The sequence below is a fragment of the Dietzia sp. KRD202 genome (assembly GCF_017168155.1).
Lineage (GTDB): Bacteria > Actinomycetota > Actinomycetes > Mycobacteriales > Mycobacteriaceae > Dietzia > Dietzia kunjamensis.
Map to the genome: position 1 here is coordinate 59,849 of NZ_JABFAN010000005.1, position 114,517 is coordinate 174,365.

Here is a 114,517-nt window from a genome sequence, read left to right on the forward strand (position 1 = left end):
GGCCCTGAGGGGGCGGGCGCGCCGCGGGCCGTGAGGGTCTCGATGCGTGATGGCCCGCGCCCGGGTCGCGAGCTGTGCCGTGGGCCCTCGACCATCCGCCTCGACCATCCGCGCCTCCACCATCCGCACCGGCTGCGGCGGCCCGTGGGGCGTACGGGGCACCCGGGGTCGAGCGTGGCTCGGCGGGGCCGCCCGGTCGAGCGCCGTGCCGTGGCCGGGTCCGCACAGCTCAGGACTTGTTTCCGCCCCCCGATTTGTGTTCCCCGAAGACCGTCGGCTAATGTTCATTCTCGCAACGCGGTGAGCAACAGCGAGCCGGGGAGCGATGCGGATGTGGCGCAGCTGGTAGCGCATCACCTTGCCAAGGTGAGGGTCGCGGGTTCGAATCCCGTCATCCGCTCGGAGGGATCGAGGAGCCAGGACGTCCTCACCAGGCTCGATACCTTTGCGGTGGAGTGGCCGAGTGGTGAGGCAGCGGCCTGCAAAGCCGTCAACACGGGTTCGATTCCCGTCTCCACCTCCACGTCCGGATACGTCCGGACGGGAAGCCCGCGCGATTAGCTCAGCGGGAGAGCGCTTCCCTGACACGGAAGAGGTCACTGGTTCAATCCCAGTATCGCGCACGACACAACGCCCCGGCTCCGGCCGGGGCGTTCGTCGTTTCGCGGACTGTCGCTCGTTCGGTACCGGAACGCACTCCCGACGTGACTTCGGTCACTGATCATGATGGTATGTCCGCGATGCCCCACCTCCACCATTCGACGACGATCGACCAAGCCGACATCGCGACCATGCGCGGGCGCGTCGTCGACTTCCGGCACACCACCGGTGTCCTCGCTGATCTGCAGCGCACGGGAACCGATGAATTCGAGGTCACGCTCATCCTCGGTGGCGGCGACGACGCGGAGAAACTCGTCATCAGAGGGGCACGGACGGGCGAGAGCCTGCACCTGCACGCCTGAACGGCGCCTTATAGGCTCGTGGGGTGACCGCCCGACTCAGTGACGCCTCGGTGGCCGATATCGACGCCGTCTCGGCCTTGGCGGCCCGGACGTTCCCGCTGGCGTGCCCTCCCGAACTGGGGCCGGTCGCGATCAGGGCCTTCATCGCCGAGCACCTCGGCCCGGAGGCGTTCAGAGCTCACCTCGTCACGCCGGGCCACGAGGTTCTGGTGGCCCGGGGCGACGACGGTGAGATGGTCGGGTACATCCTGCTGATCGCCGGGACCGAGATGGACCCGGGCTGCGCTGGACAGGTGATTCATCGACCCACGACCGGGGTCAGCAAGTTCTATGTGGATCCCGACCACCACGGCGGAGGGATCGCATCGGACATGCTCGACGAGGTGTGCCGACGGTGCAGAGCGGCGGGCAGGCGGAGCATCTGGCTGGCCACCAACGTCGCCAACGCCCGAGCCCGCAGGTTCTACGTCAAGCGTGGTTTCGAACCACGCGGGAACCGGACCTTCGACGTCGGAGGGGTCGCCAACACCGACGTCGTGTACGAACTGGGGCTCTGAGAGGGGCCTGCCGGTCAGCCGCCGACGGTCTCGAACCGGGACAGCGCCAGGAGTCGGGAAGTGGCACGAAGGTACTTCTTGCGGTAGCCGCCGGCGATCATCTCGTCGGTGAAGATCGCGTCCAGTTTGTCGCCGGAGTTGCGCACGGGAATCCCCGCGTCATAGAGCCGGTCGGCGAGGACGACGAGACGAAGGGCGATCGACTGATCCGGCAGCGGCTTGACCCCGCTGAGGCAGACCCGCGTGACGCCGTCGACGAGGCGGTTGTACTTGGACGGGTGAAGGGTCGACAGGTGCTCGCACAGGGCGTCGAAGTCGTCGAGCGTGGCACCCTCCACCGCCTCGGCCTCGGCCTCGAGTCCGGTGTCGTCCATCGGGTCCGGGGCGGGGGGCAGGTTACGGTGCCGGTAGTCCGGGCCGTCGACCCGGATCGACTCGAAGATCCCCGACATCTTGCGAATCTCCCGCATGAAGTCCTTGGCCGCGAACCGTCCCTCCCCCAGCTGCTCCGGCAGCGTGTTGGAGGTGGCCGCGACGCTGACACCGGCGGTGGTGAGCTCCGCGAGCAGGCGGGACACCAGCATGGTGTCGCCCGGATCGTCGAGCTCGAACTCGTCGATGCACAGGACGGAGTGCCCGGAGAGCTCCTCGACGGCCCGGTTGAAGCCGAGAGCACCCACGACGTGGGTCAGCTCGACGAACGTCCCGAACGCCTTGGGCTCGGGGCAATTGTGGTAAATCGACGTCAGCAGGTGGGTCTTGCCCACCCCGAAGCCGCCGTCGAGATAGATACCGGTCCCCTGCACCGCCTTCGGTCGCCGGCCGAACAGCCCCTTCTTGGGAGTGCGACTGGCCACCACGGACTCGGCGAACTCGCGACACGCCTTGACCGCGGCGGCCTGCGAGGGCTCGGCCGGGTCCGGGATGTAGGAGTCGAAACTGACATCGTCGAACATCGACGGGGGAACCATCTGTGCCACGAGCTGATCGGCAGGGACCACCGGGGTGACGTCAACGAGGCGAGAGACCATGGGCAGAGCCTATCGTGGGGACACCCGGCGTCAGAACGGAAGGAGTCCCCGGTGCACATGACACGGCCCACCGTGATCGACGACGACCCCGCCGCACTCGAGGCCTTGTGGGCGGCGCTGGACCCCGAACCGGGTCTGCCCGTGCCGTGCATCCGCGCGGTGATGATCTCCTCCGTCGACGGCACGACCACCGTGGACGGCCGCAGCGGCGGGCTGGGGACCCCGACGGACCGGCTGGTCTACGACGCCATGCGGGCCCGGTCCGACCTGATCCTGGTGGGCTCGGGCACCGTTCTGGCCGAGGGGTACGGCCCCGCCCGGACCGCCGCCGTGTGGGCGGACAGACGACCCGGTCCCCCGCCCGTCGTCCTGGTGTTCACCCGCGCGCTGGGCGACGCGCTCATCGAGCACTGCGCCGGCGCCGGCGACGGACTGCAGGTGGTCGCCTCCCACGGAGTGCCCGGCGACCGACTCGAGGCCGCCCGGAAGCGGGGTGTCACGGTGCACGTGCTCGATCCGGGTCCACTGCGCACCTCCGTCCGTTCCCTCGCCACACACTTCGGGGCCTCCGAGGTGACGTTCGAGGGCGGTCCGCAGCTGCTCGGGACGTTGTTGCGCGAGGGCGCGATCGACGAACTCGTCCTGTCGGTCGCCCCCGAGATCATCGTCAGCGGCGACGACTCGCGACTGGCCGTCGGGACCGACGCCACCCGGGTTCCGCTGCGCGTCGCCGCGGCCTTCACGTGCCCCCGCGGCGGGCTCTACACCCGCTGGGTCGTCACCGGGGCCGACGGGTGAGGAACCGTCGAGCGGGCATACGCGCGGTCGCGCGGCACCGGCACGTACGGGCACTCGGCGTGGGGCTGGCGGCCCTGGCGGTGACGATCGCCGGGTGTGCGCCCCTGCCCGCGACGGGGCCGCGCCTGGCGACCGGCGACGGCCCCGGGGGATCCTCCGGCGGTGGCGAGGCGGCGGAGACCGCCGACCGACCCGACTGGCTCGCGCCGCGCAGCGACCTCACCTGGGTCCCGTGTCCCGACGGCCGGACCGGCGGGATACCGGAGGGCGCCGCCGTGGAGTGTTCCCTCCTCGGGGAGACCCCCGTCCTGCGGCTCACCGCGACGGGGACACCCGACGACGCGGCGCCCCTCGTCGTCGTCGCCGGTCCCGAGACACCGGCCGACACCCTCGCCTCCCGACTCGCCTCGTCCGGCCCCGAACTCATTGACACCCGACCGCTGGTCGTCGTGGACCACCGCGGACGGACCGGCCCGGCCGGTACGTGCCTGACCTTCCCGGCCCGCCGCACCCTCGACGGGCTCGCGGATCGGGGCACCGACCCCGATTCGCCCGCGCTGCGCGGCGACCTCGCCGACACCTCACAGTCCTGCACGGACCAGCTCCAGGGCCGCGAACTGGACTTCGGCTCCGCCGGCGCCGCCGAGGACCTCGAACGTCTACGCCAGCAGTGGGACGTGCCCGGGCTCGCCGTGATGGGGATCGGAACCGGGGCCCGCACCGCCCTCGCCTACGCCGGCGCACACCCGGGTCGCCTCTCCCTGCTCGTGCTCGACTCCCCCGCCCCCGCCGACGGGGACCAGGAGGCCGCGGCCCGCGCCGCCCTCGACGGCTCCGACGCGGCGCTGCGCCTGTGGGCCACCTCGTGTACCCGGACCGAGTGCGGACCCGGCGACGCCGACGAGAAGGTCGAGGCCGTGACCCGCGCGCTCGACCGCGCCCGCGAACCCGGCGTGGCGGTCCCGGCGGCGTTGCTGTCCGACGTGGTCCGGTCGGCGTTGGCGGACCTGTCCGGCGCCTCCGCTGCCGACGCCTCCCCAGGCGACGTCATCCTGGGCGACCTCGCGGCCGCCGCCCCCGAGGACACCCCGGGCAGCGTCCGTGACCGCGCCGCCGAACTGGCCGGGACGTCGCTGCCGTACGTGGCCGGATGCTCCGACCTGTCGCGCCGCGTCCCGGTCAACCGTGTCGAGGAACTGCGGGCCGAATGGGAGCAGACCCCGCCGTTCGGGGAGATCATCGCCGCGCAGCTCTCCGCCTGCTCCACCTGGCCCGTGCCCGGTCGGTCGCCCGTCTCGCTGCCCGGTGACACCCCGGTACTCCTGGTCGGAGGGATCGCCGACCCCCGGGCCGGTGCCGCCGCACTCGAACCCACCGCCGGGGCCCTCAGCGCCGCCGGGGCCACCGACGTGCGGATCGTCACCTGGGGTGCCCCGGGCGCACAGGTGGTCCTGCACTCCGGATGCGCCCGGGGCGCGGTCGTCGATTTCCTCGACGACCCGGATGCCGCTGAGCAGTCCACGGCCTGCCCGTCCTGACCGGCCGGGGTGCCTCACCGGGACGCGGGAGGCCAGGCGGTACCCTGCGAGTCGTGCCGCTGCCCACCCGAAGCACGTCGACCGTGCCCCGCGTCCTCACCCACGTGTTGTGGCCGCTGGCGATCATGACCGTCATCCACCGCGTCCTGATCAAGGCCGTCAACGGATCCATCACGAACGACTTCGGCACCGTCTACGCCGCCACCAGGCGTTTCCTGGCAGGTGAGCCGGTGTACGTCGAGAACCTGCTGACGGTGCAACCGCACTATCTCTACGCCCCCAGCGGGACGTTCGTCCTCGCCCCGTTCGGCCTGATCGACAACTACACGCTGGCGCGCTGGCTGTTCATCGGAATCAACACCGCCGCGATCATCGCGGCGCTGTGGCTGCTCATGCGGCTGTTCGACCTCGACGTCCGCTCGTTCGCCGCCCCCGCCATCCTGCTGGCGGCGTTCTGCACCGAGGCGGTCACCAACACGCTGGTCTTCACCAACGTCAACGGCGTGATCTTCCTGTGCCAGGTGGCGTTCCTCTACCTGCTGCACCGACGGCGCCTCTGGTGGGCCGGCGTGGCCATCGGCCTGTCCCTGGCCGTCAAACCGATGCTCGCTCCGCTGCTCGTGCTGCCTCTCATCCGCAAGCAGTGGCAGCCGTTCGTCACCGCGGCCGCGATCCCCGCCGTCACCATGGCCGCGGGGTGGGCCCTCACCGTCGACGCCCGCAGTTACCTCGACACCACGCTCGCCTACATGGGCGAGGTCCGCGACTACTACAACAGCTCGATCGCCGGGATGGGCCTGTACTACGGCGTACCCGAGCCGGTCATCCTGGTGGCCCGCATCCTGGTCGTGGTGGCCACCCTCGTCGCCGTGTGGCTGCTGATGGACTACCGCCACAACCACGAGGTGCTGTGGTTGGCCACCACCTCCGGGGTCGTGCTCGCCGGTGTGTTCCTGGTCTCCACCCTCGGCCAGATGTACTACTCGATGATGCTCATCCCGATCATGCTGACGGTGGTGCTGGACAAGTCGTTGGTCCGCAACTGGCCGGCGTGGCTCGCCGCGTACGGGTTCTTCACCCTCGACTTCTGGGAGTCGGCGCGCTGGCCCTACTACGGGCGGCTACTCGAGTTCGCGCACCCGACCCTGGGATGGTTGCTGCTGCTGGCCACCGTGCTCGTGGTGCTGCTGTGGCGCCGCAGCGACCCCCGCCGGCACGAGCGGATCGCACCGGCCGCCGCGTCGGCGTAGCCTGCGGGCATGAGCGAGCCCACCGATACCCACGCCCCCCAGCCGGACTTCACGCTGGACGACACCGAGTGGCGTCGTCGACTCAGCCCCGAGGAGTACCAGGTCCTGCGGCAGGCCGGCACCGAACGTCCCTTCACCGGTGAGTACAACGACACCAAGACCGAGGGCGTGTACCGCTGCCGCGGATGCGGCGCCGAACTGTTCCGCAGCGACGCCAAGTTCGAGTCCAACTGCGGGTGGCCCTCGTTCTTCACGCCGCTGGCCGGCGGCGCCGTCATCGAGCGCACGGATTCCTCGCTCGGCATGACGCGCACCGAGGTGATCTGCGCGAACTGCCACGGTCACCTGGGGCACGTGTTCGCCGGGGAGGGCTACGGCACCCCCACCGACCTGCGGTACTGCATCAACTCCCTGAGCATGACGCTGGAGCCGGCCGAGAGCTGAACTCGACCGGCCGCATCCGGCCCACAGAGACGAGAGGGCCGACCGGGACTGCTCCCGGTCGGCCCTCTCTCGCGTCAAGTCGAGCTGTCGGCGCGCGGTGGACCTCAGGGCATCGATGCCGCCAGCTGCCCGGCGGTGACGCGCGGCCCGGTGAAGAACGGGATCTCCTCGCGCACGTGGCGGCGGGCCTCGGTCGCCCGCATCTCGCGCATCAGGTCGACGATCCGGTCGAGCTGCGGGGCCTCGAAGGCGAGGATCCACTCGTAGTCCCCCAGCGTGAAGGACGGCACGGTGTTGGCGCGGACGTCCGGGTACTCGCGGGCGGCGCGGCCGTGTTGGGCGAGGATCTGGCGCCGCTCCTCGTCGGGGAGCAGGTACCACTCGTAGGAGCGCACGAACGGGTACACCGAGACGTACGCCCCCGGCTCCTCCTCGGCGAGGAACGCCGGAATGTGGCTCTTGTTGAACTCCGCGGGGCGGTGCAGCGCTGTGTTGGACCAGTAGGCGGTGCTGGCCCGGCCCAGCAGGGTGGTGCGCCGGAACTCGTTGTAGAACCGCTGTAGGTCCTCGATGTGCTCGGAGTGGGTCCAGATCATGAAGTCGGCCTCGGCGCGCAGGCCCGAGATGTCGTAGAGACCCCGGACCACCACGTCGGTGCCGTCGTAGCGGGCGAGGAACTCCTCCAGGTCCGCGGCGACCGCGTCCCGGTCCTCCCCGAGCTGCCCCGGCGTCACCGTGAAGACGGAGAACATCAGGTAGCGCAGGGTCGAGTTGAGTTTCTTGTAGTCAAGGCGTGCCATGGCTCAATCCTGCCACCCCGAGGCGAGTCGCCGGGCCGCGGCCCGCGCCGAGCCGATACAGGCGGGTACCCCCACGCCCTCGGTCGCGCCACCGACGACCTCCACCCCGGGCAGCCGCTCGGCCAGTTCGGCGCGCACGCCCGAGATCCGCGCGTCGTGTCCGGGACCGATCTCGGCGAGGGCGTCGGACCAGCGGCGCACCCGCGAGTGCAGGACCGTCGGCGCGGAGCCGCACAGTCCCCCCAGCGCGGATTCGGCCATGCGGGTGAGGGTGGCGTCGTCGGCGGCGAGCACCTCGTCGTCGTCGAGCCTCCCGAACGACACCCGGACCAGGTGCCCGGGCCGGGTGTCGAGGTGCGGCCACTTGCGGCTGGTGAAGGTCATCGCCTTGAACGGCACCGGTTCGTCGGTCGCCACCAGGACACCCGAACGCTCCGGGAGGTCCAGGGACCGGTCGACCTCCAACGCGACGACGGCCGAGGACGCCGTCCGGATCCCGGACAGGCCCCGGGTCGCGGCGTCGAGACCCCCGGCACCCTCGAGGAGCGGGGCGGCGTGGGGAACGGGGACGGCGACGACGACGAGGTCCGCCTCCTCGGACCACGACCCGCGGTCGCCGGCGACCGACAACGAGTAGCCCGAACCGTCCCGGTGGAGAGCGGTGCAGGTGGCGTGTGTACGGATCACGGCACCGGAGGCCCGGACGAGGGCGTCCACGAGGAGCCGGTAACCCCCGTCGAGGGTGGCGAACACCGGGCCCGGCACGCGGTGCGCGACGAGCTCCCGCGCGGCGGCCGTGAGGCTGGGAGCGCCGCGGTCCAACGCCTGCGCCAGCCCCGGGATCACCTGTCGCAGCCCGAGCCCGGTACTGGGGGCGGCGTACACGCCCCCGAGCATGGGGTCGACGAGCCGGGCGACGACCGCGTGCCCGAACCGCTCGGAGACCAACGAGCCGAGCGAGACGTCACCGCCCGGCTCCCAGTCCAGCGGCAGGTCGGCCTCGCGCGCGGCCGCGGCGCGCTCCCGCGGGCTCAGCACGTCCGCCAACGCCCCGACGTCGGACGGCAGACCCATCAGCGTGCCGACGGGCATGGGGGCCATCCGACCCCCGGTGAGGATCGCCGGCCCGAGCGGCCCGGGATGACGCAGCGACCCGGTCAGGCCGAGTTCGGCGACGAGGTCGCTCGCCTCGGGGCGGCGGCCGATGAAGGCCTCCGCGCCGAGTTCCATCGGACCGGACGGGAAGTCGACGGTGTGGAGGGCCCCGCCCGGCCGGTCCGAGGCCTCGAGGACCGTGACGTGGGCGTCCGGCAACTCGCGTGAGAGCTGATAGGCGGCCGTCAGCCCGCTGAGCCCGCCGCCCACCACGGCGACGCGAGGGCCCACCGTTACTTCCCGGTCAGCTCGTGGACGAGCTCCACCACGTGGGTCACCGCACCCGGGTCGGTGCTGGGCAGGACACCGTGGCCGAGATTGAACACGTGGCCGCGTGCGCCGAGGTCGCGGGCCCGCCGGCCCTCGTCGAGGATGCGGCGGACCTCGCCGTCCAGCGCCGACCGGTCGGCGAAGAGCATCGCGGGGTCGAGATTGCCCTGCAGGACCTTGCCCGGCACCCGCCCGGCGGCGTCGTCCAGGGGGATGCGCCAGTCCACGCCGACGACCTCCGGGCCGGCCTCGCCCATCGCCCCGAGCAGCTCGCCGGTGCCCACGCCGAAGTGCGTGCGGGGAACCGTCGAGATGATCTCGTCGGCGAAGATGCGGGTCGAGTGTGGGAGCACCAGCGACCGGTAGTCCCGCAGGCTGAGCGCTCCCGCCCACGAATCGAAGAGCTGGACGGCGTCCACTCCGGCATCGATCTGCGCGCGCAGGAACACCGTGGTCAGGTCCGCCAGCTTGGCCATGAGCGCGTTCCACACGTCGGGCCGCGAGTACATCAGTGACTTGGTGTGCTCGTGGTTGCGGCTGGGTCCGCCCTCGATGAGGTAGGACGCCAGGGTGAAGGGGGCCCCGGCGAAGCCGATCAGCGCCACCTGCGGGTCGAGTTCGGCCACGACCAGCCGCACGGCCTCCTCGATCTTCTCGAGGCGGTCCGGGGTGAGCTCGGGCAGCGCGGCGACACCGGCCTCGTTCCGGATCGGCTCCGCCACCACGGGCCCGGTTCCGGGCACGATGTCGATGTCCACCCCGGCCGCGGCCAAAGGGATGACGATGTCGGAGAAGAAGATCGCGGCGTCCACCCCGTGGCGACGGACCGGCTGCAGGGTGATCTCACACGTCATCGCCGGGTCGAAACAGGCCTCCAGCATGGTGGACCCGGCGCGGACCTGCTTGTACTCCGGGAGCGAGCGGCCCGCCTGGCGCATGAACCACACCGGCGTGTGGGCGCCACCGACTCCGGTCACCTCGTCGAGGTACGGGCCGGTCCCGGCGCGGCGGCCGGCGACGGCATCCGTGGCGGGGTCGGCGGGACGGGAGGTCGAGGACGCATCAGAGTTCAACACACCCCCATCGTCCCATGACGCCGCCGCCGCGGCCGGTCAGCCCACCCGGGCGGGCGACGGCGCGCCTCCTCGGGGCACGCCGGGGCGGTCGCTAGCGTGACGACCCGTGAGTACATCGGTCAATGACGGCGAGCCCGAGGTCTTCCGGGAGGCGGTCGAGTCGCTGTCGCGACTCGAGGTCCGCCCCGAGATCTCGGTCGGCCCGATCCGCCCGCCGCAGCGACTGGCGCCCTACAGTCACGCGCTCGGTGTCGAGATCATCCCGCCCTCCGGCGACGACGTCCCGGAATTCTCCGACGGCGACGCCTTCGGCCGTCTCATCCTCCTGCACGACCCCTCCGGGGACGACGCGTGGAACGGCACCCTCCGACTCGTGGCCTACATCCAGGCCGACATGGAGGCCTCGCTGGCAGGTGACCCGCTCCTGCCCCAGGTGGCGTGGAGCTGGCTCACCGAGGCCCTCGGCGATCAGGCCGGGCCGTACACCTCGCTCGGTGGCACCGTGACCAGCACCGCCTCCGTCCGCTACGGCGACATCGCCGGTCCTCCCCAGTCCCACCAGCTCGAGCTGCGCGCGTCCTGGACCGCCCTCGAGCCCGACCTGACCGGCCACGCGTCCGCCTTCTGCACGACGCTCGCCCTGGCCGCCGGCCTCCCCCCCGTCGGCGTGACCTCCCTGCACCGGCGGTCGTGAGCGGGCGCCGCCGCGGCGAGACCCCGCCCGGGGCACAGCCACCCCCGGCCGAGTACGAGTTCGTCGACGCCCTCCCCGCAATCGGGGCGGTCGCCGACGCCCTGCGGTCCTCGCCCGGCCCCGTCGCGGTCGACGTCGAACGCGCCTCGGGGATCCGGTACGCGGACCGGGCCTTCCTCCTGCAGCTCCGCGCCCCGACCGGACCCGCCCTGCTCGTGGACCCGGAGACCCCGGGTCGGACCGTCGGCTCCCTCGCCGACGTCCTGTCGACCCGGCCCCTGCTGCTCCACGCCGCGAGTCAGGACCTCCCGTCGCTGCGTGAGCTGGGGGTCTCGCCGACCTCGCTCGTCGACACCGAACTGGCCGGACGCTTCCTCGGCACCGAGCGGGTCAACCTCGGGGCGATGATCTCCGAGCACATCGGGATCGGCCTGGCCAAGGCGCACTCCGCCGCCGACTGGTCCCGTCGCCCGTTGCCCCCGGCGTGGTTGGACTACGCCGCCTATGACGTGCTGTTCCTCCACGAACTCGCGGACGAGGTCCTCCCGCGGCTCGACGAGCTCGGCCGTCGCGAATGGTTCGAGGCGGAGTGTCGGTACCTGGTGGAGTCCGGCCCGGCACCTGCCGCGCCGGACCCCTGGCGTCGACTGTCCCGCCTGTCGAGCCTGCGCGACGGCCGGCAACTGGCGCGCGCCAGGGAGTTGTGGATGGCCCGCGACCGGGTCGCGGCCGAGCGGGACATCGCCCCCAAGCGGCTCCTCGGTGACGCGGCGATCGTGGAGGCCGCCAGGGTGGGGCCGACGAACAGAACCGCACTGCTGGCGATCGAGGGATTCGACGGACCTCACCGCCGACGGCTCGTCGGGGAATGGCTCGCCGCCCTCGAGTGGGCCGACGGGCTGGGGCGGGCCGACCTGCCCTCCCGGCAGGGGCCGCCCGCCGAGCACCCGCCGCACGCGTCGTGGAAGCGCAACGAGCCCGAGGCCGCGGAGTTGCTCGAGATCGCCCGCGAACGGATCGGCGCACTCGCCGACGACCTGGGTCTGGAGCCCGGGCTCCTGCTCAAACCCTCGACGCTGAGACTGTGGGTGTGGCGCGCGGCCACGACCCGGTCCGGGGACGACGCGGAACTGCTCCACGACGTCCTGCTCACGGAGAGCGCCCGTGCCTGGCAGATCGAACTGGCCACCGACCCCCTGCTCGAGGCGGTGCGGAGCTTCCGCGCGGATTCCTGAGTCCGGGCCACCGGCACCGGCCGGCGCCGCCCCTGTCACGCGTGGGTACGGGCCCGCGTGTGCACGCGTCCGGCGATCCGGCCCGGGTCAGCCCAGTCGGGTCCGGATGCTGTCCGAGATCCCCTCGGGGGTCAGTCCTGCGTCGGCCAGGATCTCCCCCCGGGAGCCGTGGTCGAGGAACTCCTGCGGGATGCCCAGCGCGACTCGATCGACCCGCACCGCGGCGTTGTCCAGGCATGCCGACACCGCCGACCCGACGCCACCGTGCAGACCATTGTCCTCGACCGTGACCACGAGACGGCGTCCACGGGCGGCGTCCAGGATCGACGCGGGAACCGGGTAGACCCATCTGGGGTCCACGACGTCGACCGAGATGCCCTCTGTCCCGAGGGCACGGGCGGCGGCGATGGCGGGCGCGACCATCGACCCCACCGCGACGATGAGGACCTCGGCGTCACCGGATCCGTGCACGCGGTCGACCCCGTCCTCGGACGTGGCGAGGGCGGGCAGAGCATCACCGACCGACCCCTTCGGGAACCGGACGACGGTCGGACCGTCGTCGAAGGCCACCGCCTCGCGCAGTTCCTGCCGGAGGGTGGTCGCGTCCCGGGGAGCGGCCACGCGTACCCCGGGGATGATGCCGGTGAGCGACAGGTCCCACATCCCGTTGTGGCTCGCACCGTCCGGGCCGGTGACGCCGGACCGGTCCAGGACCATGGTGACCGGTTGTCGGAGTAGCGCGACGTCCATGAGCAGCTGGTCGAACGCCCGGTTGAGGAAGGTCGAATAGACCGCGACGACGGGGTGCAGCCCACCGAGCGCGAGCCCTGCCGCCGAGGCCACGGCGTGCTGCTCGGCGATACCCACGTCGTACATCCGTTCCGGGAACCGCTCCCCGAACGCGGCCAGACCGGTCGGCCCGGCCATCGCGGCCGTGATGGCCACGACGTCATCGCGTTCGGCACCGATCGCACACAGTTCCTCGGAGAAGACCGACGTCCAGTCCACGGCGGAGGAGGTCGCCAGCGGCTTTCCGGTCTCGGGATCGATGACCCCGGTGGCGTGCATCTGGTCCGCCTCGTTGTTCTCGGCGTGGACGTAGCCCATCCCCTTACGGGTGACGACGTGGACCACCACCGGGCCGCCGAAATCCTTCGCGAGGCGCAGGGCCGCCTCCGTGGCGGCGAGATTGTGCCCGTCGACCGGCCCCATGTACTTGAGCCCCAGGTCCGCGAACAACTCCTGCGGCGACACGACGTCCTTGACTCCCGTCTTGATGCCGTGGAGCACCGAGTAGACGGCCTTCCCCACGACGTCCTTGCGGCCCGTGAGCGCGTTCTTCGTGCGATCCATCGCCTTCTCGTACGCCGGCTGGAGCCGCAGCGCGCCGAGGCGGTCGGCGAGCCCTCCGATGGTCGGCGAGTACGAGCGGCCGTTGTCGTTGACGACGATGACCATGGGGCGGTCCTTGGCGGCGGCGATGTTGTTGAGGGCCTCCCATGCCATGCCACCGGTCATCGCGCCGTCGCCGATCACGGTGACGACGGTCCGATCGGACTCCCCGCGCAACGAGAACGCCTTGGCCAACCCGTCCGCGTACGACAGGGAGGCCGTGGCGTGCGAGGACTCCACCACGTCGTGCTCGCTCTCCGCGCGACACGGGTAACCGGACAACCCCCCGCGGGTGCGGAGCCCGTCGAACTGATCGCGACGACCGGTGAGGATCTTGTGGACGTAGGACTGGTGTCCGGTGTCGAAGATGACGGGGTCGCGGGGTGAGTCGAAGACACGGTGCAACGCCACGGTCAGTTCGACGACGCCGAGATTCGGGCCGAGGTGCCCGCCCGTCGCGGCGACCTTACGGATGAGGAATTCACGGATCTCCCCGCACAGCGCGGCCAACTCCCCGGGACCGAGCCGCCGCAGATCGGATGGGCCGTCAACCTGTTCGAGCACGCTCATTGCTGTCGACTGCCCCTTCCGTGACCGACACCCTGCTGGGTCGAATGGTCAGTCTACGGGCTGGCGCCGCGCGACCTCGCCCACGGGCGGACGTGTGGGCCCCTACCTGCGGTGCCGGATCAGGAGCGTCCCGGCGAGTCCAGTACGGCGATCCCCTCGACGTGATGGGTGCCCGGGAAGGCCGCCACCCCGTGGAGGTCCGTGAGCGTCCACCCGGCGGCCACGAGGACGCCGATGTCCCGCGCCAGACTCGCCGGATCGCAGCCCACGTGCACGATCCGGGACGCACCTGTCGCCGCGAGCCGCCGCATGACCGGGATCCCCGCTCCGCCGCGCGGGGGATCGAGGATGATGACCTCCGGATCGGGGTGGTCCGCCGGCCGGTCGTCGCGGTCCTCGAGGAACGTCTCGACCCGGGAACGCAGGGTCCTCACTCCCCCGCCGGCGGGGTCCCCGGGCGGGCCGCCGAGGGTGTCCGTGGCCGCGTGCAGCGACGCCGTGGCGGATTCGACGACTGTCACGCGGGCGCCCGGGATCGCGTCCCGAACCCCGGCGGCGAACAGCCCGGCGCCTCCGTAGAGGTCCCAGATCTCGGGGATGTCGGTCAGGTCGGGGGTGCGCGTCACCGTGGTGCGTACCTCGTGGCTGTAGTGGCTCGCGGCGGAGCGGTGCGCCTGCCAGAACGCGTCGGGAGGCAGCCGCCACTCGTGGCCGCCCACCCGTCTCACGACGGTCGGTCCCCCGGCGACGATCTCCCAACCGGCCGCCCGCGAATGACGCGCCCGGGCGCGGGTCGCCGAGGACCGGCGGGATCGGCCGCTCCGGCCCCGCGGCGTGTCACCGACGGCCGGGCGGTGGGCGATGTGCACCATTCCGTCGTCACCGAGCACTCCGAGCACCTCGCGGCCCGGGCCGAGCGTGGTGGCGGAGACCGCATCACGCAGCCGCGGGTCGGGCTGGATGCAGGGCTCGGTCACCAGTTCACGGGAGCGCGCCCTCCGGACCCCCGGCACACCATCGGGGCCGGTGACCCAGCGGGCGACGGTACGCCAGCCGGACGTCGCGGGATCCGCGGCGGGGACCTCGACCGGGACCGCGTCGTCCCGGTATGCGATCCGGCCGATCCGGTACACCTGCTCGGCCAGGATCCTGCCGGCGAAACCGCGGGCGGCATCGGACGCGATGTGGCTCCAGTCGCAACAGCCGGCGCCGGCGGCCGCCGCCGGGCATGTCGGGACCACCCGGTCCGGGGATTCCTCGACCACCGCCTGGACCGTCCCTCGACAGAACGCGCGCCCGGGGTCGTCGTCGATGAGGACGTCGACCAGTTCGCCGGTGATCCCGCCGCGGCAGAACACCACCCGGCCCTCGTGGCGCGCGACGAACTCGCCGCCGTGCGCCGGTCCCTCCATGCGCAGGCGCACCACACGGCCCGTCCAGCCGGTCGCTCGGCCCTGGGTCATCTTTCCTCCGGTCCACGCCAGCGTCCGACGATGGGTTCGTCGCGGGCCTGCTCCGCGCGGCCGTCCGAGGACGACAACTGCCACGGGACGCTGGTCACCATGACACCTCGCTCGTAGAGCAGGCGGGTCTTGAGGCGCAGCGCGCTCTGGTTGTGCAGTATCTGCTCCCACCAGTGGCCCACCACGTACTCGGGGATGTACACGGTCACCACGTCCCGCGGCGCCTGATCGCGAAGGCGCTTCACGTAGTCCACCACGGGACGGTTGATCTCACGGTACGGGGACTCGACCACCTTGAGCGGAACCGAGATGCCGCGTCGATCCCATTCCCTCACGAGGGCACGGGTCTCGGCGGTATCGATGTTCACCGTCAACGCCTCGATCGAGTCCGGGCGTGCCGCCCGCGCGTAGGCCAGGGCCCGCAGGGTGGGCAGGTGCAGTTTGGACACCAAGACCACACAGTGTGTCCGGCTCGGCAGGACGACCTCCCACGAGGAGTCGTCGAGTTCGCGGGCGACCGCGACGTAGTGCCGGTGGATGAGTCGCATGATCCCGAACGCTCCGAGCATCGCCAGGACCGCGATGTAGGCCCCGGAGAGGAACTTGGTCGCCATGACGATCACCAGGACGCCGGCGGTGACGAGGAACCCGACGGCGTTGATCGCCCGGGACCTGTGGATCCGCCGACGCACGGACGGGACCCGCTCGTGGTCCAGGCGCCGGGTCCAGTGTCGGACCATGCCGAGCTGGCCGAGGGTGAAGGCGACGAACACGCCCACGATGTAGAGCTGGATGAGGAGCGACACCTGGGCGTCGAACGCCACGACCAACACGACTGCCGCGATCGCGAGGACGACGATCCCGTTGGAGAACGCCAACCTGTCCCCGCGGGTGGCGAGCTGTCGGGGCAGATACTTGTCGCGAGCGAGGACCGAGGCCAGCACCGGGAACCCGTTGAACGCCGTGTTGGCGGCGAGTGCCAGGATCAGCGCGGTGATGATGATGACGGCGTAGAAGGCGAGCGGCAACCCCTCGAAGACCGGTCGCGCCAACTGGGCGATCATCGTCTTCTGCCGGTACCCCTCCGGAGCGCCGATCAACTGTGCCGCCGGTTGCTCGGCGATCCGGACCCCGAGCCGACCGGCCAGGGCGATGAGCCCCAGGAGGAACGAAACCGCGAGAACCCCGAGGACGGCCAGCGTCACGGCGGCGTTGCGGGCCCGCGGCTTCCGGAAGGCCGGGACACCGTTGTGGATGGCTTCGATACCGGTCAGGGCGGCACATCCGGATGCGAAGGACTTGGCGACGACGAAGGCGAGCGCGAGTCCGGCCAACTCCGCCCCGTCCACGGGCACCATTTCGAATCCCGCGGATTCGGCCCGGAGGTCGCGGCCCAGGATCTCCACCTGGAACAGCCCCCAGACGATGAGTGCGGTCATGGAGGCGAGGAACGCGTAGACGGGCACGGCGAACATCGCGCCGGTCTCACGGAGCCCACGCAGGTTGAGCGCCGCCAGGAGGATGATCGCCAGGACGGCGAACGGAATCTCCCTGGATTGGACGAAGGGGATCGCCGATCCGATGGTCGCGGCGGCGGCCGAAATCGACACGGCCACCGTGAGGACATAGTCGAACAGCAGGGCCGCACCGACCGCCAGGCCCGCACTCGGACCCAGATTGACGGTGGCGACCTCGTAGTCGCCCCCTCCCGACGGGTAGGCGCGGACGTTCTGCCGGTAACAGGCGATGACGACCACCAGGACCGCCGCCACCGCCAGTCCCACCCACGGGGTGAACGTGAGTGCCGAGACCCCGGCGATGGAGAGCACGAGGAAGATCTCCTGCGGGGCGTAGGCCACCGAGGACAGCGCATCGGACGCGAACACCGGCAACGCGATCCGTTTGCGGAGGCTGGTGGCACCGATCGTGTCGCTGCGGGAGGGGCGCCCCACGAGGAGACGCTTGGTTCCCATGGAGACCTTCGAGATCCTGGACACCGACATATCGTAGGGCCCGCGAGCCCCGCCGGGCAGCATCCGTGGGTGTGAGTAGCGTGTCCGTCACTGGCTCACGTGCGTGGGCCGTGAGGAGTGGACTCGTCATGAGGGTCGTCGTCATGGGCTGTGGTCGTGTCGGGGCCGCGCTGTCCGTCGAACTCGACGCAGCCGGCCACCAGGTTGTGGTGATCGACCGCGACTCGGCTGCGTTCGCCAGATTGTCGGCCGAGTTCTCGGGACGCACGGTGACCGGCCAGGGCTTCGACAAGACGGTGCTCACCGAGGCCGGGCTCGAGGGGGCCGACGCATTCGCCGCAGTGTCCTCCGGGGACAACTCGAACATCATCGCCGCGCGCGTGGCCCGGGAGACCTTCGGCGTCGACCGGGTGATTGCGCGCATCTACGACGCGGGACGCGCAGAGGTCTACGAACGACTGGGGATCTCCACCATCGCCACGGTTCCGTGGGCCACCGGTCGTCTGGTCCGTTACATCACCGCCGGGTCGAGTCCCGTCGAGTGGCGGGACCAGACGGACTCCGTGTCCCTCGTCGCCCTCGACGCACCGGCGGCGTGGGTCGGGGTCCCGGTCGACCGGCTCGGGGCCGCGGTCGGAGGACGTGCTGCGGCCGTCACCCGCTTCGGCGAGAGCCGCCTCCCGGACGCTCACACGCTCGTCCAGGCTGACGATGTCCTCCATATCGTCGTGCCCTCGCAGACGGTGTCGGAACTGGACGACCTGGTGCAGGAAGGACCCTCCGATGTCTGAGGATTCCGTCCCCGACTACGCCGACGGGTCGGGATTGCTCGCCGGCGCCCCGGCCAGGACCGTGTACTCCGCGACCATGAGGGTGGTGGTGGCCGGAGCCGGCGTCGTCGGACGGTCGATCGCACGCGAACTCGTGGCCGGCGGCCACCACGTCACGCTGATAGACAAGCGCTCCTCCGTGTTCGCGGCCGACCCTGTCGACGGTGCGGATCAACAGGTCGGCGACGCCTGCGAGCTCAGCGTCCTCGAACGGTTGGACGTGCAGGCGGCGGACGTGGTGGTGGCCGCCACTGGTGATGACAAGGCCAACCTGGTGGTGAGCCTGTTGGCCAAGACCGAATTCGCCGTGTCCCGGGTCGTCGCCCGCGTCAACGATCCCCGCAACGAGTGGCTCTACGACGAGCGCTGGGGCGTCGACGTGGCGGTGTCGACGCCCCGGCTGATCGTCTCGGTCGTCGAGGAGGCGGTCTCCGTCGGCGACGTGGTCCGTCTGATGACCCTGCGCCGTGGAGGCGCGAACCTGGTGAGCGTGACGTTGCCGGACCAGACCCCGCTGGCGGGGCGGTCGGTGTCGCGCGTGCGGTTTCCCCGGGACGCCGCCCTCGTCGCGATCCTGCGCGGCGGGCGGGTGATCGTCCCCGAACCCGACGTTCCGTTCGAGCCCGGCGACGAACTGCTCGTGGTGGCCCCGGAGGAGGTCGAGGCCGGTATCAGTGAGGTCGTGCTGGGCGGGTGACCGTCACGGCGATCTCCCGTCCGTAGTCCCATCCCGGTGCCAGGGGCAGGTCGTCGCCGCTCCAGAAACGGCCGGGGTCGTACCAACTCGCCTCACCCGCGGGCAGGAGTACACCCATCGCCTCCAGGGTGACCCCCACGACCTCCGCGCAGTACGCCGCCTCCATACGCATCGCCGCACCGGCATCGGACCCCGGTCGGTCACTGCGACCCGTGACGCCCGGCCGCTTCCCGCGTGCCGCCCACCGTCCTCGTGCCCACCTCGCGGTGAGACGTCCCGCGGAGGGGAAGGACACCCCGTTCAACCGGGCGATCGACTCCAGTAGCGCGTCCTCGTGTTCCCCACCCACCTCCGGGGAGATCTGGCGGAACCACGCTCGTTGGCCGTACGGTCCGGCCCACTGCCGCACAGCCGACTCGAGGTCATGCAGCTGCACCCCGCGCTGGTGGCGACCCGTCCACACGTCCGGCAGCGCCCGTCCCATCTCGGCGTGCCACAGCAGCGGCGGCATGTCGTCCAGGACCACCGCGACGCCCACGTGGTTGACGGGCGCGTTCGTGAGGGTCTGGATCAACCGGTCCGCCGTGCTCCGGCCACGGAAGAGCCAGAGGTCCCCGGTGCGGGTGCGGTGCGCCGCGGCGGCCAGGGGGACGGTGTCGACGCTCATACCGCGATCCTGCCAGGCCGCCCGTGCGTACCCGCCTAGTCTCGGCCGTATGGCTCCCAGGGGACGACAGTGGCTCAAGGTGATCGGCGCGGCGGGTGCGGCGGGGGTGGCCGCCACGGGGATCCTGGCGGCCCGTTCCGAGCGGCGTCGGCGGTCCTACGAGCCCGATGAGGTGCGGGAGCGGCTGCACGAGCGCTACGCGAGGATCCAGAGTCGGCGGGACGGCGTCGTCGACTAGGGACCGCGCCGGTCGGAGCCCGGGGATGCGAGTCGATATCCTTGGGGAACCATGCCGTCGTCCTCCTCAGCCACCCCCGATCTCCGCCGAGCCCGAAACGAACTCTTCGCCCGTCTCGACGATGTCGGCACCCTCGACGCCCATCGTCTCCGGTCCCGGGTCCAGCGTGCCCGGGTGGACCAACTGGATGACCTCGGACGGAGGATCGACGAGGCGGCCGAGCGCGTGCGGCGCCGATCAGAGTCGATCCCCACCCCCCGCTACCCGGAACAGCTCCCGGTCAGCGCACGCAAGGACGAGATCGCCGAGGCGATCCGGGACAACCAGGTGGTGGTGATCGCCGGCGAGACGGGGTCGGGCAAGACCACCCAGATCCCCAAGATCTGCCTGGAACTCGGGCGCGGGGTCAAGGGCATGATCGGCCACACCCAGCCGAGGAGGTTGGCCGCCCGCTCCGTCGCCGAGCGGATCGCGGACGAGCTCGGGGTGGAGATCGGTGGCCCGGTCGGGTCCGCCGTCCGCTTCGACGACCGCACCAGCCCCGAGACAGCGGTCAAGCTCATGACCGACGGTGTGCTGCTCGCCGAGATCCGGCGTGACCGGCTGCTGCGGGCCTACGACACGATCATCATCGACGAGGCCCACGAACGCAGTCTCAACATCGACTTCCTGCTGGGTTATCTCAAGCAGATCCTGCCCCGTCGCCCGGACCTCAAACTCGTCATCACCTCCGCCACGATCGACCCGGACCGTTTCGCCCGTCACTTCGCCGGCGCGGAGGGGCGCCCGGCCCCGGTCATCGAGGTCTCGGGGCGCACTTATCCCGTGGAGGTCCGGTACCGGCCCCTTCAGGTCGTACACGCCGATCGCGTGGTCGACCTGGATCCCCTCGACGCGCTCGCCGACGCCGTTGCGGAGCTCCTACGCGAGGACGATGGTGACGTACTCGTGTTCCTCTCCGGTGAGCGTGAGATCCGCGACGCCGAGGAGGTGCTGCGGGGCCGGAAGTTCCCGGGCACCGAGATCTTCCCGCTGTTCGCCCGCCTCACGGCAGCAGAACAGCAGCGCGCGTTCCGGGCCCATTCCACCCGGCGGGTGGTCCTGTCGACCAATATCGCCGAGACCTCGGTGACCGTGCCCGGCATCCGCTACGTCGTGGACACCGGCCTGGCGAGGATCTCCCGCTACTCCACCCGGACCAAGGTGCAGCGACTACCCATCGAACCGGTGTCCCAGGCCTCCGCCGCGCAGCGCGCGGGACGCTGCGGCCGCGTCGCCGACGGGATATGTATCCGCCTCTACTCCGAGGAGGACTTCGACTCGCGACCGGAGTCCACCGACCCGGAGATCCTGCGCACGAACCTCGCCTCGGTGATCCTGTCGATGGCGGATCTGGACCTGGGCCCCGTCGACGACTTCCCGTTCGTGGAACCCCCGGACCGCAAGGCCGTCCGGGACGGGCTCACCCTGCTCTCCGAACTCGGGGCCGTCAGGGTCGACGACGACGAGCGCCCTCACCTGACCGAGGTGGGCCGTGACATGGCGGCACTCCCCCTCGATCCCCGACTCGCCCGGATGGTGGTCGAGGGCCACCGCAACGGTTCGCTGTCGGACGTGCTGGTGGTGGTCGCCGCACTGACGGTGCAGGACGTCCGCGAGCGTCCCGCGGAGGAGCGGGACAAGGCGGACCTGCTGCACCGCCGCTTCGCGGACAAGACCTCCGACTTCCTCGGATATCTCAATCTGTGGAGGTACATCACCGAGCAGCGCCGTGAGCTGTCCGGCAGCGCCTTCCGAAAGATGTGCAAGGCGGAGTATCTGCACTGGCTACGCATCCGAGAGTGGCAGGACCTCAACTCCCAGCTGCGGAGCATGTGCCGTGAACGAGGGTGGCGTCCCGCGTCCGGACACGCTGCGGAGGACGACCTTCACAAGGCGGTCCTGACCGGTCTGCTCACCAATGTCGGTATGCGAGACGAGGAGACGCGCGAGTTCCGGGGCACCCGGGGCATCCGGTTCCAGGTGTTCCCCGGGTCGGACCTGTCCAGGAAGCCTCCCCGCTGGGTGATGGCATCCGAGCTCGTCGAGACGTCCCGGTTGTGGGCGCGTGATGTCGCCCGGATCGATCCGGGGTGGATCGAACAACTCGGGGGTCACCTCACCCGCACCCAGTACTCCGAACCGCACTGGTCGGACGCCCAGGGTGCGGCGATGGCGTATGAGAAGGTGCTGCTGCTGGGATTGACCGTGGTGGAGGCGCGGCGGATCCTGCTCTCCAGGGTCGACGCCCCGCTCGCCCGCGAGATGCTCGTCCGCCACGGGATCGTGGAAGGACGCCTGGATACCCGGGTCCCGGTCATCCGCGAGAACGCCGAGGCCGTGGAGCAGGCCCGTGAACTGGAGACGCGGAGCCGCCGTCGGGATCTGGTGATCGACGACGAGGCAGTGGTGGCCTTCTATCTCGATCGCCTGCCCGAGGACATCACCTCCGGCCGGCATCTGGAGTCCTGGTGGAAGAAGCGTGGTCATCGCGACCAGGAGGCCCTCCGTCTCACCCCCGAGGACATACGCACCTCCGAGGCGGTGCCCGATGCCGCCGATTTCCCGCCCCTCTGGCGTCAGGGAGAGCGGAGTTTCGAACTGCGGTACGCGTTCGATCCGGGCGTCACCACCGACGGGATCACGGTGCGCATCCCGCTGCCGCAGCTGTCCTCGGTCACCACCGCCGGGTTCGAATGGCTGGTGCCGGGGCTGCGGGAGGAACTCTATACGGAAATGCTCCGCACGCTGCCCAAGTATCTGCGTCGACTGTGTTCTCCGCCCGCCGAGTTCGCGTCGCTGTTGGCGGGAGACGTCTCGCCCCGGTCCGCCCCGTTGTCCGTCGCGCTCGCGCGGGCGCTGTCTGCTCGGATCGGTACCACGGTCGACCCGCGTGACTTCGATCAGAACCAGCTACCGGGCCATCTCCGGATGCGTTTCGAGGTGGTCGACGGGGACGAGGTCGTGGCCTCCGGAACAGATCTCGCGCAGTTGAGGACCCGGTTGGTGGACAGGGTACGGGCGACCCTCAACGCCCGTCTGGTACCCGGCAAGGGGCCCTACCGGGAGTGGACATCCGATACCATCGGCGACCTCCCGCAGTCGGTCACCGGCTCGGTGGACGGGGTCGAGGTGACCGTCTACCCCGCCCTGCGTGTCGGTGGGGACGGAATCCACCTCGTGGCGTGCGCCACGGAGGACGAGCGTCGATCCACTCAGGCGTCGGCGGTGCTCACGCTGGTCTCGGCAGGCCTGGTCTCCGCGGCGTCGATTCTGCGCGGCCGTCCGGTCCAGCAGCGACTCGCGCTCACCCAGTACCCGCACGGCGGGATGGAATCCCTGGTGTCGGATGCCTCGCTCGCCGCGAGTGGGCGGATCATCGCCCGGCGAAAGGGCGCACCGGTTCTCACGGTCGCGGAGTTCCACGAACTCCAGGTCACTGCGCGGGCGGAGGTCCCCGGTGCGGTGGCGTCCGCGATCTCGTCGGCGGTTCCCGCGCTGATGTCCGCCCAGTCCGTGTCGGGCCGTCTGGCGGAGGCGCCGGCAGACGTCGCCGACGAGGTCCGTCCTTCACTGGACTTCCTCGTCGGGCGCGGATTCCTCGCGCGCCATCCCTCGGATGTGCTTCCACATCTGGAGCGACATGTACGGGCAATCGGCCTCCGGTTGGACCTCGCCGAGAAGTCACCCGCCCGGCACGGCGAACTCACGGCGAAGCTGAACCGCTCCGAGTCGATCGTCGAGGAGGCGTGCGCCGCGCTGCGACAGCGGCCGGGTGGCGCACGGGCGTGCCGGGACCTGCGGTGGATGCTCGCCGAGTACCGGGTGGGACTGTTCGCGCAGTCGCTTGGTACCGCCCGGCCGGTATCGGCAGAGCGGATCGACAAGGCGGTGGCGGCTGCGCTCGCCCCGCGGTCGTCCCGATGATGCCGCGTGGTCAGCGGCTCGCGCGGCGCTCCCGGAGGGCGATGATCTCGCGTTCGAAGTCGTCGGCCGAGCTGAACTGCTTGTACACGGACGCGAACCGCAGGTAGGCGACTTCGTCCAGATCCTGCAGAGGGCCCAGGATGGCGAGCCCGATCTCGTGGGCGGGAACCTCGGACGCACCGCCGGATCTCACAGCGTCCTCGACCTGTTGGGCGAGGCGACGCAGAGCGTCCTCGTCAACCGATCGTCCCTGGCACGCGCGGCGGACACCGCGGACGACCTTGTCCCGACTGAACGCCTCGGTCACCCCGTTACGTTTGAGAACCGTCAGCAGAGGCGTCTCCAGCGTCGTGAACCGGTGTCCACACCGGGGGCACTCCCGGCGACGCCGGATCGCCTGACCCTCGTCGACGGATCGTGAGTCGATTACCCGGGAGTCCTCGTGGTGGCATGTCGGGCAGTACATTCCCGTGGGGCCCTTCGTCGACCGGAGTTCACGCGTCCCGGATCGTGCCTGACGAAACGCGGGGGCGGTAGACCACCGCCCACGGTCCATTCTAGGAGGCCCGCTGCCCGGTCACGCGTAGGCGGGTCCACCGAGGAAGGCCACTGCGAGAAGCATGATCACGCCGAATGCGATCCCGCACGCCAGTAGCGCCCAGGCCGGCACGTCGTCGACGACCCCGGTGGACACCGGTGCCTCGACGTGGCACGCCCGCACGCGGTCCGTGGAGACCGGGCGCACGAGCACACGGCGACCCGGGGCGACCGACGTGACGGCGGCCGGACGGGCGGCTATCCGCGGCCGATCGAGATACTCCGCGCGCGAGGACGTGACGGCGGGCCGACTGCCCTCCGGTCGGGCCAGGGTGCGTCGCGGCGCACGGGTGGACCGCACCGACACGTCACCGGGCCGGTCGAGGTGCGCGACCCGTCCACGATGGTCGTCGGGGCAGACCTCGGTCCACCGCGCGGCCGGACGTGTGTGGGACTGAAGCTCGACAACGGTCATGGTGGCTCCCTACTCGATACGGTGTGCGATGGTGCTTCGCACACCTGTATGTGTTCCTCAGTACATCTGTTCGAATCCGAACTCCCCTAGAGTTGTATCACGCGACTCCGACATGGTCACGATTCACAGAGGAATTTCTTCGAACACCTGTGTGGCGCGCCGCAGTCCTTGGCACTAGGGTGTAGACAGATCACAACGTCGAACATCCATTCGCCGAAGGGACCACACGAGATGCCGAAGCCCGATTTCGAGTCGCTGACGGACCGACAGAAGAGCGTTCTGCTCCACATCCACGACACCGTCAAGGAGCGTGGTTATCCGCCGAGCATCCGGGAGATCGGGGACGCGGTCGGCTTGCAGTCCACGTCGTCGGTGGCGCATCAACTCCGCACGCTGGAGAAGAAGGGCTTCCTGACGCGGGATCCGCACAAGCCGCGGGCGGTCGACGTCCACGGTGTCCCGGGGCAGAAGTCACGGGGCCGTCGCTCACCTGCTCCGGAGCCCCAGCGTCCGGGCGGAGCGGTCGAGCCCGTTTACGTCCCCGTGCTCGGCCGGATCGCGGCGGGCGGGCCCATCCTCGCGGAGCAAGCCGTCGAGGAGATCTTCCCCCTGCCGTCGGACCTCGTCGGCTCAGGTGATCTGTTCATGCTCAAGGTCGTGGGCGAGTCGATGATCGACGCCGCCATCTGCGATGGCGACTACGTGGTGGTCAGGCGGCAGAACGTCGCGGACAACGGGGAGATCGTCGCCGCCATGATCGACGGGGAGGCGACGGTCAAGACTTTCCGGAACGACTCGAGCGGAGTCTGGTTGCTGCCCCACAATCCGTCGTTCAGCCCGATTCCGGGCGAGCACGCGACGATCCTGGGCAAGGTCGTGACAGTGTTCCGGAAACTCTGAGTCCCGGTTCGAACGACGCGCCGCCCGTCCCCGCAGGGGTCAGGCGGCGCCGTCATGTGGACCGCGGGCGGCGAACTCGTCCAGTTCGCCGGCCACGGACGCGGGCAGTCGGACCACCAGCCGGGTTCCGTCCTGGGTGTGTTCCTCCTCGACCACCGCGCCCTCGGCGTGGACCCGCGACACCACGTCCCCGCGGGAGTACGGGACGGACAGGGTCACCTCGGTGTCCCCGGAGGCGACGATCTGCGTGATTCGCTCGAGGAGTTCGTCGACACCCTGCCCGGTGACCGCCGAGACGAACACGGCGTCGGGCAGCGCGTGGTGCAACTCGGTGAGGACCACGGGATCCGCGGCGTCGATCTTGTTGATCACCAGGAGTTCCCGAGGCCGCTCCGCGTTCTGCTCCTCGACCACCTCGTTGATCACCTTGCGCACCGCCTCGATCTGGCGGAGCGGGAAGGCATCCGAACCATCCACGACGTGGAGGAGCAACTCGGAGTCGACGACCTCTTCCAGTGTGGACCTGAACGCCTCGACCAACTGGGTCGGCAGGTGTCGGACGAATCCCACGGTGTCCGTGAAGACGACTGCTCTGCCGTCAGGCAACTCGGCCTTGCGCGTGGTCGGGTCGAGTGTGGCGAACAGGGCGTTCTGAACCAGGACGCCGGCTCCGGTGATCCTGTTGAGCAGGCTCGACTTCCCGGCGTTCGTGTATCCGGCGATGGCGATGGATGGCACCGGAGTGGAACGCCGTCGGTGCCGTTTGGTGTCCCGGGCCTGCTTCATACCCTTGATGTCCCGGCGCAGACGGGCCATCCGCTCGCGGATCCGACGCCGATCGGTCTCGATCTTGGTCTCACCCGGGCCACGGAGGCCGACGCCGCCGTTGCTCCCGGCACGACCGCCCGCCTGGCGGGACAGCGACTCGCCCCACCCACGCAGACGGGGGAGCATGTACTCCATCTGGGCGAGGGTCACCTGGGCCTTGCCCTCACGGCTGGTGGCGTGCTGCGCGAAGATGTCGAGGATCAGCGCGGTACGGTCGATGACCTTCACGTTGACCGCCTTCTCCAGCGCGAGCAACTGTCCAGGGGTGAGTTCGCCGTCGCAGATGACGGTGTCCGCGCCGGTCGCGGCGATCACGTCCTTGAGGACGCTGACCTTGCCCGACCCGATGTATGTGGCGGCATCGGGCTTGTCGCGGCGCTGGATGAGCGCATCGCAGACCTCCGATCCCGCGGTCTCGGCGAGCTGGGCGAGCTCGTCCATCGCGGCGTCCGCCTGCGCGGCGGACCCTTCGGTCCAGACACCGACGAGCACGACCCGTTCGAGTCGGAGCTGGCGGTACTCGGCGTCGTTGACGTCCTGGAGTTCGGTGGAGAGCCCCGCCACCCGGCGCATCGAGGATCTCTCCTCGAGCTGGAAATCACCGATGGACGGATCGAGGTCGCGTGTCGGCCGGTCAGCGGCCGTGTGATCAGTAGTCATTCGGGTTCATCTTCTCACACCGGGCCCCCCGGTGTCCCGTGCGAGACGGTGTGCTACCGACCACGGTGGTAATGACCGCGGGCGACGAGTGTGGACGGCCCGGTGAGCGAGGACCCGGCCTCGGTGAGTGAGACCTCCACCTCGCCGCCGGGGACCACCACGACGACGTCGCCCGTCGCCTCCCCCGAGTCTGCCAGCGCGGCGACCGCGGTCGCGACGATTCCGGTTCCGCAGGACATGGTCTCCCCTGATCCCCGCTCGTGGACCCGCATGGAGACCCGACCGTCAACCATCGGGGTGGCGATCTCGACGTTGACGCCGTCGGGGAAGAAGTCCCGGTCATACACCGGGGCCTCCTGCACCGGCAGCCCGGCGAGGCCCGCGGCGTCCAGATCGGGGACCACACAGGCGAGGTGCGGATTGCCCATGTCGACGGCGAGTCCCGCGAAGGTCCGGCCACCGACCTCCGCCGAGGACAGGCCCAGCAGACGCGGCTCCCCCATGTCCACCCGCACCACCGCGTCAACACCCGAGTGTGAGAGGACCTCGGCGGGGCGGGCCCCTGACCGCGTGCCCACCGGGATCGAGCCGGCCTCCGCTCTCCCGGTCGCGACGAGGGCGTGGGCGAAGACCCGGACCCCGTTGCCGCACATCTCCGCGATGGAACCATCGGCGTTGCGGTAGTCCATGAACCAGTCCGCACCGTCCACGCCGGGCGGCAGGGTCGCGAGCACGCCGCGGCCGACGAGGGCTCCGGCGGTCGCGATCCGCAGGACTCCGTCGGCGCCGATTCCGCCACGCCGATCGCACAGTGCTCGTACGAGGTCCACGTCGAGGTCCAGGTCGGCCTGATCGTCCGGGAGGATCACGAAGTCGTTGAGGGTGCCGTGGCCCTTGAGGAAGGCGATACCGTCGGGCTGCGAGGCCTGGCGCGTCGAAGTCATGGCGAAATCGTACTCGCCGGCGGGGACCGTTCCGCACCGTGGAAATGTCGGATGATGCCGGACGGTACGCCCACTAGAGTCGGCCTGGAGAACGGTCCCCTACCTCCAGGAGAGCATCGATGTCCGAACGCATCACTGTCGGCGGAATCCAGGTCGACGAGGTCCTGTACGACTTCGTCAACTCCCAGGCGATCCCGGGCACCGGGGTCGATCCCGACGCGTTCTGGGCGGGCGCCTCCGAGATCTTCACCGAGCTGGCCCCCCGCAATCGCGAACTGCTCGACACCCGCGACCGGTTGCAGTCCCGGATCGACGCCTGGCACCACGAGAACCCGGCGCCGATCGACCCGGGCGCCTACAAGGCGTTCCTGCAGGAGATCGGGTACCTGGTGCCCGAGCCCGAGTCCGTCTCCGTCACGACCGAGAACGTCGACGCGGAGATCGCCACGGTCGCCGGCCCGCAGCTCGTCGTGCCGGTCATGAACGCCCGGTTCGCGATCAACGCGGGTAACGCCCGCTGGGGTTCGCTCTACGATGCCCTCTACGGCACCGACGCGATCCCGGAGTCCGACGGCGCCGAGCAGGGCTCGGGGTACAACAAGGTCCGCGGCGACAAGGTCATCGACTGGGCCCGTGAATTCCTCGACGACGCCGCACCGCTGGCGTCGGGCAGCCACGTGGGATCCACGGCCTACGCCGTGGTCGACGGAGGCCTGCAGGTGACCGTGTCCGACGGGTCGAGCACCCGGTTGGCGGCCCCGGAGAAGTTCGTGGGCTACCTCGGCGAGCCCTCGAGCCCGTCCTCGGTCCTGCTGTGCAACAACGGTCTGCACATCGAGATCCAGATCGACCCGGACTCCCCCATCGGCTCGACCGACGGCGCCGGCGTCAAGGACGTCGTCCTGGAGTCCGCCGTCTCCACCATCATGGATTTCGAGGACTCGGTCGCCGCCGTCGACGCCGAGGACAAGACCCAGGGCTACAGCAACTGGCTGGGGCTCATGAAGGGAGACCTGTCCGAGGAGATCACCAAGGGCGACAAGACCTTCACCCGTGTCCTCAACGACGACCGGGTCTTCACCGCGCCCGACGGTTCGGGTGAGGTCCGTCTCCACGGCCGCTCGATGCTGTTCGTGCGTAACGTCGGCCACCTGATGACCAACCCGGCCGTGCTCGACGCGGACGGCAACGAGATGCCCGAGGGCATCCTCGACGCACTGGTCACCTCGCTCGCCGGCATGCACGGGATCGCCGAGGGCAACGAGCGCCGGAACAGCCGACACGGGTCGATCTACATCGTGAAGCCCAAGCAGCACGGGCCGGAGGAGGTCGCGTTCACCACCGAGCTGTTCGGTCGTGTCGAGAAGCTCCTCGGGCTGTCCGAGAACACCCTCAAGGTGGGCATCATGGACGAGGAGCGTCGCACCTCGGTCAACCTCGCCGCCTGCATCGCCGAGGCCACCGAACGAGTCGTGTTCATCAACACCGGCTTCCTCGACCGGACCGGCGACGAGATCCACACCTCCATGGAGGCCGGGCCGATGATCCGCAAGGGCGAGATGAAGGGCGCCCGGTGGATGAACGCCTACGAGGACTTCAACGTCGACACGGGTCTGGCGTGTGGCCTGCGTGGCCGCGCCCAGATCGGCAAGGGCATGTGGGCCAAGACCGACCTCATGGCCGAGATGCTCGCCGAGAAGATCGGCCAGCCCCGGGCCGGCGCCAACACCGCGTGGGTGCCCTCCCCGACCGGCGCCACGCTGCACGCCACCCACTACCACCGGGTCAACGTCATGACGCGTCAGGAGGAACTCCTCGCCGGGGGTGCCCGCGCGAGTGTCGACGACATCCTCACCGTCCCCCTGGCCCCCTCCACGGACTGGACGGAAGAGGAGAAGAAGGAGGAGGTCGACAACTCCTGCCAGACCATCCTCGGTTACGTCGTGCGGTGGGTCGAGCAGGGAATCGGTGTCTCGAAGGTGCCGGACATCCACGACGTCAACCTCATGGAGGACCGCGCCACCCTGCGGATCTCCTCGCAGATGCTGGCCAACTGGATCCGCCACGACATCATCACCGCCGACGACGTCGAGGATTCGCTGCGCCGGATGGCCGAGATCGTCGACAAGCAGAACGCCGGCGACGACGCCTACCGGAACATGGCACCGGACTTCGAGAAGTCCATCGCCTGGCAGGCGGCCCGGGAACTGATCCTCGAGGGCACCAGGCAGCCGTCGGGTTACACCGAGCCGATCCTGCATCGCCGTCGTCGCGAATTCAAGGCCGCCAACGCGGGCTAGACCGGCGCCGGCCGACCCGCCGACCCGCCGCGGAATCCGCCACCTCCGCCCGACCTCCGATCCCGCGCCAGTGGGGCCGGATCCGGGCGGTGGGTGGCGGATTCGCCGCTGTCACGGCCAGAAGCGTCCGGCTCCGGGCCCGATGGCGTCCGGCCCAGGGTCCCGTGGGCTCCGGCGGGTGGGCACGCTCGAGGGCGGGAGGTCAGGGGACGAGCCCGGCCACGGCCGCACGAAGGATCGCGACGGCGGCGTCGCGGCGATCGCGCGTGAACCTGGCCTCGGGCCCGGATGCCGACACCGCGAAGGCGGCGTCCCCGGTACCCACCGCGATGGCGACGCAGCGGACGCCCTCCTCCTGCTCGGACTCATCGGTGGCGAACCCCGCCTGTCGCACCACCCGCAGCTCCTCGATCAATCTGTCGGGGTCGACGATGGTCGAGTCGGTGAAGCGGCGCATGCCCGCCCTGTCGAGCATGCTGCGGACCTCGTCGTCGTCGTCGCCCGCGACCAGGGCCTTGCCCACCGCCGTGCAGTGCACGTCCACCCGTCGGCCCACCTCGGTGAACATCCGCATCGAGTGTGGGGACGGCACCTGGGCGAGGTAGACGACCCCGTCGCCCTCCCGGACGGCGAGGTTGGCGGTCTCCCCGGTGCCCTCGACCACGGCGGTGAGCACCGGCACGGCCCAGGACGCGGTGGCGCGTCCGGCGACGTCGCCGATCCGCTGGAGACGCGGTCCCAGCAGATAGTCGCGGCCCGCGTCGCGCCGGAGGTGACCGCTCTCCGCGAGCGTGCCGCACAGCCTGTGGACGGTGGCGGCCGCCAGGCCCGTGTCGGAGACCAGGTCCCCGAGGCTCGCCCGGCCCCCGCGGATGCTCAGCGCGTCGAGTAGGTCGAAGGCGCGGTCGACGGACTGGACCCGCGAGCGCCCGGATCCGGGGCTGCTCACCGCCGGCCCTCCCCGAGGATCCCCAGCGCGGTCTCGAGCGGCCGGGGTGCGTCGGCGTCGCGTCCGTGGGTGTCGGTGTCGATCCACCGGATCCGGTGATCCCGGCCGAACCACGACCGCTGGCGACGGACGTAGCGGCGGGTCCCGATCACCGTCCGTTCCTCGGCGCGGGCCGCCCCGGCGTCGTCGATCCGCTGCTGTGCGTCCATCTCGTCGAGCACCTGGGCGTAACCGATCGCGCGTCGTGCGGTGACGCCCCGGAGCAGTCCGACTCCCACGAGCCGGCGGACCTCCGGGACGAGCCCGTCGGCGAACATCGCGGCCGTACGCGTCGTCAGCCTCTCGTCCAATTCGGGCAGACCGCAGCGCAGGCCCAGCATGCGCGTGCCCCAGCGCGGCTCCCCGATCGTCGGTCGGGAGGCGGAGAACGGCTTCCCGGTGAGTTCCACGACCTCCAACGCGCGCACGGTGCGCCTGGGGTCGCTGGGGAGGATGGTCTGCGCGGCCTCGGGGTCCACCTCGGCGAGTTCGGCGTGCAGGGCCTGCACCCCGATCTGTTCGAGGCGACGTTCGTAATGGGCCCGGACCTCCGGGTCCGTGTCCGGTATCGACCACCCGTCCACGAGCGCCTGGATGTACATCATCGACCCCCCGCACAGGATCGGCACGTGGCCGCGATCGCGGATCTCGGAGATCTCACGTTCCGCCTCGGTACGGAAGTCCGCGACACTGGCGGTCTCGGTGACGTCCAGCACGTCGAGCCGGTGGTGCGGGATCCCGCGCCGCTGAGCCGGCGCGAGCTTGGCGGTCCCGATGTCCATCCCGCGGTACTGCTGCATGGCGTCGCAGTTGACGATCTCCCCGCCGAGTCGCTCGGCGAGGCCGAGCGCCAGCTCGGACTTCCCCGTCCCGGTCGGCCCCATCACGGCGACGGGAACACGCCCGGTCATGACGGTGCCCCGGGTTCGCCGGGAGTGGCGGCCGGCGCGTCGACGACCACCGTGGCATTCGCGGCGGCCTCCGGTGGCCACCACGCGCTGTGATACCCCACCCCGAATGGCGCCCAGGACAGGGCCTCGACAGCCGTGCGGTCCGCGACGAGGTCCGCCAGGACGCGCCACGCGGGCCGGCTCCACCAGCCGATCTCGTCGGCCACCGGCTCGCCGGGGTCCGGGAGCTCGCCGGAGCTGCGCAGCCATCGGGTGAGCTCCTCGTCGAGGGCGATACCGCGGGGATCCTCGGGGACGGGAGCTCGCGGAGTGAGGGAGGCGGGGCCGTCGGCGACGACGACGACGAGGTCGTCCGACACCGGCGTGGGGGTGGGCTGCGCTCCCCCGGTCACGCCGATGAACCTCCTCGGGAGGTCGATACCCGCCAGGTCGAGCAGCCACCAGGCGATCAACGCCGGGTCGGGAACAGTCCCGTGCGGCGCCGGCGGGGCACCGGGCGGACCCACGGGCACGTCGACCCCCCACCTGGAGAGCGAGGAGCGCATGTCCCCGAGACCTCTGCCCGCGCGGTCGGTCCCCAGGACGACGACCCGTGCCGCGCCGCGCCCGGCCCGGCGGAGCATCTCGCATATCGCGGCCACCCCGCTCTCGGTCTCGGCGACCGCAGAGCCGGACAGCTCCGGCACGAGGACCGGCGCTCCGGGGACCAGGACGACAGAGGGGCTCACACCCGGAAACCCTACTGACCGCCCCCGACACCGCGGAACGGACCCGTCCGGGGATACCGCGGGGATACGCCGGACACCCGGGCGGAGGTTGGTACACACTAGGAGGATGCCGTCTCCTCGAAACGGGGCGGCGAGGCGATGACCGGTGCGATCCCGGTGATGGTGCCGTGACACGCGGCAGAAGGAAACGAGGACGACATGACCGAGCAGTCACCCACCGCCCAGGGCGGATCGAGTTCGGGCGGAGCGAGTTCGGGCGGAGCGACCCCGATCCCCGGTCCGAGGCCGGGTGCGCCATCCCCCGCCGCGCTGGCACGCAAGGTGGCACCGCGGCCGACCCCCGCGGGCACCCCAGGGTTCACGCGCGCCTCGGACGCGTCGCAGTGGGGTCGCGTCGACGAGTCGGGCGCGGTGTTCGTCCGGACCTCCGACGGTGAGCGTCAGGTCGGGTCGTGGCAGGCCGGTGCTCCCGAGGAGGGCCTCGCGCACTTCGGTCTGCGCTTCGATGACCTCGCCGCCGAGGTCGCTCTGCTCGAGACCCGTCTCGAGTCCCATCCGCAGGACGCCAGGAAGACCCGCGCCTCGGCGGAGACCCTGGCGGAACAGATCCCCACCGCCGCCGCCGTGGGCGATCTCGATACTCTCGCCGCGCGTGTGGCTGCGGTGATCGAGCGTTCCGGCGAGGTCGAGGCCGTGTCGAAGCAGCGCAAGGACGAGCAGCGGGCGGCCGCGATCGCGCGGAAGGAGGCGTTGGCGGACGAGGCCGAGGAGATCGGGGCGTCGTCGACTCAGTGGAAGTCCGCCGGGGACCGTCTGCGCGAGATCCTCGAGGAGTGGAAGACGATCCGGGGTATCGACCGCAAGACGGACGACGCCCTGTGGAAGAGGTTCTCCAAGGCCCGGGAGGCGTTCAACCGTCGCCGGGGCTCGCACTTCGCCGAACTTGACCGCAACCGCGCCTCGGTCAAGAAGGTCAAGGAGGACCTGGTGGAGAGGGCGGAGGCCCTGTCCGGGTCCACCGACTGGAACGACACGGCCACGGCGTTCCGTCGTCTCATGGACGAGTGGAAGGCCGCCGGCCGGGCCCCGCGGGAGGCCGATGAGGCCCTGTGGAAGCGGTTCAAGGCCGCCCAGGACACGTTCTTCGACGCCCGCCATGCCGCCGCTGCGGAACGGGACGCCGAGTTCGAGACCAACGCCCAGGCCAAGGAGGCCCTGCTCTCCGAGTACGAGGGCCGGATCGATCCTACGGCCGACCTGGGTGCCGCCCGGTCCGCTCTTCGGCAGCTGCAGTCGCGGTGGGAGGAGATCGGCAAGGTCCCGCGCGAGCGGATGGGTCAGCTGGAGGGGCGTATCCGGGCCCTGGAGAAGCGTGTCGCCGATGCGGCGGACACGGAATGGCGTCGTACCGACCCGGAGGCCAAGGCCCGCGCCGGCCAGTTCTGGGACCGGGTCCATGACTTCGAGGAGCAGGCCGCGAAGGCGGACGCTGCGGGCAAGAACAAGGACGCCGAGAGCGCACGGGCCCAGGCCGCCCAGTGGAAGGAGTGGGCGGAGGCAGCCGAGAAGGCGGTCGACACCCGCTGACGCGCCCCACCGGCGGACACCCGCCGACGCGCCCCACCTGCGGCCACCCGCCGACGGGCGACGAGAACCCGCAGACGAGAAGAGCCCGGCCCGTCACGACGGGGCCGGGCTCTTCTCGCGCCGGTCATCAGACGGCGCGACGTCCGGGAGGTCGGTTCAGCGCCCGTCTCCGTGACGGGCGTTCTCCTCGAGCGTGATCTGCTCCGGGGTCCGCGCCCACAGCACGCTCGCCAGCGTGATGACCAGAGCGAACACGATGATCTCACTGACGTAGAGGCCGATGCTGGGCCCGCCGAAGTCCTGCACATCAGGGTTGGGGCCGCGACCGGACTGGCGGAGCCAGATCGCCAACACGCCGTAGACGGCGGACACGCACGTCGCGCTCCAGGCGATCCCGGCGGCCCACCACTTCTGGGTCATGATCATCGCTGCCCCGAACGCGATGGTGCCCACGGAGTACAGCAGGACGAACAGATGGGACGGCAGGGTCGTGTACTGCTCACGCGCCACGTCGGTGAAGAACAGGACGTCGAGGCCCCGCACCCCCTCGCTGTGCGGCAGGGCCAGGGCCACGGCCAACAGCACGATAAGGACGGCGGACGCCAGGTAGGCCCGCCCGATCACGAGGGTGCGCCCGAGGACGCGGTCACGGTCCCGCATCTCCGATTCCGCGTTCCGGGTGACTTCCATGATCCCCGCGATCGGATCGGGGCGCTTGTCGGTGCTCACGTGGGGCATCCCTTCTCGGTGGTGACTGGGGCGCTGACGGTGTCGCGCCGGAGCGTGGGAAGCCCGAGCCCGACCCCGATGGGCGGGGTCTCGGGCTTGTGGCCCGCCTCGTGACGATCGCCGGCCCGGGTTGCTCGGTGGCTGAGCACCCCGTCATCGGCGAGCAGGTGGTGCGGGGCCGCGGCGGTGACCCGGGTGGTCACCACATCTCCCGGACGCACCCGGTCGGCGTGGTCGCCGATGGGGGCGAAGTGTACGAGCCGACCGTCGCGGGCCCGGCCCGACATCCGGGCGGTGGCCGCGTCCTTGCGGCCCTCGTCGGCGGTCACGAGGAGCTCGACGACGCGCCCGACCTGCTTCTGGTTCTCCTCGAGCGTGATGCGCTCCTGGAGCTCGATCAGCCGCTCGTAGCGTTCCTGGACCACGGCCTTGGGGATCTGGTCCTCCATGGTGGCCGCGGGGGTCCCCGGGCGGGGCGAGTACTGGAAGGTGAACGCGCTGGAGAACCGCGCCTTCTCGACCACGTCGAGGGTGGCCTGGAAGTCCTCCTCGGTCTCCCCGGGGAACCCGACGATGATGTCGGTGGTGATGGCCGCGTGCGGCATGGCCGCGCGGACGCGCTCGATGATCCCGAGGAAGCGCTCGGACCGGTAGGAGCGTCGCATGGCGCGCAGGACGCGGTCGGACCCGGACTGCAGCGGCATGTGCAGTTGCGGGCAGACGGTGGGTGTGGAGGCCATGGCCTCGATCACGTCGTCGGTGAACTCCGCCGGGTGCGGCGAGGTGAAGCGGATCCGTTCGATCCCCTCGACCCGGCCGGCCGCCCGCAATAGTGAGGCGAAGGCTCCCTTGTCGGAGGGCTCGTCGGGGTCGTGGAAGGACCGCCCGTACGCGTTGACGTTCTGGCCGAGCAGCGTGACCTCGAGTACGCCCTCGTCGGCGAGCGCCTGCACCTCGGCCAGTACCTCGCCGGGCCGACGATCGACCTCCTTGCCGCGCAGGGACGGAACGATGCAGAACGTGCAGGTGTTGTTGCATCCCACGGACACCGAGACCCACCCGGCGTACGAGGACTCGCGGGTGGCGGGCAGGGTCGAGGGGAAGTGCTGCAGGGAGTCGGCGATCTCCACCTCGGCCCGCTCGTTGTGGCGGGAGCGGTCGAGGAGCGTCGGCAGGTGTCCGAGGTTGTGGGTGCCGAACACGACGTCGACCCACGGTGCGCGGGAGACGACGACGTCCTTGTCCTTCTGCGCGAGGCACCCCCCGACGGCGATCTGCAGGCGGGGGTTCGTGTCCTTCCACGGCCGCAGATGACCGAGGGTGCCGTAGAGCCGGTTGTCGGCGTTCTCCCGGACCGCGCAGGTGTTGAACACGACCAGATCGGGAAGGTGACCTCCGGCCGGATCGGCGTCGCCCTCGAAGGGGACGTACCCCGCGGCGTCGAGGACCCCGGACAGACGCTCGGAGTCATGGACGTTCATCTGACATCCGAAGGTGCGAACCTGGTAGGTCCGGCGGGCGTCGCCCTCGGCATGCGCGTCCTGCGCCGCCGCCTGCAGGTCGGTCACGAGAGTATCCACGCAGGCCAGGGTACTCAGGGCGATGCGTGGGCCGCCAATTCGGCGTCCACGACTTTCACCGCCAGCCCCGTCGGATAACCCCGCCGGGCCAGGAACGCGATGAGCCTGCGCCGCTCGCCCTGCACGTCCGGCCCGGAGAATGCGGCGCGCGGCCGGCGATCCAGCCGACCGCGTACCAGTTCGGCGGCCTCCCGGCGATCATCCGACTCGTCGATCTCGCCGACCGCCCGGGCGATGTGCGCCTCGGCCACGCCCTTGTCCCGCAGCTCGCGCTCGAGGGCGCCGCGCGAACGGCCACGGCGTCTCCTGCGGCCACGTACCCACTCCTCGGCGAAGTCGGCATCGTCGACCAGGCCCCACGCCCTGACCCTGCCAAGCGCTTCGTCGACGGCCTCCGCGGCGTACTCCTTGTCGAGCAGCCGCTCGCGCAACTCGTGCTCGCTGCGCGGCCGGTAGCGCAGTAGTCGGAGCGCGGCGTTCGCGGCCTCGTGCGCTTCGGGGGCCAGGGGCGGCAGGTCCGAGGACCCGGAGGGCCTGGCCTCCACTGCGGCGATCGCCGTACGGAGTTCCTCCGCCCCGGGCGCCCCGGCGCCGCGGGGCCCGCGGGTGTCCCTGCCCGACATCAGAACTCGACGGGCACCACGTCGATCGGCGCGTCCTCGTCGGACTCCGCCTCGATCTCGGCGATCTCCGCCCCCGCGCCGATATTGAGCTTGTCGAGGATCTTCCGCTCGATCTCGTCCCGCACCGACGGGTTCTCCTTGAGGTACCGACGGGCGTTCTCCTTGCCCTGGCCCAACTGGTCCGGTCCGTAGGTGAACCAGGACCCCGACTTCTTGATGAAGCCGTTGTCCACGCCCATGTCGATGAGCGAGCCCTCGCGACTGATCCCCTCGCCGTAGAGGATGTCGAACTCCGCGATCTTGAACGGCGGCGCGACCTTGTTCTTGACGACCTTGCACTTGGTGCGGTTACCGACCGCGTCGGCACCGTCCTTGAGCGTCTCGATACGGCGCACGTCCAACCGCACCGACGCGTAGAACTTCAGCGCCTTACCACCGGTGGTGGTCTCCGGCGAGCCGAACATGACGCCGATCTTCTCGCGCAGCTGGTTGATGAAGATGGCGGTGGTGCCGGTGTTGTGCAGCGCGCCCGTCATCTTCCGCAGGGCCTGGCTCATGAGTCGCGCCTGCAGGCCGACGTGGCTGTCGCCCATCTCCCCCTCGATCTCGGCACGCGGCACGAGCGCCGCCACGGAGTCGATGACCAGAATGTCGATCGACCCCGACCGGACGAGCATGTCCGCGATCTCCAGGGCCTGCTCACCCGTGTCCGGCTGGGAGACGATGAGGTTGTCCGTGTCCACGCCGAGCTTGCGGGCGTACTCCGGATCCAGGGCGTGCTCCGCGTCGATGAACGCCGCGATCCCGCCAGCCGCCTGCGCGTTGGCCACGGCGTGCAACGCGACCGTGGTCTTACCCGAGGACTCCGGCCCGTAGATCTCCACGACGCGTCCCCGGGGGAAGCCGCCCACGCCCAGTGCCACGTCGAGGGACAGTGCCCCGGTCGGGATGACCTGGACCGGCGGCCGGTTGTCGTCACCCAACCGCATGACCGAGCCCTTGCCGTAGGCCTTGTCGATCTGCGCGAGGGCCAGTTCCAGCGCCTGTTCGCGATTCTGGGCCACGCCCGTCTTGGTCCCCGACTTCGCGGTGGTCTTGGGTGCCATGGTGCTCTCCGTTCCTGCGCGACCCCCGGCGTCCGGCCGATCGGTCTGGGTGGTGATTCAGTTGCGGACGTTACGGGCCGGGTACGACACGAACGTCTCGCGCGAACCCGGCGACCGCTTTCCTGTGGAGGAAGGGCGCCCTGTGGACGGGGCGAACCGTCATCACGTGGCACCCAGTGTAGGCGAACGGGTGTTCGAGGTCGACCGACACGCCGCGGACGGAGCGCTAGTGCAGCTGTTCGGGTACCTCGAACTCGGCGCACAACGCCAACCACACTCGCTTGACGGGGAGGCCGGCGTCGATCGCCTCGAGGGCGGTCCTCCCGCCACACTCCGCCAGATGGTGCGATCTGGTCAGACTGTCGGCGCGGAGTTCACCGAAGGCCTCCACGGTGCGTGCGCGGAACTCGGTCAGGGTCACGTCTCGCCCTCCCCTACGGACGACGACGGGCCGCCGGCGTGGTCGCCGACGGCCCGTTGCCGCGAGATCACTGCTGTTCGGTCTGCGCCTGCTGCTGCTGCTGCGGCGCCGGCTCGGACTGGCCCTGGCCGAGCTGGCCGGTGGCACCGGTACCGGACCCGAGTTGGCCGCCCTCCGCCATCGACGCGCGGATCTGCTCGAGGCGGCTGTGGCCGGCCATCTGGGTCGAGGCCTGCTCGACCTCGAGCATGCGACCCTGCACCGAGTTCTGTGCGAGTTCGGCCGAGCCCAGGGCGTTGGCGTACCGACGCTCGATCTTGTCGCGGACCTGGTCGAGGTTCGGGGTGTTGCCGCCCGAGGACAGCTCCGACATCGACTGCAGGGAGGCGCTGACCTGCTCCTGCATCTTGGCCTGCTCCAGCTGACTGAGCAGCTTGGTGCGCTCGGCCACGCGCTGCTGGAGGACCATCGCGTTCTGCTCGACGGCCTTCTTGGCCTGGGCGGCGGCCTGGAGCGACTGGTCGTGCAGGCCCTTGAGGTCTTCCACACTCTGCTCGGCCGTGACCAGTTGGGCCGCGAACGCCTCCGCGGCGTTCTCGTATTCGGTGGCCTTGGCCGCGTCACCTTTCTGGCGCGCCTGCTCCGACATCTGCAATGCCTGCCGGGTGGAGCCCTGGAGCTTCTCGATCTCCGCGAGCTGCCGGTTGAGCTTCATCTCCAGCTGGCGCTGGTTGCCGATGACCGCCGCAGCCTGCTGCGAGAGCTGCTGGTGCTGACGCTGCGCGTCAGCGATCGCCTGCTGGATCTGGACCTTGGGGTCGGCCTTCTCGTCGATCTTCGAATCGAACAACGCCATGAGGTAGCGCCATGCCTTGGTAAACGGATTGGCCATCGCTGCGTAGTGTCCTTCTGCCGATTCGGACGACGGGTCTGTTCAACGGTACCGAACAACGCACGGTTGCGACCACCGGGCGTGACGGGCGCGCGGTCAGGCCGCGAGCACCGGCTCGGTGAACGTGCCCGGAGGGGAGACCTCGAGGGCGGCGCGGATGAGGATCTCGCCCAGGGAGACGTCGAGCGCCCCGGAGATGGAGGCCAGCAGTTCGCTGGAGGCCTCCTTGCGGCCGCGCTCGATCTCCGAGAGGTACCCGGGGCTCACACGGGCGGCGTCGGCCACGTCCCGCAGGGTCCGACCGGATTCCCCGCGCAGGCCGCGCAGGACCGTCCCGAGCGTCTCGCGTAGCAGAGGGGCACCGCCGGGCTGGTCCGGTCTGGGCAGGGTGGTCATCTGGATGTTCGGCATCACGGGGTACAACGCATCACATCCCGGATTCGTTCCCGTCGTCGTCGTCACCGTTCCCCTCCCCCGTCGCCGCCGCGATGACCAGCTCCAACGCCGCCGTGCACGCCGCCGTACGGATACGGCTCCGGTCGCCGCTCAACGCCAGCGTCACGGACCAGGGCTCCCTCCCGGGAACCGTCAGGCCGACGTGGACGGTCCCCACCGGCCTGCCCTCCTGGGGCTCGGGCCCCGCCACTCCCGTCAGGCCCACGCCGACATCGGCACCACAGCGCCGCGCAGCCCCGCGCGCGAGTGCGCGGGCGGTCTCCGCGGACACGGCCCCGTGCCGCTCCAGGACCTCGGTCGGCACCCCGGCGAGCTCGTGCTTGAGTTCCGTCGCGTAGACGATCACCCCGCCGCGGAGCACCATGCTGGCCCCCGGCACCTCGGCGACGGTGGCCGCGAGCAGCCCGGCCGTGAGGGACTCGGCCGTGGCCAGGGTCCATCCGCGGTCCCGCAGGGCGGTGACAGCGGCGGCCGCCGGCGGGGACACGGCGACGGAGGGATCCACGGGGGTCAGTCCGCGGTGCGTGCGGCCCGCCGGGCCTTGACCAGGTAGTCGACGCCGGTATACACGGTCAGCACCACGGCCGCACCGACCACGATCCACTCGACCGGCCACACCCAGTGCGGCAGCGGCAGGATGAGCATCCCCATGCCCACCGTCTGTGTGACGGTCTTGAGCTTGCCTCCCCTGCTCGCGGCCACGACATAGTCCACCCCGAACAGGCGCCACAGCGTGATGCCGACCTCGCGGACCAGGATCACCACGGTCACCCACCAGAACAGCTCGTCCACCAGTGAGAGCGAGATCAGCGCGGCGGCGATGAGCGCCTTGTCGGCGATCGGGTCGGCGATCTTGCCGAAGTCGGTGACCAACCCGAGCTTGCGGGCCAGGTGACCGTCGACGTAGTCGGTGAACATCGCCACGGCGAAGACGACGAACGCCCCCACCCGCCACCAGGGATCCTGGGCGTCGGCGACGAAGAACAGGACCACGAAGACGGGGACCAGGAGGATCCTCACCACCGTGAGGACGTTCGCGATGTTGAGGACGGGGACCTCGTCGGTCCGGCGTCCGTTCTCGCGCGTGGAAGCAGTCACCCCCTCACCTTAGCGAGGACGGCGGGAATACCCTTGGTCGCGACGCACCCCCGACCCCGATCCCAGGAGATCCACGATGCCGCTCTTCGCCGTCACCTACCGCTACTCCGACGCCCAGACCGAGGAGCGGGAATCCAACAAGCCCGCCCACCGCGAGTGGCTGTCCGCCCGCGTCGACGACGGGTCCGTCCGGTCCGTGGGACCGTTCGTCGACGGATCCGGGGCGTTGCTGGTGGTGGAGGCCGACGACGACGAGGCCGCACGATCGCTCGTCGACGATGACCCCCACTGCCTGCGCGGAATGGTCTCGGAGATCTCGGTCCGGGAGTGGACGCCGGTTTTCGGCGCCCTCGCCTGACGCATACCCCGCCCGGCCGCTACCCCACCGGGGTCTCGGCCGGGTCGCGGAGCTCGGCCGGCTCGTCGTCCGGGTCCTCCTCCGGCGGGGCCCCGCCCTTGATCATCCAGAGCACCGAGGCGAGTTCCTCGGGCTTGACCAGCACGTCGCGTGCCTTGGACCCCTCGGAGGGTCCGACGATGTCGCGCGACTCCATCAGGTCCATGAGGCGGCCGGCCTTGGCGAAGCCGACCCGGAGCTTGCGCTGCAGCATCGAGGTGGAGCCGAACTGGCTGGACACCACGAGCTCCACGGCGGCGAGCAGGTCGTCGAGGTCGTCGCCGATGTCGGCGTCGATGTCCTTCTTGCCGTCCTCCTTGGCGGCGGTGATGGACTCGTCGTACTCGGGCTCGGCCTGGTTCTTGGCGTAGTCGACGACCTCGTGGATCTCCTCGTCGGTGATGAACGCACCCTGCATACGGATGGGGCGCGAGGCACCCATCGGGATGAAGAGGCCGTCGCCCATACCGATGAGCTTCTCCGCCCCGGCCTGGTCGAGGATGACCCGGGAGTCGGTGAGCGAGGACGTGGCGAACGCCAGGCGGGACGGGACGTTGGTCTTGATGAGGCCGGTGACCACGTCGACGGACGGCCGCTGCGTGGCCAGGACCAGGTGGATGCCGGCCGCGCGGGCCTTCTGGGTGATGCGGACGATCGCGTCCTCGATGTCGCGGGGCGCGGTCATCATGAGGTCGGCCAGCTCGTCGACCACCGCGACGATGTACGGGTAGGGCCGGTAGACGCGCTCGCTGCCGGGCGGCGTCGTGATGGCTCCCGACTTCACGCGCTCGTTGAAGTCGGTGATGTGGCGCACGCGGGTGGACTTCATGTCCTGGTAGCGCTGCTCCATCTCCTCGACGAGCCACGCGAGCGCCGCGGCCGCCTTCTTGGGCTGCGTGATGATCGGCGTGATGAGGTGCGGGATGCCCTCGTACGGCGTGAGCTCCACCATCTTGGGGTCGACGAGGATGAGGCGGACCTCGTCCGGGGTGGCCCGCGTGAGCAGGGACACGAGCATCGAGTTGACGAAGCTCGACTTACCCGAGCCGGTGGAGCCCGCCACCAGGAGGTGCGGCATCTTGGCCAGGTCGGCGGTGACGAAGTCGCCCTCGATGTCCTTGCCCAGTCCGATGAGCATCGGATTGTGCTTGCTGGCGGTCTTGGGGTCGGTCAGCACGTCCGCCAGCCGCACCAGTTCGCGGTCGAGGTTGGGCACCTCGATGCCGACCGCGGACTTGCCGGGGATCGGCGCCAGCAGCCGCACGTTGTCCGTGGCGACCGCGTAGGCGATGTTGCGGTGCAGGGCGGTGATCTTCTCGACCTTCACGCCGGGACCCAGTTCGACCTCGTACCGGGTGACCGTCGGGCCGCGGGTGAAGCCGGTGACGGCCGCGTCGATCTTGAACTGCTCCAGGACGCCCTGGATGGCCTCGATCATCTGGTCGTTGGACTCGCTGCGCGCCTTGGGCGGGTCGCCGGCCGTGAGCAGGCTGACGGGCGGCAGTGCGTAGTCCACGCCGTTCAGCAGCTGGGTCTGGGAGTCGAGCCGCTCCGCGTCGCTCTCGGCGGCGGTGTGGGTGGACGGGACGTTGGTCTGCGGGACCGCGGAGGTGTCCACCGACGGTGTCGAGGCGGCACGTCCGGGCGCGGTGGCCGGCGAGGACGGGGTGGCCGAGGCCGGCGGGCGGGCCGGGGCCTCGTCGACGTCGCCGCCCGCGGGCAGGACCTCGGTCCTGCGGGGGGTGCGCTTCGGGCGTGCCGGGGCCCGGGCCGGTTCCTCCGGGGGGACGTCGGCGACCTCCGGTGCCGCCTCGGGCTCGGCGGATGGCCGCGAGGCGCGGGGCATCTCGACCGTCTCGCCCGCCGTGGGGGTATCGGACCACGCGGCGATCCGGCGGCGGGAGCTGCGCCGCGTCGCGGAGCGCTCGGTCTCGGACGCCCGCGTCGTCTCCGCGATCGGGTACGCAGTGGTCATCTCGTCGTCCCAGTCCTCGTCGGAATCGACGTAGTCGTGGTCGACGATGTCGCCGCTGCCGTCCCAGCCGAAGAACCCACGGACGATGCCGGGGATCTCGCGCGCGGGCCGCCCCACCATCACCAGGATCCCGAACGCGACGAGCAGCACGAGGAGCGGTACCGCGACGAAGACGGACAGGCCGGCCTCGAGCGTTCCACCGACGATCCGGCCGAGCACCCCGGCGCCGGACCGCACCCCGTCGGGATCGGTCGGCGAGCCGGACCCCAGGTGCCACAGTCCGAGCACACCGAGGGCGGCGACGGTCGTCCCGACCAGCCAGCGCGAGTGCACGTCGGGACGGGGTTCGCGGGCCATGACGAGCACGCCCCATCCGCCAAGCAGGAGCGGCAGGAGGGCACCGGGGGTACCGACCACCGTCCGGATCCCGGTGTCGATCCAGTGGCCGATCGGGCCGGCTGCGCCGAACCACACGGCGCCGACGAACACGATCGCCACGCCGATGAGGATCAGGCCGAGACCGTCACGGCGGTGCGGCGGGACCACCTTGTCGTCGTCGTCCCCACCCCCGAGGCCACGGACCCCGTGGCCGACACCCTTCGCCATCGCGGACCACCCTCCGCGCAGCCCACGCCCCACGGCACCGAACGCACCCGAGGTGCGTTCCGGCGCCGGGGCGGCGGTCCGAGGACCGCTGCGGGTCCCCTTCTTGGGGGTCGAGACGACCGCACCGCGACGGGAACCGCCACCCCGCGACGACGACGGGGTGGACTTGGTCGATCGCTGTGCTCCCGAGGTCGAAGCCGGACGTCGGCCGCCGGGGGCACGGGTGGAGCGCGTGCTCGAGCTGGATGCCATGGCCGTCACTCTATCGTCTGGAGCACCACTGGTAACAGCAGCCACACGGGGGTGGGGTGGTTCAGATGCCGCGTGGGACGGCTTCGAGCGCGTCGATCCCCCGCTGGGCACCGGAGATGTCGATCTCGACCTCGTCGCGACCGAACGTCCACAGGAGGAACTCGACGGGATCCGCCGTGATGCTCACCAGCGGGGCGAGGGCCGCACCCGTCGAGACCGAGGCGATCTTGGCTGATCCCACGTGGGCCGGGGTGCGCAGGTCGACGCGGGCACCGACCTTGCGCAGGAAAGTCTTCGCCACGGTCGTGGCGAGGGACCAGACCCGTTCGAGGTCGTCCACCTCGAACTCGCGGGGCGCCCACCCGGGGCGCCCCCTGCGCACGTCCTCGTGGTGGACGAGGTACTCGGCCAGGTTCGCGACCCGGTCCGCGTAGCGCAGCGGTGAGTACCAGGGAGCTCCTCCGGCGATCGTGTCGAGCAGGTCCTCCCACGGGCGTTCGGCCTCCCGCAGGCGCAGGTGCTCCATGCGGTCCGCGAGGGCGGGGACGACGATTCCCGCCGCGGCGTCCGGGCGGTACTCCCGCACGACGAGGTGGGCGGCCAGGTCCCTGGTCGTCCAGCCCTCGCACAGCGTCGGGGCGTCGGGCCCGGTGGCACGCATGCTCTCCACGAGAGCGCTGCGCTCCCGCTGTGCGAGGGTCGGACGGCTGGGACTCACCGGACTCAGCCCTGCGCGACGGCGGAGGTGATGACGGTGGGCACGATCATGGGCTTGCGGCGCCACTTGTCCGACACCCACCGGCCGACCACGCGCCGCACGGCCTGGGCGAGACGGTACGGATCGGTCTCACCCTCGCCGGCCAGGTCCCACAGCGCGTTCTCCACGAGTTCGACGACCGGGTCGAGTGCGCCCGGCTCGTCGGTGAAGCCCTTACCGATGATCTGGGGCTTGCTCACCGGCCGGCCGGTACGCGGGTCCACCACGACGGTCGCGACGATGAAGCCGTCCTCGCCGAGCGCGGTGCGGTCCGCGAGGACCGTGTCGCCGACGTCGCCGGTGGACAGGCCGTCGACGTACAGGTTGCCGACGGGGATCTGACCGACCACGGACGCCTTGCCGTCCACGAGGTCGACCACGACGCCGTTCTGCGCCAGGACGACGTTCTCCTCCGGTACCCCGGTGGCGATCGCCAGCGCCTTGTTGGCGCGCAGGTGCCGCCACTCACCGTGGACCGGCATGGCGTTCTTCGGCCGTACGGCGTTGTAGACGAAGAGCAGCTCGCCCGCGTCCCCGTGGCCGGAGACGTGGATGTTGGCCTCGCGGCTGGTCACCACGTTCACACCCATCTGGGACAGGCTGTTCTGCACGCTGAAGACGGGCTCCTCGTTGCCCGGGACGATCGACGAGGAGAACAGCACGGTGTCGCCCTCGGAGAGGTTGATCTGCCGGTGCTCACGACGCGCCATCCGGGAGAGCCCCGCCATGGACTCACCCTGGGTACCGGTCGTCATGACGACGACCTTCTCCGACGGGAGCTTGGCGGCCGTGTCCATGTCCACGATCACCTTGTTCGGATCGGTGAGCAGGCCCATCTCCAGGGCGATCTCCATGTTCCGGATCATCGACCGACCGGTGAGCGCGACCTTGCGACCGCTCGCGGCGGCGGCCGCGATGACGGACTGGACGCGGTAGACGTTGGACGCGAAGCAGGCCACCACGACGAGCTGACGCGCGTCGGAGATGAGCCGCTGGAGCGCGGGACCGATCTCCGACTCCGAACGACTGACCCCCGGAGTGGTGGCGTTGGTCGAATCCATCAGCAGCAGGTCGATGCCCTCGTCACCGAATCGCCCCATCTTGGGCAGGTCGGTGGGGCGCTTGTCCGTGGGCAGCTGGTCGAGCTTGATGTCACCCGTCATCATCACCGACTGGCCACCGGCGCGGATGACCAGGCCGAGGCACTCGGGGATCGAGTGGTTGACGTCGAAGTAGCGCACCTCGAACTTGCCCAGGGTGCTCACGCTGGACTCGTCGACCTCGCGGAAGACCGGCTTGATGCGATGCTCGCGGCACTTCGCGGCGACCAGTGCGAGCGTGAACCGCGATCCGATGACCGGGATGTCCGGGCGCAGCTTGAGCAGGAACGGGATCGCCCCGATGTGGTCCTCGTGGGCGTGGGTCAGCACGAGCGCCTCGACCTGGTCCAGACGGTCCTCGATGTGGCCGAAGTCCGGGAGGATGAGGTCGACGCCGGGCTCGGTCGAGCTCGGGAAGAGGACGCCGCAGTCGACGATGAGCAGCTTCGAGTCGTACTCGAAGGTCATCATGTTGCGGCCGATCTCCGTGACGCCGCCGAGCGCCACCATGCGCAGCGCACCCTTGCGGGGCTTGGGCGGGCTGGGCAGGCGGACGGTCATGTCGCCGCCCTGCATGGTCTTCACGCCACCGAACTCGGCGGTGGAGGTGTCGCCGCGACCGCGGCCGCGTCCGCTGCGACCACGGCCGCCCTTCTGACCCCCCGAGCCCTGGCCGCCTGAGTTCTGGCCGCCGTTCTGGTCGCCGCCCGACGATCCGCCCTTGGCTCCCGAGGACGAACCCCTGCCCCGGCCACGCGATCCGCCCTTAGGCGAGTCCTTCTGGCCGCTGTCTTTCTGGCCGCTGTCTTTCTGGCCGCCGTCCTTCGGGCCGTCGCCCTGCTGGTTCCTACCCTGCTGGGGCTGGTCCTGCCTACCCTTGGCCCGATCGGAGCGGCCCTGGCCCGCGTCGGCGGCGGGGGCGTCGGCTACCGGGGTGGGCTCGGTGAACTGCACGGCGGCCGTGGCCGCCGGCTCTCCCGAGGGCCGTCCTGCGGCACGTCGGGTGCGGCCGCGTCCGCGGCCGGTGGAGGTACTTTCCGTCATCTGGTGACTCCTGCTCTGTGCAGCAGCGCCGCGAGGGCGTCTCGCTGCTCGTCGGTTGGTGGTAACTGCGGGAGTCGCGGCACACCGGCCGGGACCCCGAGAAGTTCTAGTGCTGCTTTGGACATCGACACACCTCCGAGCGCCCGCTGGGCGTCGAAGAGAGGGAGGAGTCCGAGGTTGATACGTCGTGCCGTCTCGATGTCTCCACTCAGGTACGCACGGCGCAGGTCGACCAGCCGTGATGCGGCCACATGGCCGATCACACTGACGAACCCGGTCGCTCCGACGGCCAGCCACGGGAGGTTGAGTTGGTCGTCCCCCGAGTAGTAGACGAGGTCGCAGTGGGACATGACGGTGACGGCGTCGTGGAAGTCGCCCTTCGCGTCCTTGACCGCCACGATGTTCGGGTGGTCGGACAGACCGATCAGGGTGTCCGCCTGGATGGGGACCACCGATCTCGGCGGGATGTCGTAGAGCATCACGGGCCGGTCGGTCGCGTCGGCGATCGTCCGGAAGTGGACGTCCAGTCCTGCCTGGGTGGGCTTCGAGTAGTACGGCGTCACCACGAGCAGTCCGTGCGCCCCGGAGGCAGCGGCCTGCTTGGCCGCGTGCACCGAGTGCGCGGTGTCGTACGTACCGACACCCGCGACGATCGTCGCCCGGTCCCCCACCTCGGCGAGGACGGTCTCGAGGACCGCGATCTTCTCCGCGTCGGTGGTGGTGGGCGATTCCCCCGTGGTGCCGGAGACGACGAGACCGTCGCACCCCGAGTCCACGAGATGCCGCGCGACACGTGCGACGGCCTTCAGATCGACGTAACCGTCGGACCCGAACGGGGTCACCATCGCCGTGACGACCGTGCCGAACGGCGCGGGGCGCCCTGTATCGGCGGGGGCCCGGCCACGGTCGGTCGGCGCTTGCCGGCCGACAGGGCCCCCGGTGGTCACGTGTGTCATGGTCTCCCAGACTACCCGCAGTACCCGGCAGACCCCGATTCCCACCCTGGGGGCGTCGTCATCCCTCGAGAACGTAGGGGCTGACCGCGATCTCCGAGCCGTCCTCCAGCGTGGCGATCTCGAAGTCCGAGAACACCGCCGGCGCCGCCTCGCGGAGACGACGGAGTACGTCGATCGCCAGGCCCCGGATCTCGGTGTCGGCGTGCTCGGTGGCGCGCATGCCGATGAAGTGGCGCCACGAGCGGTAGTTCCCCGTCACGACGATCCGGGTCTCGGTGGCGTTCGGTAGCACGGAGCGGGCGGCCTGCCGGGCCTGCTTGTGCCGCAGCATGGGGTTGGGCACGTCCGCGAACCTGTCCTCGAGCTTCGCCAGCATCTCCGCGTAGGCGTCACGGGAGGCGTCGGTCGCGCGCCGGAAGATCTCGACGAGCTCGGGATCGTCCGCTATCGCCGGTGGGGGCACCACCTTCGAGTCGTGCTCGGGGACGAAACGCTGGGACAACTGGCTGTAGGAGAAGTGGCGGTGCCGGATCAGTTCGTGGGTGCACGAGCGGGAGATCCCGGTGATGTAGAACGACACACTCGCGTGCTCGAACACCGACAGGTGCCCGACCTCGAGGATGTGCCGCAGATACCCGGCGTTGGTCGCGGTGCGCGGATTCGGTTTCTCCCAGCTCTGATAGCAGGCCCGCCCCGCGAACTCGGCCAGCGCCGATCCGCCTTCGGCGTCCGTCTCCCACTCGACCTCGTCGGGCGGGATGAACTCGGTGTGCGCGACCAGGCGGACCTGCCGCCGGACGAGCTCGGACATCGCTTGACTCCTTCGGTGATGTGCCCGGCGGTTCAGCCGAGCAGATGTGCGGCGACGGTGGCCGCGACCTCGGCGGCGGTGTCGAGATCCTGGCGTCCGGGTTCGCCGGTCAACTGGACTGCGGGGGCGACGGCCTGCAGTCCCCAGCCGGTGGCGATCCGTTCGACCGAGTTGACCGCTCCCGCGGTGTCGTTGTCCCCGTGCACGCACAGGGCGTACGGCCGGCCTGCCACCGCTCCCTCGCAGGTGTAGTAGGTGCGGTCGAAGAAGTGCTTGAGCGCGCCGGACATGTACCCGAAATTGGCCGGGGTGAGCAGGACATAGCCGTCGGCGCGCAGGACGTGGTCGTCGGTGGTGGCCAACGCGGGGACGGACTCGACCGCGATCCCTTCGAGTTCGGGATGGTCGAGACCGGTGACGAGTGCTTCGAGAATGCGGCGCAGGCGTGGTGACGGGGCGTGGTGCACGACCAGTACCGTGCTCATCCCAGACCCTTCCCCGAGGTGAGTTCCGTCTCGCGCAGCCCGATGGCGGCCTTCATGACCTCCCGGGCGCGGACGCGGTCGCCGGCGTGGTCGTAGGCCCGCGCCAGCCGGTAGGTCGTCCGCCAGTCGTCGGGGGCGGCCTGGTACTCGGCGCTGACCCGGTCGAACAGCGCGTCCGCCGCGTCATGCTCGAGTCGGCCGGAGGGGCGTCGCTCCATGTCCGCGAGATCGAGTTCGATCCCCTCCGCCGCGGCGGCGGCCGAGATCCTCTGGAGTTCGAGACCGTTACGGACGATGGCCCAGGTCGCCCAGGCGCCGACGCCGGTGAGCAGGATGATCCCCGCCCCGAGCCCGCGCACGGCCAGATAGTCGGAGGCGCTGACCATCGACCAGCCGAGGTACAGCAGGTACCCGAAGGCCACGACCAGGCCCAGCGCCGTGAGGGCCATGACCAGGGGCTTGACGATGCGCTCCACGGCGGTGGTCCTAGAGGTCCATGAAGGAGTCGAGCCCGACGGTCAGGCCCGGGGCCCCGGCGATCGAGCGGACCCCCAGAAGCACTCCGGGGGCGAACGAGGTGCGGTCCAGCGAGTCGTGCCGGAGGGTGAGGGTCTCCCCCTGCGTCCCGAGCAGCACCTCCTGGTGGGCGACGAGGCCCGACAGTCGCACCGAGTGCACGCGGATCCCGTCGACGTCGGCGCCGCGGGCCCCGTCGAGTTCCGTGGACGTGGCATCGGGCGACGGCCCGAGCCCCGCCTCCCGGCGAGCCGCCGCCATCATGGCGGCGGTGCGGTGGGCCGTCCCCGACGGAGCGTCGGCCTTGTTGGGATGATGCAGCTCGACGATCTCGGCGGACGGGAAATACTTCGCGGCCTGGACCGCGAACCGCATCATCAGGATGGCACCGATGGCGAAATTGGGCGCGACCAGTACACCGGTCCCGGGACTGTCCTCCAGCCACCCCCTGAGGGTGGCGAAACGATCCTCGGTGAACCCGGTGGTGCCGACCACCGCGTGTATGCCGTTGGCCACGCAGTACTCGAGGTTGTCCATCACCACGTCCGGGTGGGTGAAGTCCACCACCACCTCGGCACCGGAGTCGACGAGCGCGTCCAGCGGATCGCCCTGGTCGACCTCCGCGACGAGTTCGAGGTCCTCCGCGTCACGGACGGCCTCACAGATCGCCGTTCCCACCTTGCCGCGTGCGCCGAGCACTCCGACCTTCGTCACCGTCATCGTCTCCTCACGTGGTCCTCGTCGAGCCCATCCAGCCTATCCGCCGACGCGCCCGAGCAGTCCAGCCGCGCCGTCGCCGGGCATCCCGGGGCCGACCGCCGCCAGACACCACGGGGCGGACTCGTCGGTCCAGTAGGCGGCGACCTCGTCGCGGGTGACCCGACGGAGCCTGGCCACCGATTCCTCGACGGGGACCACCGTGTCGCGGTCCAGGAGGTGTCGACCGATCCGCGTCATGCGGGAGAGCGGATCGTCCAACCCGAGCCTGATCGACCCCGTGAGGTGGCCGATCGCCCGACCCACCTCGTCGGCGGCGGGCGGCGCGGCCAGCATCCCGGACACGACCTCGCCCACCTCGTCGCACAGTGCGTCCACCCGGTCGACCGGGGCGCCGGCCACCACCGTGAGCAGACCGGTCGGCCGGAACTGGTCCATGCCCGCATAGACCGTGTACGCCAGACCGAGTTCCTCGCGGATCCGTTGGAACAACCGGGAGCTCAGTCCCCCGCCGAGAACCGCGGTGCCGACCTGCGCCGCGGCCCGGTCCCGGTGATCCCGGGCCGGGGTTCTGCGGGCGAGGGCGATCAACGCCTGTTCGGAGTCGTCGTCCTCACCGGTGAGCACGGATGTCGCCGCCCACCCGGGGGCCCCCGCGCCCGGCCCGGTGTCGCCACCGCCGGTCCCGGCGCCGAGATCGGCGCCGTCCCGCGACGTCCCGTTGCGGGACACCGCCGCCGCCAGTGGCCCGGCGGCGATCCGGCGCACGAGGGCGTCGTGATCGAGACGCCCGGCCGCCGCGACCACGACGTCGCCGGCACCGAGCATGCGTCGGTGGAATGCCCGTAGGGTCTCGGCGTCCAGTGCTTCCACCGACTCCTCGGTCCCGATGATCGGGCGGGCGAGCGGGTCGCTACCGAGGGCCGCGGTGGCGACCAGTTCGCAGGCGAGGTCCTCCGGGTCGTCCGCACGGCCGGCGAGCTCGTCGAGCACGACGTCACGCTCGATCTCGACGTCGGCGGGGTCACAGGACCCGTTGGCGACGACGTCCACCAGGACGTCCACCGCGGTGTCCAGCCCCTCGGCGGGGACGTGGACGTGATAGCAGGTGTGCTCGCGTCCCGTGAAGGCGTTGAGGTCACCACCCAGCAGGTCGATACGCTGGGACAACTCCAGACCGGACGCCGAGCTGGTGCGCTTGAACAGGACGTGCTCCAGGAAGTGCGCGGCGCCGTGTTCCCCGGGGCCCTCGTCCGCGGAACCGGACCCTATCCAGACCCCGACCGCCGCGGTGTGGCACCACGGTAGGTCCTCGGTCACCACACGCACGCCCGGGATCGACCGGTCCACGCGGATCGTCGGGTTCACGGTCCCTCCCTTCTGTCGACGAACGAGGCACGCACCCCGCGCGCGGGGTGCGTGCCTCGTGGGGTGCCGGGCGCCGTGGGGGGGCGGACCGGCGGGGTCTCAGTCGTCGGTGCCGGAGTCCGCGTCGGCTCCGCCGTCCGAGTCGTCACCGACCGGGACGAGACTGATCTTGCCGCGGTTGTCGATGTCGGCGATCTCGACCTGCATCTTGTCGCCGACGTTGACCACGTCCTCGACCTTGCCGACGCGCTTGCCCTGGCCCAGCTTGGAGATGTGGACCAGACCGTCGCGGCCCGGCAGCAGCGAGAGGAAGGCGCCGAACGGGGCGGTCTTCACGACCGTACCGAGGAAGCGCTCCCCGACCTTGGGCAGCTGCGGGTTGGCAATCGCGTTGATCTTGTCGATCGCGGCCTGGGCCGACTCGCCGTCCGTGGCCCCGATGTACACGGTGCCGTCGTCCTCGATCGAGACGGACGCGCCGGTCTCCTCGGTGATCGAGTTGATCATCTTGCCCTTGGGCCCGATGACCTCGCCGATCTTGTCGACCGGGACCTTGATCGCGATGATGCGGGGCGCGAACGGGCTGAGCTCGTCGGGCTCGTCGATCGCCTCGGCCATCACGTCGAGGATGGTGAGCCGGGCCTCGCGGGCCTGGGTCAGCGCGCCGGCCAGCACCTCGGACGGGATGCCGTCGAGCTTGGTGTCGAGCTGCAGCGCGGTGACGAACATGCCCGTGCCGGCGACCTTGAAGTCCATGTCGCCGAAGGCGTCCTCGGCCCCGAGGATGTCGGTCAGCGCGACAAAACGTCGTTCCGACTCACCGGCCTCGTTCGTGATCTCGTCGGAGACCAGGCCCATCGCGATACCCGCGACGGGGGCCTTGAGGGGCACACCGGCGTTGAGCAGCGACAGGGTGGAGGCACAGACGGAGCCCATGGAGGTGGAGCCGTTGGAGCTGAGCGCCTCGGAGACCTGGCGGATCGCGTACGGGAACTCCTCGACGCTCGGCAGGACCGGCATGAGCGCGCGCTCGGCGAGCGCGCCGTGCCCGATCTCGCGACGCTTCGGCGAACCCACGCGGCCGGTCTCACCGGTGGAGTACGGCGGGAAGTTGTAGTGGTGCATGTAGCGCTTGCTGGTCTCGGGTCCGAGCGAGTCGATCTGCTGGGCCATCTTGACCATGTCGAGCGTGGTCACGCCGAGGATCTGGGTCTCACCGCGCTCGAACAGCGCCGAGCCGTGGGCGCGCGGGATGACCTCGACCTCGGCGGACAGCGCACGGATGTCCCGCGTGCCACGGCCGTCGATCCGGAAGTGGTCGGTGAGGATGCGCTGACGCACGACCTTCTTGGTCAGCGACTTGAACGCGGCCCCGACCTGGCCGAGGCGGTCGGAGAACCGCTCGGTGAGCTGCTCGAGGACGGTCGCCTTGAGCTCGTCGGTCGCGACGTCGCGATCCTGCTTGTCGGCGATCTGCATGATCTCGGCGAGCTTGGTCTCGGCGATCTCGGCCACGGAGGCGTAGACGTCATCGGCGTACGGCGGGAACAGCGGGAACTCCCGCGGCGTGCCGGGCGCGGCGTCGGCCAGCGCCTGCTGTGCGGCGCACAGCTCGGCGATGAACGGCTTGGCGGCCTCGAGCCCCAGGGCCACGACGTCCTCGGTGGGGGCCTGCGCGCCCCCGGCGACCTTCTCGATCACGTCGTCGGTGGCCTCGGCCTCGACCATCATGATCGCGACGTCGGCGGTGTCACCGGAGCCGACGACGCGGCCGGCGACGACCATGTCGAAGACGGCGTCCGAGAGCTGCTCGACGGTGGGGAACGCCACCCACTGGCCGGCCGGGTCGGCCGCCGTCGGGATGAGCGCGACCCGCACGCCGCCGACCGGGCCCGAGAACGGCAGGCCGGACAGCTGCGTGGAGGCGGAGGCGGCGTTGATGGCCACCACGTCGTACAGGTCCTTGGGGTCGAGGCTCATGACGGTCACGACGACCTGGACCTCGTTGCGGACCCCGTCCGCGAAGGTGGGGCGGAGCGGCCGGTCGATGAGCCGGCAGGTGAGGATGGCGTCCGTGCTGGGACGTCCCTCGCGGCGGAAGAACGAACCGGGGATCCGTCCCGCGGCGTACATCCGCTCCTCGACGTCCACCGTCAGGGGGAAGAAGTCGAAGTGCTCCTTGGGGTGCTTGCCCGCCGTGGTGGCGGACAGCAGCATGGTGTCGTCGTCGAGGTAGGCGACGACCGCACCGGCGGCCTGCTTGGCCAGCCGGCCGGTCTCGAAGCGGAGCTCGCGGCGACCGAAGTCGCCGTTGTCGATGGTCGCGACGGTCTCGAAGACCCCGTCTTCGACCTCAACGGCCGTGATCTGTGGCATGTGTTTCCTGTCGTGTCGGGTGCATGGGCCGCACGGCGGAGTCGTCCCGCCGGGGCCACCGGGCGTCACGTCAGGGGGTCCCGGTTCGACCTCGGTCTTCGATCGAAGCGGCCGGAACGCGTGCCACGGATGCTGATGCTCCCGGGCGTCGGGTTCCGGCGGCCACTACCGAGGACCGTCAATCGGACCTGTCGACCACCCCGGCACGTGTGCACCGGCTCCACCGAGGCTATCAGGGAAAACCGTCCGGGTCACCGGGCGCGCGCGGGTGACGCCCCCGACACCCGGCGGCCCGGTTCGCGGAAATGCGCCGACCCCGCCCGGATGGACCGGGCGGGGTCTGTGACGCGGTGGTCGTCGTGCGTCAGCGACGCAGGCCGAGACGCTCGATCAGCGAGCGGTAGCGCGCGATGTCGGTCTTGGCGATGTACTTGAGCAGACGACGCCGACGGCCGACCATGAGGAGCAGGCCGCGCCGCGAGTGGTGGTCGTGCTGGTGGGTCTTGAGGTGCTCGGTGAGCTGGGAGATCCGCTTGGTGAGCATGGCGATCTGGGCCTCGGGCGAGCCGGTGTCGGTCTCGTGGAGGCCGTACTCGGCCAGGACGGCCTTCTTGTCTTCGGTGCTCAGCGCCATGGTGACTCCTGGTTGTTCCAGTCCGCGTGAATGTTGGGCCCCGCCGCCGCGGACCACAGGAGGGCCGAAGGGAGACGTTACCAGTCCGCGGACGTGTCGGCCCAATCCGAGGTCACGGCCGGTCGGCGTCCGCCCCGAGCACGGTCCGGGTCGTGGTGACGTCGCGGTCCATGGCCACGAGCAGCTCGTCGACGGAGGCGAACTTCACCATGTCGCGGACGTGGTCGACGAAGTCGACCGCCGCCAGTCGTCCGTACAGGTCGGCCGACTCGTCCAGGACGAACGCCTCGACGCTGCGGGCGGAGTCCCCGAACGTCGGGTTGGTGCCGACGGAGATCGCGGACGGGTAGCGCCGTCCCGGGACGATCGTGCCGTCGACGGGGCCGTCGTCGAGCACGGTGAACCACCCGGCGTACACGCCGTCGACGGGCACGGCGGTGTACTCGGGAAGGTCGAGGTTGGCGGTCGGGTACCCCAGGTCCCGCCCCCCGCGGCCGGCACCGTGGACCACGACGCCCGAGACGCGGTGCGGTCGGCCGAGGACCTCGGCGGCGCCGGCCACGTCGGCCTCGGACAGCAAGCGGCGGATACGGCTGGAGGAGACGGTCTCTCCCCCGGCCTCGAGCAGGTCGACGATCTCGCAGACGATGCCGCGTTCGGCGCACAGCTCGCGCAGGGTCTCCGGGGTACCGGCCGCGCGTCGACCGAACGTGAAGTTCCGCCCCACGGTGACCGCGCGGGCCCGCAGGCCGCGGACGAGGACCCGGTCCACGAACTCGTCGGGCTCCCACGACGCCATCTCGCGGTCGAACGGCAACGCGAACACGGCGTCGATCCCGAACCCGCCCGCGAGCTCGGCACGCCGCTCGAGGGGGGTGAGGACCGACGGGTGGGTCCCCGGCCTGACGACCTCGACGGGGTGGGGGTCGAACGTCACGAGGACGGGACTCGCGCCCAGGTCCCGGCCGTGGCCGACGGCGCGGTCCACCAGGCTCCGATGACCCCGGTGGAGCCCGTCGAACACGCCGAGGGCGACGGAGGTCCCGCCGTCGGGGATCACGATCTCGTCGAACGTCCGCCACAATTGCACGGCGACCACCTTACGCGCGGCGTTCACAGGCCCGCCGGGCGCATGACCACGACCGGAGCGGCACGCCGCCCCGATTCCGACACCAGCGCCGCCACCCGGCCGTCCGGCCCGACGGCGGCGACGACCCCGGCGTCACCGCGGGCCTCGAGCCATCGGCCGTGGCGCAGTCCCTCCGCCTCGTCGGCGTCGATGTCGCGTCGGGGGAACGCGGTCAGCGCGGCGGAGTCGAGGTCCAGTGACAGCGTCGGATCGGTCTCCAGCTGGTCGAGGGTCCGTGCCACGTCGAGACCGAACGGCCCGACGTGGGTGCGGCGCAGCACCGTGAGGTGACCGCCGACCCCGAGGGCGGAGCCGAGGTCCCGGGCGAGGGCGCGGATGTAGGTTCCGGTGGAACAGTCGACGACGACGACGAGGTCGACCACCGCACCGGAGCGGGCCCGCTCGAGCACGTCGAACCGGGAGACGGTGACCCGCCGTGACCGGAGCTCGACCTCCTCCCCCGCCCGCACCCGGTCGTAGGCCCGCCTCCCGTCCACCTTGATCGCGCTCACCGCGGACGGGACCTGGTCGATCTCCCCGGTCAGCGCCGCGACGGCCGCGTCGATCGCCTCGTCGGTCACGGCGGAGGCGTCGGTGGTCGAGGTGGTCTCCCCCTCGGCGTCGTCGGTGGTCGTGGTCTGGCCGAGACGGATGGTGGCCTCGTAGGACTTGGTCTCCAGTGCCAACAGTCCGAGCATCTTGGTGGCGCGTTCGATGCCCACCACGAGCACCCCGGTGGCCATCGGGTCGAGCGTTCCGGCGTGACCGACCTTGCGGGTACCGAAGTAGCGTCGGAGCCGTCCGACGACGTCGTGGCTGCTCATTCCCCCCGGCTTGTCGACGACCACCAGGCCGGGGTCGGGAGCGGGGCGGGAGTCGGGTCTGCGCGGCGTCACGGGCCCACGCTAGCGACCCCGGCGGGTCGCAGCACGATCGCCGAGGCCACGTACCCGTCCCGGACGGCCCAGCGGCCCCGGAACTCGACCAGATCGGGCCCCCCGTCCACGGCATGGCCGTCGACGAGGATCCGCGATCGCAGCGTGCCGGTGACCACCTCGTCGTCGTCGCCGCCGTCCGGGACCAGGGTGATGTGTGCGTCACCGAACCCCAGCCACCGGTGGGTGAGCGGGAACCACGCCTTGTACGTGGCCTCCTTCGCCGTGAACAGCAGCGCATCCCAGGCGACGTCCGCGACCTCGGCGCGTGCCGCACGCACCCACGCCGCCTCCTCGGGCAGGGAGACGGCCTCGAGCACGCCCGCGGCCAGCGGTGCGTGGCGTTCCACGTCCAGCCCGAGCGACCGGACCCGGGCGGTCGGCGCCAACGCGGCGGCCCGCAGCCCCTCCGTGTGCGTCAGCGTGCCCACCAGGCCCGGCGGCCACACCGGCATGCCCCGACCCCCGCGCAGGACGGGGCCGGCGGGGACGCCGAGCCTCGACATGGCCTCCCGGGCACACGCACGCGCGCCCGCGAAGTCGATCCGGCGCCGCTCGACGGCGGCCCCGATCTGCTCGACCTCCACCGGGTACAGCGACGCCAACAGCGCCGCGTCGTCCAGGCCCAGCTCGGCGTCGGTCACCCCCACCACGTCGGGCGGGAACAGGTCGTCGATCACCGCTCGTCCTCCAGATAGGGGCCGGGGTCACCGGGCCGGGCGATCCTCGGCAGGCCACCGTCGCCGCGGACCCACTGGACCTGCGGACCGTCCGGCGCCGGGAGGATCTGACGGGTGAGCGGATCCGGCCGCCCACGCCCGTTCCACTCCCTCGGGTATCCCAGGGAGACCTCCTCGAAGCGCACGCCGTCGTGGACCGTGGTCCGCGGGATGTGCAGGTGACCGTAGACGCACGCGGTGGCGCGGTACCGGCGGTGCCAGTCTGCTGTCTGATCTGTCCCGCACCACAGCGCGAAGTCCGGGTGCCGCAGGACCCGGGTGGGGTCCCGGAGCAGCGGCCAGTGGTTGACGAGCACCGTCGGGTGCGCGGGATCGAGGCGAGCCAGCCGCGTCGTCGTACCCACGAGACGCTCCCGACACCAGGCGACCGCGTCACCGTAGGGGGCGGGGTCGATGAGGAACTCGTCCGAGGCCACGACGCGACGCTCCCGCGCACCGGCCAGGGCGTCCGCCCGCGGCTGCCCCGCTACCCGCGTCCAGCTGTAGTCGTAGAACAGGAACATCGGCACCACCCACGCGGGCCCGCCCGGTCCGGTCCACAGGGGGTAGTCGTCCTCCGGGGTGTCGACCCCGATGGCCCGGCACGCCTCCACCAGCCGGTCGTACTTGGTGGTGGACGTGATCCCCGCGTCGTCGCGGCCGATCCACAACTCGTGGTTGCCGGGCGCCCAGATCACCCGTTCGAAACGCGCCGCCAGTCGCTCGAGCGCGTCCACGACGTGGTCGACCTTCTCGGCGACGTCACCTGCCACGATGAGCCAGTCCCCCGGGTGCGCGGGGTGGATCTCGTCCACGACGTCCGCGTTGCCCCGATGTCCCACGTGCAGGTCGGACACCGCGCGCAGGGTCGGTTGCACGCCCGTCGCCCCGGCGGTCATCCGTCCACCTCCTGCAGGGCCCGTGCGCCCGGCGTCTGCGCTCCCAGCACCATCCACCGGTCGCCGCGCACCCGGGCCACGACGGCGATCAGTCGGAGACCGACGAACACCCCCATCCCGACCCAGATCCCCGGCAGCCCCCACCCGAGGTGGCGGGTGACGAGCAGCACGGGCAGGAAACCCAGAAGCGCCGCGACCACGGTGCTGGTGCGCAGGTACGCCGCGTCACCGGCGCCCAGCAGCACGCCGTCGAGTCCGAACACCACCGCGGCCGGGATCACCACCACCGCCATCCCGATCAGGGCGACGACCAGGCGATCGGCCACCCCGGGATCCCCGGACAGCAGCGATGCCAGGGGTGCTCTGAACACGGCCGTCAGCAGGGCGAGCCCCGCTCCCAGACCCAGTGACCACACCACCACCGCTCGTGACAGCGCCCGGCCGTGGGCGGCGAGTCCGGCCCCGAGCGCGGCGCCGACGAGCGACTGGGCCGCGATCGCGACCGAGTCCAACACGAGCGAGTACAGCGCCCACAATTGCTGTGCGAGGTGGTGCGCCGCGAGCGAGTCGACCCCGGCGGCGGCTGCCGCGGTGGTGGCGACGGCGAAGGTGATCTGGAACGACGCGGTACGGATGATCAGGTCCACGCCCATGCGGAGCTGGCTGACGATCACGGCGCGGCGTGGCCGAAGCGACCCCGGGCGCTCGAGGACGAGCGCGACGAGGAAACCGGCGGCCATGAGCAGTTGGCCCGCGAGGTTCGCCCAGGCACTCCCGACCAACCCCAGCGCCGGGGCCGGCCCCAGACCGGGGACCAACACCACGCACCCGGCGGTCGACACGCCGATGCCCACGCCGACGAGCACGAGCGGGGTGCGCAGGCGCTGGACGCCCCTCATCCACCCGTGGCCGGCTGACGCCACGAGGATGCACGGGATGCCCCACACGGCCACCCCGAGCCATTCGGCCGCGCCGGCGGCCACGTCCGCATCCGCGGCGAGTACCCGGGTGATCGGCCCCCGCAACGCCAGTACGACGGCCACCACCAGCGCGCCGACGGCGACGGCGATCCACGTCGCCTGCACCCCCTCGGCCACGGCGTCGCCGCGGCGGCCCGCCCCGTGCAACCGCGCCGATCGGGCGGTGGTCCCGTAGGACAGGAAGTTCATCTGGGTGCCCAGTACCAGCAGGACGAGGGCTCCCACGCCGAGCGCGGCCAGGTCCTCCGGTCCCTGGCGACCGACGATGATCCCGTCGACCAGGAGATAGACGGGCTCGGCGGACAGCACCGGCAGGACCGGCAGGGCGATCGACCAGAGTCGGCGTCCGATCGCTCCCAGCCCGACGGCCGGATCGGGCCCGGTGTGCGTCACGTCAGCCGAGGAGTTCACGGAGCCTCGTGCTGATGGTCTCCACATCACCGCGCATCGTGCAGCCGGCGGCCGACGGATGACCGCCGCCCCCGAGCGCGGCCGCGATGGCCGAGACGTCCACGACGTCCGCGGCGTCCGCGCCCGGGCCACCGGGTCGCGAGCGGAGGGAGACGGCCCACTCGCCGGGCAGGTACTCCTTCAGCAGCACCGCCACGCGGGCCTCCCGGACGCCGCGGAGGTGCGAGACGAGGGATTCCACGTCGTCCTCGTCCGCTGCCGAGATCACCTCGTGCGGGACGGCCAGCCACACCGATCCGCGCCCGCCCACCGTGTCGACTTCCAGACGCACCGTCCTCAACAGCCCGCCCAGCACCCGCAGCCAGGCGAACGAGTGCGCGTCGAGCAGGGCGTGGGTGAGTTCGGTGGTCTCCGCGCCCGCGGCCAGCAGTCGTCGGGCGGTCTCGTGCGAGTCCGCGCCGCCCCAACGGAAGGATCCGGTGTCGGTGACGAGCCCGGCGTAGAGGCTCGTGGCCGTCACGGCGTCCACGGGGAACCCGCCCGCGTCGAGGACGTCCAGGACGAGCGACGCCGTCGACGCGGCGTCCGGGTCGAGCAGCATGTGGGAACCGAATCCCGGATTGGACCGGTGATGGTCGACGACGAGGACCTCCGATGCCGCGTCGGCGAGCCGGCCCCACCGGCCCACCCGGTCCGGGCTCGCGCAGTCCAACGTCACGACGAGACCCCGATGGGCGGGGACCTGCGCGAGGGGCACCACCCGGTCGGTCCCCGGGATGGCCCCCATCGCCCCCGGGACGATGCCGGGATCGAACGAGTGGTGGACGGTCACGCCCCGCGCACGCAACGCCCGGGCGAGACCGGAGGAGCTACCGAGCGCATCCGCGTCCGGGCGGACGTGGCACAGCACGGTCACCTCGTGGTGACGTGCCAACACGTCCGCCGCGCCGGCGGCGTCCACCGGTTCGGTCACCGATCGTCGTCCTCCGGCCGGTCCGCCTCCTCCGGCTTGCGGTACGGGTCCTCGTCGCCCGCCGGGCGAGCCCCCTCGGCCACCCGCCGGACCTGTTCGTCCTGCGCCCGGGCCTTGGCGAGCAGTTCTTCCATCTGGCGTGCCGCGTCCGGCACGGAGTCCAGCACGAACGTCAACTCCGGGGTGAACTTCACCCCGGTCTGTTTCCCGACCATCGTGCGCAGGCGGCCCCGCGCGGCGGTCAACGCAGCCTCCGCGGCCTCGTGGTCCGGCTCCTCGTCGAGGGTCACGCCACGAACCGTGTAGTACAGCGTCGCCACCCGCAGATCCGCGGTGATCCGCGAATCGGTGATCGTGATGAACTCCAGCCGGGGGTCCTTGATCTCGTGCTCGATGGCCGTCGCGACGATCTCGCCGATCCGCTTTCCGAGCCGTCCCGCGCGTCCCTTACCGGTCATGGGGATCCTCCTTGGCGTGATGCGGTCGCACGGCGACCACGGGTTGACGAGCATGCCGCGGGGGCAGGTCCGTTTCCAACGGATCCCGCCCCCACGACAGTGCCCTGCGACGTCAGTCGCGCGGCTTTTCGACGAGCTCGTAGGTCTCGATGATGTCACCGATCTTGATGTCGGAGTACGTCACCGTCAGACCACACTCGAAGCCCTCGCGGACCTCGGTCGCGTCGTCCTTCTCGCGACGCAGCGAGGAGATGGTCATCTCCTCCGCCACGACCTTGCCGTCCCGGATGAGCCGGGCCTTAGCGTTGCGACGCATGATGCCGTCGAGCACCATGCAACCCGCGATGTTGCCCACCTTGGAGGAGCGGAACATGTTGCGGATCTCCGCCTGGCCGAGCTTCTTCTCCTCGTAGATCGGCTTGAGCATGCCCTTGAGCGCGCTCTCGATCTCGTCGATCGCCTGGTAGATGATCGAGTAGTACCGGATGTCCACGCCCTCGCGGTTGGCCAGCTCGGTGGCCTTGCCCTCCGCCCGGACGTTGAACCCGATGATCACCGCGTCGGACGCGGCCGCCAGGTTGACGTTGGTCTCGGTGACGGCACCGACACCGCGGTCGATGACGCGCAGCTGCACCTCGTCGTCGATCTCGATCCCCAGGAGGGCCTCCTCGAGGGCCTCGACCGTACCGGAGTTGTCGCCCTTGATGATGAGGTTGAGCTGGCTCGTCTCCTTGAGATGCGAATCCAGGTCCTCGAGGCTGATCCGACGACGGCTACGGGCGGCCATCGCGTTGCGCTTGCGCGCGTTACGACGGTCGGCGATCTGCCGTGCGGTCCGATCCTCCTCGACCACCATCAGGGTGTCACCGGCGCCACAGACGCTGGTCAGGCCGATGACCTGGACCGGACGCGACGGGGTCGCCTCGGTGACGTCCTCGCCGTGCTCGTCGACCATGCGCCGGACGCGGCCGTAGGCGTCGCCGGCGACGATCGAGTCGCCGACCCGCAGCGTGCCGCGCTGGATGAGCACCGTGGCGACGGGACCGCGACCGCGGTCCAGGTGCGCCTCGATGGCGACACCCTGCGCGTCCATGTCCGGGTTCGCCCGCAGGTCGAGAGACGCGTCGGCGGTCAGGACGACCGCCTCGAGCAGCGACTCGATGTTGAGACCCTGCTTGGCGGAGATGTCGACGAACATCGTGTCGCCGCCGTACTCCTCCGGCACCAGGCCGTACTCGGTCATCTGGCCGCGGATCTTGTCGGGCTGAGCGCCCTCCTTGTCGATCTTGTTGACCGCGACCACGACCGGCACCTCTGCCGCCTGCGCGTGGTTGATCGCCTCGACCGTCTGCGGCATCACGCCGTCGTCCGCCGCGACCACGATGATCGCGATGTCCGTCGACTTCGCGCCGCGGGCACGCATGGCGGTGAACGCCTCGTGACCCGGCGTATCGATGAAGGTGATCGTGCGATCCACGTCGTCGACCGGCACCGTCACCTGGTAGGCGCCGATGTGCTGGGTGATGCCACCGGCCTCACCCTCGCCGACCTTCGCCGACCGGATGCTGTCGAGCAGTCGGGTCTTGCCGTGGTCGACGTGACCCATGACCGTGACGACCGCGGGACGGATCTCGAGATCGCTCTCGTCACCCTCGTCCTCACCGAAGGAGAGGTCGAACGAATCGAGCAGCTCGCGATCCTCGTCCTCGGGGCTGACGATCTGGACCTTGAAGCCCATCTCCTCACCGAGCAACTGCAGCGTCTCCGGGGTGACCGACTGCGTGGCCGTGACCATCTCACCCAGGTTGAACAGGGCCTGGACCAGCTGCGCGGGGTTGACGTCGATCTTGTCCGCGAAATCGCTCAGCGAAGCACCCTGTGCCAGTCGCAGGACCTGCCCGCGACCGTCGGGAAGCCGGACGCCGCCGACCTCCGGGGCCCGCATCGAGTCGTATTCCTGACGCTTCTGCCGCTTCGACTTGCGACCACGACGCGGGGCGCCACCGGGACGACCGAACGCACCCGCGGCACCACCGCGGCCACGGTTGCCGCCACCGGGACGACCCCGGAAACCGCCGCCACCGGCTGCGGGGGCACCGCCGCCGCCACCGGGACGGAAACCGCCGCCACCCGGACGGCCACCGGGACCACCCGGACGGCCGCGACCCGCGGCGGGACGTGCGACCTGTCCCGGCATCTGACCGGGGCTGGGACGCGCCGGCATGTTGCCGGGGTTGGGACGGGGACCGCCCTGGCCCGGTGCGCCCGACCGCTGCGGGGGACGGGGCCCACCCTGACCGGGTGCGCCCGGACGGGCGCCTCCGGGACGGGGACCACCCTGGCCGGGTGCCGGGCGGGGACCGCCCTGCGGACGCGGCGCGGGCGTGGTGCCGCTGGAGTACGGGTTGTTCCCGACGCGAGGCGCCTTGGGACCGGGCTTCGGCCCCGCCGCGCGCGGCCCGGGAGCCGGACGGGAGGCTGCGGCGGCCGCGCCGGGGGTCGCCCCCGGGGTCGGACGCTGGGAACCGGGCTTGGCGCCCGGAGTCGGACCGGCTTCCGGCTTGGGAGCCGGCGTGGGGGCCGCGGGCTTGGCGCCCGGAGTCGGACCGGCTTCCGGCTTGGGAGCCGCCGAGCGCGGATCCGCGCCCGGACGGGGGCCCGGTGCCGGCTTCGAGGGTGCACCCGGCTTGGGCGCAGCGCCTCCTGCGGATTTAGACGGGGCGGGGGCGGAGTCGCCGCCTGCCGGTGCATGTGCCTCACGCAGGCGCCGGACGACCGGGGCCTCCAACGTCGAGGACGCGGACTTGACGAACTCTCCCTGATCGCGGAGTTTCGTCAGAAGTTCTTTACTGGTGATACCGAACTCTTTTGCCAGCTCGTGTACCCGGGGCTTGCCTGCCACTGCTCTCCTCACTGCGAGGTCTCCACGGCAGGGCTGGCCGCGCGACCTCGGTCTACATTCGATGGACGTTCATCGCTGGAGCTTCACGGTGTGCTCATCGTGTCTGGTCCGTTCCTTCTCTTGTGCTCCCCCTGCCGAACCGAGCGGTCGGCGGGTGATGTCGTGCCCGAGGCGTAGTGCCTCGAGTACCTCCGTGAGCGCGTCCTGGGACACGTTCCCGGCGATCCGCAGGGCCCTGGTGAAGGCCTTGCGGTCGAGCGCTGTCGTGATGCACTGCGGTTCGCGATGCACCCAGGCTCCTCGTCCGACCGCCCGTCGGCGCGGATCGGGCGAGAGAGCGGCCGTCTCCGGATCGTGAACGATCCGGAGGAGTCGGGAATCGGTGTCCCGACCCCGGCAACCGACGCAGGTCCTGACCGGACCCGCGGCCTCGGCGGTACCGAACCGCTGGTCCTTGCGTCCCTGCACCCGGCCACCTCGGTCTCTCGCCGCCCGGCCCGAGTGGACGGGTGGACGTGAAGTCACTGTGACAACTGATCAGTCTACAGACAATGCCGTGTCGACACTAACGGCGCGCCCGACCGCGTGGCGCCGGGCGGCGCAGCGCGTCATTCCGCGTCGCTGTGGATGTCGATCCGCCACTGGGTCAGGCGGTGTGCCAGACGTGCGTTCTGGCCTTCCTTGCCGATCGCCAGGGACAGCTGGTAGTCGGGGACGACGACGCGGGCCGCCCTGGTGGTGGCATCGGCGACGGTGACGGAGATCACCTTCGCCGGGGACAGGGCGTTGCCGACGAACACCGTCGGGTCGTCGTCGTAGTCGACGATGTCGATCTTCTCGTCGTTGAGCTCCGCCATGACCGCGCGCACACGGGCCCCGTTCGGTCCGATGCAGGCGCCCTTCGCGTTGAGTCCCGAGATGGTGGATTCCACCGCGATCTTCGTCCGGTGGCCCGCCTCACGCGCGATCGCCGCGATCCGCACCGAGCCGTCGTCGATCTCCGGGACCTCGAGCGCGAACAGTCCCCGGACCAGGTCCGGGTGGGTGCGGGAGAGCGAGACGGAGGCGCCGTGGGGCCCCTTGTGCACCCCGACGACGTGGCACTTGATGCGCTCCCCGTGCGTGTAGGTCTCACCCGGTACCTGCTCGGCCGGGGCGATGCTCCCCTCGGTGCCCCCGTTCTCGGGTCCGATGTGGACGACCACGATCCCACGGGCGTTGGCGCGGGAGTCGGACTGGATGACCCCACTGACCACCTCGCCCTCGCGCGCGACGAGATCACCGTAGATGCGGTCGGTCTCGGCTTCGCGCAGACGCTGCAGGATGATCTGCCGTGCCGTGGCCGCGGCCACCCGCCCGAAGTCGGAGGGGGTGGCGTCGAACTCCCCGATGCGGTTGCCGTCCTCGTCCACCTCGGCGGCCATGACGGCGACCGTGCCGGCCTTGCGGTCCAGCGCGATCCGGGCCACCCTATGCGAGCCCTCGGTCCGCTTGTAGGCGGTGAGCAGCGCGTTTTCGAGAGTGTGCACGAGGTCGTCCAGCGGGATCTCGCGCTCTCGGGACAGCATGTTCAGCGCTGCCATGTCGATGTTCAACTGTTTTCTCCTTCTCGCACGCCGTGCCCGGGGTTCTCCGGCTCGGACAACAGGTCCAGCTCCTCCTGTGGCGCTGGCCGGAACTCGAGCCGGATCACGGCGCGGGCCACCCGATCCAACGCTACCGAGTCCACTCTGGTCCCCCGGCCCGCCCTGGACACGATGCGGACGGTCCCCGAGTCCTCGTCGAGGTCTCCGACCCGCCCCCGGGTCGGCCCGTCGGCGCCGTCGACGTAGAGCAGGTCGACCTGGCGTCCGCGGGCACGGGCCCAGTGACGGGGGTGCTCCAGCGGCGCGTCGACGCCCCTGCTGGTGACCTCCAGCGTGACCGGCTGGCCCGATCCCCCCCACTGCTCGGCGAGGGGGTCGAGATCGACGGAGAGTTCGGCGAGATCGTCGAGGGAGACGCCGGAGTCCCCGTCCACGACGACCGTCACGTGCCACGTGGACGAACGGGTGTCCTCCCGGAGGTCCTCGAGGTCGAGGCTGCGGTCCGAGACCGCCTTGCGTATATGGGCCCGGTCGGGCTCGGGGACGATCACTGTGCTCCTGGAGTGCGGGCTGGCGGATTCCGTTCCGGGACGCGGACGGGCCGCATCACTGTACCGCCTCGCCGCCCCCTTCTCCGACCCCTGGCAGGATGTCGGAGTGCCCCATTCCGCCCCCGTCGCCCTCTCGCGCCGTCAGTTCGCCGTCGCGGCCGCCGGAGTCGCCGGGCTCGCAGTCGCCGGCGGCTGTGCCCTGCCCACGGTCACCGACCGCCCCGATCCCCTGCTCGGCCTGCTCGAGGCCGCCGAGCGCGACGCACGGGAACTCGCGGCCGCGGACGCCTCCCACGGCGATCGGGTGGGTGCCCTGCGTCGGCTCGCCGACACCCGGAGAGTTCACGCGGAACGGCTCGCCGGACTCGTGGACCGCCCGCAGGACGACGAGCAGCAGCCGACCCCAGTGCCGACACCGGCGCCGGTCTGCCCGCCCGCCGAGGAGGTGCGCTCGCGACTCCGCGCCGACGCGGCCGACGCCGCCGGTGCGGCCGCGGCGACCGAGGGGGCCCGCGCGGAGATCGCCGGCGCGGTCTCGGCGGCGTGCACGGCGGCGGTCGAGGTGGAACTCGCGTGAGCGCTCCGGTCGGATTGGCCGCCGAGGACGCGGCGGTCTACGGGTACGGTCTCGTCCTGTCCCGGGCGGACGGCTCCATCCGAGCCGCGGTCAGGCGTGAGCTCGCTGCTCATCGAGCCCGTCGGGACGCGGCTGAGGTGTTGTGGCCGGCATCGCCCCCCGCGCCGGTCGGATACGTCCCCGATCCGGACGCCCCCGGCGCTCCCGTCCTTCTGGCGATCCGGATCGAATCGGACTGTTGCGAGGCCTGGCGCGTCGAACTCGGCCTCGCCCGGACGCCGGAGACCCGCCGTTTCTGCGTCGACGCCCTCACCGCGGCGGCGGTGCAACTCGCACGCTGGAGAACCCTGGTCCCGGGAGCGCCGTTCGAGGCGCTACCCGGGTTCCCGCCGCCGGCCTGAGGCTCAGGGGCGTCCGGCGCCGATCAACCGGACGATCTCCTCCGCGGCACCGTCCACCGGGACCTGGGTGACCTCGCCGGTGGCGCGCTCGCGCAGCTCGACGGTGCCCTCGGACCAGCCGCGACCCACCACGACCACCCACGGCACACCGATCAGCTCGGCGTCCTTGAACTTCACTCCGGGCGAGGCCTTCCGGTCGTCGAAGAGGACCTCGAGTCGGGCGCGGTCGAACGCCTCCACCAGCGTCGCGGCTCCCGAGATCGCGGCATCGTCCTTGTTGGCGATCACCACGTGGACGTCCGCGGGCGCGGCCTCGGCGGGCCAGACCAGACCCTTGTCGTCGGCGAACTGCTCCGCGAGTACCGCCACGAGACGCGATACCCCGATGCCGTACGACCCCATGGTCACCCTCGCGGGCTTGCCGTTCTCGCCCAGCACGTCGAACCCGAAGGCGTCGGTGTACTTCCGGCCCAGCTGGAAGATGTGGCCGATCTCGATCCCGCGCGCCAGGGTCAGGGTGCCGTGCCCGTCCGGTGCCGGGTCGCCCTCCCTCACCTCGGCGACCTCGATGGTGCCGTCCGGGGTGAAGTCACGGCCGCACACCAGGTCCACCACGTGCTTGCCGGGCTCGTCGGCTCCGGTGATCCACGCCGTGCCGTCGACCACCCGCGGGTCGACCAGGTAGCGGACCTCGTTCTCCTGCAGCGCGCGCGGGCCGATGTACCCCTTGACGAGGAACGGGTTGGCCTTGAAATCGGCCTCGTCGAGGATCTCGACCTCCGCCGGCTCGAGCGCGGCCTCGACCCGCTTCATGTCGACCTCACGGTCACCCGGTAGGCCCACGGCCAGCAACTCCCAGTCCTGACCGGGCCGACGCACCTTGAGCAACACGTTCTTGAGGGTGTCCGCGGCGGTCACCTCCCGGCCCAGGTCGGCGGAGTTCGCCCAGGCGACGAGCGTGTCGATGGTCGGCGCGTCCGGGGTGTCGTGCACGACCGCGCGCGGCGAACCCTCGATCGGGAGAGCGGGGGGTGCGGGGGTGACGACGGCCTCGACATTGGCCGCGTAGCTTCCGTCGGTGGAGCGGACGAACGTGTCCTCGCCCGCCGCGGAGACCGCGAGGAACTCCTCGGAGGCGGAACCACCCATCGCACCGGAGGTGGCGGCACAGATGACGTACTCGATCCCGAGACGGTCGAAGATGCGTCGGTACGCCTCCCGGTGGGCCCGGTAGGAGCGTTCGAGTCCGGCATCGTCGACGTCGAACGAGTACGAGTCCTTCATGACGAACTCGCGACCGCGCAGGATCCCGGCACGGGGTCGCTCCTCGTCGCGGTACTTGGTCTGGATCTGGTACAGCGTGACGGGCAGGTCCTTGTACGAAGAGTACTCGCCCTGCACGGTGAGCGTGAAGAGCTCCTCGTGGGTCGGGCCGAGCATCATGTCGTTGCCCTTGCGGTCCTTCAGCCGGAACAACGCCGGGCCGTACTCGGTCCACCGTCCGGTGGTCTCGTACGGTTCCCGCGGGAGGAGTGCGGGCAGGGTGATCTCCTGCGCGCCGAAGGCGTTCATCTCCTCGCGCACCACCTGCTCGACCCTGCGGAGGGTGCGCAGACCCAGCGGCAGCCAGGAGTACACGCCGGGAGCGACGCGGCGGACGTACCCGGCGCGGACCAGCAGTTTGTGGCTGAGGACCTCGGCATCGGCCGGGTCATCGCGGAGCGTGCGCAGGAAAAGGTGGGACAGACGCGTGATCACGATGCACCAGCCTAGCCGCCCCTGCTCGCGGACCCGCCGCCCGCCGTCGGGGCTGCCGGTGGCCTCGGTACCCTGAGCCGGGTGCGAATCCTCCTGTCCCCTTCCGAGACCAAATCCGTCGGCGGGTCCGGGGAGCCGCTCGACCTGGCCGCGCTCTCGCTCCCCGAGTTCGAAGGAACCCGCCGCGCCGTCGCCGACTCCCTCGTCTCGCTGTGCTCGGGGGAGGCGGCGGCAGCTCGCGACGCGCTCGGGCTGAGTGAGAAGCTCGGCGACGAGGTGACACTGAACGCCGACCTGTGGACCTCCCCCACCGCGTCGGCGCTGAGCCGCTACACCGGCGTCCTCTTCGACGCCCTGGACCCCGCCTCGTTCACCGCGGCCACCCGGTCACGAGCGGAGTCGCGGCTGTGGATCGGCTCGGCCCTGTTCGGCCTGCTCGGTGCTACCGACCCCATTCCGCACTACCGCCTCTCCGCCGGGACGCAGTTGCCCGGACTGGGCACCCTGCGTTCGACCTGGAAGCCGGCCCTCACCGCCGCCACCGCCGGGTGGGGCGACGACCTCGTGGTGGACCTGCGCTCCGGCGGCTACCACCAGCTGGGGCCGGTCCCGGGGGCGATCACCGTCGACGTCGTCACCGACTACCCCGACGGCACGCGCAAGGTGGTCTCGCACTTCTCCAAGCATCACAAGGGTCTCCTCGCCCGTACGCTCGCCACGTCCCGGGCCGAGATGGGTGACGTCGCCTCCCTCCTCCGGGTGGCCCGTCGGGCCGGGCACACCCTCGAGCGCACCTCGGAAACCGTTCTCACCATGGTCACGGAGCCGTGAGTTCGAGTCCCGATCCCGACGCCGACGCCGACGCCGACGCCGACTCCGTCCCCGCCACGCCGCGGGTCCTTCCCTCGCACGGTTCCCGCGCGGCGTGGCGGCTGCAGGAGGAACCTGGGCTCGCCTCGTTGCCCCGTCTGTGCCTGTCGCCGGTCCAGTACTACGAGGCGCACCTCTTCGGATCGCCCTCCGCTTTCCCGCCCGGACATCGGCGCCACGACCAGGGCGTGGCCGCCGACCTCGACCTCCCCGGCGACCTGCGGGACGACATCGAGGCGTGGATCGACGAATGGAAAGAGAACTTCGTCCATCTCGGCGACCGCCCCGTCGACCAACCAGTGTGGCGCGAGGGCTTCGACGAGTTGGCCTGGCTCGACCGCGGCCACGAGCTCGCCGACCGGCTTGAGGTGAGCCTGACCGGAACGGCGGTGTTCTGCACCGCGGAGCGGTATGTCGTGTGTGATCTGGCCGCCGATCAACTGGACTACGTCCACCCCCTGCGAGGCGAGTACGTGCGCACCGAGGGCTGGCGGGCGCCGGGCAACGGACCCGACCCCGACCGCACGCCGACGATCCGGCTCATGCCCGAGTACGGCGTGACGTGGGGGCTGTGGGCGGGACGGCTCCCCTACTACCAGCCTCCCCGCCTCCGGGACGGGTTCATGGACTTCGCCACGCCTCGCAGCCTCGGACTGACCGCTGACCTGGAGAGCCGGATCCTGCGATGGAATGACGACTGGCGGCGCGGATTCGCGGACTACGGGAGCAGCGTCGACGACAGCGGCGTCGCCCTCGGCCTTCTCGGCTACGGCTACGGCGTGCCCGTCTGGACCGACGGCGTCGATCCGGTCGACTGGTACCGCGAGGGACTGGCGATCGCGCGCCGCCTGGCGGAGGAACTCCCCGGCGTGGAAGTCGAGCTGGTGGCGATCCGCAGCGTCTGTTCGGCGCGGCTGGTCATGCAGGACCACACCTCGCACCTACGCGGTCAGGATCCGGCCACCTTCTCGGACGTCTTCCTGACCGGGCGGCGCCGCGTCGGTTCCTGACGGGGCGCGCACCACGCCCGGCGCCGGACCGCGTCAGCGGTGCCGCAGGTCCGTGGACAGCGCCTGCGGTAGGGCTGCCACGTCGCCCACCACGACGATGGCCGGAGGCCTGACCTCGTGGGTCGCCAGGGTCTCGGTGAGGGTGCCGAGGGTGCAGCGATGGGTCGACTGCCCGTCGAGACTGCCGTCGACGATCACCGCGGCCGGGGTGTCCGACGAGCGACCCCCCGCCATGAGCGACTCGGCGATCGCCGGGGAGTTCTTGACCCCCATCAGCACCACCAGCGTCCCGCGCATACGTGCGAGGGCGTCCCAGTCGATGAGGGAGCCAGGGTGTCCGGGCGGGAGGTGCCCGGACACGACCGTCAGTTCGTGCGTCATCCCGCGGTTGGTCACGGGAATTCCCGCGAGGGCCGGGACCGCGAGGGCGCTGGAGACGCCCGGCACGACCGTGCACGGCACTCCCGCCTCCGCGCACGCCTGCGCCTCCTCGTAGCCACGCCCGTAGAGGAACGGGTCCCCGCCCTTGAGGCGTACCACGAACTTGCCGGCGCGTGCCCGGTCCACCAGCACCTCGTTGATCGCGTCCTGCGCCATGGCCCGCCCGTAGGGGATCTTGGCCGCATCGACGATCTCGACGTCCGCCCGCAGCTCGGCCAGTGGGCGCTGGGGGGCGAGACGGTCGGCCACGACCACGTCGGCGCGGGCGAGCAGTCGACGTCCACGCACCGTCATGAGGTCGTCGGCCCCCGGCCCGCCTCCGACCAACGCGACCGTGCCGCGGAGCGCCTCGTCGACCTCGGGTGCCTCCGCCCCCGCGTCGCTGAGGGCCCGCGCGACCACGTCCCGGGCCTCGGCGGTACGCGCGCGGTCGCCGGTGAGAACTGCGACGAGCATCTCGCCCCTGCGGACCACCGCCGGGGTCACCGCGGAACCCGACGTCACGGCGTCAGCCCGGACGCAGAAGGTGCGGTTCTGCTCGGCCTCGGCCGCGACCCGGGCGTTGACCAGAGAGTTCCTCGTCGCGGCGACCACGTACCACGCACCCTCGAGATCGCCTGATTCGTACTCTCGTGGCTCCCACCAGATGCGCCCGGCGTCCACGAGGCCCTGGAGCGTGGGCGTGACGTCGGGGCTCACGAGGTGCACGACCGCACCCGCCTCGAGCAGCACGGGGATGCGTCGTTGCGCCACGGACCCTCCGCCGATCACCACGACACGACGGCCTTCGAGGTCCAGACCGACGGGGTACGGGTTCACAGGCCGGATCATGCTGCTGATCCTATCCGCCCACGGCTCCACCCCAGGCCCCGGCCTGCGGCCCGTGACACGACTCACCCCCCGGCCACCACGTCGGGCGACCGGGGGATGAGGAATGGTGCGTGGGGGCGGATCAGCGCCGTTCCGTCAGGCCTTCTGGTCGAGCTTCAGGGTGCGGGTCGAGCGCTCGAACTGCTCGGTGAACAGGGTCGGCTCCTCGGCCAGGTCCCGGCCGAGCGAGGGGATCATCTCCTCGAGGGCCGGGGTCCAGTCCGCGAACCGGCTCGGGAAGCAGCGCTTGAGCACGTCGACCATGGCGTCCACCGCGGTGGAGGCGCCCGGTGAGGCTCCGAGCAGACCCGCGATGGACCCGTCCGCCGCGTTGACCACGGCGGTGCCGAACTCGAGGGTTCCGCCCCGGCCGCTGGGCTTGATCACCTGGACACGCTGGCCGGCGATGACCTTCTCCCACTCCCCGTCCTGCGCCGAGGGCACGAAGTCGCGCAGTGCGTCGACCCGCGCACCGTGGTTCTTCGCGAGTTCGGTGATGAGGTACTTGACCAGGCTCATCTCGGTGAGGCCGATATTGGCCATGGGCAGCAGGTTCCCGGCCCGGATGCTCGACGGCAGGTCGAGGAAACTGCCCATCTTGAGGAACTTGGGGGTCCACCCGGCGAACGGCCCGAACAGCAGACCCTTCTTGCCGTCGATGACGCGGGTGTCCAGGTGCGGCACCGACATGGGCGGCGCGCCCACGGAGGCCTGGCTGTAGACCTTCGCCTGGTGCTGCTCGATGAGTTCGGGGTTGGTGCAGCGCAGCCACTGGCCGCCCACGGGGAAGCCACCGATGCCCTTGATCTCGGGGATGCCGGACTTCTGGAGCAGGTGCAGGGCACCGCCACCCGCGCCGACGAACACGAACTTGGCGTCGACGGTGCGCTCGTCACCGGTGTGCCGGTTGGCCACGGTCAGCCGCCAGCTGCCGTCACTGTTGCGCTCGAGGTCCTTGACCTGGTTCTGGTAGTGCACCTCGGTGCCCGTGCGGGTGAGGTACTTGATGAGCTGCCGGGTGAGCGCACCGAAGTTGACGTCGGTGCCGTTCGAGAAGTGGCTCAGGGCGAAGGGCTGCTCGGGCGAGCGACCGCGGGCCATGAGCGGAACGAGCCGCTCCAGCTCGGAGAAGTCGGTGGTGTGACCCATTCCCGGGAAGAGCGGGTGCCCGGCGAGCTTGTCGTAACGCTTCCGGAGGTAGTCCTGACCGTCCTTGCCCGCCACGAAACTCATGTGCGGGACCGGGCGGATCCACTCGGTGGGGTCGCCGAGGATGGTGTTCTCGACCGCGTACGACCAGAACTGCCGGGAGACCTGGAACTTCTCGTTGACGCTGACGGCCTTGGTGATGTCGACGTCGCCGTCGGCGGTCTTGGGCGAATAGTTGAGCTCGCAGAGGGCGGAGTGCCCGGTGCCGGCGTTGTTCCAGGCGTCGGAGGATTCCAGTGCGGGCCCCTCGAGCCGTTCGAACACCTGGATGTCCCAGTCCGGTTGGAGCCGCCGCAGCAGGGCACCCAGAGTCGCGCTCATGGTGCCCGCGCCGATGAGCGCCACATCCGTCGTTCCGTGCTTTGCCACCTGGTCTGAAGTCACCGGCTACCCTCGCTCATTGGTCGTGGACCCGAATCTCTCGTCGACGCGGGTCGTCCCGACAGGCCCGCGCCCACAGGGTTGTCAGACTACTCACCGCGCCGGGCGTGGGACACACCGGACTAGGGTGGTCGTCGTGTCGACGCCCTCTCCAGATCCCGGCGCCCCCGACGGATCCGACCCGCAGTGGGCCCCGGATCTGCTGGGGCCGTCGTACACACGGCGCGACCTGCCTCTCGGTGCCGATCCCGACGGTGAGGGTGAGATCTCCGCGACCCTCGTCCGCCACGAGGACGCACCGACCGAGCCCACCGGCGTCGTCCTGGTCGTCCACGGCCTGTCGGACTACTTCTTCCACACCCATCTCGCCGAGTTCCTCGCGTCGAGCGGGTTCGCGACCTACGGGATCGACCTGCGCAAATGTGGCCGGTCCCGGAGGGAAGGTCTGACACCGCACTTCACCACCGACCTGGAGAGGTACGACGACGAGCTGGATCAGGCTCTCGACGTGATCGTCTCCGAGCACCCGGGAACGCCGGTCCTCGTGGCCGCCCACTCGACCGGGGGGCTGGTGGTGCCGTTGTGGCTGGGCAGGCGTCGCGACAGGGGCGCGCTCGCCCCCGCCGTGGGGGTGGTGCTGAACTCCCCGTGGTTCCAGCTCGACGTCCCGGAGCGCGCCCGCCCCGTGCTGGACCCCGTCATCCGCACGCTCGGATCCCTCCGGCCCTTCTACCGACTGCCGCTACCCACCTCGGACCGGTATGTGATCAGCACGCACGTCGACCACGACGGTGACTACCACTTCGACACCACGCTCAAGCCCCCCGGCGGGGTGGGTGTACGGGGGGTGTACGGGCGGGGTGGCTGGCCGCGGTCCGGCGCGCCCAGAAGCGGCTACAGTCCGGGGTCGACCTACCGCTCCCGGTCCTGTTGCTCCGCTCGACGGCGTCGTCGGTCGGGGCCCGCCCACGGGGCGCCGTGCTCGACGTGGACACCGATCTGATCCTGGACGTCCGGTCGATGGAGCGCTTCGCCGACCGTGTCTCCCGTGACGTCACCGACGTCCCCGTACCGGGTGCCCGGCACGACGTCTTCCTCTCCCGCGCCGACGTCCTCGAGGTGGTCTTCGACCATCTCGGGCGCTGGCTGGACCAGACCCTGTCCTCACACACCAAGGAGTCCTGAACCCCATGACCCAGACCCCCTCCCGCCACTTCGACCTGGTCGTCATCGGCACGGGCAGCGGCAACTCGCTGATCGACGAATCGTTCGCCGACAAGTCCGTGGCGATCTGCGAGAAGGGGACGTTCGGTGGCACCTGCCTCAACGTCGGCTGCATCCCCACCAAGATGTTCGTCTACGCCGCCGACACGGCCACCTCGATCCGGCACTCGTCCGCCTACGGTGTCGATTCGACGCTGGACGGGGTCCGGTGGCCGGACATCGTCTCGCGGGTCTTCGACCGGCGGATCGACCCGATCGCGTCGAGCGGGGAGGACTACCGGCGCAACCGTTGCGACAACGTCACGGTGTTCGACGGACACGCGACCTTCGTCGGCCCCCGCACCATCGACACGGGGACCGGCGAGATCATCACCGCGGACTCCGTCGTGATCGCCGCGGGGGCACGGCCGTCGATCCCCGAGATCGTCACCGGGGCCGGCGTCGCCTACCACACCAGCGACGACGTCATGCGGATCCCCGAGTTGCCGAAATCCATGGTCATCCAGGGCTCAGGATTCACCGCCTGCGAGTTCGCGCACGTGTTCTCCGCGCTGGGCGTCGAGGTCACCGTGATCGGCCGGTCGGACGTACTGCTCAAGCACCTCGACCGCGAACTCGCCGAGCGGTTCACGGACGCCGCCCGGGGACGGTGGGACGTCCGCCTCGGCCAGCACGTCACCTCGATGAACGCGACCGGTGACGACCGCCGGGGCGTGGAGATCACGTTCGAGGACGGGTCGACCTGTGCAGGCGACGCGCTGCTGGTCGCCACGGGTCGGACCCCGAACGGGGACCTGCTCGGTCTGGACGCGGCGGGGGTGGAGATGGACGGCGAGCGGGTCCGCGTGGACGAGTTCGGCCGCACCACGGCGGAGGGCGTCTGGGCGCTGGGCGACGTGAGCTCGCCGTTCCAGCTCAAGCACGTGGCCAACCACGAGCAGCGGGTGTTGGGCCACAACCTCAACCACCCGGAGAACCTGCAGCCGTTCCACCACAGTCACGTGCCGTACGCGGTGTTCAGCTGGCCACAGATCGCGTCGGTCGGGCTGACGGAAGCAGAGGCCCGCGCGGCCGGGTACGACGTGACCGTGAAGACCCAGGACTACGGCGACGTGGCGTACGGATGGGCGATGGAGGACTCGGTCGGGTGCTGCAAGCTCATCGCCGACCGCGCCACCGGGTTGCTCCTGGGCGCCCACCTCATGGGCGCCCACGCCCCGTCTCTCGTGCAGATCCTCATCCAGGCCATGGAGTTCGAGATCACGGTGCCGGACCTCGCGCGCAAGCAGTACTGGATCCACCCGGCGATGGCCGAGGTCGTCGAGAACGCATTGCTGGGTCTGGACTTCCCGGACCGCGGCTTCTAGCTACCGGACGATGCCGGAAGGCAGACGACCGGGGGCGACGTCGGTGGGCCGACGATCGGGGGCGGGGCCGCGAGTCGCGTGACACCCGCTCCCCGCCGGCCTCAGGCGAGGACGAACTCGTCCGGATCGACGGTGCGGACCTGCTCCCGATACCGGAAGGTGAACGTCGGCCACTGCAGGGAATTACGTCCCCGCGAGTCGATGTACCAGCTCGAGCAGCCCCCCTGGTTCCACACCGTGTGCGCCAGTTCGCGGTCCATCCGGGCGGCGTAGGACTCCTCCACCTCCGGACGGACCTCGATGGTGCGTCGGGCCTCCCGCCCGGCGAGGTCGAGCAACCGCAGAACGTGATCCGCCTGGGACTCGAGCATGTACACGATCGACGAGTGCCCCAGGTTGGTGTTGGGGCCGTACAGCAGGAACAGGTTGGGGAACCCCGCAACGGTGATGCCGTTGTGCGCTCGCGGACTGCCATCCCAGTGCTCGGCGAGGGTGCGCCCGTCCGCGCCGGTGATCACGCGAGAGATGGGCGGCTCGGTCGGCTGGAAGCCCGTACCGAAGATGATGACGTCCGCCGGATGCTCCGTGCCGTCGTCGGCCACGAGCCCGCGCGGGGTGACAGCCGACGCCGCGCCGGACACCAGGGTCACATCGGACCGGCTGAGGGCGGGGAGCCAGTTGCTGGTGAGCAACACCCGTTTGCACCCGATCGAGAAATGGGGGGTGAGCGCGCGGCGCATCCCGCGGTCCCGCACCTTGAGGAAGAGGTAGAACCGTGCGAACCACTCGAAGAACCGCAGCAGGAACTGCGCCCGCGTGAACACCACGACGTAGAGCTCACGACCCAGATAGATCCGCCCCCGGACCAGCCGCTGTACCAACGGGAAGCGTCGGTAGAGCCGCTGACGGCGTCCGGAGATCGATCGGTCCAGCCTGGGCAGGATCCAGCCCGGGGTCCGCTGGAAGACCGTGACGTGCTCGGCGGGCCCGGCGATCTCGGGGACGAACTGGACCGCGGAGGCCCCCGTCCCGACGACGGCGACCCTCCGGCCCTCGAGCGCGATGTCGTGGCGCCACCTCGCGGAGTGGAACACCTGGCCCTCGAACGACTCCAGACCGGGTAGCCGGGGGATCGAGGGGGCGGACAGCGCCCCCGAGGCCACCACGAGATCGCGCGCCCGGATCCGCCCGCGGCTCGTGTCGACGACCCAGTGCGCCGACTCGGTGTCCCACACCGCCGCGGTCACCTCGCAGGAGGTGACGAGTCGGTCACGGAGACCGATGCGGTCCGTCACGGACTCGAGATAGGCCCGGATCTCCGGTTGCCTCCCGAACGAGTGGGACCAACCGGGGTGGGCGTGTCGGGACAGCGAGTACAGGGCGGTGGGGACGTCGCAGGCGCACCCCGGGTAGGTGTTGTCGCGCCAGGTGCCCCCCACCGAGTCCGCGGCCTCCAGGACGAGGAAGTCCCGGCCACGCCCCTCCCCCAACAGACGGTCGGCCATGGCGATGCCGCCGAAGCCGGCGCCCACCACCACCAGGTCGATCTGCTCCACGGGTCCACGAGGGGTATTGATCATGGTGGACAGTATGCCCCGGATTGTCCACGACCGAGGGGCACATCAGGACGATCGTCCACACACTCTTCCCGGCCGGCCGGGTGCGCCCGCGGGACACCGGACGCGCTCAGGAACCGGACGGCAGGGTGAGGATCTCGTACCCGTCCTCGGTGACGACGACGGTGTGCTCGAACTGGGCGGTCCACGCCTTGTCCGCGGTGGTGACGGTCCAGTCGTCGTCCCAGACGTCGAAGCCCGGCCCGCCGAGGGAGATCATCGGTTCGACTGTCAACGTCATGCCCGGCTCGAGGACCTCGGTCCGGGACGGCTCGTCGTAGTGCAGCACGACCAGACCGTTGTGGAAGGTCGGGCCGACACCGTGGCCGGTGAACTCCCGCACGACCGTGTAGTCGAAACGCCGGGCATAGGATTCGATGACCCGCCCGATGACGTTGACCTCGCGACCGGGTCGGATGGCTTTGATCCCCCGGTTCATCGCCTCTTCCGTGCGCTCGACCAGGAGCCTGACCTCCTCGCTGACGTCCCCTGCCAGGAACGTCGCGTTGGTGTCACCGTGGACGCCGTGGATGAACGCCGTGACGTCGACGTTGACGATGTCCCCGTCACGGATCACCGTGGTGTCGGGGATACCGTGGCAGATCACCTCGTTGAGCGAGACACAGCTCGACTTGGGGAACGACTTGTACCCCAGGGTCGACGGGTACGCCCCGTTGTCGCACAGGAACTCGTGTACGACCCGGTCGATCTCGTCGGTCGTCACGCCGGGCGCGACCGCCTCGCCGGCGAGCACGAGAGCGTCCGCGGCCAGCCTGGAGGCCACGCGCATCACGTCGATGACCTCAGCCGGCTGAACCCACGCCTCCCCGTTGGCCTCGTCGACGCTGTCGCGCCAGACGTACTCCGGCCGGGGGATCGACTCGGGAACGGTCCGGATCGGGGTGGGTTCGCCTGGGACGAGAGGCTGACGGGTGGAGGTGGTCATGCCCCCAGGATAGGCCCGACCGGGGCGACCGGTCGCCCCGGTCCGGTCACCAGATGACGAAGCACACGGAGGCGATGAGCACCATCGCCCCGAACAGGCACATCGTGATCACGTCCGCGGACGACTGGCCGGGTTCGCGGTTCTCGGGCGGGCCGGAATCGTCGGGCATCACCGGGTCGGTCTCGTCAGCCGCGGTGTCCACACCGGGGTCGGAGTCCTGTCGCGGATTCATCAGATCACCCCCAGACGGTGGAACTCGGAGACCATCGCCACGGCGAGGATCGCGAACACGACCGCCATGAAGCCGGTGTACATCCAGCGCTTGGCGTGGTCGGACGCCCAGAACCGGCGGACGCTGACCACACCGTTCACCACGGCGACCACACACAACGCGAGACCGACGGGCGCCGCGACCCAGCCGGACAGGCTGAGCAGCGGCACGAGAATCGGGATCGCGAGGTAGGTGATGAGGCACCGCACGGCCGAGACCATCACCGAGATCCGGAACGCCCGGTGGGCGCCGGAGCCGGCCTCGCGGTCGACGCCCCGGACGCCGAGCAGACGCCGCATGGCGCGGTCGGCCGACCGCTGCGATCGGAAATCCGGGCTGGTCGCCGCGCCCGGCGCCGATACGGCCGCAAGCGCCGACACGGCCGCGGGTGCCGTCATGCTCGCGGGTGCCGGGGTGACAGGTGCTGTCATCGGGGTACTCACACGGCCCTCCCCCGGAGGGCGCCACCCACGGCGCGCACTGCCGCACTGTCTGTCATCGGTTTGCACCTTCCGGGGTCCGCGGTCTGACTGTGCTCCACTTTTCCACAGGCGCCGCCGATCCCGCAGTCGGCGGGCCGACGCCACCCCGCCCGGGGTGGCGCTGCGAGCCGACTCACAGCAGGACCGTCGCGTACTCGACGGAGTCGACCATGCCCACCCGCCGATAAGCGGCGCGGGCCGCGCCGTTCGACCCGTTCACCACCAGGGAAGGTCGGAGCCCCCGTGAGCGGAGGGCGGCGCACACCGCGGCGGTACCGCCGGACCCCAGCCCGGCGTCCCGCCGGTCGCGGTGGACCCATACGCCCTGGATCTGGGCGACCTCCGGGGAGATCGCGGCGACATCGGCCTTGAAGACCACCTCGCCGTCGTCGATCCCCACCCAGGTCCTCCCCCGCGCGAGGGACCGCGCCACGCGGCGACGAAACGGTATCCCGGAGCCCACGGCGAACGGGTCGGCGCGCAGTTCCTCGCGGTACATCGCCGCGGCGGCGGCGAGCACCGGTTCGAACTCCTCCACGGTCGCGGGCCGGATCCCGTCCAGGACGAGCGCCGGATCGAGCGGGCCCTCGAGCGCCATGAGGAACTGGTGCGCCCGGTACTCCCGGGCCTCGCCCCAACGTCCACGCAGCGCCGGCCACATGCCGGCGACCAGGTCGCGCCGACCGTGCACCGACATAGGCCCGAGTCCCAGTCGGGCCACCGCGTCACCGAGAGCGCGCTGATCAGCGGCGTCCCCCCGGAGCGGCAACACCGAACTACCGACGAACACGAGCGACCGCTCGGGCCCACCCAGGGTGAGGAACCGTCCGTCCGCGCCGGCGGCCACACCCGACGAGGCGAACTTCTCCGCCGCCGGCGCGGAGACCAACGGGTCGGCGGCGAGCACGGCGAGAAGCGCCCGCGACTCTCCCCGACCGACCGCCCGGCACCCGCCGAGCCCGGCCTCCGGGGCAGCCGTGTCGGTCACGGTCTATCGCGTGACCTTGACCTGGGGCCCCTGGCCCTCGGCGGCGTCTCCCACGGGCTCGCCCATCTCCTCGGCGATCCGCATGGCCTCCTCGATGAGGGTCTCCACGATCATCGCCTCCGGCACGGTCTTGATGACCTCGCCCTTGACGAAGATCTGGCCCTTGCCGTTTCCGGACGCGACACCCAGATCGGCCTCGCGGGCCTCGCCGGGCCCGTTGACGACACAGCCCATGACGGCCACCCGCAAGGGGACGCTCATCCCCTCCAGTCCGGCCGTGACCTCGTCGGCGAGCTTGTACACGTCCACCTGGGCGCGCCCACACGACGGGCACGAGACGATCTCGAGCTTGCGCGGACGCAGGTTGAGCGACTGCAGGATCTGCGTGCCGACCTTGATCTCCTCCACCGGCGGGGCGGAGAGGGAGACCCGGATGGTGTCGCCGATCCCCTCGGAGAGCAGTGCACCGAACGCCACGGCCGACTTGATCGTGCCCTGGAACGCGGGCCCGGCCTCGGTCACGCCGAGGTGCAACGGGTAATCGGTCTGCGCGGCGAGCCGGCGGTAGGCCTCGACCATGATCACCGGGTCGTTGTGCTTGACCGAGATCTTGATGTCGCCGAAGCCGTGTTCCTCGAACAACGAGGCCTCCCACATCGCCGACTCGACGAGCGCTTCCGGGGTCGCCTTGCCGTACTTGGCCAACAGGCGCGGGTCCAGCGACCCGGCGTTGACACCGATGCGGATGGGGATGCCCGCGTCACCGGCGGCCTTGGCGACCTCCTTGACGCGTCCGTCGAACTCCTTGATGTTGCCCGGGTTGACGCGCACCGCGGCACACCCGGCATCGATCGCCGCGAAGATGTACTTGGGTTGGAAGTGAATGTCCGCGATCACGGGGATCGGGGACTTGCGTGCGATGGTCTCCAGCGCGTCGGCGTCCTCCTGCCGGGGACACGCCACGCGGACGATGTCACACCCGGACGCCGTGAGCTCGGCGATCTGCTGGAGGGTGGAGTTGACGTCGTGGGTCTTGGTGGTGGTCATGGACTGGACCGAGACCGGATGATCACTGCCCACGCCCACCTGGCCCACGAACAGCTGCCGGGTCGTGCGCCGGGGCGCGAGGACCGGCGGCGGGCCGTCGGGCATGCCCAGTCCCACTGGGATCGAGGAGGAGTCGTTCACTTCAGGCCTTCCGTAGGGGCTGCCAGCCGGGTGCGGGCAGGTCCCGCGTCCCATTATCCGGGTAACCGGGCGCGGGTGCGAGGTGGGTGTGCGCCCGGCTCAGCCGGGCAGCAGGATCGGGTTGACGAAGTCGGCGGTGATCACGATCGCGGAGACGCCGATGAGGAGTACGAACACCCCCATCGTCAGTGGCGCCAGCTTCTCGTAGTCCGCCGGGCCGCCCGGCGCGAGGCCGCGAAGCCGGCGGACGGCGTCCCGGATCTTCTCGTAGAACACCACCGCGATGTGGCCGCCGTCGAACGGGGTCAGGGGCACGAGGTTGAACGCCCCCAGGAACAGGTTGAGGCCGGCCAGGAACAGGAGGAACAGGCTCCACAGGCCCTGCTCGACCGCCTGCCCGCCGATGTAGCTGGCCCCCACCACGGACACCGGGGAGTCGTCCGCCCGCTCGCCCCCGAAGATCGACGCGGCCACCGCCGGGATCTTGGCCGGGAACGAGATCAGCCCATCGACGGTCGCCTCGACCATCTCCCCGGTGAAGACGAAGGTCGCGGGCACCGCGCTGAGGGCGTCGTAGGTGTTGACGGTCTGATAGGCCGGATCATCGAGGATCTCCCGGGGGATCCCGTCCTCCGAGAGTCGGACCCCGAGCGCACCCCGCTGCTCGCCGTCCACGCCCGTTGACGTCAACGTCGTCGTCGTCGTGATCGTCTCCCCGCCGCGTTCCACCGCCACCGGCACGGTCTCACCGGGCCGCGCCGAGACCACGGTGGACAGGTCGTCCCAACTGACCACCGGCACCCCGTCGACCGACGTGATCCGGTCGCCCGGCAGGATCCCCGCCTCGCCGGCCGGGCCCACTCCGACCCCGCACCGGTCCGCCCCCGCGCAGGTGTCCCCCACGACGGCCGCGACGCGGTCGGTGGGGATCGGCTGGACGTCCCGGTTCACCAGGCCCCAGCCGAGGGCGACCGTGTAGAACAACGCGATCGCCAGGACGACGTTCATGAAGGGCCCGGCCAACAACACCGCGACGCGCTTCCACCACGCCTGGCGCCACATCGCCCTCGGCTCATCCTCCGGGGACAGCTGGTCGTACGCGGTCATCCCCGCGATGTCACAGAACCCGCCGAGCGGGATCGCCTTGAGCCCGTACTCGATCCCACCACGCCGGACGGACCACAGAGTGGGGCCGAACCCGACGAAGAACCGACGGACCCGCATCCCCGACCACAGCGCGACCCGCATGTGGCCGTACTCGTGCAGCACGATGGACACCATGATCCCCAGGGCGAACAGCACGATCCCGAACACCAACACGGCTCAGCCCTCCAGGCTCGTGACGAGGGCTGCGGCGTGCCGCCGCGCCCAGGACTCCGCCGCCGCGACGTCATCCGGATCCCGGGGATCGGACGACCACTGATCGGCTGCCCCCACGGTCTCCGCCACGACGTCGACGATGCTGGTGAACCCGATCCGGCCGTCCAGGAACGCCGGGGCGGCCTCCTCGTTGGCCGCGTTGAACACCGCGGTCCGCAGGCCCCCCGCCTCGCCCGCCGCCCGCGCCACCGAGATCGCCGGGAACGTCTCGGAGTCCACCGGCTCGAACGTCCAGGTGTGTGCCTGCGAGAAGTCCAACGGGGTCGACGCCCCGGGGATCCGCGACGGCCACCCCAGAGCCAACGCGATCGGCAGCTTCATCGACGGCGGCGAGGCCTTGGCCACGGTCGCGCCGTCGACGAACGTCACCGCCGAGTGCACCACCGACTGGGGGTGGACGGTCACATCGATCCGATCGTATGGAACCCCGAACAGCAGGTGTGCCTCGATGAGCTCCAGGGACTTGTTCACCAGGGTCGCGGAGTTCAGGGTGATCATCCTGCCCATCGCCCACGTGGGGTGCTGCAGCGCCTGCTCCGCGGTGACACCTTCCAGTTCGGCGCGGGTACGGCCCCGGAAGGGCCCGCCGGAGGCGGTCAACACCAGTGACGCCACCTCGTCCGCCGTCCCCGCCCGCAGACACTGCGCCATCGCTGAGTGCTCGGAGTCGACGGGGATGAGCTGGCCCGGGGCCGCGGCGCCGGTGACGAGGGCGCCCCCGGCCACGAGTGACTCCTTGTTCGCCAGCGCCAGCCGCGCACCCGTGCGCAATGCGGCCAGGGTGGGCCCTAGGCCGATGGACCCGTCGATTCCGTTGAGCACCACGTCGGCCTCCACCGCCCCCACGAGCTCGGTGGCGGCCCCGGGACCGTCGAGAACCGTCGCCTCCGGGAACGCCGACCGGATCCGCTCGGCCGCGGCCGGGGCGGACACCGCGACGAACCGGACGCCGGTCCGGCGGATCTGCTCCGCCAGCAGATCGATCCGGCCACCGCCGGCCGCCAGACCGACGACCTCGAAACGGCCGGGTCCGGCCTCCGAGGTCACCTCGAGGGCCTGGGTACCGATCGAGCCGGTACTGCCGAGGACGAGAACGCGCGTGGTCACCCCGCCATTGTCCACGCCGGAGCCACCTGATGCCGCATCAGCGGCCCCAGGTGTGGCGGGGACCGGCGGGTTACCCGTCGACCGCCGGACGGCGTGTGACAAACTGGGCACGATGTCGGCGGCCCGCAGGGCTGCCAGCGAGCCGTGAGGAGAACCGGGGAGCATGAGCGCGGACGGGCACCACACCAGCAAGGAGATCGTCGTCGACGGGATCAGCACCCTCGACGAGCCCTCGGTCGAGTGGGGCTGGCACCAGCACAGCAGGAAGGTCGGCCTCGTCACGGGCGGCTTCTTCGTCCTGTTCCTGTTGGCCATGCTGTTCGGCAACCACATCGGACGGGTGGAGGACATCTGGCTGGTGGCGGTCGCCGTGTTCCTCGCGATCTGGATGTTCCTGTCGCTGCGACCCAAGAAGGACGACACTCTCAAGCGGAACCGTGTCTTCGAGGTCTCCTCGGACCACTACGCGGTGGTCGGCGCCGCCGCCTCGGGTCACGTAGGGGCCGAGGCCGCCCGGAACCCGCAGGGCCGGGCGCCGGCCAGGCACTGACCCCAGTCGACCCGAGAAGGGCCGCCACCACTCGATGGAGTGGTGGCGGCCCTTCTCGTCGTCCGTAGCTCTCAGTGGGTGGCCCAGTGGTCACTCCCCAGTGGTCACTCCCCAGCGATCACTCCCCAGCGATCACTCCCCCGCGCTCACCCCTCGGCCGCGAGCTGACCACACGCCGCGTCGATCTCCTGGCCGCGGGTGTCGCGCACCGTGCACGAGACCCCGGCCGCGCGCACGGCGGCGACGAAGGCGTCCTGCTGATGGCGGGGGCTGGCGTCCCACTCGCTGCCCGGCGTCGGGTTGAGCGGGATGAGGTTCACGTGCGCCATGGGCCCGAGACGCTGGGCGAGCAGTCGACCGAGCATCTCGCCCCGCCAGGTCTGATCATTGACGTCACGGATCAACGCGTACTCGATGGACACCCGCCGCCCCGTGGCATCGGCGTAGTGCCGGGCCGCGTCCATGACCTCGGAGACCGGCCACCGGTTGTTGACGGGCACCAGGGTGTCCCGGAGTTCGTCGTCCGGGGTGTGCAAGGACACCGCCAGGGTGACCTGGAGCCCCTCCTCTGCCAGCTTGTGGATGGCGGGGACCAGGCCCACCGTCGACACGGTGACCGCGCGTTGCGACAGACCGAATCCCGACGGCGGCGGGGCGATGATGCCTCGCACGGCGGTCATGACGCGCTTGTAGTTGGCGAGCGGCTCCCCCATGCCCATGAACACGACGTTGGACAGTCGCCCCGGCCCGCCCGGGATCTCACCGTCGCGCATGGCGCGGGCGGCGACCCTGACCTGCTCCAGGATCTCGGCTGCCGAGAGGTTGCGTTGCAGACCGCCCTGCCCCGTCGCGCAGAACGGGCACGCCATCCCGCAGCCGGCCTGACTCGAGATGCACACGGTCGCCCGGTCGGGGTAGCGCATGAGAACGCTCTCGACCAACGAACCGTCGTGCAGTTTCCACAGGGTCTTACGCGTGGTGCCCTCGTCGGTGGTGACGTGTCGTAGCGACGAGGTCAGCGAGGGGAACAGTTCTTCTCCGACCTTCTCCCGCAGGCCGGCCGGCAGGTCGGTCATCTCGCGGGTGTCCGCCTCGAGGCGCCCGAAGTACTGGTTGGCCAGCTGCTTGCCGCGGAATGCGGGAACTCCGAGCTCACCCATCGCCGCCTCGCGACCGTCGGCGTCGAGGTCGGCGAAGTGACGAGGGGGCAGCCCTCGGCGGGGGGCGTCAAAAACGAGCGGGAGAGGTTCAGCCATGATGCGGCCATTGTGTCAGAAACGGGCGACCGCAACACATCGCGAGCGGTGCCGTCCGACGCCGCCAGCGCATACAGTCCAGGTATGGCACAACGATCACACGACCCGACAGACCGTCGTCACGCCGCCCCCGTCGAGGGGCGCGACGAGATCCCCCTCGAGGACACCCACGCGGACTCCACCCTCGTTCCCGCCGACGAGTCGACCCCTGCGACACGCACCCACGAGCAGGATGCTGTCCCCGATTCGTCGGGGGGACTTCTGGGCTCCGCGTGGGTGGGTCTGGTCCTGGGCGCGCTCGTCACCATCCTGCTGTTGACCTTCATCGCGCAGAACACGACCTCGACCGACGTCCGTTTTCTCGGGTTGGAGTTCACCCTCCCGCTTGGGGTGCTGATCCTCTTCGCCGCGATCGCCGGCGCGTTGATCATGGCCCTGTTCGCCGGCTTCCGGATCCTCCAGCTGCGGATGCGCGCACGCAAGGCGCGCAAACTGACCGCCCGACACTGACGCGCGACCCCCGGCGCGGGTCGGAGGGTCCGGTCACTTCGCGGCTTCGCCCCGTGCCGACGTCACCCGTGCCAACGGAGGTGGTCGACGACTCAGGTCGGCACGACGTAGGTGAAGATGACCCAGACGACCACCGCGGTGGGCAGCACGGAGTCGAGGCGGTCCATGAATCCGCCGTGCCCCGGCAGGAGCGTGCCCATGTCCTTGATTCCGAGGTCCCGCTTCACCTGGGATTCCACCAGGTCGCCCAGCGTCGCGGTGAAGACCGTGAGGACGCCGAGCAACAGGCCCTTCCAGATGCTGTCGTCGAAGAGCAGGGCGACCACGAGTGCGCCACCGACCGTGGCGAACAGGATCGACCCGGCGAATCCCTCCCAGGACTTCTTGGGGCTGATCGCCGGGGCCATGGGGTGCTTACCGAAGAGCACCCCCGCCACGTACCCCCCGACGTCGGAGCACACGACCAGCAGGATGAGGGCCACGACCCGTTGCGCGCCGTAGTCACCGTCCGACAGCATCGCGCCGAGGGCTCCCGGAACCGCGATCCACACCAACACGAACACCGCGACCGACACGTCGCGCATGTAGTTCTTCGGTGCGGTGGTCAGACCGGCCATGAGCAGACGCCAGACCAGGACGACCACGCCGGTGACGGCGAACGCGGCGAACGCGCCTTCCGCCCCGTTGAGGTAACCCGCCCAGACCATGGCCTGCCCGCCTGCGAGCAGCGGGAACAGGGGAAGCGTGAACCGGGCCTGCCGGAGGCGTTTGAAGACCTCCCAGGTGCCGATGGCGACGGCGGCGGCGGCGACCAGGTACCACGCGCGGGGGGTGAAGGCGATACTCGCGATCACGAGCGCGCCCAGGCCGACCCCGACCGGGATCGCCCGGGTCAGGTCACGGCCGGCGCGCGACGGAGGTGCGGCGGCCGCGGCGGTGGGCCCGGGCGGGCCCTGGGGTGCGGGGTCCACGGCATACTCCTCGGTTCTCGGGTGATGGGTGTCGCGGAGGTCAGACCTCCATCAGGTCGCCTTCCTTGGCCTTGACGAGTTCGTCCACCTCGCCGACGAATCGCTGGGTGAGCTTGTCCAGCTCCTTCTCCGCGGCGTTGACCTCGTCCTCGCCGGCCTCGCCGTCCTTGTCGATCCGCTTGAGCTCGTCCATCGCCTTGCGCCGGACGCCACGGACCGCGATGCGTCCGTCCTCGGCCTTGGCCTTGGCCTGCTTGACCAGATCGCGACGCCGTTCCTCGGTGAGCTGCGGCACGGTCACGCGGAGGACCTGGCCGTCGTTGGTCGGGTTGACGCCCAGATCCGAGTTGCGGATGGCGTTCTCGATCGGACCGATCTGCGACATCTCGTACGGCTTGATGATGAGCATGCGCGGCTCGGGTGCCGAGATGGTCGCCATCTGGGTGATGGGAGTCATGCTCCCGTAGTACTCACAGAACACGCGGTTGAACATGCCCGGGTTGGCGCGGCCGGTGCGGATGGCGGAGAGCTCGTCGCGAACGTGCTCGATCGCCTTCTCCATCTTGTCCTCGGCCTCGAGCAGAGTGTCGTCGATCATGTCTGTCCCTTTTCGTTGGGGTCGGTGTCGGTGGTCGGGTCGAGGACGTGTCAGGCCGTGCTGGCCACCAGCGTCCCGATCTGCTCACCGGCGACGGCGCGCGCGATGTTGCCCTCGGTGAGAAGGTTGAAGACGAGGATGGGCATGTCGTTGTCCATGCACAGGCTGAACGCGGTGGCATCGGCCACCTTCAGGCCCCGCTCGAGGCATTCCCGGTGTTCGATCCGGCTGAAGAGCTCGGCGTCGGGATTGGTACGGGGATCGTCCGAGTAGACGCCGTCCACCGCCTTGGCCATGAGCAGCACGTCGGCCTTGATCTCCAGTGCGCGCTGGGCTGCGGTGGTATCGGTCGAGAAGTAGGGCATGCCCATCCCTGCCCCGAAGATCACGACGCGGCCCTTCTCCAGATGCCGTTCGGCGCGTAGGGGGATGTACGGCTCCGCGACCTGACCCATGTGGATGGCGGTCTGGACGCGGGTCGACACACCCTCCTGCTCGAGGAAGTCCTGCAGCGCCAGGCAGTTCATGACGGTGCCGAGCATCCCCATGTAGTCGCTGCGCGCCCGGTCGAGCCCTCGCTGCTGCAACTGGGCGCCCCGGAAGAAGTTGCCGCCGCCGATCACGATCGCGATCTGCGCCCCCGTCCGGGAGACATCGGCGATCTGCCGGGCGACGGACTGCACGACGTCCGGGTCGATCCCCACGCCGCCGCCGCCGAACATCTCGCCGCCGAGCTTGAGCATCACACGTTTGTAGCCGTCCCGCGGGTCGGTCATCCCTCTCCTCGTCCCGGGCGGATCCAGCCCGTGTCGCGCGCGTTCACACCCCCGACGTCGATTGGCCGGAGCGGCGTGTGGTCCGTGGTGGGACCGGGTTCATTCTGCCCTATCGCCACGGCCGCCACACTCCAGCCCGCCGGGTACGGGCACACCCGGCCGTACGAACGCCGACGGCGGTACCCGGAGTACCGGGTACCGCCATCGTTCGGGAACCCGCCACGGCGGGTTCGGGCCGTGGTCAGGCCTGGCCGACCTCGAACCGCAGGAAGGCCGAGACCGTGGCACCGGCTTCGTCCAGCAGCGCACCGACGGTCTTCTTGTTGTCGGTCACCGACGGCTGGTCGAGCAGGCAGACGTCCTTGTAGAAGCCGTTGAGGCGACCCTCGACGATCTTCTGCAGCGCCTGCTCGGGCTTGCCCTCCTCGCGGGCGGTGGCCTCGGCGATCTCGCGTTCCTTGGCGACGATGTCGGCGGGCACCTCCTCGCGGGACACGTACTGGGCCTTCAGAGCGGCGACCTGCATCGCGGCGGAGCGCGCGGCGGCCTCGGCGGCCTCGCCCTCACCGGAGTAGGCGACCATGACGCCGACGGCGGGCGGCAGGTCGGAGGAACGCTTGTGGAGGTAGACGGCCACGGGACCGTCGAGCTTGCCCACACGGCGCAGGACGAGCTTCTCGCCGGACTTGGCGGAGAAGGAGACGACCGAGTCGGCCACGGTGGTGCCGTCGAGCTCGGCGGCGTTCAGCGCGTCGAGGTCGGAGATCCCCTGGGCCGCGGCGACCTCGACGATCTTGTCGGCCAGTGCGATGAACTCGGCGCTCTTGGCGACGAAGTCGGTCTCGGAGTTGAGCTCGATCATGACGCCGTCCTTGATGGCGACCAGGCCCTCGGCCGTGGTGCGCTCGGCGCGCTTGCCCACGTCCTTGGCGCCCTTGATGCGCAGCACCTCGACGGCCTTGTCGAAGTCGCCGTCGGTCTCCTCCAGAGCCTTCTTGCAGTCCATCATCCCGGAGCCGGTGAGCTCACGCAGACGCTTGACGTCGGCAGCGGTGTAGTTCGCCATGGTGGGGCGACCCTCCTTAAAGGGGTTCGTGATCTGTCGGAAAAGTGTTGAAGAGTCGGTCGGCGGGCGATCGCCTCCACCCTAGACGCCGGGGCGTCGGTGGATGGTCCGCCCACCGCCTCCGACACCTCGGGCCCGGCCCCCGGATGATCCCCCTGGGGATCGTGGGCGGCCGGGCCCGACGGTGCTCGAGCTGTGGTGAGGATCAGGCCTCGGTGGCCGGCGCCTCGGAGGTGGCGGCCGCGATCTCCTGGGCGTCGGCCTCGGGGGCCTCGGCCACGGGGGACTCGGTGCCGGTGACCTCGGCGGGTGCCTCGGCACCCTCTGCCGTGGCGGCGCCGGTGACCTGGTCCAGCTGCTCGGTCTCCCACTCGGCGAGCGGCTCGGCCTCTTCGCCGGTGGCCTTGCCGGCCTGCGAGCGGGCCTTGAGGCCCTCCGCGACGGCGGAGGCGATGACGCGGGTCAACACGGTGACCGAGCGGATGGCGTCGTCGTTCGCCGGGATCGGGTAGTCGACGACGTCCGGATCACAGTTGGTGTCGAGCAGCGCGACGACGGGGATGTTCAGCTTGCGGGCCTCGCCGACGGCGATGTGCTCCTTGTTGGTGTCGACGACCCACACCACGGAGGGGACCTTGCTCATGTCACGCATACCGCCGAGCGTGCGCTCGAGCTTGTTCTTCTCACGCGTGAGCATGAGGATTTCCTTCTTGGTGCGACCCTCGAATCCGCCCGACTGCTCCATGGACTCGAGCTCCTTGAGGCGGACGAGCCGCTGGTGCACGGTCTGGAAGTTGGTGAGCATGCCACCCAGCCAACGCTGGTTGACGTACGGCATGCCGACCTTGGCGGCCTCCTCGGCGATGGCCTCCTGGGCCTGCTTCTTGGTGCCGACGAACAGGACGGTGCCGCCGTGGGCGACGGACTCCTTGACGAACTCGTACGCCTGGTCGATGTACGTCAGGGTCTGCTGCAGGTCGATGATGTAGATGCCGTTGCGGTCGGTGAAGATGAACCGACGCATCTTCGGGTTCCAGCGGCGGGTCTGGTGGCCGAAGTGGGCACCTGCGTCGAGCAGTTGCTTCATGGAGATGACTGCCATGATGGGTTGAGGGCTCGTCCGGCTTGGAAGCAGCCGGACCGCGAGGCCCTCGTCCTCGCTTTCTGTGTATCGGGTTCCGCCCACGAGCCGGGTGGCCGCGGGCCCTGGTGTCCGCGCCGGGCCGGACCCCCGTCGGGCGGGGGCACCTGCTGGTCCGGCGTCCGGGGGGCCGGGGCTCGTAGCCCCGGGGCCCGGATGCGACTCCCGGGAACCGGGCTGCCGCAGGACACGCGAAGTCGATCGACGCAGAGTCGACCGCACCGGAAGCATAACCCCTCCGGCGCGCCCCTCCAAGGCGGCCCACCCGACCGGTATCCGGGCACCGCACACCGCGGTCGTGGCTCCGCCCGTGCGCGGGGGCTCCCGGGGGTGCCGGTGCACGTCTGGTCTGGGGATGGTCGTCCATCATGTCCACAGGTGCCGATCTCCCGTGGCGAACGCGGGGTGCGTGCGGTGGACTCGCGGTATGCAGTCACTCCGGATCGGTCGCCGTCGGCTCCGCAACCTGGCTTGTGCCGGCGCGGCCGCGGGGGTCCTCGCCGTCGGCCCCGTGGCCGACGCCGCGCCGGCCGGGTCACGGGCGGGCATGAGCAGCCCCCTGCCGGGTCCGGTCTCCGTGTCGACCCCGTTCGATCCGCCCGCGCAGCGATGGCTCCCGGGGCACCGCGGGGTGGATCTGGCCGGCACGGTGCTCGCGTCGGTCCGCGCGCCCGCGGACGGCACGGTCCTGTTCGCGGGGGCCGTGGGAGGGCGACCGGTCCTGTCGATCGACCACGGTGGCGGCGTGCGCACCACGTACGAACCGGTGCGCGCCACTGTCCGGGCCGGAGATCACGTCGTCGAGGGTGTGGAGGTGGGCCGGCTCCTCGCCGGCCACCACGGGTGTCCGGTCGAAGCGTGCCTGCACTGGGGCGCGCGTGTGACGTCGGGTGACCCGTCCGGTGACGACGACGACTACGTCGATCCGCTGTCACTGCTCGCGGACTCCGAACGGCCGATCCGCCTCAAGCCCACACGTCCCGGAGACGGAGCCGGCTGACGCCCGGGCCGCACTCCCCGCTCAGGCGCGGGGGTGGGCTCCGCGGTAGGCGGCCCGGAGGCGGTCCGCCGAGACGTGCGTGTAGATCTGGGTGGTCGCCGGGGTGGAGTGCCCGAGGAGCTCCTGTACGTGCCGCAGGTCCGCGCCGCCCTCCAGCAGATGTGTCGCCGAACTGTGCCTCAGCGCGTGGGGCGAGACCCGGGGGGCGCCCGGCGTGGCCGCGGTGACCTCGTTGACGATCCGCCGCGCGGCCCGGGGGTCGAGTCGCCCCCCGCGCGCCCCGAGCAACAGGGACGGGCCGGACCGGGCGGTGGCCAACGCCGGGCGGCCGCCGTCGAGCCAGGCACGCAGTGCCCGGTCCGCGGGCGGGCCGTACGGGACGGCGCGCTCCCGGTCGCCCTTGCCCACCACCCGCAGCAGGCGACGCTCGGTGTCGACGTCGTCCACGTCGAGCCCGCACAGTTCGGCGACCCGGATACCGCAGGAGTACAGCAGTTCCACGACCAGCCGGTCGCGCAGGGCGATCGGGTCCCCCTCGGCCGCGCCGAGCTCGGTGGTACGGATCGTCTCGGCCGCCTGGTCGAGGTCGAGCACCTCGGGCAGATGGCGACGGGCGCGGGGCGCCTCGAGCCGGGCCGCGACATCGGTCGGTACGAGGCCGGTCCGTGCGGCCCACCCGCTGAAGGATCGGGCTGCCGCGACACGGCGGGCGACGGTCGACCTGGCGGCCCCCGCACCGACTTGGGCGGCGAGCCACCCGCGCAGGGCGGGGAGGGTGAGTGCCCCGCGCAGGTCCGCCGCGGTGGAGGGTCCGTCGGTGTCCCGGGCGAGGTGGGCGAGCAGGCCGCGGACGTCGGAGCGGTAGGAGCGGACCGTCGCCTCGGACCGGGAGCGACCGGTGCGCAGGTAGTCCGCGAAGTCGTCGACCACGCCCCCGAACGGCTCGGACCGAGCGCCCCCATCACTCTCAGACGTGCTCACCGGCCCCATGGGTACCAATTGTCTCCCTCGCGTGGGGCCGGCGCAAGCACGCCGGGCCGGGCCAGCCGGGCCGTGCCAGCCGGGCCAGCCGGACCACGCGACGGGGTCACGACACGGGGAAGGTCATCTGCACCCCGCCATCCCGGCACCGGCGCCACCCCTCCGGGCCCCGTACAGCCGCCCCGGAGGCCAGGAGCCGGCCGAGGACGGCCCTAGCCGTGACGGGTGCGATTCCCGCCGAGGCCGCGATCTCGGCGGGCTCGGCGCCACCCGAGGTGGGCAGCGCCTCGAGGATCCGCCTGGTCGCGTCGTCCAACCCGTCCCACGCGCCGGGCTCACCCCTGGGGGGCGGCGCCGTCTCCCCCATCCGACCTGCGAGCTCGACAACGTCCGACGTCCGAGAGACCAGCACGGCACCCCGCTCCCGGAGCAGCAGGTGACACCCGACCGACGCGACCGACGTGACCGGCCCCGGTACCGCGCCGACAGGGCGGTCCAGCGCGGTGGCCCACGCCGCCGTGCTCAGCGCACCGCTCCGGGCAGCCGCCTCCACCACCACGGAGGCGCCGGTCAACGCCGCGATGATCCGGTTCCGGTCGAGGAAGCGATACCGCGTCACCCCGGTCCCGGGGGGCTGCGCGGAGATCACCGCGCCGGTCTCCGCGATCTCGCGCAGCATCGCGTCGTTCCCGCGCGGGTAGAGCCGATCCACGCCACCGGCGAGGACCGCGATCGTGGTGCCGCGAACCCCGAGGACGGCGCGGTGCGCTGCTGCATCGATCCCGAAGGCCCCACCCGAGACGACCGTGAACCCCTCGGCGGACACCCCGGCACCCAGGTCGGCGGTCACCGCCCTCCCGTACGGAGTGGGCGCCCTGGTCCCGACGAGAGCGACCGACCTGCCCAACACCCTGACCGGGTCTGCGGGGCCACGCCACCACAGCCCAAGCGGGCGCAACGCGGTGGGCACCCCGCCCGTCCCGGCGCGACGTCGTCCGCGTGGACGGTCCAGGGGCTCGAGGGCGAACCCCGGCCAACCCGGGTCACCGGGCACGAGGAGCCGGGCGTCCACCTCGTGGGCTGCCTCGAGCAGCCGCTCCCCGTCGACGAGGTCCCGCCGTGCCTCGGTCTGGGCCGCCACCGCGTCACCGGCCCGACCGGCGCGGATCAATTCCCGTGCCCGCACCGGCCCCACCGAGTCCACCAGGTCCCACAGCTGCGCGGTCGGGCGCTCGGTCACCGCGCCCAGGTAGGCGTAGGCCGCGCGCACCTCCGACGACACCACCGATCCCTGCTCCCGTTCCACCGGCATCACTCCTCCCCTCTCAGCACGAGCGCCTCCGCCACGTGCGGCTCCCCCGGCACTGTGGCCCCGTCCAGGTCGGCGACCGTCCACGCGAGGCGCAGACACCGGTCGACCCCGCGGGGTGACAACACCCCGTGTGCCAGTGCCCGGTCCAGGGGGTGCAGCGCCCGACGATCGAGCCCCCATACGGATCGCAGGACGCGGCCGGGGACCTCGGCGTTCGCCCGCGCACCGGCGGCCTCCGGGCACCCCGCCCACCTCTCGGCGGCGGCCGCCCTCGCCGTCGACACCCTCGTCCGTACCGCGGCGGTGTCCTCGCCCTCTTCCACGGCGAACAGCCCGGACCCGAGCGGCAGCGTCCGTGCGGCGATGTCGATCCGGTCGCGCAACGGCCCGGTCAGCGACCGTCCGTAGCGCCGCCGGGCGTCGGGGGTGCAGCTACAGGCATCTGGCCGCGCACTGCCACACGGGCAGTCGTTCGCCGCCAGCACCAGCTGGAATCGGGCCGGGAAGACGGAGATTCCGTCGCGCCTGGCGATCCGCACCTCGCCGTCCTCGAGTGGAGTGCGAAGGCTGTCCAGCACCCGGCCGGGAAACTCCGCGCATTCGTCGAGGAACAGCACCCCACGATGCGCGAGCGTCACCGCGCCCGGGCGTGCGACGTTGTTGCCCCCGCCGACGAGGGCGGCCACCGAGGCCGAATGGTGGGGCGCCACGAACGGCGGTCGGCGTAGCAGCGGGTCGCGCGCCGCGAGCCGCCCCATCACCGAGTGGATCGCAGTCGCCTCGAGGGCGTCCCGCTCCCCCAGGTCCGGCAGCAACCCCGGCAGCCGCCGAGCCAACATGGTCTTACCGGTCCCGGGGGCCCCGCGCAGTAGCACGGCGTGCCCTCCGGCGGCGGCCACCTCGACTGCGCGCCGACAGTCGTCCTGCCCGTGCACCTCGGCGAGATCGGTGTGGGACCGTCCGTTCACCGCGCGGGGCTCCGGGGCGTCCGTGACCAGGACGCCCGCACCCCGGCACCACGCCGCGAGCATCGCGAGCGAGTCCACCCCTGCGGTGTCGATGCCACTGACCAGCCGGGCCTCCGCGAGGTTCGCGGCGGGGACGATCGCCCGGGTCAACCCGGCGTCGCGCGCCGCGAGCACGGCGGGAAGCACCCCGCGTACCGACCGGACCCGACCGTCCAACGCCAGCTCCCCCACCAGCAGGGTGCCGTCGAATCCCGCCCCGGGCAGCTCTCCGGACGCGGTCAGCGTCCCCACCGCGAGCGACAGGTCGAACCCCGACCCCCTCTTCGGCAGCGCCGCCGGGGACAGCGACAGCACGACCTTGCCCGGAGGCCAGGTCAGTCCGCTGTTGACCACCGCAGCCCGCATCCGCTCGCGCGCCTGCAACACCGCCGAGTCCGGCAACCCCACGATGCTGACCCCGGGCAACCCGCGGCCCACGTCGGCCTCGACCTCCACCAGCTGTCCACCGACTCCCTGCAGTGTGACAGCCCACGTCCGACCGAGCGCCACGGTTACAGCACGTCCTCGAACAGCTCGAGACGGGGCCGAGTCGGGTCCGCCAGGTCCACGCCCACCACGTCGAAGCAGACCTGGCGCCAGCGGCCCGGGTTCTCGGAGAGCCAGTGGGCGGCCAACCGCCGCAGACGCCGCTGCTTGTCCGGGGTCACCGACTCGGCGGGAGTGCCGAAGCCCGTCCCCGTGCGCGCCCGGACCTCGACGAATCGCAGCCGCCCCCCGGCATCCAACACCACCAGGTCGAGCTCGCCGGCCCGGCACCGCCAGTTCCGGCTGATGACCACCCCGCCCCGGGCCTGCATCAGTCCCGCCGCGTGTTCCTCACCGAGTCGCCCCGTCCGTCGGCGTGGATCCACACCGTCCCCGGCCGCCTCGCCGCCCGCCGCCTCGTCCCCCGTCATCGCCAGCCCTCCCGGCCGCCCGGTCCGTCCGGGCCCGCCAGGGCTCACCCTGCCGGACGGAAACGGCCCGACCCGCTGGTCGCGGATCGGGCCGGGGGCGCCCTGTGGAAGCGGCGCGGGCTGTGGAGAACGGGAGCCGGGTGCTACTCCGGGAGCCGCAGTTCAGGCTTGTCGAGTTCCTCGATGTTGACGTCCTTGAAGGTCAGCACCCGAACGTACTTGACGAAACGTGCAGGTCGGTACATGTCCCACACCCACGCGTCGGACATCCTCACGTCGAAGTAGACCTCGCCGTCCGCCGACCGGGGGATCAGCTCGACGGCGTTGGCGAGGTAGAAGCGCCGCTCCGTCTCGACGACGTAGGTGAACTGGCCGACGATGTCGCGGTACTCGCGGTAGAGCGAGAGCTCCATCTCGGTCTCGTAGTTCTCCAGATCCTCGGCGCTCATCTCGTGCTGCTCCTCGAATGCGCCTGCGCGGCGCGACGGACGTTGGCGTACGACATCCGATGGATGCCGCTGGGACCGAGCTGCTCGATCGCCCTGGCGTGACTCACGGTGCTGTACCCCTTGTGGGCGGCGAAACCGTACCCCGGGTACCGCGAGTCGAGGTCCACCATAATCCGATCCCGCGTGACCTTCGCGAGGACACTCGCGGCGGCGATGGATGCGACCACTGCATCACCCCCGATCACGGACGTGGACTGACATCCGAGCCCGTCGACCGCGAAGCCGTCGGTCAGCACGAAACCGGGTGCCGGGTCGAGGGCGGCGACCGCCCGGCGCATCCCCTCCAGATTGCACCGGTGGATCCCGCGCATGTCGATCCGGTCCGGCTCGATCACCACCACACTCAGCGCCGACGCCCTGCGCAGGATCACGTCGTGCAGTCGCTCACGGGTGGCGGCGGTGAGCTTCTTCGAGTCATCCAGGTCGGCCAGGTCGGGGTGGAGCCGGTTCCCCAACACGCAGGCCGCCACCACCAGTGGGCCCGCACAGGAACCGCGTCCGGCCTCGTCGACACCGGCGACCGGGCCGAGACCTCGACGGGCGAGGGCTGCCTCCAACGCCAGGCGGCCGTCGCGACGGGTCACCCGGACCCGGCCGGGAAGGGCGACATCCCGGGGCCGCTGCGGTCGTGCCCGGCTCACCCCGCGTTGATGTCCGGGGAGGGGACCGTCCCGATCCGGCTGAACGGGAGGATGATCGCCCGGACTTTGCCGATGATGTTCTCCTCGGGCACGGTTCCCTGGAACTCGTCACCCATGTGGAAGCGGGAGTCCGCGGAGTTGCCGCGGTTGTCCCCCATCACCCAGTAGTTGCCCTCGGGGACCGTAACCGGACCGAAGGCACAGTTGAGCGGGTTCCCCGCCGGCGACGGGGTCTCGTTGAGGTACGGCTCGTCCAGCGGCTGACCGTCGACGAGCAGTGCACCATCCGGGGAGCAGCCCCCGACGGTCTGGCCCCCCACCGCGACGATGCGCTTGACCATGTCGTTCTGGTCGGGTGGGACGATGCCGATCACGCCGCCGATGTTCTGCAGGGTCCTGATGACCTGATTGTCCGACCGGATGGACTGGTACCCCTCGTTCCACGAGTCGGGCCCCTCGAAGACCACCACGTCCCCGGGTTCGGGGTCTCCGAACCGGTAGGTGATCTTGTCGACGAAGATGCGGTCCCCCGTGCAGCCCGCGCAGCCGTGCAGGGTGGGTTCCATGGACTCCGACGGGATCTGGTAGACGCGTCCGACGAAGGTCTGGAAGACGAACACCAGGACGAGTGCGATCACCACCAGCAGCGGGATCTCGATGTACCAGGGCTGGCCCTTCTTCTCGACGCGGCGAGCCGGGGCCCCGTCGTTACGGGACCCCGGCTCGGCGGCGTCATGTCCAGGCGTATCGGTGCTGCTCACCCGGATGAGCGTAGTCGATCCCGCACCGCCGACGGCGGCCGAGTCCGACCGGCTCTACACGGTCAGCGCTTCTCCTTGATCTTCGCGGCCTTGCCACGGAGTGCACGCAGGTAGTACAGCTTCGCGCGACGCACGTCGCCGCGGACCAGGACGTCGATGCGGTCGATCGTGGGCGAGTGCACGGGGAACGTGCGCTCGACGCCGACGCCGAACGAGACCTTGCGGACGGTGAAGGTCTCGCGGACGCCACCGCCCTGGCGACGGATCACGACGCCCTTGAAGACCTGGACGCGCTCCTTCGAGCCCTCGATGACCTTGACGTGCACGTCGAGCGTGTCGCCGGGGCGGAAGTCCGGGATGTCGTCGCGGAGCGACTTGTTGTCGATGAAGTCGAGAGTGTTCATTGTGTTCCTTGCATGTCAGGAATGAGGACAGAGGACCCTGGCGCCCGCCCGCAGGCGGGACGACCGGTTCGTGCCCCGGATCAGCGCGACCGTCAGCGGAGACACGTGGTGCCCGGAAGGTCAACCTCGCTAGTGTGCCATCCGCTACTCGGCGGACCCAAATCACCCGGCCGGAGGAACCCAACCGAAGTCCGAGAGCGTCGCCAGGTCGGCCTTGTCCAGCTCGGCCGACCCGAGGAGGTCGGGCCTCCGCTCGGCTGTGCGTCTCAGCGACTCCTCGCGGCGCCACCGCGCGATCCTGGCGTGATCGCCACTCTTGAGGACTTCGGGCACCGGCCGGTCGCGCCACACCTCGGGCCGGGTGAAACTGGGGCCCTCGAGCAGGCCGTCGGAGAAGGAGTCCTCCTCATGGCTGCGCCGGTTCCCCAGCACCCCGGGTAGGAGGCGGATGACGGCCTCCGCGATGACGAGCACCGCCACCTCGCCCCCGATGAGGACGTAGTCGCCGATGCTGACCTCCTCGACGTCCATCCGCGTGGACGCCTCGTCGACGACGCGCTGGTCTATGCCCTCGTAGCGACCACACGCGAACAGCAGGTGGCGTCGACGGGCGTAGCGGTGCGCGTCAGCCTGGGAGAACGGTCGTCCGGCGGGCGTCGGGACTATCAGGAGTGGGCGGGTCTGACCGTCCCCCTGCTCGCTCATCGCAGTCCCCTGCGGCGGCACGAGGTCGTCCAGCGCTTCGCCCCACACCGTCGGGCGCATGACCATGCCCGGTCCACCGCCGAACGGGGTGTCGTCGACCGACTTGTGGACGTCGTGGGTCCAGCCCCGGAGGTCGTGAACGGCGACGTCGACTATGCCCCGGTCGGCGGCCCGACCGATCAACGCCAACTGCAGCGGGGCGAGGTACTCGGGGAAGACCGTGATGACGTCGAGGTGCATGAGCGGACCGTCCCCACCGTCGGGGAGAGCGGTCACGACGTCCCCAGGTCGAGCAGCCCCTCCGGCGGGTCGATGACGCACGTCCGCGCGACGAGGTCCACCTCGGGGACCATCTCGGAGACGAACGGGACCAAGGCGTCTCCTCCGTCGGCCAGCCGGATGGCCAGGAGTTCGCCGGCCGCGGTGTGCACGATCTCGGTCACCTCGCCGAGGGTGGCACCCGAGGTGTCGAGCACCCGCAGTCCCACCAGTTGATGGTCGTGGTATTCGTCCGGGTCCTCCGGATCCTCCAGCGCATCCGAGTCGACGAGCAGCAGCATGCCGCGGAGTGCGTCCGCGGTGTCCCGATCGCCGACGCCTTCCAGACGCACCAGAAGCCGCCCGGAATGCTGCCGGGCGGCTTCGATGGTGACGTCGCGGTCGGTGGCCCGATCACCCCGACCGACCCGCCCGACGAGTCGGGTCCCCACGGCGAATCGATCCTCGGGTGAATCGGTGCGAACCTCCACCACCAGTTCGCCGCGGACGCCGTGCGATTTGACGACGCGTCCCACGACGAGCTCCATGATGGTCCAGGTCCTCCGATTGCCGACGTGTACGGGCGGGGTCAGCGGTCGGTGTCGACCACGTCGACCCGGACACCGTCGCCGCCGACGGCGGAGACGATGGTCCGGATCGCGGAGGCGGTACGGCCACCCCGACCGATGACACGGCCGAGATCCTCGGGCGCGACGGCCACACGGATCACGGTGCCGCGCCGACCACCACTCGACCGGACGGACACCGCGTCGGGGTCCGACACGATTCCGCGGACGAGGTGGTCGACGGCGTCGACGACCATGTCATTCATCTGTCTCAGGCCTCGGCGGTCTCGGCGTCAGCCGACGCGGCCTCGCCCTCGCCGGACTCGGCGGCCTTCGCGGCCTCCTGCTCGGCCTTCTTGGCCTCGTCCTTCTTCGCCTTCTCGGCCTTGCGCTTGGCGGTGATGGCCTCAGCGGACGGCTCGCCCTGGGCGTCCTCGAGGGCCTTGTTGAACAGGTCCAGCTTCGAGGGCTTGGGCTCGGCGGTCTTCAGGGTGCCCTCGGCGCCCTCGATCCCCTTGAACTTCTGCCAGTCGCCGGTGATCTTGAGCAGCTGCTCGACGGCCTCGGTGGGCAGGGCGCCGACACCGAGCCAGTACTGCGCGCGCTCGGAGTCGATCTGGATGAAGCTCGGCTCCTCCTTGGGGCGGTAGAGACCGATGGTCTCGATGGCGCGCCCGTCGCGGCGGGTGCGGGCGTCGGCGACGACGACCCGGTACTGCGGGTTACGGATCTTGCCGAGGCGGGTGAGCTTGATCTTGACGGCCATGAGGCGTCTCGCTTTCTGTTGCGGGTCACGTGGCGATTCAGCGGCGCCCGCCCTGCTGGCGGGGCCCGGTTTCGCCTTCCGGGTGACCGCCGTTCGGCACGGACCCACGAGGGTCCACCGGTGACGGCGTCCAGCGGACCAGTCTAGACAGGCCGGGACGGTGGGCACCAATCGACGCGTCGGACGGACCGGTCAGCGCTTGGGGAACTTCAGGTCGTTGAGGTCGATCCCCTCCAGCCCCGGCGGGAGCTGGTCGAGTCCGGGCGGCAACTGGGACAGGTCGGGCATCCCGCCGGGCGGCATACCGGGCATCCCGGGCGGCATCCCCGGCATCCCCCCGGGCATCATCCCCCGCTGCTTGGGCGGGGTGGGACCGCGGCCCTTCCCCTTGCCCTTGCCCTTCTTGCCCTTGCGCTGGTTCTTGCGTCCCGCCCCGGGCATCCCCATCTGGCCCGCCATGCGGCTCATCATCTTGCGGGCCTCGAAGAACCGGTCGACCAACTGGTTGACGTCGGTGACCGTGACCCCCGAACCGTTCGCGATGCGCTGGCGGCGCGAGCCGTTGATGATCTTCGGGTCCGCGCGCTCCTCGGGGGTCATGCCGCGGATGATCGCCTGGATGCGGTCCAGGTACTTCTCGTCGATGTCGCCGACGGCGGCCTTCATCTCCTTGCCGCCGGGCAGCATGCCGAGCAGGTTCCCGATGGGCCCCATCTTGCGGATCATCAACATCTGGTCGAGGAAGTCCTCGAGCGTGAGCTCGCCGGAGCCGATCTTCGCGGCGGTCTTCTCCGCTTCCTGCGCGTCGAAGACCGTCTCCGCCTGCTCGATGAGCGAGAGCACGTCGCCCATCCCGAGGATGCGGCTGGCCATGCGGTCGGGGTGGAAGACGTCGAAGTCTTCGAGCTTCTCGCCGTCGGACGCGAACATGATCGGCGTCCCGGTGAGCTCGCGGACGCTCAGCGCGGCGCCACCGCGGGCGTCACCATCGAGCTTGGTGAGCACGACACCGGTGAAGCCGACGCCCTCACGGAAGGCCTCGGCCGTGACCACCGCGTCCTGACCGATCATCGCGTCCAGGACGAAGAAGGTCTCGTGGGGCTGGACGGCATCCCGGATCCCCCGGGCCTGGGCCATCATCTCCTCGTCGATGCCGAGTCGACCGGCGGTGTCGACGATCACGACGTCGTGCATCTTGGCGCGGGCGTGAGCCAATCCGCGCTGCGCGACGGACACCGGCTCCTGGACACCGATCACCTCGCCGTCGCCCCCGACGGAGGTCCCGGGGTGCGGGGCGAAGGTGGGTACTCCGGCACGCTCACCGACGATCTGCAGCTGGTCGACCGCTCCCGGCCGCTGCAGGTCACAGGCCACCAGGAGCGGTGTGTGCCCCTGCCCCTTGAGCCAGTGCGCCAGTTTGCCCGCCAGGGTGGTCTTACCCGCGCCCTGCAGACCCGCCAGCATGATGACCGTCGGGGGCTGCTTGGCGAACTCGATCCGCCGCTCCTCCCCGCCGAGGATGGCGGTGAGTTCGGCGTCGACGATCTTGACGACCTGCTGGGCGGGGTTGAGCGCCTCGGAGACCTCCGCGCCCTTGGCACGCTCCTTGACCCGCGCGATGAACTCGCGCACCACCGGCAGGGCGACGTCGGCCTCGAGCAGTGCCAGGCGGATCTCGCGGGCCGTCGCGTCGATGTCGGCGTCGCTGAGCCGACCTTTTCCGCGCAGGTCCTTGAGCGCACCTGTGAGGCGGTCGGACAAGGATTCGAACACGGCAACAGCTCCCTGGTTCGCGGCCCGGGAGCGCGCACGGTTCCCGGTGTCGTCGGCGACGACTGATCACAGGGTATCGGCATGCGCCCCGGCGGGCGTCGTGGGATCACGTCGTGGCAGCAACGCCTCCACCTGACCGGCCGTACTCAACACCGCTCCGGGGCCGGAGAGCGCGAACACGTCCTCCACGGCCGCTCCCCTGGTGCGCACCACCACCCAGTCGATGCGGGCGCCGGCTTCGATGATCGCGGCCACGACCCGTGCGAACAGGCCGGGCCGGTCCTCCGACCGCACCTCCATCAGCACGCCGTCGGCGTCGGTCCGGTGCGAGATCAGGACGGAGGATCTGGCCTGCGGGGGTCCGATCGCCAGCGCCGCCCCCCGGGACAGCGCGGCGCGAAGCGGCCCGGGGAGCCCGGAGTCGATCGAGCGGCGCAGATCCTGCCGGAGTACGCGTCCGTCCACCGGGTCTCCGAAGCGGGTGGAGACCGTCATCCTCGCGCGCATCCCGCCCGGGGGACGCAGGTCGATCTCCGCGTCCACGATCTCCAGCCTGTGGGCGGCCAGGACCTCCGCGGTCACCGCGAGCGAGCGGCCCCCGCCGGGGACGACGAGAGTGACCTCGTGTGTGGTGCCGGTGTCCGCCGCCCGGAGGTCCACCACGACGTCCGGCGGACCGTGCCGCCGAGAGGCGTTCACAGTCGGCGCCTGCACCGCGGCGGGACGGGGGCCGAGCGCCTTGCCGCAGGCCGCCACGAGCGCGGCGTGGGCCCCGGCACGGCCTGTGGTCCAGACCGTCGGCCCGGTCGCGAGCGAGTCCGCCTCGGTGAGCGCGGCCAACACGTCGAGGGCGACGGCGTCCCGGTCCAGCGCGGTGAGCACGGCCTCGGCGGTGGCGGGGTCGGCGGGGTCGCGTCTCGCGGCGGTCGCGGGGAGCAGCAGATGGTGCCTCACGATGCGCGTGAGGGTCTCGGTGTCGCGGCCCCCGAGGCCCATCCGCGCGCAGATCGGGCGGATCATGTCCGCCCCGTTCTCGCTGTGGTCGCCGTCCCGGCTCTTCCCGAGGTCGTGCAGGAGCGCCGCGAGCAGCAGGAGGTCCGCGCGTGCGACGGAGGTGGTGAGTCGGGACGCCTCCACGGCCGTCTGCACCAGGTGCCTGTCGACCGTGTAGATGTGCGCGCGGTCGCGGGCGGGCAGATCCCGCACCCCCGCCCATTCCGGTAGCAGCCGTTCCCACAACCCGCACCGGTCGAGCGCCTCGTGCACGGGGATCTGCGCCTCACCCGAGCCCAGGAGCACGAGCAGGTCCGACAGGGCCTCCGCCGGCCACTGACCGTCCGGGACGGGGCAGCGTTCGGCGAGGACACCGAGGGTGGAGGTCGCGATCGGCAGCCCGAACCGGGCCGCGGCCGCGGCCACCCGCAGCGCCAGCCAGGGGTCGTCGGCCGCGCGGGCCGCGCGGGCGAGCGTCACCTCCCCCGCATGTTCCACCACCCCGTCGTCGAGGGGCCGACGGACAGGCGACCTCCGCAGCAGGCCGGTCAGTCCCCGGGAGGACAGCGCCGCGCACGAGCCACGGATCGCCTGGTCCGCGGTGAACGCGATCGTCCGGGAGGCGTCACTCAGCGCCCGGGCGAGATCGAACCGGTCCCCCAGGCCCAGCGCCTCGCCGACCTCGTCCCCGTACTCGGCGTGCAGCACCTCGCGGGGGCGTCCGCTCACCCGGTGTAGTTCGGTCCGGGCGTCCAGCACCAGCCGGTGCGCGCGCGCCATCCCACCGGGGACCACGGGCCGACCGTCGCTGAGGTGGGCCAGGCCCAGGGCCGCGACCAGCTGCGCGTCGCGGAGCCCACCGGCCCCGTTCTTCAGGTCGGGTTCGCTGCGGTGCGCGATCACCCCGGCCCGGTGGCGCCGGGCGGCCGCCGCGTCGACGAGGTCGTCGAAGCGGGAGGCGATCTGGTCCCGCCACTGCCGGCGGGCGCCGTCCACGACGAGCGCTCCCAGATCCGCGTCGCCAGCGATCACGCGCGCGTCCAGCAGACTCAGCCCGACGGAGACGTCGGCAGCGGCCACGGCCAGGCACTGGTCGACCGTGCGGACACTGTGGTCGAGTCCGACGCCGGAATCCCACAGCGGGTACCACAGTGCGTCGGCCAGCTCGCCCACGTCACGGTCCGGCCGCCGCTCGTGAACCAGGACGAGGTCCAGATCCGAGTGTGGCAGAACCTCCCGGCGTCCCAACCCGCCAAACGCGATGAGGGCGAACCCCGACCCCGGGCCGATCCCGGCCTCGTCGGCGAGCCGTCCCAGCTCCATCTCGTAGAGCTCGCACAGGGCGTCCCTCAACGGCGCGGCGGGCAGGCTCTCACGCGGGGCGGAGAGGATCCGCTCGCGTCCCGCCCGCAGCGCCGTGGCGCGCTCGCCGTCGGCCGTGACCGCCATGGCACTCCCCTTCCCTCATCCGTCGGGTCCACAATGTCGCCTCCATGTCACCGCCTCGGGGCGTACAGGTTTCACCTTTGTGAACGGCTGCGCACGGTCTGCGCGGGACCGGGCGAGGGTGGCGTCCGCAGTACACGACGGCGCGCGGCCGCCCCTGTGACGGGGCGACCGCGCGCCGGGTTCTGCCCGAGGGTCAGATCGCGGACGTGCCCTCCTCACCGGTGCGGACGCGCACGATGCTCTCGACGGGGGTCACCCAGACCTTGCCGTCGCCGATCTTTCCGGTCCGGGCCGCGTCGACGATCAGTTGGACCGCGGTGCCGGCGGTCTCGTCGTCGACCACCACCTCCACCCTGATCTTGGGGACGAAGTCCACGGCGTACTCGGCGCCGCGGTAGACCTCGGTGTGGCCCTTCTGGCGTCCGTATCCCTGGACCTCGCTGATGGTGAGGCCGTGGATACCGGCCTGCTCCAGTGCTGCCTTGACGTCGTCGATCGTGAACGGTTTGACGATCGCGGTGACGAGCTTCATGTCGTGGGTTCCTTTCGAAGGGGTCGGCTCAGCGGATGAGCGCGTTGGTGGAGGCCTCGTACGCGCTCTCGGCGTGCTGGGCACCGTCGATGCCCGCCTGCTCGTCGGCCTTGTCGATCCTCCAGCCGAGCGGCCGGCAGATCGCCCAGGCGATCGCGGTCATGATCGCGGTGAACACGAGGGCGGCCACGGCGATCACGATCTGGACCACCAGGAGTCGCCAGCCATCCGCGGAGTAGAACATTCCCGCGTCCGTTCCGAAGGTGCCGGTGGCGAACAGGCCAATGGCGATGGTGCCCCAGAGTCCTGCGACCAGGTGCACGCCCACCACGTCCAGGGCGTCGTCGTAGCCGAAGCGGTGCTTGAGGCCCACGGCCAGCGCGGACAGCACGCCCGCGATCGCACCGAGGGCGATCGCGCCGAGCGGGTGGACGGAACCGGCGGCGGGGGTGATGGCCACGAGGCCGGCGACCACGCCGGATGCGGCACCGAGGCTGGTGGCGTGGCCGTCACGGATACGCTCCGCGAGGAGCCAGCCGAGCATCGCGGCGGCGGTGGCGGCGGTGGTGTTGACCCACGCCAGGCCCGCCGCGCCGTTGGCACCGAACGCGGAACCGGCGTTGAACCCGAACCAGCCGAACCACAGCAGGGCGGCGCCGAGCATGACCAGCGGCAGGTTGTGCGGGCGGTAGGCGGTGCGACCGAACTCGAGCCGCTTGCCGACGAGCAGGACCAGGACGAGCGCGGCCATACCGGCGTTGATGTGCACGACGGTTCCGCCGGCGAAGTCGACGGGCGCCACGGCGGCGGTCAGCCCGCCCTCGCCGTCGTCGACGGTCCCGAAGATCATGGCCGCCAGTCCGCTGTCCGAGTGGGAGAGCAGTCCGCCGCCCCACACCATGTGGGCGAGCGGGAAGTACGCCAGGGTCACCCAGACGCCGACGAACGCCAGCCAGGTGCCGAACCGGGCGCGCTCGGCGATCGCGCCCGAGATGAGCGCGACGGTGATGATCGCGAAGGTCACCTGGAAGGCGACGTCGACGACCTGCGGGTAGGCGCCGGAGCCGGAGACCGCCCATTCGGTGGCGTCACCGATCACCCCGGAGAGCCCGAACATTTCGAAGGGGTTGGCGAACAGCCCCAGGACCGACTCGCTGCCGTAGGACATCGACCATCCCCACAGCAGGTAGATCACGCCGACCACGCCCATCGCGCCGAACGACATCATCATCATGTTCAGCACGGACTTCTGCCGGGACATGCCGCCGTAGAAGAGCGCCAGGGCGGGCGTCATGAGCAGTACCAGGGATGCTGCGATGAGCATCCAGGCCGTGTCTCCCGTATCGATCTCCGGCGTCGCCTCCTGGGCGAGCAACGCGACACTGTCACCTATCACGGTGCGGTCCTCCTCGTCTCGTACGTGGTGAGCGACTCTTCGCTCCCCGTCGACATGAAGATTTCCTTGGTCGTGTTGCACCGGATGCGCCGTGATGTTTCGGGGCTGTAACGCGCCCGGGTCCCAGGTTCCGGTCGTGTGTCCTGGCCGCCCGGTCGCGTATCCCGGTCGCGAATCCCGGGACCTACGTGCCGAGAAGTGCGTCGACGAACGCCTCGGGGGTGAACGGCGCGAGGTCGTCGGCGCCCTCGCCCAGTCCGACGAGCTTCACCGGCACCCCCAACTCGTGCTGGACCTGGAACACGATGCCGCCCTTGGCGGTGCCGTCGAGCTTGGTGAGCACGACGCCGGTGATGTCGACGACCTCCTTGAACACGCGCGCCTGCATGAGCCCGTTCTGTCCGGTGGTGGCGTCGATCACCAACAGGACCTCGTCGACGGGGGTCTTCTTCTCCACCACTCGTTTGACCTTGCCGAGCTCGTCCATGAGGCCGGTCTTGGTGTGGAGCCGACCGGCGGTGTCCACGAGCACGGCGTCCACGCCGGTCTCGACCCCGCGGGTCACCGCGTCGAAGGCGACGGAGGCGGGATCCGCGCCCTCCTTGCCGCGGACGACCTCGGCGCCCACCCGCTCGGCCCAGGTCTGGAGCTGATCCGCCGCGGCGGCGCGGAACGTGTCCGCCGCGCCGAGGAGGATCTCACGACCGTCGGCGACGAGGACGCGGGCGAGTTTGCCGGTTGTGGTGGTCTTGCCGGTGCCGTTGACGCCGACGACGAGGAGGACGGCCGGCGTCCCGTCGTTCGGCAGCGCACGCAGCGAGCGGTCGAGTTCGGGGTGGAGGTTGTCGATGAGGGTCTGCCGCAGCAGATCGCGCACCTCGGCCTCGGTGCGGACCTGTCGGGTGGCGATCTCCGCCCGCAGGCGGTCCACGACGAGCTCGGTGGTGGCCGAACCGAGGTCGGCCATGATCAGCGTGTCCTCGATCTCCTCCCAGGCGTCCTCGTCGAGATCGCCGGCGCCGAGGAGACCCAGCAGGCCCTGGCCCACGGTGTTCTGCGACCGCGCGAGGCGGCCCCGCAGGCGGTCGAGGCGGCCGGCGGCCGGGTCGATGCGCTCGACCGGGGCGACCGGCTCCGGGGTCCCGGTCACCGTCTCCGGGGGCGCCGGGATCTCCTCGTCGGGCACCTCGGGCGGGACCACGACGGGCTCGACCGGGGCGGGCTCGACGACCTCGGTGGCCTCGGTCGGGCCGGGATCGACGTCCGGCTCGGGCGCGGGGACGGCTGTCTCGGGCGCGGTGTCCGGCGCGGTCGCAGGTTCGGCGGCGGGGGCCGCCCCCGTCGCAGCGGACGGCGGCGCGGGGGGCCGTGGGGCCGGTGTCGCCGGCGGCAGGTCCTCCCGCGGCGTCGGGTCACGGCGCACCGGCTCCCTGGGCGGGGCCGCCGTGGCGCCGCCCCCTCCCTGGGCGAACGAGAACCCCGTCCCGGCCTGATAGTTGCCGGAGCGCTCCTCGCGGGTGAGCTCCTTGCGCTCGGCGGCCCTGGTGAGGGAGATCTGCCGCTTCTTGCGCAGCTGCAGACCCACGACGAGGGCGATGATGGCCAGCAGCAGCACCGCGGCGACGGCGATGATGATCCAGGTGGTGGTAGTCACGGTGCCCAGTATGGCCGACCGCACCCGTTGCCATCTCGGTCCCGGGGGGCTGTGGCGGACCTAGACTGGCGCCTGTCGTCGTCCGGGGAGGAGCCCACGTGGTCGAGCTCGCCGCCCAGCCAGGGGGTACGTCCGTACGCCAGCGCCCCCTCCGCCGGGCCCCGGCCCCGCCCACCTGGCTCGCCAAGACCATCATGGCGGTGACGGGGTTGCTCTTCACCGCCTTCGTGGTGGTGCACATGGTCGGCAATCTCAAAGTGTTCGGCGGGGCCACGGGTTTCGACGCCTACGCCGCGTGGCTGCGGACGTTGCTGTACCCCCTCGTCCCCCACGAGGGCGTCCTGTGGGCGTTGCGCGTCGTGCTGGTCCTGGGTCTGGTGGCGCACGTCTGGTGCGCGGTGGTGTTGGTGCGGCGCTCCCACGCGTCCGCGGGCCCGCACCGCCGGCGGACGGGGCTGACGGCGGGCTCGTTCGGCGCCCGCTCGATGCTGCTCACCGGAGTGGTGCTGCTGCTCTTCGTCGTCTTCCACGTCCTCGACATGACCACGGGCACCGCCCCCGCCGCGTCGGAGGCGTTCGAGCCCGGTACGGCGTACGCCAATCTGGTCGCCAGCTTCTCGCGGCCCTGGGTCGCGGCCTTCTACGGCATCACCATGGTGCTGCTGGCCCTGCACGTCGCCCACGGCGTCCGCACGGCGGCCGGCGACCTCGGGGTGACCGGCGTCCGGAGCCGGGCGGTGATCACGACCGTGGGCGGGATCGCCGCGGTGGCCGTGCTGCTGGGCAACGCCGCTATCCCGATCGCGGTCCAGGCCGGGTGGCTGACGTGACCTTCACCCCGCCCCCCGTCCTCGTGCCCGACGCACGACAGGGACACGTGCTGAGCTCCGGCACACCCGGGGGCGACCCGGCCTCCGCTTGGGCGAGGCGTCGCGACGCCTACCGCCTGGTCGCACCGGCCAACCGCCGCCACCTCCACGTGGTGGTGATCGGCACGGGCCTGGCCGGGGCCGGCGCGGCGGCCGCCCTCGGCGAACTCGGCTACCGGGTCACCGCGTTCACCTACCACGACGCCGCCCGGCGCGCGCATTCCGTGGCCGCCCAGGGCGGGATCAACGCCGCCCGCGGCCGCCGGGTGGACGGAGACTCCGTGGCCCGGTTCGTCGCCGACACCGTCTCGGGCGGGGACTTCCGTGGGCGGGAGGCCGAGGCGTTCCGGCTGGGCGAGGAATCCGCGCGGGTGATCGATCATTTCTCCGCCATCGGGACCCCCTTCGCACGCGAGTACGGCGGCGTCCTGTCGACCCGGTCCTTCGGCGGCGTGCAGGTCTCGCGCACGTACTACTCCCGCGGTCAGACCGGCCAACAACTCCAGCTCGCGGGCGTCTCGGCGCTGCAGCGGCAGATCCGTGCCGGCGCCGTCACGCTGCACACCCGCCACGAGATGCTCGACCTCGTCGTCGACGATTCGGGGTGCCACGGTGTGGTGGTCCGCGACCTGGTGTCCGGCCACATCCGGGCCGAGACCGCGCACGCGGTCGTCCTCGCGACCGGCGGCTACGGGACCGTCTTCCACGACTCCACGCTCGCGATCCACTCCAACGCGTCGGCGGTGTGGCGCGCGCACCAGCGGGGGGCCCTGTTCGCCTCACCGTCGTTCGTGCAGTTCCACCCCACCGCGCTGCCCAAGGACAACGACTGGCAGGCCAAGACGATCCTCATGAGCGAGTCGTTGCGCAACGACGGCCGCGTCTGGGTCCCGCTCCACGACGGCGACGACCGGCCGCCCGGTGAGATCCCGGACGCCGACCGCGACTTCTTCCTCGAGCGCCGCTATCCCGCCTTCGGCAACCTCGTGCCCCGCGACGTGGCCTCCCGGGCGATCACCGCCGAGATCCGAGCCGGGCGAGGGGTGGGGCCACGCCGCAACTCCGTCTACCTGGACTTCCGTGACGCCCTGGCCCGCGACGGCCGGGGGACGATCACCGAGCGCTACGGCAACCTGTTCGAGATGTACGCCCACGCCACCGGCGAGGACCCGTACGCCGTACCCATGCGCATCGCGCCGACGTGCCACTTCACGATGGGCGGGCTGTGGAGCGACTTCGACCTGCAGACGTCGATCCCCGGCCTGTTCGTCGGCGGCGAATGCGGCTGGGCGTATCACGGCGCGAACCGGCTCGGCGCCAACTCCCTGCTCAGCGCGAGCGTCGACGGGTGGTTCACCCTTCCCTACTCGGTGCCGGCGCACCTGGCCACCCGCCTCGGGGACGACCTACCGGGCGACGACGACGAGGTGGTCGTGGCCGCCGTGGCCCGCGCCCGGTCGCGGGTGCGGAACCTGCTCGCGGTGGGCGGCTCGACCGGGCCCGAGCACTTCCACCGTGAGCTCGGCGAGATCCTCTACTCGGGGTGCGGCGTCACACGGACGGCCGACGGCCTGACCCGGGCGATCGAGCGCATCCGTGACCTGCGGACCCGGTTCTGGACCGACCTGCGGGTCACGGGCACAGGCGGTCACCTCAACCAGGTGCTCGAACTGGCCGGGCGGGTCGCCGACTTCCTCGAACTGGCGGAACTGATGTGCGTGGATGCGCTGGACCGGGACGAATCGTGCGGCGCCCACTTCCGCGACGAGCACCAGACGCCCGACGGCGAGGCCCGGCGGGACGACCGTCGGTGGGCCTTCACCTCCGCCTGGGCCTCCGAGGGCGATGACCGTGGCGGGCCCCGGTCCTTCACCCGACACGCCGAACCGCTGGAGTTCTCGGCGGTCGCCCCCACCGCGAGGGATTACCGATGAGACTGACCCTGCGCATCTGGCGGCAGTCCGGGCCACACGAGGCCGGACGGTACGAGGAGTTCGAGGTCCGCGACGCACGGCCGGAGATGAGTGTGCTGGAGCTGCTCGACGTCCTCAACGGCGACCTGGTGGACGCGGGCATCGAACCGGTGGCGTTCGACTCCGACTGCCGCGAGGGCATCTGCGGGGCCTGCGGCGTCACCGTCGACGGTCGCCCGCACGGTCCCGCGGAGAACACCCCGTCGTGTCACCAGCGACTGACCCCCTACGCCGACGGGGACACCCTGCGCATCGAACCGCTTCGCGCCGCCGTGTTCCCCGTCATCCGCGATCTGGTGGTGGACCGGTCCGCTCTGGACGGGGTCGTCGAGTCCGCGGCCCATGTGGGAATCCCGGCCGGCGCCGCCCCGGACGCGGACTCGACCCTCCAGGGTCACGACACGGCGGAGACCGCACTGGACTTCGCGGCGTGCATCGGGTGCGGGGCGTGTGTGGCGGCCTGCCCCAACGGCTCGGCCAACCTGTTCGTGGGGGCCAAACTCGGGCACCTCGCCCTCATGCCCGTCGCGGGCGCCGACCGCTCGGCCCGCGCCCGCGAGATGGTCAGCGCCGCCGACGAGGAGTTCGGTCCCTGCTCGCTCTACGGGGAGTGCTCGCGGGTGTGCCCGGCGGGGATCCCGCTGCGGGCGATCGGCGTGGTCAACCGTGAACGGCTCCGGGCGGTCTTCCGGCGCTCGTGAGCGAGCGGCGACGCCTCGGGCACGTGCACGGAGGCCGGCACGTCGCACTCGGGCGACGACCGGGCCGTCCGTGACCTAGACGTCGTCCTCCCCGACCGGGCCGCCCTCTGCCTCCCACGTGTCGATCATCTCGACCTTGGTCCGCGTGAACTTGCGACGCACACCCACTCCCCCTCGGTCGCTCTCCGGGATGAACCGGGCGCCGAAGTAGGTCAGGGCGTCGGTCAACGCCTGCACCTCGGCCGCGTCGAGTGCGCCCACTCCCGTTCGTACTCGCGGATCCGCTGCTCGTCCAGTCCGGAGCGCAGCGCCACCACCTTGGTGGAGACGAGGCACAACGCGCGCGCCGCGCGCGCCAGACTGGGGTCCATGAACAGTTCTCTCTGAGGCATGACCCCATGATGCCGAATCCGACACCGCAGGGCCGCCGCGAGGAGTCAGCGCATGCGTTGGGAGATGACCTTGGAGATGCCGTCGCCCTGCATCGACACGCCGTAGAGCACGTCGGCCACGTCCATGGTGGGCTTCTGGTGGGTGATGACGATGAGCTGGCTGGTCTCCCGCAGCTGCTCGAACAGCCCGATGAGCCGCCGCAGGTTGGTGTCGTCGAGCGCCGCCTCGACCTCGTCCATGACGTAGAACGGGCTGGGGCGGGCCTTGAATATCGCCACCAGCATGGCGACCGCGGTGAGCGACTTCTCGCCGCCGGACAGCAGCGACAACCGCTTCACCTTCTTTCCCGGTGGCCGCGCCTCCACCTCGATCCCGGTGGCGAGCATGTCCTCCGGCTCGGTGAGGATCAGTCGCCCCTCCCCTCCGGGGAAGAGCGTGGAGAAGACACCCCGGAACTCGCGCTCGACGTCGACCCACGCCTCGGTGAAGATCTGCTCGATGCGCTCGTCGACGTCGTCGATCACCCCCTCGAGGTCGGACCGGGCCTTCTTCACGTCGTCGAGCTGGGTGGACAGGAACGCGTAGCGCTCCTCCAGCGCCGCGAACTCCTCCAACGCCAGCGGGTTGACCTTGCCCAGGGTGGCCAGGTCCTTCTGCGCCGACCTGAGACGACGCTCCTGTTCGGCGCGCACGAACGGCATCGGCGGCGGCGGGGTCACGTCCTCGCCTCGCTCGCGAGCCGCCTCGTACTCCTGCATCTCCAACGCCGACGGCGGCAGGTCCACGTCCGGGCCGTACTCCTCGACGAGGGCCTGCGGTTCGATACCGTGACGCTCGAGCACCGCCGCCTCGAGCTCCGAGACCTTGACCTCGAGCTGCGCCCGGACGATCTCGTCGCGGTGGGCGGCGTCGCCGAGCCTCGAGACCTCGGACTCGGCCGCCGCGAGATCACCGCGCAGCGCGGCGACACCGGCGGTGGCCTCGGCGCGCGCGGCCGAGAGCCGGTCCCGCTCGGTTCCGGCGGCGGTGATGAGTTCGTCGAGCCGCGAGAGCAGCCGCCCGCTGAGTTCGTCGACCACGCCGGCGACCTCCGCGCC

112 protein-coding genes and 3 tRNA genes (1 of these 115 only partly in view) are annotated in these 114,517 nt (G+C 70.9%); 32 read left to right on the plus strand and 83 right to left on the minus strand.

Annotation, left to right across the window (positions count from 1 at the left end):
• Positions 1–327: 327 nt before the first annotated feature.
• The 5 genes from J1M64_RS01055 (at position 328) to J1M64_RS01075 (ending at position 1,519) form a co-directional block, all read left to right on the plus strand.
• Positions 328–400 (plus strand) — tRNA-Gly (locus tag J1M64_RS01055).
• A 49-nt stretch (positions 401–449) separates the two neighbouring features.
• A tRNA-Cys gene (locus J1M64_RS01060) sits at positions 450–523 on the plus strand.
• Positions 524–551: 28 nt separating this feature from the next.
• Positions 552–623 (plus strand) — tRNA-Val (locus J1M64_RS01065).
• 108 nt (positions 624–731) lie between these two features.
• Positions 732–962, plus strand: coding sequence for a hypothetical protein (locus J1M64_RS01070; RefSeq protein ID WP_206472213.1), 231 nt, complete (start codon positions 732–734; stop codon positions 960–962).
• Between the two features lie 23 nt (positions 963–985).
• Complete coding sequence (locus J1M64_RS01075; protein WP_206472215.1) at positions 986–1,519, plus strand: GNAT family N-acetyltransferase; 534 nt, start codon at positions 986–988, stop codon at positions 1,517–1,519.
• Between the two features lie 14 nt (positions 1,520–1,533).
• Here the strand turns inward: J1M64_RS01075 and zapE are convergent, their stop codons facing one another.
• The gene (gene zapE, locus J1M64_RS01080) at positions 1,534–2,550 is read right to left on the minus strand and encodes a cell division protein ZapE (protein ID WP_206472226.1); all 1,017 of its coding nucleotides are present in this window, start codon (positions 2,548–2,550) and stop codon (positions 1,534–1,536) included.
• Positions 2,551–2,607: 57 nt separating this feature from the next.
• Here zapE and J1M64_RS01085 point away from each other — a divergent pair, with 57 nt between their 5' ends.
• The 4 genes from J1M64_RS01085 to msrB are packed head-to-tail and all read left to right on the plus strand — an operon-like array spanning position 2,608 to position 6,580.
• Complete coding sequence (locus tag J1M64_RS01085; protein WP_241260929.1) at positions 2,608–3,348, plus strand: dihydrofolate reductase family protein; 741 nt, start codon at positions 2,608–2,610, stop codon at positions 3,346–3,348.
• The gene (locus J1M64_RS01090; RefSeq protein WP_307872336.1) at positions 3,345–4,886 is read left to right on the plus strand and encodes an alpha/beta hydrolase; all 1,542 of its coding nucleotides are present in this window, start codon (positions 3,345–3,347) and stop codon (positions 4,884–4,886) included. Before J1M64_RS01085 ends, J1M64_RS01090 begins: the two co-directional genes overlap by 4 nt.
• 53 nt (positions 4,887–4,939) lie before the next feature.
• Positions 4,940–6,136 carry a glycosyltransferase family 87 protein gene (locus J1M64_RS01095; protein WP_271799011.1) on the plus strand — a complete coding sequence of 399 codons (1,197 nt, stop codon included), beginning with the start codon at positions 4,940–4,942 and terminating at the stop codon, positions 6,134–6,136.
• 9 nt (positions 6,137–6,145) lie between these two features.
• A complete protein-coding gene (msrB, locus tag J1M64_RS01100; protein WP_154827592.1) occupies positions 6,146–6,580 on the plus strand; it encodes a peptide-methionine (R)-S-oxide reductase MsrB in 435 nt (144 codons plus the stop codon).
• A 104-nt stretch (positions 6,581–6,684) separates the two neighbouring features.
• On the opposite strand, the gene hemQ is transcribed toward msrB, so the two are convergent.
• Genes hemQ through hemE form a run of 3 tightly spaced genes read right to left on the minus strand, consistent with a single transcriptional unit; the run spans position 6,685 to position 9,881 of the window.
• Complete coding sequence (gene hemQ, locus J1M64_RS01105) at positions 6,685–7,380, minus strand: hydrogen peroxide-dependent heme synthase (RefSeq protein WP_069389059.1); 696 nt, start codon at positions 7,378–7,380, stop codon at positions 6,685–6,687.
• Between the two features lie 3 nt (positions 7,381–7,383).
• Complete coding sequence (hemG, locus tag J1M64_RS01110) at positions 7,384–8,766, minus strand: protoporphyrinogen oxidase (protein ID WP_206472236.1); 1,383 nt, start codon at positions 8,764–8,766, stop codon at positions 7,384–7,386.
• A gap of 2 nt (positions 8,767–8,768) precedes the next feature.
• Positions 8,769–9,881: a uroporphyrinogen decarboxylase gene (gene hemE, locus J1M64_RS01115; RefSeq protein ID WP_206472238.1), complete on the minus strand. Its 1,113-nt coding sequence runs from the start codon at positions 9,879–9,881 to the stop codon at positions 8,769–8,771.
• Between the two features lie 106 nt (positions 9,882–9,987).
• Between hemE and J1M64_RS01120 the strand changes: the two genes are divergently transcribed.
• Positions 9,988–10,575: a DUF3000 domain-containing protein gene (locus J1M64_RS01120; protein WP_159147774.1), complete on the plus strand. Its 588-nt coding sequence runs from the start codon at positions 9,988–9,990 to the stop codon at positions 10,573–10,575.
• Positions 10,572–11,810 carry an HRDC domain-containing protein gene (locus J1M64_RS01125; RefSeq protein WP_206472240.1) on the plus strand — a complete coding sequence of 413 codons (1,239 nt, stop codon included), beginning with the start codon at positions 10,572–10,574 and terminating at the stop codon, positions 11,808–11,810. The genes J1M64_RS01120 and J1M64_RS01125 overlap by 4 nt, the downstream gene beginning before the upstream one ends.
• Before the next feature lie 87 nt (positions 11,811–11,897).
• On the opposite strand, the gene dxs is transcribed toward J1M64_RS01125, so the two are convergent.
• The 3 genes from dxs to J1M64_RS01140 all read right to left on the minus strand — a co-directional run bounded on the left by dxs (position 11,898) and on the right by J1M64_RS01140 (position 17,238).
• A complete protein-coding gene (dxs, locus tag J1M64_RS01130; protein WP_182634050.1) occupies positions 11,898–13,772 on the minus strand; it encodes a 1-deoxy-D-xylulose-5-phosphate synthase in 1,875 nt (624 codons plus the stop codon).
• 119 nt (positions 13,773–13,891) lie between these two features.
• Positions 13,892–15,235, minus strand: a complete 1,344-nt coding sequence (locus tag J1M64_RS01135; protein ID WP_206472242.1) for a class I SAM-dependent RNA methyltransferase — start codon at positions 15,233–15,235, stop codon at positions 13,892–13,894.
• On the minus strand, positions 15,232–17,238 hold the full coding sequence (locus tag J1M64_RS01140) for an APC family permease (RefSeq protein ID WP_241260930.1): 2,007 nt from the start codon (positions 17,236–17,238) through the stop codon (positions 15,232–15,234). The genes J1M64_RS01135 and J1M64_RS01140 overlap by 4 nt, the downstream gene beginning before the upstream one ends.
• A gap of 98 nt (positions 17,239–17,336) precedes the next feature.
• Here J1M64_RS01140 and J1M64_RS01145 point away from each other — a divergent pair, with 98 nt between their 5' ends.
• Positions 17,337–17,999 carry a TrkA family potassium uptake protein gene (locus J1M64_RS01145; RefSeq protein WP_154827605.1) on the plus strand — a complete coding sequence of 221 codons (663 nt, stop codon included), beginning with the start codon at positions 17,337–17,339 and terminating at the stop codon, positions 17,997–17,999.
• Between the two features lie 76 nt (positions 18,000–18,075).
• Complete coding sequence (locus J1M64_RS01150; RefSeq protein WP_206472628.1) at positions 18,076–18,735, plus strand: TrkA family potassium uptake protein; 660 nt, start codon at positions 18,076–18,078, stop codon at positions 18,733–18,735.
• Here J1M64_RS01150 and J1M64_RS01155 read toward each other — a convergent pair.
• A complete protein-coding gene (locus J1M64_RS01155; RefSeq protein WP_206472244.1) occupies positions 18,710–19,402 on the minus strand; it encodes a hypothetical protein in 693 nt (230 codons plus the stop codon). The two genes, J1M64_RS01150 and J1M64_RS01155, sit on opposite strands and share 26 nt — an antisense overlap.
• Before the next feature lie 49 nt (positions 19,403–19,451).
• Here J1M64_RS01155 and J1M64_RS01160 point away from each other — a divergent pair, with 49 nt between their 5' ends.
• Together J1M64_RS01160 and hrpA are read left to right on the plus strand one after the other, a co-directional pair.
• Complete coding sequence (locus tag J1M64_RS01160; RefSeq protein WP_067717794.1) at positions 19,452–19,640, plus strand: hypothetical protein; 189 nt, start codon at positions 19,452–19,454, stop codon at positions 19,638–19,640.
• Between the two features lie 51 nt (positions 19,641–19,691).
• Positions 19,692–23,606, plus strand: a complete 3,915-nt coding sequence (gene hrpA, locus J1M64_RS01165; protein WP_206472253.1) for an ATP-dependent RNA helicase HrpA — start codon at positions 19,692–19,694, stop codon at positions 23,604–23,606.
• A 10-nt stretch (positions 23,607–23,616) separates the two neighbouring features.
• On the opposite strand, the gene nrdR is transcribed toward hrpA, so the two are convergent.
• Together nrdR and J1M64_RS01175 are read right to left on the minus strand one after the other, a co-directional pair.
• On the minus strand, positions 23,617–24,072 hold the full coding sequence (gene nrdR / locus J1M64_RS01170; protein ID WP_069389083.1) for a transcriptional regulator NrdR: 456 nt from the start codon (positions 24,070–24,072) through the stop codon (positions 23,617–23,619).
• Between the two features lie 111 nt (positions 24,073–24,183).
• Positions 24,184–24,618 carry a hypothetical protein gene (locus J1M64_RS01175; protein WP_206472255.1) on the minus strand — a complete coding sequence of 145 codons (435 nt, stop codon included), beginning with the start codon at positions 24,616–24,618 and terminating at the stop codon, positions 24,184–24,186.
• A 189-nt stretch (positions 24,619–24,807) separates the two neighbouring features.
• Between J1M64_RS01175 and lexA the strand changes: the two genes are divergently transcribed.
• The gene (gene lexA, locus J1M64_RS01180; protein WP_372509910.1) at positions 24,808–25,518 is read left to right on the plus strand and encodes a transcriptional repressor LexA; all 711 of its coding nucleotides are present in this window, start codon (positions 24,808–24,810) and stop codon (positions 25,516–25,518) included.
• Positions 25,519–25,557: 39 nt separating this feature from the next.
• Here the strand turns inward: lexA and hflX are convergent, their stop codons facing one another.
• On the minus strand, positions 25,558–27,006 hold the full coding sequence (gene hflX, locus J1M64_RS01185; protein ID WP_067717780.1) for a GTPase HflX: 1,449 nt from the start codon (positions 27,004–27,006) through the stop codon (positions 25,558–25,560).
• Between the two features lie 53 nt (positions 27,007–27,059).
• Entirely contained in the window at positions 27,060–27,950 is an 891-nt protein-coding gene (dapF, locus tag J1M64_RS01190; protein WP_206472257.1) for a diaminopimelate epimerase, read from the minus strand.
• Positions 27,951–28,069: 119 nt separating this feature from the next.
• On the opposite strand from dapF, the gene J1M64_RS01195 reads away from it, so the two are divergent.
• A complete protein-coding gene (locus J1M64_RS01195) occupies positions 28,070–30,250 on the plus strand; it encodes a malate synthase G (RefSeq protein WP_206472259.1) in 2,181 nt (726 codons plus the stop codon).
• 202 nt (positions 30,251–30,452) lie between these two features.
• On the opposite strand, the gene J1M64_RS20285 is transcribed toward J1M64_RS01195, so the two are convergent.
• Genes J1M64_RS20285 through J1M64_RS01210 form a run of 3 tightly spaced genes read right to left on the minus strand, consistent with a single transcriptional unit; the run spans position 30,453 to position 32,877 of the window.
• On the minus strand, positions 30,453–31,199 hold the full coding sequence (locus tag J1M64_RS20285; RefSeq protein ID WP_154827615.1) for an IclR family transcriptional regulator: 747 nt from the start codon (positions 31,197–31,199) through the stop codon (positions 30,453–30,455).
• On the minus strand, positions 31,196–32,149 hold the full coding sequence (gene miaA / locus J1M64_RS01205; RefSeq protein ID WP_206472261.1) for a tRNA (adenosine(37)-N6)-dimethylallyltransferase MiaA: 954 nt from the start codon (positions 32,147–32,149) through the stop codon (positions 31,196–31,198). The genes J1M64_RS20285 and miaA overlap by 4 nt, the downstream gene beginning before the upstream one ends.
• Positions 32,146–32,877, minus strand: a complete 732-nt coding sequence (locus J1M64_RS01210; protein ID WP_256819459.1) for a hypothetical protein — start codon at positions 32,875–32,877, stop codon at positions 32,146–32,148. Before J1M64_RS01210 ends, miaA begins: the two co-directional genes overlap by 4 nt.
• A gap of 198 nt (positions 32,878–33,075) precedes the next feature.
• On the opposite strand from J1M64_RS01210, the gene J1M64_RS01215 reads away from it, so the two are divergent.
• Positions 33,076–34,464, plus strand: coding sequence for a DUF349 domain-containing protein (locus tag J1M64_RS01215; RefSeq protein ID WP_206472263.1), 1,389 nt, complete (start codon positions 33,076–33,078; stop codon positions 34,462–34,464).
• A gap of 156 nt (positions 34,465–34,620) precedes the next feature.
• Here the strand turns inward: J1M64_RS01215 and J1M64_RS01220 are convergent, their stop codons facing one another.
• From J1M64_RS01220 to pgsA, 9 genes are all read right to left on the minus strand, one after another.
• Positions 34,621–35,202 (minus strand): hypothetical protein, encoded by a 582-nt coding sequence (locus tag J1M64_RS01220; RefSeq protein ID WP_206472265.1) that lies wholly within the window; start codon positions 35,200–35,202, stop codon positions 34,621–34,623.
• Entirely contained in the window at positions 35,190–36,761 is a 1,572-nt protein-coding gene (gene miaB, locus J1M64_RS01225) for a tRNA (N6-isopentenyl adenosine(37)-C2)-methylthiotransferase MiaB (protein ID WP_206472629.1), read from the minus strand. The genes J1M64_RS01220 and miaB overlap by 13 nt, the downstream gene beginning before the upstream one ends.
• 26 nt (positions 36,762–36,787) lie before the next feature.
• The gene (locus J1M64_RS01230; protein WP_206472267.1) at positions 36,788–37,396 is read right to left on the minus strand and encodes a regulatory protein RecX; all 609 of its coding nucleotides are present in this window, start codon (positions 37,394–37,396) and stop codon (positions 36,788–36,790) included.
• Complete coding sequence (gene recA, locus J1M64_RS01235) at positions 37,396–38,502, minus strand: recombinase RecA (RefSeq protein WP_067717750.1); 1,107 nt, start codon at positions 38,500–38,502, stop codon at positions 37,396–37,398. The genes J1M64_RS01230 and recA overlap by 1 nt, the downstream gene beginning before the upstream one ends.
• Positions 38,503–38,728: 226 nt before the next feature.
• The gene (locus J1M64_RS01240) at positions 38,729–38,923 is read right to left on the minus strand and encodes a DUF3046 domain-containing protein (protein WP_067717747.1); all 195 of its coding nucleotides are present in this window, start codon (positions 38,921–38,923) and stop codon (positions 38,729–38,731) included.
• A 67-nt stretch (positions 38,924–38,990) separates the two neighbouring features.
• A complete protein-coding gene (locus J1M64_RS01245) occupies positions 38,991–39,815 on the minus strand; it encodes a PspA/IM30 family protein (RefSeq protein WP_120283435.1) in 825 nt (274 codons plus the stop codon).
• A gap of 96 nt (positions 39,816–39,911) precedes the next feature.
• Positions 39,912–40,226, minus strand: coding sequence for a helix-turn-helix domain-containing protein (locus J1M64_RS01250; RefSeq protein ID WP_067717740.1), 315 nt, complete (start codon positions 40,224–40,226; stop codon positions 39,912–39,914).
• Between the two features lie 16 nt (positions 40,227–40,242).
• Positions 40,243–40,776 (minus strand): nicotinamide-nucleotide amidohydrolase family protein, encoded by a 534-nt coding sequence (locus tag J1M64_RS01255; RefSeq protein ID WP_256819465.1) that lies wholly within the window; start codon positions 40,774–40,776, stop codon positions 40,243–40,245.
• Between the two features lie 5 nt (positions 40,777–40,781).
• Positions 40,782–41,369: a CDP-diacylglycerol--glycerol-3-phosphate 3-phosphatidyltransferase gene (pgsA, locus tag J1M64_RS01260; protein ID WP_132061191.1), complete on the minus strand. Its 588-nt coding sequence runs from the start codon at positions 41,367–41,369 to the stop codon at positions 40,782–40,784.
• A gap of 76 nt (positions 41,370–41,445) precedes the next feature.
• Between pgsA and J1M64_RS01265 the strand changes: the two genes are divergently transcribed.
• Positions 41,446–41,727, plus strand: coding sequence for a YciI family protein (locus J1M64_RS01265; RefSeq protein ID WP_119192152.1), 282 nt, complete (start codon positions 41,446–41,448; stop codon positions 41,725–41,727).
• 19 nt (positions 41,728–41,746) lie between these two features.
• Here J1M64_RS01265 and J1M64_RS01270 read toward each other — a convergent pair whose 3' ends face one another.
• The 22 genes from J1M64_RS01270 to rimP form a co-directional block, all read right to left on the minus strand.
• Positions 41,747–44,599, minus strand: a complete 2,853-nt coding sequence (locus tag J1M64_RS01270) for a DNA translocase FtsK (RefSeq protein WP_241260931.1) — start codon at positions 44,597–44,599, stop codon at positions 41,747–41,749.
• A 61-nt stretch (positions 44,600–44,660) separates the two neighbouring features.
• Positions 44,661–45,317 (minus strand): TIGR03085 family metal-binding protein, encoded by a 657-nt coding sequence (locus J1M64_RS01275; RefSeq protein ID WP_132061185.1) that lies wholly within the window; start codon positions 45,315–45,317, stop codon positions 44,661–44,663.
• A gap of 5 nt (positions 45,318–45,322) precedes the next feature.
• Positions 45,323–47,500 (minus strand): ribonuclease J, encoded by a 2,178-nt coding sequence (locus tag J1M64_RS01280; RefSeq protein WP_241260932.1) that lies wholly within the window; start codon positions 47,498–47,500, stop codon positions 45,323–45,325.
• Complete coding sequence (dapA, locus tag J1M64_RS01285) at positions 47,497–48,456, minus strand: 4-hydroxy-tetrahydrodipicolinate synthase (RefSeq protein ID WP_096907226.1); 960 nt, start codon at positions 48,454–48,456, stop codon at positions 47,497–47,499. Before dapA ends, J1M64_RS01280 begins: the two co-directional genes overlap by 4 nt.
• A gap of 58 nt (positions 48,457–48,514) precedes the next feature.
• Positions 48,515–49,267 carry an FAD-dependent thymidylate synthase gene (thyX, locus tag J1M64_RS01290; protein ID WP_067717719.1) on the minus strand — a complete coding sequence of 251 codons (753 nt, stop codon included), beginning with the start codon at positions 49,265–49,267 and terminating at the stop codon, positions 48,515–48,517.
• Positions 49,268–49,299: 32 nt separating this feature from the next.
• The gene (locus tag J1M64_RS01295; protein WP_119192157.1) at positions 49,300–49,752 is read right to left on the minus strand and encodes a flavodoxin family protein; all 453 of its coding nucleotides are present in this window, start codon (positions 49,750–49,752) and stop codon (positions 49,300–49,302) included.
• A complete protein-coding gene (locus J1M64_RS01300; RefSeq protein ID WP_181694294.1) occupies positions 49,749–50,228 on the minus strand; it encodes a hypothetical protein in 480 nt (159 codons plus the stop codon). The genes J1M64_RS01295 and J1M64_RS01300 overlap by 4 nt, the downstream gene beginning before the upstream one ends.
• A gap of 10 nt (positions 50,229–50,238) precedes the next feature.
• Entirely contained in the window at positions 50,239–50,988 is a 750-nt protein-coding gene (gene dapB / locus J1M64_RS01305) for a 4-hydroxy-tetrahydrodipicolinate reductase (protein WP_206472269.1), read from the minus strand.
• 36 nt (positions 50,989–51,024) lie between these two features.
• Positions 51,025–52,353 carry a pitrilysin family protein gene (locus J1M64_RS20290; protein WP_067717709.1) on the minus strand — a complete coding sequence of 443 codons (1,329 nt, stop codon included), beginning with the start codon at positions 52,351–52,353 and terminating at the stop codon, positions 51,025–51,027.
• Between the two features lie 99 nt (positions 52,354–52,452).
• Positions 52,453–54,720, minus strand: a complete 2,268-nt coding sequence (locus J1M64_RS01315; protein ID WP_206472643.1) for a polyribonucleotide nucleotidyltransferase — start codon at positions 54,718–54,720, stop codon at positions 52,453–52,455.
• Positions 54,721–55,093: 373 nt separating this feature from the next.
• Positions 55,094–55,363 (minus strand): 30S ribosomal protein S15, encoded by a 270-nt coding sequence (rpsO, locus tag J1M64_RS01320; protein WP_067717704.1) that lies wholly within the window; start codon positions 55,361–55,363, stop codon positions 55,094–55,096.
• A gap of 112 nt (positions 55,364–55,475) precedes the next feature.
• Positions 55,476–56,480 carry a bifunctional riboflavin kinase/FAD synthetase gene (locus J1M64_RS01325; RefSeq protein ID WP_067717701.1) on the minus strand — a complete coding sequence of 335 codons (1,005 nt, stop codon included), beginning with the start codon at positions 56,478–56,480 and terminating at the stop codon, positions 55,476–55,478.
• Positions 56,477–57,388: a tRNA pseudouridine(55) synthase TruB gene (gene truB / locus J1M64_RS01330; RefSeq protein ID WP_206472271.1), complete on the minus strand. Its 912-nt coding sequence runs from the start codon at positions 57,386–57,388 to the stop codon at positions 56,477–56,479. Before truB ends, J1M64_RS01325 begins: the two co-directional genes overlap by 4 nt.
• Complete coding sequence (locus J1M64_RS01335) at positions 57,385–58,107, minus strand: 4'-phosphopantetheinyl transferase superfamily protein (protein WP_206472273.1); 723 nt, start codon at positions 58,105–58,107, stop codon at positions 57,385–57,387. The genes truB and J1M64_RS01335 overlap by 4 nt, the downstream gene beginning before the upstream one ends.
• Entirely contained in the window at positions 58,104–59,045 is a 942-nt protein-coding gene (locus tag J1M64_RS01340; RefSeq protein WP_206472275.1) for a metallophosphoesterase, read from the minus strand. The genes J1M64_RS01335 and J1M64_RS01340 overlap by 4 nt, the downstream gene beginning before the upstream one ends.
• Complete coding sequence (locus J1M64_RS01345; protein WP_206472277.1) at positions 59,042–60,463, minus strand: MATE family efflux transporter; 1,422 nt, start codon at positions 60,461–60,463, stop codon at positions 59,042–59,044. The genes J1M64_RS01340 and J1M64_RS01345 overlap by 4 nt, the downstream gene beginning before the upstream one ends.
• Positions 60,420–61,409, minus strand: coding sequence for a bifunctional oligoribonuclease/PAP phosphatase NrnA (locus tag J1M64_RS01350; RefSeq protein WP_119192160.1), 990 nt, complete (start codon positions 61,407–61,409; stop codon positions 60,420–60,422). The genes J1M64_RS01345 and J1M64_RS01350 overlap by 44 nt, the downstream gene beginning before the upstream one ends.
• The gene (gene rbfA / locus J1M64_RS01355) at positions 61,406–61,867 is read right to left on the minus strand and encodes a 30S ribosome-binding factor RbfA (RefSeq protein WP_067717687.1); all 462 of its coding nucleotides are present in this window, start codon (positions 61,865–61,867) and stop codon (positions 61,406–61,408) included. Before rbfA ends, J1M64_RS01350 begins: the two co-directional genes overlap by 4 nt.
• 112 nt (positions 61,868–61,979) lie before the next feature.
• The gene (gene infB, locus J1M64_RS01360; RefSeq protein WP_206472279.1) at positions 61,980–64,769 is read right to left on the minus strand and encodes a translation initiation factor IF-2; all 2,790 of its coding nucleotides are present in this window, start codon (positions 64,767–64,769) and stop codon (positions 61,980–61,982) included.
• A 69-nt stretch (positions 64,770–64,838) separates the two neighbouring features.
• Complete coding sequence (locus J1M64_RS01365) at positions 64,839–65,294, minus strand: YlxR family protein (protein ID WP_307872338.1); 456 nt, start codon at positions 65,292–65,294, stop codon at positions 64,839–64,841.
• 83 nt (positions 65,295–65,377) lie between these two features.
• A complete protein-coding gene (nusA, locus tag J1M64_RS01370) occupies positions 65,378–66,364 on the minus strand; it encodes a transcription termination factor NusA (RefSeq protein WP_119193530.1) in 987 nt (328 codons plus the stop codon).
• Positions 66,361–66,906 carry a ribosome maturation factor RimP gene (gene rimP / locus J1M64_RS01375; protein ID WP_119193531.1) on the minus strand — a complete coding sequence of 182 codons (546 nt, stop codon included), beginning with the start codon at positions 66,904–66,906 and terminating at the stop codon, positions 66,361–66,363. Before rimP ends, nusA begins: the two co-directional genes overlap by 4 nt.
• Positions 66,907–67,012: 106 nt before the next feature.
• Between rimP and J1M64_RS01380 the strand changes: the two genes are divergently transcribed.
• Together J1M64_RS01380 and J1M64_RS01385 are read left to right on the plus strand one after the other, a co-directional pair.
• Entirely contained in the window at positions 67,013–67,483 is a 471-nt protein-coding gene (locus J1M64_RS01380) for a hypothetical protein (protein ID WP_143337679.1), read from the plus strand.
• The gene (locus J1M64_RS01385; protein WP_082923979.1) at positions 67,480–67,884 is read left to right on the plus strand and encodes a DUF4439 domain-containing protein; all 405 of its coding nucleotides are present in this window, start codon (positions 67,480–67,482) and stop codon (positions 67,882–67,884) included. The genes J1M64_RS01380 and J1M64_RS01385 overlap by 4 nt, the downstream gene beginning before the upstream one ends.
• Positions 67,885–67,887: 3 nt before the next feature.
• Here J1M64_RS01385 and J1M64_RS01390 read toward each other — a convergent pair whose 3' ends face one another.
• Positions 67,888–69,642 carry a proline--tRNA ligase gene (locus tag J1M64_RS01390; protein ID WP_206472280.1) on the minus strand — a complete coding sequence of 585 codons (1,755 nt, stop codon included), beginning with the start codon at positions 69,640–69,642 and terminating at the stop codon, positions 67,888–67,890.
• Between the two features lie 81 nt (positions 69,643–69,723).
• On the opposite strand from J1M64_RS01390, the gene J1M64_RS01395 reads away from it, so the two are divergent.
• On the plus strand, positions 69,724–70,473 hold the full coding sequence (locus J1M64_RS01395; protein ID WP_119192731.1) for a YaaA family protein: 750 nt from the start codon (positions 69,724–69,726) through the stop codon (positions 70,471–70,473).
• Positions 70,470–71,522 (plus strand): hypothetical protein, encoded by a 1,053-nt coding sequence (locus J1M64_RS01400; RefSeq protein WP_206472282.1) that lies wholly within the window; start codon positions 70,470–70,472, stop codon positions 71,520–71,522. Before J1M64_RS01395 ends, J1M64_RS01400 begins: the two co-directional genes overlap by 4 nt.
• Positions 71,523–71,555: 33 nt before the next feature.
• Here J1M64_RS01400 and cobA read toward each other — a convergent pair whose 3' ends face one another.
• Together cobA and mqo are read right to left on the minus strand one after the other, a co-directional pair.
• A complete protein-coding gene (cobA, locus tag J1M64_RS01405; protein ID WP_206472283.1) occupies positions 71,556–72,794 on the minus strand; it encodes a uroporphyrinogen-III C-methyltransferase in 1,239 nt (412 codons plus the stop codon).
• Positions 72,795–72,929: 135 nt separating this feature from the next.
• Positions 72,930–74,426, minus strand: a complete 1,497-nt coding sequence (gene mqo, locus J1M64_RS01410) for a malate dehydrogenase (quinone) (protein WP_082923978.1) — start codon at positions 74,424–74,426, stop codon at positions 72,930–72,932.
• Between the two features lie 133 nt (positions 74,427–74,559).
• Between mqo and J1M64_RS01415 the strand changes: the two genes are divergently transcribed.
• Genes J1M64_RS01415 through mtr form a run of 3 tightly spaced genes read left to right on the plus strand, consistent with a single transcriptional unit; the run spans position 74,560 to position 77,014 of the window.
• Positions 74,560–75,426 carry an alpha/beta hydrolase gene (locus J1M64_RS01415; RefSeq protein WP_307872339.1) on the plus strand — a complete coding sequence of 289 codons (867 nt, stop codon included), beginning with the start codon at positions 74,560–74,562 and terminating at the stop codon, positions 75,424–75,426.
• A complete protein-coding gene (locus tag J1M64_RS19640; RefSeq protein WP_241260935.1) occupies positions 75,411–75,608 on the plus strand; it encodes a hypothetical protein in 198 nt (65 codons plus the stop codon). Before J1M64_RS01415 ends, J1M64_RS19640 begins: the two co-directional genes overlap by 16 nt.
• Before the next feature lie 5 nt (positions 75,609–75,613).
• Positions 75,614–77,014, plus strand: a complete 1,401-nt coding sequence (gene mtr, locus J1M64_RS01420; protein ID WP_206472284.1) for a mycothione reductase — start codon at positions 75,614–75,616, stop codon at positions 77,012–77,014.
• 101 nt (positions 77,015–77,115) lie between these two features.
• Here the strand turns inward: mtr and J1M64_RS01425 are convergent, their stop codons facing one another.
• The 8 genes from J1M64_RS01425 to dxr all read right to left on the minus strand — a co-directional run bounded on the left by J1M64_RS01425 (position 77,116) and on the right by dxr (position 84,992).
• The gene (locus J1M64_RS01425) at positions 77,116–78,594 is read right to left on the minus strand and encodes an NAD(P)/FAD-dependent oxidoreductase (RefSeq protein ID WP_206472285.1); all 1,479 of its coding nucleotides are present in this window, start codon (positions 78,592–78,594) and stop codon (positions 77,116–77,118) included.
• A gap of 106 nt (positions 78,595–78,700) precedes the next feature.
• Complete coding sequence (gene map, locus J1M64_RS01430) at positions 78,701–79,576, minus strand: type I methionyl aminopeptidase (protein ID WP_132061124.1); 876 nt, start codon at positions 79,574–79,576, stop codon at positions 78,701–78,703.
• 46 nt (positions 79,577–79,622) lie between these two features.
• The gene (locus J1M64_RS01435) at positions 79,623–79,808 is read right to left on the minus strand and encodes a hypothetical protein (RefSeq protein WP_132061122.1); all 186 of its coding nucleotides are present in this window, start codon (positions 79,806–79,808) and stop codon (positions 79,623–79,625) included.
• Positions 79,808–80,278, minus strand: coding sequence for a hypothetical protein (locus tag J1M64_RS01440; protein ID WP_227022026.1), 471 nt, complete (start codon positions 80,276–80,278; stop codon positions 79,808–79,810). The genes J1M64_RS01435 and J1M64_RS01440 overlap by 1 nt, the downstream gene beginning before the upstream one ends.
• A gap of 184 nt (positions 80,279–80,462) precedes the next feature.
• On the minus strand, positions 80,463–81,317 hold the full coding sequence (locus tag J1M64_RS01445; RefSeq protein ID WP_206472286.1) for a GNAT family N-acetyltransferase: 855 nt from the start codon (positions 81,315–81,317) through the stop codon (positions 80,463–80,465).
• Positions 81,318–81,320: 3 nt separating this feature from the next.
• Positions 81,321–82,469, minus strand: a complete 1,149-nt coding sequence (gene ispG / locus J1M64_RS01450; protein WP_082923994.1) for a flavodoxin-dependent (E)-4-hydroxy-3-methylbut-2-enyl-diphosphate synthase — start codon at positions 82,467–82,469, stop codon at positions 81,321–81,323.
• A 135-nt stretch (positions 82,470–82,604) separates the two neighbouring features.
• On the minus strand, positions 82,605–83,825 hold the full coding sequence (locus J1M64_RS01455) for an RIP metalloprotease (RefSeq protein WP_256385622.1): 1,221 nt from the start codon (positions 83,823–83,825) through the stop codon (positions 82,605–82,607).
• A 3-nt stretch (positions 83,826–83,828) separates the two neighbouring features.
• A complete protein-coding gene (dxr, locus tag J1M64_RS01460; protein ID WP_235027856.1) occupies positions 83,829–84,992 on the minus strand; it encodes a 1-deoxy-D-xylulose-5-phosphate reductoisomerase in 1,164 nt (387 codons plus the stop codon).
• 163 nt (positions 84,993–85,155) lie between these two features.
• Between dxr and J1M64_RS01465 the strand changes: the two genes are divergently transcribed.
• Positions 85,156–85,542, plus strand: coding sequence for a DUF2631 domain-containing protein (locus J1M64_RS01465; RefSeq protein WP_096905327.1), 387 nt, complete (start codon positions 85,156–85,158; stop codon positions 85,540–85,542).
• Positions 85,543–85,688: 146 nt separating this feature from the next.
• Here J1M64_RS01465 and rlmN read toward each other — a convergent pair whose 3' ends face one another.
• Positions 85,689–86,798, minus strand: coding sequence for a 23S rRNA (adenine(2503)-C(2))-methyltransferase RlmN (gene rlmN, locus J1M64_RS01470; protein ID WP_067717626.1), 1,110 nt, complete (start codon positions 86,796–86,798; stop codon positions 85,689–85,691).
• A gap of 84 nt (positions 86,799–86,882) precedes the next feature.
• Here rlmN and J1M64_RS01475 point away from each other — a divergent pair, with 84 nt between their 5' ends.
• A complete protein-coding gene (locus J1M64_RS01475; protein WP_119192739.1) occupies positions 86,883–87,308 on the plus strand; it encodes a lipopolysaccharide assembly LapA domain-containing protein in 426 nt (141 codons plus the stop codon).
• A 92-nt stretch (positions 87,309–87,400) separates the two neighbouring features.
• Here J1M64_RS01475 and J1M64_RS01480 read toward each other — a convergent pair whose 3' ends face one another.
• The 5 genes from J1M64_RS01480 to rpsB form a co-directional block, all read right to left on the minus strand.
• The gene (locus tag J1M64_RS01480; RefSeq protein WP_119192740.1) at positions 87,401–88,279 is read right to left on the minus strand and encodes a phosphatidate cytidylyltransferase; all 879 of its coding nucleotides are present in this window, start codon (positions 88,277–88,279) and stop codon (positions 87,401–87,403) included.
• Between the two features lie 40 nt (positions 88,280–88,319).
• The gene (frr, locus tag J1M64_RS01485) at positions 88,320–88,877 is read right to left on the minus strand and encodes a ribosome recycling factor (RefSeq protein ID WP_067717618.1); all 558 of its coding nucleotides are present in this window, start codon (positions 88,875–88,877) and stop codon (positions 88,320–88,322) included.
• Positions 88,878–88,927: 50 nt separating this feature from the next.
• Entirely contained in the window at positions 88,928–89,653 is a 726-nt protein-coding gene (gene pyrH / locus J1M64_RS01490; RefSeq protein ID WP_119192741.1) for a UMP kinase, read from the minus strand.
• A 241-nt stretch (positions 89,654–89,894) separates the two neighbouring features.
• Entirely contained in the window at positions 89,895–90,719 is an 825-nt protein-coding gene (tsf, locus tag J1M64_RS01495) for a translation elongation factor Ts (protein WP_119192742.1), read from the minus strand.
• Between the two features lie 205 nt (positions 90,720–90,924).
• Positions 90,925–91,821 carry a 30S ribosomal protein S2 gene (rpsB, locus tag J1M64_RS01500; RefSeq protein ID WP_067717612.1) on the minus strand — a complete coding sequence of 299 codons (897 nt, stop codon included), beginning with the start codon at positions 91,819–91,821 and terminating at the stop codon, positions 90,925–90,927.
• Between the two features lie 466 nt (positions 91,822–92,287).
• Between rpsB and J1M64_RS01505 the strand changes: the two genes are divergently transcribed.
• Complete coding sequence (locus tag J1M64_RS01505) at positions 92,288–92,860, plus strand: peptidoglycan DD-metalloendopeptidase family protein (protein WP_307872340.1); 573 nt, start codon at positions 92,288–92,290, stop codon at positions 92,858–92,860.
• Between the two features lie 21 nt (positions 92,861–92,881).
• On the opposite strand, the gene J1M64_RS01510 is transcribed toward J1M64_RS01505, so the two are convergent.
• From J1M64_RS01510 to ftsY, 17 genes are all read right to left on the minus strand, one after another.
• The gene (locus tag J1M64_RS01510) at positions 92,882–93,850 is read right to left on the minus strand and encodes a tyrosine recombinase XerC (RefSeq protein ID WP_206472287.1); all 969 of its coding nucleotides are present in this window, start codon (positions 93,848–93,850) and stop codon (positions 92,882–92,884) included.
• Positions 93,851–93,947: 97 nt separating this feature from the next.
• Complete coding sequence (gene dprA, locus J1M64_RS01515) at positions 93,948–95,147, minus strand: DNA-processing protein DprA (RefSeq protein ID WP_241504570.1); 1,200 nt, start codon at positions 95,145–95,147, stop codon at positions 93,948–93,950.
• A 5-nt stretch (positions 95,148–95,152) separates the two neighbouring features.
• Complete coding sequence (locus J1M64_RS01520) at positions 95,153–96,670, minus strand: YifB family Mg chelatase-like AAA ATPase (protein ID WP_206472289.1); 1,518 nt, start codon at positions 96,668–96,670, stop codon at positions 95,153–95,155.
• Positions 96,671–96,672: 2 nt separating this feature from the next.
• On the minus strand, positions 96,673–97,077 hold the full coding sequence (locus J1M64_RS01525; protein WP_206472291.1) for a YraN family protein: 405 nt from the start codon (positions 97,075–97,077) through the stop codon (positions 96,673–96,675).
• Positions 97,078–97,220: 143 nt separating this feature from the next.
• Positions 97,221–97,526: a DUF2469 domain-containing protein gene (locus J1M64_RS01530; protein WP_007632861.1), complete on the minus strand. Its 306-nt coding sequence runs from the start codon at positions 97,524–97,526 to the stop codon at positions 97,221–97,223.
• Positions 97,523–98,227 (minus strand): ribonuclease HII, encoded by a 705-nt coding sequence (locus J1M64_RS01535; protein WP_185950417.1) that lies wholly within the window; start codon positions 98,225–98,227, stop codon positions 97,523–97,525. Before J1M64_RS01535 ends, J1M64_RS01530 begins: the two co-directional genes overlap by 4 nt.
• Positions 98,224–98,988, minus strand: a complete 765-nt coding sequence (gene lepB, locus J1M64_RS01540) for a signal peptidase I (RefSeq protein ID WP_206472293.1) — start codon at positions 98,986–98,988, stop codon at positions 98,224–98,226. The genes J1M64_RS01535 and lepB overlap by 4 nt, the downstream gene beginning before the upstream one ends.
• Before the next feature lie 62 nt (positions 98,989–99,050).
• Positions 99,051–99,392, minus strand: coding sequence for a 50S ribosomal protein L19 (gene rplS, locus J1M64_RS01545; protein ID WP_067717600.1), 342 nt, complete (start codon positions 99,390–99,392; stop codon positions 99,051–99,053).
• Between the two features lie 162 nt (positions 99,393–99,554).
• Positions 99,555–100,337 (minus strand): tRNA (guanosine(37)-N1)-methyltransferase TrmD, encoded by a 783-nt coding sequence (gene trmD, locus J1M64_RS01550; RefSeq protein ID WP_206472645.1) that lies wholly within the window; start codon positions 100,335–100,337, stop codon positions 99,555–99,557.
• A 32-nt stretch (positions 100,338–100,369) separates the two neighbouring features.
• Complete coding sequence (rimM, locus tag J1M64_RS01555; protein WP_206472295.1) at positions 100,370–100,903, minus strand: ribosome maturation factor RimM; 534 nt, start codon at positions 100,901–100,903, stop codon at positions 100,370–100,372.
• 41 nt (positions 100,904–100,944) lie between these two features.
• Entirely contained in the window at positions 100,945–101,187 is a 243-nt protein-coding gene (locus J1M64_RS01560) for an RNA-binding protein (protein ID WP_067717596.1), read from the minus strand.
• A gap of 5 nt (positions 101,188–101,192) precedes the next feature.
• The gene (gene rpsP, locus J1M64_RS01565; protein ID WP_067717594.1) at positions 101,193–101,687 is read right to left on the minus strand and encodes a 30S ribosomal protein S16; all 495 of its coding nucleotides are present in this window, start codon (positions 101,685–101,687) and stop codon (positions 101,193–101,195) included.
• Between the two features lie 192 nt (positions 101,688–101,879).
• On the minus strand, positions 101,880–103,460 hold the full coding sequence (ffh, locus tag J1M64_RS01570) for a signal recognition particle protein (protein ID WP_120283498.1): 1,581 nt from the start codon (positions 103,458–103,460) through the stop codon (positions 101,880–101,882).
• Between the two features lie 66 nt (positions 103,461–103,526).
• Positions 103,527–105,902: a [protein-PII] uridylyltransferase gene (locus J1M64_RS01575; protein WP_206472296.1), complete on the minus strand. Its 2,376-nt coding sequence runs from the start codon at positions 105,900–105,902 to the stop codon at positions 103,527–103,529.
• 193 nt (positions 105,903–106,095) lie between these two features.
• Positions 106,096–106,434 carry a P-II family nitrogen regulator gene (locus tag J1M64_RS01580; protein ID WP_067717588.1) on the minus strand — a complete coding sequence of 113 codons (339 nt, stop codon included), beginning with the start codon at positions 106,432–106,434 and terminating at the stop codon, positions 106,096–106,098.
• A 28-nt stretch (positions 106,435–106,462) separates the two neighbouring features.
• Positions 106,463–107,830, minus strand: coding sequence for an ammonium transporter (locus J1M64_RS01585; protein WP_307872341.1), 1,368 nt, complete (start codon positions 107,828–107,830; stop codon positions 106,463–106,465).
• Positions 107,831–108,014: 184 nt separating this feature from the next.
• Positions 108,015–109,484, minus strand: a complete 1,470-nt coding sequence (ftsY, locus tag J1M64_RS01590) for a signal recognition particle-docking protein FtsY (protein WP_206472297.1) — start codon at positions 109,482–109,484, stop codon at positions 108,015–108,017.
• Between the two features lie 194 nt (positions 109,485–109,678).
• Here ftsY and J1M64_RS01595 point away from each other — a divergent pair, with 194 nt between their 5' ends.
• From J1M64_RS01595 to J1M64_RS01605, 3 genes are read left to right on the plus strand one after another with little or no spacing between them, the layout of a single operon-like run.
• A complete protein-coding gene (locus tag J1M64_RS01595) occupies positions 109,679–110,314 on the plus strand; it encodes a succinate dehydrogenase cytochrome b subunit (protein WP_206472649.1) in 636 nt (211 codons plus the stop codon).
• On the plus strand, positions 110,311–112,287 hold the full coding sequence (locus tag J1M64_RS01600) for a fumarate reductase/succinate dehydrogenase flavoprotein subunit (protein ID WP_206472651.1): 1,977 nt from the start codon (positions 110,311–110,313) through the stop codon (positions 112,285–112,287). Before J1M64_RS01595 ends, J1M64_RS01600 begins: the two co-directional genes overlap by 4 nt.
• Positions 112,284–113,027, plus strand: a complete 744-nt coding sequence (locus J1M64_RS01605; protein ID WP_206472298.1) for a succinate dehydrogenase/fumarate reductase iron-sulfur subunit — start codon at positions 112,284–112,286, stop codon at positions 113,025–113,027. Before J1M64_RS01600 ends, J1M64_RS01605 begins: the two co-directional genes overlap by 4 nt.
• 75 nt (positions 113,028–113,102) lie before the next feature.
• Here J1M64_RS01605 and J1M64_RS19645 read toward each other — a convergent pair whose 3' ends face one another.
• The 3 genes in view from J1M64_RS19645 to smc are tightly spaced (at most 45 nt apart) and all read right to left on the minus strand, a layout consistent with a single transcriptional unit that may run on beyond the window.
• Positions 113,103–113,288, minus strand: coding sequence for a hypothetical protein (locus tag J1M64_RS19645; RefSeq protein ID WP_241260936.1), 186 nt, complete (start codon positions 113,286–113,288; stop codon positions 113,103–113,105).
• Entirely contained in the window at positions 113,252–113,419 is a 168-nt protein-coding gene (locus J1M64_RS19650; protein WP_241260937.1) for a hypothetical protein, read from the minus strand. The genes J1M64_RS19645 and J1M64_RS19650 overlap by 37 nt, the downstream gene beginning before the upstream one ends.
• A 45-nt stretch (positions 113,420–113,464) precedes the next feature.
• On the minus strand, positions 113,465–114,517 hold the 3' portion of the coding sequence (gene smc / locus J1M64_RS01615) for a chromosome segregation protein SMC (RefSeq protein WP_206472303.1). 2,511 nt of this gene lie beyond the right edge of the window; the window shows 1,053 of its 3,564 coding nt (coding positions 2,512–3,564); the start codon falls outside the window, past its right edge — the gene reads right to left on this strand; the stop codon is at positions 113,465–113,467.

What these genes read in the sequence shown, in the direction of transcription:
- J1M64_RS01345 (WP_206472277.1), bottom strand. Translation starts at nt 60,463, where the DNA reads ATGTGGAGACCATCAGCACGAGGCTCCGTGAACTCCTCGGCTGACGTG.
- dapF (WP_206472257.1), bottom strand. Translation starts at nt 27,950, where the DNA reads ATGACTTCGACGCGCCAGGCCTCGCAGCCCGACGGTATCGCCTTCCTC.
- nrdR (WP_069389083.1), bottom strand. Translation starts at nt 24,072, where the DNA reads ATGTACTGCCCGACATGCCACCACGAGGACTCCCGGGTAATCGACTCA.
- pyrH (WP_119192741.1), bottom strand. Translation starts at nt 89,653, where the DNA reads ATGACCGACCCGCGGGACGGCTACAAACGTGTGATGCTCAAGCTCGGC.
- J1M64_RS01340 (WP_206472275.1), bottom strand. Translation starts at nt 59,045, where the DNA reads ATGACCGCCGGGGCGACGGGCGTGCAACCGACCCTGCGCGCGGTGTCC.
- msrB (WP_154827592.1), top strand. Translation starts at nt 6,146, where the DNA reads ATGAGCGAGCCCACCGATACCCACGCCCCCCAGCCGGACTTCACGCTG.
- rlmN (WP_067717626.1), bottom strand. Translation starts at nt 86,798, where the DNA reads ATGGCTGAACCTCTCCCGCTCGTTTTTGACGCCCCCCGCCGAGGGCTG.
- J1M64_RS01475 (WP_119192739.1), top strand. Translation starts at nt 86,883, where the DNA reads ATGGCACAACGATCACACGACCCGACAGACCGTCGTCACGCCGCCCCC.
- J1M64_RS01150 (WP_206472628.1), top strand. Translation starts at nt 18,076, where the DNA reads ATGAGGGTGGTGGTGGCCGGAGCCGGCGTCGTCGGACGGTCGATCGCA.
- J1M64_RS01145 (WP_154827605.1), top strand. Translation starts at nt 17,337, where the DNA reads ATGAGGGTCGTCGTCATGGGCTGTGGTCGTGTCGGGGCCGCGCTGTCC.
- J1M64_RS01135 (WP_206472242.1), bottom strand. Translation starts at nt 15,235, where the DNA reads ATGACCCAGGGCCGAGCGACCGGCTGGACGGGCCGTGTGGTGCGCCTG.
- J1M64_RS01195 (WP_206472259.1), top strand. Translation starts at nt 28,070, where the DNA reads ATGTCCGAACGCATCACTGTCGGCGGAATCCAGGTCGACGAGGTCCTG.
- J1M64_RS01605 (WP_206472298.1), top strand. Translation starts at nt 112,284, where the DNA reads ATGAGACTGACCCTGCGCATCTGGCGGCAGTCCGGGCCACACGAGGCC.
- J1M64_RS01250 (WP_067717740.1), bottom strand. Translation starts at nt 40,226, where the DNA reads ATGCCGAACATCCAGATGACCACCCTGCCCAGACCGGACCAGCCCGGC.
- thyX (WP_067717719.1), bottom strand. Translation starts at nt 49,267, where the DNA reads ATGTCCGAGCTCGTCCGGCGGCAGGTCCGCCTGGTCGCGCACACCGAG.
- J1M64_RS01220 (WP_206472265.1), bottom strand. Translation starts at nt 35,202, where the DNA reads ATGCCCCACGTGAGCACCGACAAGCGCCCCGATCCGATCGCGGGGATC.
- map (WP_132061124.1), bottom strand. Translation starts at nt 79,576, where the DNA reads ATGACCACCTCCACCCGTCAGCCTCTCGTCCCAGGCGAACCCACCCCG.
- rpsO (WP_067717704.1), bottom strand. Translation starts at nt 55,363, where the DNA reads ATGGCGCTGAGCACCGAAGACAAGAAGGCCGTCCTGGCCGAGTACGGC.
- J1M64_RS01140 (WP_241260930.1), bottom strand. Translation starts at nt 17,238, where the DNA reads ATGTCGGTGTCCAGGATCTCGAAGGTCTCCATGGGAACCAAGCGTCTC.
- rplS (WP_067717600.1), bottom strand. Translation starts at nt 99,392, where the DNA reads ATGAACACTCTCGACTTCATCGACAACAAGTCGCTCCGCGACGACATC.
- rbfA (WP_067717687.1), bottom strand. Translation starts at nt 61,867, where the DNA reads ATGACCGGTAAGGGACGCGCGGGACGGCTCGGAAAGCGGATCGGCGAG.
- J1M64_RS01595 (WP_206472649.1), top strand. Translation starts at nt 109,679, where the DNA reads ATGGCGGTGACGGGGTTGCTCTTCACCGCCTTCGTGGTGGTGCACATG.
- frr (WP_067717618.1), bottom strand. Translation starts at nt 88,877, where the DNA reads ATGATCGACGACACTCTGCTCGAGGCCGAGGACAAGATGGAGAAGGCG.
- tsf (WP_119192742.1), bottom strand. Translation starts at nt 90,719, where the DNA reads ATGGCGAACTACACCGCTGCCGACGTCAAGCGTCTGCGTGAGCTCACC.
- J1M64_RS01465 (WP_096905327.1), top strand. Translation starts at nt 85,156, where the DNA reads ATGAGCGCGGACGGGCACCACACCAGCAAGGAGATCGTCGTCGACGGG.
- J1M64_RS01085 (WP_241260929.1), top strand. Translation starts at nt 2,608, where the DNA reads ATGACACGGCCCACCGTGATCGACGACGACCCCGCCGCACTCGAGGCC.
- rpsB (WP_067717612.1), bottom strand. Translation starts at nt 91,821, where the DNA reads ATGGCAGTCATCTCCATGAAGCAACTGCTCGACGCAGGTGCCCACTTC.
- J1M64_RS01560 (WP_067717596.1), bottom strand. Translation starts at nt 101,187, where the DNA reads ATGAATGACATGGTCGTCGACGCCGTCGACCACCTCGTCCGCGGAATC.
- J1M64_RS01280 (WP_241260932.1), bottom strand. Translation starts at nt 47,500, where the DNA reads ATGACGGAAAGTACCTCCACCGGCCGCGGACGCGGCCGCACCCGACGT.
- J1M64_RS01575 (WP_206472296.1), bottom strand. Translation starts at nt 105,902, where the DNA reads ATGGCGGTCACGGCCGACGGCGAGCGCGCCACGGCGCTGCGGGCGGGA.
- J1M64_RS01580 (WP_067717588.1), bottom strand. Translation starts at nt 106,434, where the DNA reads ATGAAGCTCGTCACCGCGATCGTCAAACCGTTCACGATCGACGACGTC.
- cobA (WP_206472283.1), bottom strand. Translation starts at nt 72,794, where the DNA reads ATGATCCGGCCTGTGAACCCGTACCCCGTCGGTCTGGACCTCGAAGGC.
- J1M64_RS01270 (WP_241260931.1), bottom strand. Translation starts at nt 44,599, where the DNA reads ATGGCATCCAGCTCGAGCACGCGCTCCACCCGTGCCCCCGGCGGCCGA.
- J1M64_RS01070 (WP_206472213.1), top strand. Translation starts at nt 732, where the DNA reads ATGTCCGCGATGCCCCACCTCCACCATTCGACGACGATCGACCAAGCC.
- miaA (WP_206472261.1), bottom strand. Translation starts at nt 32,149, where the DNA reads ATGACCGGGCGTGTTCCCGTCGCCGTGATGGGGCCGACCGGGACGGGG.
- J1M64_RS01160 (WP_067717794.1), top strand. Translation starts at nt 19,452, where the DNA reads ATGGCTCCCAGGGGACGACAGTGGCTCAAGGTGATCGGCGCGGCGGGT.
- J1M64_RS01505 (WP_307872340.1), top strand. Translation starts at nt 92,288, where the DNA reads ATGCAGTCACTCCGGATCGGTCGCCGTCGGCTCCGCAACCTGGCTTGT.
- zapE (WP_206472226.1), bottom strand. Translation starts at nt 2,550, where the DNA reads ATGGTCTCTCGCCTCGTTGACGTCACCCCGGTGGTCCCTGCCGATCAG.
- J1M64_RS19650 (WP_241260937.1), bottom strand. Translation starts at nt 113,419, where the DNA reads ATGCCTCAGAGAGAACTGTTCATGGACCCCAGTCTGGCGCGCGCGGCG.
- J1M64_RS01295 (WP_119192157.1), bottom strand. Translation starts at nt 49,752, where the DNA reads ATGAGCACGGTACTGGTCGTGCACCACGCCCCGTCACCACGCCTGCGC.
- J1M64_RS01215 (WP_206472263.1), top strand. Translation starts at nt 33,076, where the DNA reads ATGACCGAGCAGTCACCCACCGCCCAGGGCGGATCGAGTTCGGGCGGA.
- dxs (WP_182634050.1), bottom strand. Translation starts at nt 13,772, where the DNA reads ATGAGCGTGCTCGAACAGGTTGACGGCCCATCCGATCTGCGGCGGCTC.
- J1M64_RS01530 (WP_007632861.1), bottom strand. Translation starts at nt 97,526, where the DNA reads ATGAGCGCCGAGGATCTGGAGAACTACGAGACCGAGATGGAGCTCTCG.
- hflX (WP_067717780.1), bottom strand. Translation starts at nt 27,006, where the DNA reads ATGACTACTGATCACACGGCCGCTGACCGGCCGACACGCGACCTCGAT.
- J1M64_RS01440 (WP_227022026.1), bottom strand. Translation starts at nt 80,278, where the DNA reads ATGACAGCACCTGTCACCCCGGCACCCGCGAGCATGACGGCACCCGCG.
- trmD (WP_206472645.1), bottom strand. Translation starts at nt 100,337, where the DNA reads ATGCACCTCGACGTCATCACGGTCTTCCCCGAGTACCTCGCCCCGCTG.
- J1M64_RS01155 (WP_206472244.1), bottom strand. Translation starts at nt 19,402, where the DNA reads ATGAGCGTCGACACCGTCCCCCTGGCCGCCGCGGCGCACCGCACCCGC.
- hemQ (WP_069389059.1), bottom strand. Translation starts at nt 7,380, where the DNA reads ATGGCACGCCTTGACTACAAGAAACTCAACTCGACCCTGCGCTACCTG.
- J1M64_RS01435 (WP_132061122.1), bottom strand. Translation starts at nt 79,808, where the DNA reads ATGAATCCGCGACAGGACTCCGACCCCGGTGTGGACACCGCGGCTGAC.
- dapA (WP_096907226.1), bottom strand. Translation starts at nt 48,456, where the DNA reads ATGACACACGTGACCACCGGGGGCCCTGTCGGCCGGCAAGCGCCGACC.
- ispG (WP_082923994.1), bottom strand. Translation starts at nt 82,469, where the DNA reads ATGCCCGACGGCCCGCCGCCGGTCCTCGCGCCCCGGCGCACGACCCGG.
- J1M64_RS01510 (WP_206472287.1), bottom strand. Translation starts at nt 93,850, where the DNA reads ATGGGGCCGGTGAGCACGTCTGAGAGTGATGGGGGCGCTCGGTCCGAG.
- rpsP (WP_067717594.1), bottom strand. Translation starts at nt 101,687, where the DNA reads ATGGCCGTCAAGATCAAGCTCACCCGCCTCGGCAAGATCCGTAACCCG.
- J1M64_RS01265 (WP_119192152.1), top strand. Translation starts at nt 41,446, where the DNA reads ATGCCGCTCTTCGCCGTCACCTACCGCTACTCCGACGCCCAGACCGAG.
- mtr (WP_206472284.1), top strand. Translation starts at nt 75,614, where the DNA reads ATGACCCAGACCCCCTCCCGCCACTTCGACCTGGTCGTCATCGGCACG.
- dapB (WP_206472269.1), bottom strand. Translation starts at nt 50,988, where the DNA reads ATGACGGTGACGAAGGTCGGAGTGCTCGGCGCACGCGGCAAGGTGGGA.
- J1M64_RS01525 (WP_206472291.1), bottom strand. Translation starts at nt 97,077, where the DNA reads ATGACGGGGGACGAGGCGGCGGGCGGCGAGGCGGCCGGGGACGGTGTG.
- J1M64_RS01175 (WP_206472255.1), bottom strand. Translation starts at nt 24,618, where the DNA reads ATGACCGTTGTCGAGCTTCAGTCCCACACACGTCCGGCCGCGCGGTGG.
- rimM (WP_206472295.1), bottom strand. Translation starts at nt 100,903, where the DNA reads ATGGAGCTCGTCGTGGGACGCGTCGTCAAATCGCACGGCGTCCGCGGC.
- J1M64_RS01245 (WP_120283435.1), bottom strand. Translation starts at nt 39,815, where the DNA reads ATGGCCAATCCGTTTACCAAGGCATGGCGCTACCTCATGGCGTTGTTC.
- hrpA (WP_206472253.1), top strand. Translation starts at nt 19,692, where the DNA reads ATGCCGTCGTCCTCCTCAGCCACCCCCGATCTCCGCCGAGCCCGAAAC.
- recA (WP_067717750.1), bottom strand. Translation starts at nt 38,502, where the DNA reads ATGGCACCCAAGACCACCGCGAAGTCGGGGACCAAGACGGGCGTGGCC.
- J1M64_RS01230 (WP_206472267.1), bottom strand. Translation starts at nt 37,396, where the DNA reads ATGTCGGGCAGGGACACCCGCGGGCCCCGCGGCGCCGGGGCGCCCGGG.
- J1M64_RS01425 (WP_206472285.1), bottom strand. Translation starts at nt 78,594, where the DNA reads ATGATCAATACCCCTCGTGGACCCGTGGAGCAGATCGACCTGGTGGTG.